This is a genomic window from Lederbergia ruris (genome assembly GCF_018332955.1).
GTDB lineage: Bacteria > Bacillota > Bacilli > Bacillales > Bacillaceae_C > Lederbergia > Lederbergia ruris.
This window is the reverse complement of record NZ_BORB01000007.1, coordinates 1-115343: the sequence shown is the minus strand read 5'-3', so window position 1 is coordinate 115343 and position 115343 is coordinate 1. Positions and strand designations below refer to the sequence as shown.

Annotated in this window: 85 protein-coding genes and 2 pseudogenes (1 of these 87 running past the window's edge); 9 read left to right on the top strand and 78 right to left on the bottom strand. The window is 39.5% G+C overall.

The window, feature by feature from the left end:
• The 4 genes from KI363_RS05890 to KI363_RS05875 form a co-directional block, all read right to left on the bottom strand.
• On the bottom strand, nt 1-1717 hold the 5' portion of the coding sequence (locus KI363_RS05890) for an AAA family ATPase (protein ID WP_373306732.1). Its footprint begins 5 nt before the window's first position; the window shows 1717 of its 1722 coding nt (coding positions 1-1717); its start codon is at nt 1715-1717; its stop codon lies off the left edge, out of view.
• Nucleotides 1718-1908: 191 nt separating this feature from the next.
• Nucleotides 1909-2292: a methylglyoxal synthase gene (gene mgsA, locus KI363_RS05885; protein WP_158321962.1), complete on the bottom strand. Its 384-nt coding sequence runs from the start codon at nt 2290-2292 to the stop codon at nt 1909-1911.
• Entirely contained in the window at nt 2289-4394 is a 2106-nt protein-coding gene (locus tag KI363_RS05880; protein WP_212965801.1) for a tetratricopeptide repeat protein, read from the bottom strand. Before KI363_RS05880 ends, mgsA begins: the two co-directional genes overlap by 4 nt.
• An 18-nt stretch (nt 4395-4412) precedes the next feature.
• On the bottom strand, nt 4413-5414 hold the full coding sequence (locus KI363_RS05875; protein WP_158321964.1) for a Gfo/Idh/MocA family protein: 1002 nt from the start codon (nt 5412-5414) through the stop codon (nt 4413-4415).
• Between the two features lie 730 nt (nt 5415-6144).
• Here KI363_RS05875 and serA point away from each other — a divergent pair.
• A complete protein-coding gene (gene serA / locus KI363_RS05870; RefSeq protein ID WP_212965800.1) occupies nt 6145-7755 on the top strand; it encodes a phosphoglycerate dehydrogenase in 1611 nt (536 codons plus the stop codon).
• A 289-nt stretch (nt 7756-8044) separates the two neighbouring features.
• Here the strand turns inward: serA and KI363_RS05865 are convergent, their stop codons facing one another.
• From KI363_RS05865 to KI363_RS05590, 56 genes are all read right to left on the bottom strand, one after another.
• Nucleotides 8045-9190 (bottom strand): HAD family hydrolase, encoded by a 1146-nt coding sequence (locus KI363_RS05865; protein ID WP_212965799.1) that lies wholly within the window; start codon nt 9188-9190, stop codon nt 8045-8047.
• 45 nt (nt 9191-9235) lie between these two features.
• The gene (locus KI363_RS05860) at nt 9236-9466 is read right to left on the bottom strand and encodes an excisionase family DNA-binding protein (RefSeq protein WP_158321967.1); all 231 of its coding nucleotides are present in this window, start codon (nt 9464-9466) and stop codon (nt 9236-9238) included.
• 91 nt (nt 9467-9557) lie between these two features.
• Nucleotides 9558-9944 (bottom strand): hypothetical protein, encoded by a 387-nt coding sequence (locus KI363_RS05855; RefSeq protein WP_158321564.1) that lies wholly within the window; start codon nt 9942-9944, stop codon nt 9558-9560.
• Nucleotides 9945-10129: 185 nt separating this feature from the next.
• Nucleotides 10130-11191: a Gfo/Idh/MocA family protein gene (locus KI363_RS05850; protein WP_212965798.1), complete on the bottom strand. Its 1062-nt coding sequence runs from the start codon at nt 11189-11191 to the stop codon at nt 10130-10132.
• A 13-nt stretch (nt 11192-11204) separates the two neighbouring features.
• Complete coding sequence (locus KI363_RS05845) at nt 11205-12071, bottom strand: sugar phosphate isomerase/epimerase family protein (protein WP_212965797.1); 867 nt, start codon at nt 12069-12071, stop codon at nt 11205-11207.
• Nucleotides 12072-12147: 76 nt separating this feature from the next.
• On the bottom strand, nt 12148-13128 hold the full coding sequence (locus tag KI363_RS05840) for a Gfo/Idh/MocA family protein (protein WP_212965796.1): 981 nt from the start codon (nt 13126-13128) through the stop codon (nt 12148-12150).
• A gap of 1 nt (nt 13129) precedes the next feature.
• Nucleotides 13130-14116, bottom strand: a complete 987-nt coding sequence (locus tag KI363_RS05835; protein ID WP_212965795.1) for a Gfo/Idh/MocA family protein — start codon at nt 14114-14116, stop codon at nt 13130-13132.
• Nucleotides 14117-14492: 376 nt separating this feature from the next.
• The gene (locus KI363_RS05830; RefSeq protein WP_246516774.1) at nt 14493-15698 is read right to left on the bottom strand and encodes an ROK family transcriptional regulator; all 1206 of its coding nucleotides are present in this window, start codon (nt 15696-15698) and stop codon (nt 14493-14495) included.
• 107 nt (nt 15699-15805) lie between these two features.
• Nucleotides 15806-16648: an alkaline phosphatase family protein gene (locus KI363_RS05825; protein WP_212965793.1), complete on the bottom strand. Its 843-nt coding sequence runs from the start codon at nt 16646-16648 to the stop codon at nt 15806-15808.
• A gap of 42 nt (nt 16649-16690) precedes the next feature.
• A complete protein-coding gene (locus tag KI363_RS05820; RefSeq protein WP_212965792.1) occupies nt 16691-18499 on the bottom strand; it encodes a glycoside hydrolase family 16 protein in 1809 nt (602 codons plus the stop codon).
• Between the two features lie 62 nt (nt 18500-18561).
• Entirely contained in the window at nt 18562-20085 is a 1524-nt protein-coding gene (locus KI363_RS05815; RefSeq protein WP_212965791.1) for a glycoside hydrolase family 31 protein, read from the bottom strand.
• A 79-nt stretch (nt 20086-20164) separates the two neighbouring features.
• Nucleotides 20165-21049 (bottom strand): carbohydrate ABC transporter permease, encoded by an 885-nt coding sequence (locus KI363_RS05810; protein WP_246516773.1) that lies wholly within the window; start codon nt 21047-21049, stop codon nt 20165-20167.
• A gap of 20 nt (nt 21050-21069) precedes the next feature.
• A complete protein-coding gene (locus KI363_RS05805) occupies nt 21070-21933 on the bottom strand; it encodes an ABC transporter permease (protein WP_246516776.1) in 864 nt (287 codons plus the stop codon).
• A gap of 257 nt (nt 21934-22190) precedes the next feature.
• Nucleotides 22191-23852 (bottom strand): extracellular solute-binding protein, encoded by a 1662-nt coding sequence (locus KI363_RS05800; RefSeq protein WP_212965789.1) that lies wholly within the window; start codon nt 23850-23852, stop codon nt 22191-22193.
• A 92-nt stretch (nt 23853-23944) separates the two neighbouring features.
• The gene (locus KI363_RS05795) at nt 23945-25600 is read right to left on the bottom strand and encodes a response regulator transcription factor (protein ID WP_212965788.1); all 1656 of its coding nucleotides are present in this window, start codon (nt 25598-25600) and stop codon (nt 23945-23947) included.
• Nucleotides 25593-26879 (bottom strand): sensor histidine kinase, encoded by a 1287-nt coding sequence (locus tag KI363_RS05790; RefSeq protein WP_212965787.1) that lies wholly within the window; start codon nt 26877-26879, stop codon nt 25593-25595. The genes KI363_RS05795 and KI363_RS05790 overlap by 8 nt, the downstream gene beginning before the upstream one ends.
• The gene (locus KI363_RS05785; protein WP_212965786.1) at nt 26848-27330 is read right to left on the bottom strand and encodes a hypothetical protein; all 483 of its coding nucleotides are present in this window, start codon (nt 27328-27330) and stop codon (nt 26848-26850) included. The genes KI363_RS05790 and KI363_RS05785 overlap by 32 nt, the downstream gene beginning before the upstream one ends.
• A gap of 288 nt (nt 27331-27618) precedes the next feature.
• Nucleotides 27619-27774: a hypothetical protein gene (locus KI363_RS05780; protein WP_212965785.1), complete on the bottom strand. Its 156-nt coding sequence runs from the start codon at nt 27772-27774 to the stop codon at nt 27619-27621.
• A gap of 346 nt (nt 27775-28120) precedes the next feature.
• Nucleotides 28121-28483, bottom strand: coding sequence for a hypothetical protein (locus KI363_RS05775; protein ID WP_212965784.1), 363 nt, complete (start codon nt 28481-28483; stop codon nt 28121-28123).
• Nucleotides 28484-28553: 70 nt separating this feature from the next.
• The gene (locus KI363_RS05770) at nt 28554-30299 is read right to left on the bottom strand and encodes a glycoside hydrolase family 35 protein (RefSeq protein ID WP_212965783.1); all 1746 of its coding nucleotides are present in this window, start codon (nt 30297-30299) and stop codon (nt 28554-28556) included.
• 27 nt (nt 30300-30326) lie between these two features.
• On the bottom strand, nt 30327-32690 hold the full coding sequence (locus KI363_RS05765) for a glycoside hydrolase family 95 protein (RefSeq protein WP_212965782.1): 2364 nt from the start codon (nt 32688-32690) through the stop codon (nt 30327-30329).
• Between the two features lie 151 nt (nt 32691-32841).
• Entirely contained in the window at nt 32842-34182 is a 1341-nt protein-coding gene (locus tag KI363_RS05760) for a sialidase family protein (RefSeq protein WP_212965781.1), read from the bottom strand.
• A 107-nt stretch (nt 34183-34289) separates the two neighbouring features.
• The gene (locus KI363_RS05755; protein ID WP_246516772.1) at nt 34290-35531 is read right to left on the bottom strand and encodes an alpha-L-fucosidase; all 1242 of its coding nucleotides are present in this window, start codon (nt 35529-35531) and stop codon (nt 34290-34292) included.
• 203 nt (nt 35532-35734) lie between these two features.
• Nucleotides 35735-36064, bottom strand: coding sequence for a type 2 periplasmic-binding domain-containing protein (locus KI363_RS05750; RefSeq protein ID WP_212965780.1), 330 nt, complete (start codon nt 36062-36064; stop codon nt 35735-35737).
• Complete coding sequence (locus KI363_RS05745; RefSeq protein WP_212965779.1) at nt 36027-37262, bottom strand: cache domain-containing protein; 1236 nt, start codon at nt 37260-37262, stop codon at nt 36027-36029. The genes KI363_RS05750 and KI363_RS05745 overlap by 38 nt, the downstream gene beginning before the upstream one ends.
• A gap of 107 nt (nt 37263-37369) precedes the next feature.
• Nucleotides 37370-37798, bottom strand: coding sequence for an L-fucose mutarotase (gene fucU, locus KI363_RS05740; protein ID WP_212965778.1), 429 nt, complete (start codon nt 37796-37798; stop codon nt 37370-37372).
• Nucleotides 37799-37815: 17 nt separating this feature from the next.
• Complete coding sequence (locus KI363_RS05735) at nt 37816-38709, bottom strand: fumarylacetoacetate hydrolase family protein (protein WP_212965777.1); 894 nt, start codon at nt 38707-38709, stop codon at nt 37816-37818.
• A gap of 24 nt (nt 38710-38733) precedes the next feature.
• The gene (locus KI363_RS05730) at nt 38734-39507 is read right to left on the bottom strand and encodes an SDR family NAD(P)-dependent oxidoreductase (RefSeq protein WP_212965776.1); all 774 of its coding nucleotides are present in this window, start codon (nt 39505-39507) and stop codon (nt 38734-38736) included.
• Nucleotides 39504-40319, bottom strand: a complete 816-nt coding sequence (locus KI363_RS05725; RefSeq protein ID WP_212965775.1) for an SDR family NAD(P)-dependent oxidoreductase — start codon at nt 40317-40319, stop codon at nt 39504-39506. Before KI363_RS05725 ends, KI363_RS05730 begins: the two co-directional genes overlap by 4 nt.
• Nucleotides 40320-40343: 24 nt before the next feature.
• Nucleotides 40344-41504, bottom strand: coding sequence for a UxaA family hydrolase (locus tag KI363_RS05720; RefSeq protein ID WP_212965774.1), 1161 nt, complete (start codon nt 41502-41504; stop codon nt 40344-40346).
• Nucleotides 41491-41829: a UxaA family hydrolase gene (locus KI363_RS05715; RefSeq protein WP_212965773.1), complete on the bottom strand. Its 339-nt coding sequence runs from the start codon at nt 41827-41829 to the stop codon at nt 41491-41493. The genes KI363_RS05720 and KI363_RS05715 overlap by 14 nt, the downstream gene beginning before the upstream one ends.
• A gap of 88 nt (nt 41830-41917) precedes the next feature.
• Nucleotides 41918-44206 carry a glycoside hydrolase family 95 protein gene (locus tag KI363_RS05710; protein ID WP_246516771.1) on the bottom strand — a complete coding sequence of 763 codons (2289 nt, stop codon included), beginning with the start codon at nt 44204-44206 and terminating at the stop codon, nt 41918-41920.
• Between the two features lie 140 nt (nt 44207-44346).
• Nucleotides 44347-45750: a sulfatase family protein gene (locus tag KI363_RS05705; protein ID WP_212965771.1), complete on the bottom strand. Its 1404-nt coding sequence runs from the start codon at nt 45748-45750 to the stop codon at nt 44347-44349.
• A gap of 148 nt (nt 45751-45898) precedes the next feature.
• The gene (locus KI363_RS05700) at nt 45899-47215 is read right to left on the bottom strand and encodes an alpha-L-fucosidase (protein WP_212965770.1); all 1317 of its coding nucleotides are present in this window, start codon (nt 47213-47215) and stop codon (nt 45899-45901) included.
• Nucleotides 47216-47238: 23 nt separating this feature from the next.
• Nucleotides 47239-48867: an ABC transporter substrate-binding protein gene (locus KI363_RS05695; RefSeq protein WP_212965769.1), complete on the bottom strand. Its 1629-nt coding sequence runs from the start codon at nt 48865-48867 to the stop codon at nt 47239-47241.
• A gap of 96 nt (nt 48868-48963) precedes the next feature.
• Nucleotides 48964-49854: a carbohydrate ABC transporter permease gene (locus tag KI363_RS05690; RefSeq protein WP_373306734.1), complete on the bottom strand. Its 891-nt coding sequence runs from the start codon at nt 49852-49854 to the stop codon at nt 48964-48966.
• Nucleotides 49855-49887: 33 nt separating this feature from the next.
• The gene (locus tag KI363_RS05685; RefSeq protein WP_212965768.1) at nt 49888-50856 is read right to left on the bottom strand and encodes an ABC transporter permease; all 969 of its coding nucleotides are present in this window, start codon (nt 50854-50856) and stop codon (nt 49888-49890) included.
• A gap of 471 nt (nt 50857-51327) precedes the next feature.
• The gene (locus KI363_RS05680) at nt 51328-52665 is read right to left on the bottom strand and encodes an ABC transporter substrate-binding protein (protein ID WP_212965767.1); all 1338 of its coding nucleotides are present in this window, start codon (nt 52663-52665) and stop codon (nt 51328-51330) included.
• A gap of 122 nt (nt 52666-52787) precedes the next feature.
• A complete protein-coding gene (locus KI363_RS05675; protein WP_212965766.1) occupies nt 52788-54488 on the bottom strand; it encodes an alpha-L-fucosidase in 1701 nt (566 codons plus the stop codon).
• A 16-nt stretch (nt 54489-54504) separates the two neighbouring features.
• Nucleotides 54505-55812 (bottom strand): ABC transporter substrate-binding protein, encoded by a 1308-nt coding sequence (locus KI363_RS05670; RefSeq protein WP_212965765.1) that lies wholly within the window; start codon nt 55810-55812, stop codon nt 54505-54507.
• A gap of 143 nt (nt 55813-55955) precedes the next feature.
• Complete coding sequence (locus KI363_RS05665; protein ID WP_212965764.1) at nt 55956-57281, bottom strand: alpha-L-fucosidase; 1326 nt, start codon at nt 57279-57281, stop codon at nt 55956-55958.
• A gap of 343 nt (nt 57282-57624) precedes the next feature.
• Nucleotides 57625-59001 (bottom strand): alpha-L-fucosidase, encoded by a 1377-nt coding sequence (locus KI363_RS05660; RefSeq protein WP_212965763.1) that lies wholly within the window; start codon nt 58999-59001, stop codon nt 57625-57627.
• Between the two features lie 122 nt (nt 59002-59123).
• Nucleotides 59124-59996: a sugar phosphate isomerase/epimerase family protein gene (locus KI363_RS05655; RefSeq protein WP_212965762.1), complete on the bottom strand. Its 873-nt coding sequence runs from the start codon at nt 59994-59996 to the stop codon at nt 59124-59126.
• Nucleotides 59997-60020: 24 nt separating this feature from the next.
• On the bottom strand, nt 60021-61343 hold the full coding sequence (locus KI363_RS05650; RefSeq protein ID WP_281414077.1) for an alpha-L-fucosidase: 1323 nt from the start codon (nt 61341-61343) through the stop codon (nt 60021-60023).
• A 261-nt stretch (nt 61344-61604) separates the two neighbouring features.
• Entirely contained in the window at nt 61605-62504 is a 900-nt protein-coding gene (locus KI363_RS05645; RefSeq protein WP_246516770.1) for a carbohydrate ABC transporter permease, read from the bottom strand.
• Nucleotides 62505-62522: 18 nt separating this feature from the next.
• Entirely contained in the window at nt 62523-63419 is an 897-nt protein-coding gene (locus tag KI363_RS05640; RefSeq protein WP_212965761.1) for a carbohydrate ABC transporter permease, read from the bottom strand.
• A gap of 77 nt (nt 63420-63496) precedes the next feature.
• On the bottom strand, nt 63497-64876 hold the full coding sequence (locus tag KI363_RS05635; protein WP_212965760.1) for an ABC transporter substrate-binding protein: 1380 nt from the start codon (nt 64874-64876) through the stop codon (nt 63497-63499).
• Between the two features lie 97 nt (nt 64877-64973).
• On the bottom strand, nt 64974-66626 hold the full coding sequence (locus KI363_RS05630) for a response regulator (protein ID WP_212965759.1): 1653 nt from the start codon (nt 66624-66626) through the stop codon (nt 64974-64976).
• On the bottom strand, nt 66616-68388 hold the full coding sequence (locus KI363_RS05625) for a cache domain-containing sensor histidine kinase (protein WP_212965758.1): 1773 nt from the start codon (nt 68386-68388) through the stop codon (nt 66616-66618). Before KI363_RS05625 ends, KI363_RS05630 begins: the two co-directional genes overlap by 11 nt.
• A gap of 356 nt (nt 68389-68744) precedes the next feature.
• The gene (locus KI363_RS05620; protein WP_212965757.1) at nt 68745-69533 is read right to left on the bottom strand and encodes a sugar phosphate isomerase/epimerase family protein; all 789 of its coding nucleotides are present in this window, start codon (nt 69531-69533) and stop codon (nt 68745-68747) included.
• A 360-nt stretch (nt 69534-69893) separates the two neighbouring features.
• On the bottom strand, nt 69894-72836 hold the full coding sequence (locus KI363_RS05615) for a discoidin domain-containing protein (protein ID WP_212965756.1): 2943 nt from the start codon (nt 72834-72836) through the stop codon (nt 69894-69896).
• A 34-nt stretch (nt 72837-72870) separates the two neighbouring features.
• Nucleotides 72871-75078 carry a glycosyl hydrolase family 95 catalytic domain-containing protein gene (locus tag KI363_RS05610; protein ID WP_212965755.1) on the bottom strand — a complete coding sequence of 736 codons (2208 nt, stop codon included), beginning with the start codon at nt 75076-75078 and terminating at the stop codon, nt 72871-72873.
• 198 nt (nt 75079-75276) lie between these two features.
• Nucleotides 75277-77622, bottom strand: a complete 2346-nt coding sequence (locus tag KI363_RS05605; protein WP_212965754.1) for a glycosyl hydrolase family 95 catalytic domain-containing protein — start codon at nt 77620-77622, stop codon at nt 75277-75279.
• A 31-nt stretch (nt 77623-77653) separates the two neighbouring features.
• Nucleotides 77654-79204, bottom strand: a complete 1551-nt coding sequence (locus KI363_RS05600; protein ID WP_373306733.1) for an extracellular solute-binding protein — start codon at nt 79202-79204, stop codon at nt 77654-77656.
• 108 nt (nt 79205-79312) lie between these two features.
• Nucleotides 79313-81151 carry a sensor histidine kinase gene (locus tag KI363_RS05595; protein ID WP_212965752.1) on the bottom strand — a complete coding sequence of 613 codons (1839 nt, stop codon included), beginning with the start codon at nt 81149-81151 and terminating at the stop codon, nt 79313-79315.
• Between the two features lie 124 nt (nt 81152-81275).
• Nucleotides 81276-82295, bottom strand: a complete 1020-nt coding sequence (locus tag KI363_RS05590) for a response regulator transcription factor (RefSeq protein WP_212965751.1) — start codon at nt 82293-82295, stop codon at nt 81276-81278.
• A gap of 538 nt (nt 82296-82833) precedes the next feature.
• On the opposite strand from KI363_RS05590, the gene KI363_RS05585 reads away from it, so the two are divergent.
• From KI363_RS05585 to KI363_RS05575, 3 genes are all read left to right on the top strand, one after another.
• Nucleotides 82834-83790, top strand: coding sequence for an ABC transporter permease (locus KI363_RS05585; RefSeq protein ID WP_212965750.1), 957 nt, complete (start codon nt 82834-82836; stop codon nt 83788-83790).
• A gap of 18 nt (nt 83791-83808) precedes the next feature.
• Nucleotides 83809-84681: a carbohydrate ABC transporter permease gene (locus KI363_RS05580; protein ID WP_212965749.1), complete on the top strand. Its 873-nt coding sequence runs from the start codon at nt 83809-83811 to the stop codon at nt 84679-84681.
• Between the two features lie 268 nt (nt 84682-84949).
• A complete protein-coding gene (locus tag KI363_RS05575; RefSeq protein WP_212965748.1) occupies nt 84950-86260 on the top strand; it encodes an ABC transporter substrate-binding protein in 1311 nt (436 codons plus the stop codon).
• A gap of 351 nt (nt 86261-86611) precedes the next feature.
• Here KI363_RS05575 and KI363_RS05570 read toward each other — a convergent pair whose 3' ends face one another.
• The 3 genes from KI363_RS05570 to KI363_RS05560 form a co-directional block, all read right to left on the bottom strand.
• Nucleotides 86612-87430 (bottom strand): helix-turn-helix domain-containing protein, encoded by an 819-nt coding sequence (locus KI363_RS05570; protein WP_212965747.1) that lies wholly within the window; start codon nt 87428-87430, stop codon nt 86612-86614.
• Between the two features lie 398 nt (nt 87431-87828).
• On the bottom strand, nt 87829-89178 hold the full coding sequence (locus tag KI363_RS05565) for an ABC transporter substrate-binding protein (protein WP_212965746.1): 1350 nt from the start codon (nt 89176-89178) through the stop codon (nt 87829-87831).
• Between the two features lie 119 nt (nt 89179-89297).
• Complete coding sequence (locus tag KI363_RS05560; protein WP_212965745.1) at nt 89298-90635, bottom strand: ABC transporter substrate-binding protein; 1338 nt, start codon at nt 90633-90635, stop codon at nt 89298-89300.
• A gap of 481 nt (nt 90636-91116) precedes the next feature.
• Here KI363_RS05560 and KI363_RS05555 point away from each other — a divergent pair, with 481 nt between their 5' ends.
• Complete coding sequence (locus KI363_RS05555) at nt 91117-92139, top strand: LacI family DNA-binding transcriptional regulator (protein WP_158321604.1); 1023 nt, start codon at nt 91117-91119, stop codon at nt 92137-92139.
• 169 nt (nt 92140-92308) lie between these two features.
• Here KI363_RS05555 and KI363_RS05550 read toward each other — a convergent pair whose 3' ends face one another.
• Together KI363_RS05550 and KI363_RS05545 are read right to left on the bottom strand one after the other, a co-directional pair.
• Entirely contained in the window at nt 92309-94426 is a 2118-nt protein-coding gene (locus tag KI363_RS05550) for a phosphodiester glycosidase family protein (protein WP_212965744.1), read from the bottom strand.
• Nucleotides 94427-94445: 19 nt separating this feature from the next.
• Complete coding sequence (locus tag KI363_RS05545; protein ID WP_212965743.1) at nt 94446-95741, bottom strand: ABC transporter substrate-binding protein; 1296 nt, start codon at nt 95739-95741, stop codon at nt 94446-94448.
• A gap of 369 nt (nt 95742-96110) precedes the next feature.
• Between KI363_RS05545 and KI363_RS05540 the strand changes: the two genes are divergently transcribed.
• Nucleotides 96111-96377: a ribbon-helix-helix domain-containing protein gene (locus KI363_RS05540; protein WP_212965742.1), complete on the top strand. Its 267-nt coding sequence runs from the start codon at nt 96111-96113 to the stop codon at nt 96375-96377.
• Nucleotides 96364-96774 (top strand): type II toxin-antitoxin system VapC family toxin, encoded by a 411-nt coding sequence (locus tag KI363_RS05535; RefSeq protein WP_158321607.1) that lies wholly within the window; start codon nt 96364-96366, stop codon nt 96772-96774. Before KI363_RS05540 ends, KI363_RS05535 begins: the two co-directional genes overlap by 14 nt.
• Before the next feature lie 99 nt (nt 96775-96873).
• Here KI363_RS05535 and modB read toward each other — a convergent pair whose 3' ends face one another.
• From modB to KI363_RS05500, 7 genes and pseudogenes are all read right to left on the bottom strand, one after another.
• Nucleotides 96874-97554: a molybdate ABC transporter permease subunit gene (gene modB, locus KI363_RS05530; protein ID WP_212965741.1), complete on the bottom strand. Its 681-nt coding sequence runs from the start codon at nt 97552-97554 to the stop codon at nt 96874-96876.
• Complete coding sequence (gene modA / locus KI363_RS05525) at nt 97535-98272, bottom strand: molybdate ABC transporter substrate-binding protein (RefSeq protein ID WP_246516775.1); 738 nt, start codon at nt 98270-98272, stop codon at nt 97535-97537. Before modA ends, modB begins: the two co-directional genes overlap by 20 nt.
• Before the next feature lie 201 nt (nt 98273-98473).
• Complete coding sequence (locus KI363_RS05520) at nt 98474-99289, bottom strand: amidohydrolase family protein (RefSeq protein WP_212965739.1); 816 nt, start codon at nt 99287-99289, stop codon at nt 98474-98476.
• A gap of 29 nt (nt 99290-99318) precedes the next feature.
• Complete coding sequence (locus KI363_RS05515) at nt 99319-100416, bottom strand: mandelate racemase/muconate lactonizing enzyme family protein (protein ID WP_212965738.1); 1098 nt, start codon at nt 100414-100416, stop codon at nt 99319-99321.
• A gap of 31 nt (nt 100417-100447) precedes the next feature.
• Nucleotides 100448-101958: pseudogene (locus KI363_RS05510) on the bottom strand (sulfatase family protein).
• A gap of 153 nt (nt 101959-102111) precedes the next feature.
• Nucleotides 102112-103077: a 2-hydroxyacid dehydrogenase gene (locus tag KI363_RS05505; RefSeq protein ID WP_212965737.1), complete on the bottom strand. Its 966-nt coding sequence runs from the start codon at nt 103075-103077 to the stop codon at nt 102112-102114.
• Between the two features lie 232 nt (nt 103078-103309).
• Nucleotides 103310-104818, bottom strand: a complete 1509-nt coding sequence (locus KI363_RS05500; RefSeq protein ID WP_158321614.1) for a DUF1846 domain-containing protein — start codon at nt 104816-104818, stop codon at nt 103310-103312.
• Nucleotides 104819-105006: 188 nt separating this feature from the next.
• On the opposite strand from KI363_RS05500, the gene KI363_RS05495 reads away from it, so the two are divergent.
• Both KI363_RS05495 and KI363_RS05490 read left to right on the top strand, forming a co-directional pair.
• Complete coding sequence (locus KI363_RS05495; protein WP_212965736.1) at nt 105007-105624, top strand: YktB family protein; 618 nt, start codon at nt 105007-105009, stop codon at nt 105622-105624.
• A 541-nt stretch (nt 105625-106165) separates the two neighbouring features.
• Nucleotides 106166-107659 carry a cellulase family glycosylhydrolase gene (locus KI363_RS05490; protein WP_212965735.1) on the top strand — a complete coding sequence of 498 codons (1494 nt, stop codon included), beginning with the start codon at nt 106166-106168 and terminating at the stop codon, nt 107657-107659.
• Nucleotides 107660-107719: 60 nt separating this feature from the next.
• On the opposite strand, the gene KI363_RS05485 is transcribed toward KI363_RS05490, so the two are convergent.
• The 6 genes and pseudogenes from KI363_RS05485 to KI363_RS21970 form a co-directional block, all read right to left on the bottom strand.
• Nucleotides 107720-108910 (bottom strand): MFS transporter, encoded by a 1191-nt coding sequence (locus KI363_RS05485; RefSeq protein ID WP_212965734.1) that lies wholly within the window; start codon nt 108908-108910, stop codon nt 107720-107722.
• 66 nt (nt 108911-108976) lie between these two features.
• Nucleotides 108977-110374: a protoporphyrinogen oxidase gene (gene hemG / locus KI363_RS05480; RefSeq protein WP_212965733.1), complete on the bottom strand. Its 1398-nt coding sequence runs from the start codon at nt 110372-110374 to the stop codon at nt 108977-108979.
• A 56-nt stretch (nt 110375-110430) separates the two neighbouring features.
• Nucleotides 110431-111228 carry an ABC transporter ATP-binding protein gene (locus tag KI363_RS05475; RefSeq protein ID WP_212965732.1) on the bottom strand — a complete coding sequence of 266 codons (798 nt, stop codon included), beginning with the start codon at nt 111226-111228 and terminating at the stop codon, nt 110431-110433.
• A 166-nt stretch (nt 111229-111394) separates the two neighbouring features.
• Nucleotides 111395-112993, bottom strand: a complete 1599-nt coding sequence (locus KI363_RS05470) for an extracellular solute-binding protein (protein ID WP_246516769.1) — start codon at nt 112991-112993, stop codon at nt 111395-111397.
• Nucleotides 112994-113398: 405 nt separating this feature from the next.
• Entirely contained in the window at nt 113399-115024 is a 1626-nt protein-coding gene (locus KI363_RS05465) for an extracellular solute-binding protein (RefSeq protein WP_246516768.1), read from the bottom strand.
• Between the two features lie 191 nt (nt 115025-115215).
• A pseudogene (locus KI363_RS21970) lies at nt 115216-115343 on the bottom strand (carbohydrate ABC transporter permease); the annotation flags it as partial.

Genomic DNA, 115343 nt, shown 5'->3' with positions numbered 1-115343 from the left:
CATATGAAACTTCTACACTCTCACCATTGACAATCGCCTGAACTTCTTCTCCGTCTAAAGTTTCCTTTTTCAATAAAACTTCAACTAATCGTTCATATTCGTTCTGATGGGCTTTGATCATCAGCTCTGTTCTCTCCAAAGCTTTTCCATATAATTCTTGCATCTTCGCATCTTTATCTTGTTGATCAAATGTTAAGGTGAATCCATCCTCCAGCATCCCCGTTTCAACCATATCTTCTAACAGTTTTTTCGCTTGCTGAACGTCCCCACTAACACCTACGCTATGTTCTCCTAAATAAAGTCGTTCAGCCACGCCACCTGCCAAAATCATGCTGATTTGATCAAGTAATTCACTTGTCGTGGATAAATGCATTTCCTTCTGAATGGGCGCCACATATCCTAATGCTTGCCCTCGTGGAATAATCGTTGCTTTACGAACTGTATTCGGCTTGGTTAATGCTTGAATAAGAGCATGACCTGCTTCATGAATAGCGACTCTCCGCTTTGTATTAGGATCATTCAGTGCCCGCGAAGTAGAACCAAGGATCGTACGGTCAAGCGCATAATCAAGATCAGCCATTCCAACCAATTCTCGTCCTTCTCTAACAGCTCTTCTACTAGCTGATTCAAATAAGGAACTAATTTCAGCACCAGAAAATCCTGAAGTACTATCTGCTAGAAGATCTAATGAGGCAACGACCTCTTCAGAAAGTTGCTTTCCTTTTGTATGGATATCGATAATTTCCTTTCGCCCTTTCATATCTGGCAATGGAACATGGAAACTAAAGTCAATACGGCCTGGACGTAAAAAGGCATCATCTAGCATATCCTTACGGTTGGTCGCGGCAATGAATAAAATCCCTTCATTGGCATGTCCCCCATCTAATTGAACAAGCAATTCTGTCAACGTTTTTTCCGCCTCTTCGCCACCGTGCTGTTTTCTTTTTCCAGCAAGTGCATCCACTTCATCAATGAAAATAACCGCAGGTGTAGATTTACGCGCATTTTCAAATAATCCCCTAATCCGGGAAGCTCCAACCCCGACAAATAATTCCGTAAAAGCGGACCCACTTGCTGTAAAAAAGCTTGCTCCCAATTCATGAGCCATCGCTTGGGCGAGGAGCGTTTTGCCTGTTCCTGGAGGGCCATATAATAAGATCCCTTTTGGCGCCTTAATCCCCAACCGTTTGGAACGTTCAGGTTCTTTGACGATTTCCAATGTTTGCAGGATCTCATCTTTCATTTCTTCGGGTAACCCCCCGATATCTTTCAGCGTAATGGAAGGAAGTGGCATCGGTTTGGCTGTGCCATGCTTCATTTTCGCCCCAGCAAAACCACCTTTTTTCTGGATTAAAAAACCAGCACCCACCAACACAATCAATAAACCACCGAAAAGCCAATTGCCGGCTTGTGAACCGTCAGAGTATTTATATTGCACATTATACTTCTCTACTAATTCTTCCACCTTCGGACTATTCGGGCGAAAATGAGAAATGTATTTTCCTTCTGGTGTTTTTATATAAATGGTTCCATCCGCCATTTCTTTAAGAGAAACGACATCACCATTCTCTGCTTGAATCACTTTTTCTATTGAGGAAAACGGAATAACCTCTCCTTTATTTATCGAAAAAATCGACCAAAACGTAAGTCCTGCAATTAAAATCAAACCAATGACTAGAGGAACCATCTTCGTTGCATTTTTAAAATTTGATTTCAACCTTCCATCTCCTCACATTTTAGAAAATCTAGTCCTAGTATATCATTTTAAGAGATAGTCGTCATTGGCTACTATTGACAGTTTGCAAAATATTAGATCACGATCAGGCAAAGAAAATGAATTTAAAAAAAGGTATCCGCCCATTAGAAATCAATGGGTAGATACCTTTATATATTTCAATCTGAGGAATTTTAACGCCAGTCTAAAAATCCTTGTTCCAATCCACGAATTAACACTTCGGCGGTTCCCATATTGGTTGCCAGCGGGACACCATACACATCACAGAGACGCATTAACGCCGAAACGTCCGGTTCATGGGGTTGAGCTGTTAAGGGATCACGTAAGAAGATAATTAAGTCCAATTTGTCTTCAGCAATAAACGCACCTATTTGCTGATCGCCACCAAGTGGCCCTGATTGAAATCGAGTCACGGTTAATCCTGTTGCTTCCATAATTTTTAAGCCAGTTGTCCCTGTCGCATATAATTCATGGTTTTCAAGAATCAGTTTATAGGCTATGGTAAAACGAATCATATCCTCTTTCTTTTTATCATGGGCAATCAGTGCAATTCTCATTCTATCTCCTCCTTGTCGGCCTGTAATACTGGACTCTGTTGTTGCGAATTCGTGCCGTTTAACCACTTATATTGATTCAATTGTAATTGAAAAAACCTTAATGGTCCTAAAAATAAGTCTGGATTGTTTTCAAGTTTTTCCAATTTCAGTTGATTTTCGTGAATCATGTTTTCAAATTCCTCTACGCGTCCCTCTAATGTTTCAAGCGGATCGCGGAAGAAAAGATGGACATCTCGCCCAATACTTTTCTCAAATAATTGAAATTGATAAAAGAATTTCGTTGCAATCGATTCACTAACCTCTTCGTAATTTTCATTCTCAATAAAATTACGATATGATTTGGCTAATACCGCATTGTTTTTTGTAAGTCCACCGAATAATTTTCCAGCACCTTTTAATATTACTTGAGAAGGCGTCCTCCTTAACAGAATATTTTCATCATCCATTTGAACTGGGATGGTCATCCGATCTGCATCTCTCTGCCAATCTGCAATCACTTGAAAATCGCAGCGGAGCTCAATGGGCCGCTCCCCTAGATATTCATTGAATCCTATTTCCCATTCCTTTAAATGGGATTGTGATTCTTCTAATTTTTCTTTTGCATAGGCAATCCAATTTTCCAAAGATGAAACATAACTAGGCATGATGGTGTCTTGAATATAGTCATGTATCCGTCGATTGATTTCCGTATTCAATTCAAGGTGAATGGTACGAAATTCAGTATCTTCCTTAATGAAATCAGCCGATTTTCTGATTATTTGGGGAATCGACGTTTTCATTTTCCCTTTTATTTCTTTTTCTATCTTTAAAAAGGCTTCACGAATATCCTTCGCTTTTTCCTCTTCTATATCTTTTAATTGATTGGTTGAACCGTGCAATCGGCCGCAAATGGCCTTCTCACTTTCAATCAAATTCGTCATATCTGCCTTCAATACTTCTAGCTGATTCATAAAGTAGTCAATCCATTTTTTTCCATATGCAAGCCACTGTGCTGTATCCTGGGGATTGGCATTCCATTCTTCGAACTCTATTTCATTTTTTCTTGCCCAATGTTTCACGTCGTCTATTAGAGCTTGAATGGCGCCATTTAAATGGATCCCACTGCTAGATTTTCCGATCGTTGCTTGTGCTCGATCGACGATATTTTGATTAATATTTCCAGGGAAATGGTCGTTCCATGTCAGAATAGCAGAATACACATAAGCGACATCAGCTGTTTGTTCCAATTTTAGCCATGCTTCCAAATAGGTTGGCATTAGCTTCTCTACATTTTGAAAAGGAAATGAACCACTCATCAACTTTTGGTAGGTTTCTTTAAATTCAGTTGATAATTTTCCCAATCTGTGTTCCTCTGAAATATTTAAACTGAGCAATAATGTATTAAAATCGCTTAACCAATCGAATAAAACACCTTGTTCTGCAAACCTCTTCCATAATGTCTGACTCAAATGGTCGAAGGTTTTGAAATCCACTGAAGAAACTTTTTCTAACACAGGAATAAAATAAGTTGGTTCAAAACATACATGCCCATTCTCTACATAGGACTGAAGAACATGGAACCATTCTTTCGCTTTCGTCCTAATTGACTCGTTTACAGCTAGTTCAACAGCGTTTTCCCAATCCTCCTGTTCCTCGAAAAAAGCACGCGCCAGCTTTGTGACATTCGGATAATCGGGATTGAGCAGAACAGCATTGAGAATCATTTGTTTTGCTTCTGTGTGATTTCTCTGAAGAATATATAAACCAAATAACTGAAGAGCGATTTCCGTATTTAACAGGAGCGAATCAGTTTTAATGGATTGGTAGATTTCCTCAGCGGTATCATGCAGCTCTAATTCAAAATAGGCATCTGCCATATTTTTACGCGCCCATGGTTGCCATTCATTTTGGATATTTTCCCATTTAAAAATGGCTGTTTCATAGTCTTGTGCATGAAAATAGATTTCACCTTGGGCAAAGCGAATTTCCGTCAAATCAGCTTGGTTTTTCTTTTGCTCCTGAAAAAAGTGTTCCCCTAATACCGTAACAGGAGATTCATCGTGCTTGTCTTGCAAAAACTGTTCAAAAAAACATTTTTGAATGAACATTTCTTCCCTATTCATCCCTATCACCAACTTTCTTTAAATAGATGTATCATGATGCCTGTCCGCTGGGTATATAAGTCCGATTTGTTTTCTAGCTTCTTCCATTATTCGTGCTGTTACCAGCGAATGATGATGAGAGTTTATCCTTGATTCCAGTTCCCCTTTTTCAATTAGCTGAATAAATTCTTTCACCTCATAGTACATAGAAGGAAAGTCAGCTGCCTTACTAATCGTTTCTTCACGACCATTACGATATTGAATCTTTACTTCTTTAGGTGTCGAGATTTCATCTATTATAATCGTTCCCTCTTCACCTTGAATCTCTGAAGGGCGATAAGCATTCACGATTTTCGAATGCGTTACAACGGCTTCAAAATGTTCATATTGCAAAAGCAAACTGCCTGACCCGTCTACTCCTGAATCGAGCATCACCGCATTTGCTTTGATGGCCTTAGGTTCTCCAAACAAGACAACCATAGGATATAAACAATATACACCTAAATCCATTAACGAGCCATTCGAAAATGCTGGATTAAAGGCGTTTAATACTGTTCCCTCTCGATAACGATCATATCTTGAAGAATATTTACAATAGCTTGCGTCATATCTTCTCACTTGACCAATTTTATGGATATTTTCTTGGATCGCTTGAAAATTCGGTAATAAAGTTGTTTTCATCGCTTCCATCAAGACAACCTGATTTTTTCGCGCCGCCTCGATCATCTTTTCCAGTTCTACCGAATTGGATGCCAGCGGTTTTTCACATAAAACATGCTTCCCCCTATTTAAAAAAGCCAAAGACTGTGTAGCATGAAATGAATTTGGACTAGCAATGTATACAGCATCAAGCACATCACTTGCTGCCATCTCTTCTACATCTGTAAAAATAAATGGGATTCCATGCTTCTCTGCAAATTCCTTTGCTCGCTCTTCTGTACGAGAATAAACAGCTGTTAATTGAAATCCATCTACCTGTAAGGCTGCTTCAATCATCGATTCTGTAATCCAATTTGTGCCAATAATTCCAAACCGTATCATTATCATTTCTCCTTCCTCATGATCCTTATCTATACTATATTGTATTTGGCGTTTTCTTGCATCCGTCCATGCTGAAATTTATCGAAAAAAAACAGAGTTTGTAAAAATCCACTTGAAACATTTTGTTTCTATGGTAAAATACTTTGTATATTTATTCAAAATATTTTCAAAGAACAAAAGTAAAAGCGCAACGCTGTTTTGACCAACATTCTGTTGGTCTCCCATTGACAGTTTTTTACATACACAACTGTGAAGACGAAGACGGCTTGAGGGAAATTCTTTTAGAGAATCGGTGGCTGGTGAAAATCGATGTCTTTTCCTCAGAATAGCCCAGCACTTCTGAACTGGCAAATGCCCGGTCCAAACCGTTATCTTTCTCGAGGCTGTATAGAAAAGCGGAAGCGCCTGTTCAGCGACGTACAAATTTTAAGACTTCTGACGAGATAAAGGAAACACGGTGAGGACAGAGGACGAACCGATGTTGACTTATCGTAGGAAGAAGACGTAAATTTGCTAGTCGCTAGGCGCTGGAGCTAGACAATGAAAAGCGGAAGCGCCTGTTTAGACAGGAGTTACCAATGTCTTTCCATACAGTAAACGAGGGTGGCACCACGATCTTACGTCCCTCATAACAAGGCGCACGCGTCTGTTATGGGGACGTTTTCATTTTTTAAAGATCTTATTTATGAATACCATTAATAAAAATACAAAGCTAGGAGGATCAGTGAATATGTACAAAGTTTTAGTATCAGATGCCATTAGTGACACAGGTTTAGCTGCTCTATATGAACATCCTAATTTTGCCGTGGATAAGAAACCAGGCCTCCCTCCAGAGGAACTAAAAGGAATCATTAGGGAGTATGATGCACTCATTGTTCGCAGTCAAACGCAAGTAACAGCAGACATTCTAGAAAATGCCGATAACATACGAGTAATCGCCCGTGCAGGAGTTGGTGTCGATAATATCGATATCCAAGCGGCAACGAAAAAAGGGATTATCGTGATTAACGCTCCTGGTGCTAACACCATCTCTGCAGCAGAACTCACGATGGCCATGATGTTATCCCTTGCCCGGAATATTCCTGCTGCCCATGCTTCTACATCAGAAGGTAAATGGGAGAGAAATAAATTCAAGGGTGTTGAAATGTACGAAAAAACACTGGGTGTCATTGGAATGGGAAAAATTGGTACAGAAGTTGCCAATCGCGCTTTAAGTTTTGGCATGAATATTCTCGGATATGATCCTTATTTAACCGAAGATCGCGCCCATCAAATGGGGATCACAAAAGCTTCTTTGGATGAAATTGCCCAAGAAGCCGATTTTATCACTGTCCATACTCCTTTGATAAAAGAAACAAAAGGCCTTATTAATGATGAATATTTGGCGAAAACAAAGCCTGGTGTGCGCATTATTAACTGTGCCCGTGGTGGAATTATTGATGAAAATGCCTTGGTTCGCGCCCTTAATTCAGGCCATGTTGCTGGAGCAGCGATTGACGTGTTTGAAACAGAGCCAGCTTCAAATACAGAATTACTTAAGCATCCAAACGTGGTTGTCACGCCACATCTAGGCGCCTCTACTGTAGAAGCACAGGAAAAAGTTGCCCATGAGGTAAGTGAAGAAATGATTGATATTTTTGAAACTCAATCCATTCGCCATGCGGTCAACATGCCACAAATCTCTGGAGAAACGCAGAAGAAGTTGCAACCTTATATTGATTTAGCAGAGCAAATGGGAATTCTAGCGATTCAATTACTAAAACAAGCTCCAGATCAAGTAGAAATTTCCTACGCTGGAGAAATCGCCATGGAGAGCACTGACTTGCTCACACGCCATATTTTGAAGGGCATTTTAACCCATCATCTAGGTGACACTGTGAACCTGATCAATGCGCATCATCTATTGAAAGATCAAGGTGTTGCCTCCAATGTATCGAAAAATCCAAAGAGCAAAGGATTCGCTTCTTACATTGAAGTTACGCTTCACCGTGGAGATAATAAAGCCAATATTGGCGCAACCATTTTAAATGGCTATGGATCGCGGATTGTGAAGATGAATGACTACCGAGTAGATGTTCGTCCAGAAAGCAACCTATTATATATTAAACATCATGATATCCCAGGTATGATCGGCCGCGTTGGTTCCACACTTGGGGATTATGATATTAATATCGGCACCATGCAAGTGGGACGTGCAGACGTTGGCGGAGAAGCGATCATGGTCCTTACACTGGATAAAAAAGCAGAAGGGGATGTACTTGTTGGCCTCAAAGCTTTAAAAGGACTTGAAGATGCACAGTATTTGGAACTCCCCATTGAAAAAGTAACCGTTACGAATTAATTTGGGAATCAAAAACTAAAATGATCCTAAAACTCCCCCAAGCATGCACAGGCTTTGGGGGAGTTTTATCGTGGATGAACTACAACTAAATTTCAGGGACATAGAACTCTCCTATCTACCCTGATTCTGGATTTCTACTGGATTTCGGGGACATAGAACTCTCCTATCTACCTATAATCCAGGATTCTACTGGATTTCTAGGTCATAGGACTTAAATCAGCCCCGAAGTTTTACTAATCTTTCTCCCAGATCTTTTTCCTGAACACTGTCCACAAGAGTTTCATAGTGTTTATTTTTCAACCATCGACAGTACGAGTTCTTTCACACCTAGTACATTGTCGAGAATATAATCAGCTTCATATTCTTCGAATTGCTTTCTAGCCTTCTCTCCTGACAATCCGGTTAATACGGCGGCAAAGTGACAGCCCATTGTTCTAGCTGCTAATAAATCAGCCAAGGAATCTCCTACGATCAATGTTTCTTTTCCGTTTTTGATTGGGAAGGCAGTCTCAAGACATTCGGGAATTGATTTCTGTTTGCTAGACAAGGCCCACACATATGTAAAGGGATGTGGTTTAGATAAACCCTTGTGGTTTTGAGTCACTTTTTCCGCCGCTAGCACGTCATCAGCCGTAACAATATTATTCGGATCGAAATGCTCGAACCACCCTAAATGTTGAAAGGGCTCGACTGTTTCCAACTCCGGACGCCCAGTGCCAATTCCTATCTGTACACCAGCTTCTTTCAGAGATTCAAACATAGCCGCAATCGCTTCTGGTTTAGCCAAGACCTTTTCATCGGATAAAAATCCTTTTTTCCCTAGTTGCACAGAAGGACGTCCTGTTGATTGAAAAACATATTGATCGCCCACATACCATTCTTGTGAAATAAGTTCACAGGTTGACCACAGTTCACCCTGCTCTCCGAAAACTGTATGATCGACTCCTAGTTTTTCTTGAGCAAGCTGATTCAAATGCGTAAACAAGCCCGCTTTAGAGGCATCAGCGCCTTGGAAATCGTCAAGAAAGCTCTCAAAATCGAAAAAACAATTGGTTTCCGCAAGAGTCTCTTTCATTTCTAATAAAATTTCACGATTGATTTCATGGGTAACCCAATGAGTGATTCGTTCACTCTCTGTTTCTTTTATTTGTTCTAAAAGCATGATAATCTGATAAGCTGCTGTTAAATAAATCATATCCCAGTTGGCATTTAACCCACATGATTTTAAAAATGTAAGGACTTTGTCTTGAACGAAGACACGAGCACGAATTTCATCGATTTCATCGTCGGTATAGTGGGTTTTAAATTCGTTTGGAGATAATCCTAAATATTGCTCACTACATAAAACCTCCCAAACGGTTAATGCCGATGCATCAAAATAACGTTCCTCACTTAACAAAACGCCATCCACATCAAATAAGACTGTTTTTATCATATCGCCTCTCCTTAACGCTACTTTCTTATCACTATTTTTTAAAAATTAATCTTCGTCTTTTGCATCCCAGTCTTCTGGAATCGGTTCTGCTAACCATTCTGCTAACATCATTTTATACTTTTCCATTTGATCTAAATGGGTATCAAATTGATCTTTGTAAATTAAATATTGCTCCCCATCGTGTAATGCACGTATTTTTTGCCTGAGTATCAATTTTTCAATTATTTTCGGGCTAACTTGCAAATACTCTGCTGTTTCCTCTATCGTCATATACAAACTACATCGCGCTCCCCTACATAAAAGTTATGTACAGCTATGGATAAAGCGAGAGCCAGTTCCCGCATCTTTGGAAACTGGCCGTTCAATCTTATTGATTTTTTTCGACAGGAGGAATTTCTTTGTTTAGGGCCTCAAAGAATTTTTGCACTAAAAAGTAAGTTGCTCCTAAATCTCCCAATCCATCATAAGCTGATACGATATCCACACTGCAACGTAATGGCTCTACCTGTACAATCGTGATCACGATTTGATTGCGACGGATTCCCCGTTTTTCGATGAGCATTTCGCCCCGATCATAATCAAAATGGGTCACGTTCCAGCCCGTCATTTTATTGTTCACAACGGATGTAATCGTTTCAGATATTTTGCGTTTCCCCGTCTTATAATAACGTGTTTTCAATTTAGGATCCTTTGCCCTGTCACTTGTTTCCGTACTGTTTCGCCATAATCCTGTAATGACGCGCATAACTGACACAGCATATCCCCCCTTATATTCTATTTAAAAATATGTATATATAATCTATTATATGTCTTTTCCCTACTCTATGTCCATTATCGCAAAACAATTCTGTAAAAATCTTTATAAAAAATGGGTATTTATTCCAGACAAGAATAAATACCCATTCTATGATCTAAGATTGTTCGCTTCAGAACTTAAAATTAATCAAAATAGATTTCTTTGCCCTTTTCGGCGGATTCGTAAATACCACTAAGAATTTTTGTCATTTCGACTCCGTCTGCTACTGGACTAAGCGTTTCTTTTTCTCCTAAACAAACATCCACAAAATGATCGATTTCTGCTTGGAAAGCTTGACCAAAATCGAAAGTTGTACTATCTACCTGCGGAGCAAGGTTTAAGATGGTGTCATATTTCTCTGTCACAATAGCTAAACTAGGTTCTACTTCTGCACCACCTTTTGTGCCATATAATTTAACGGAGATTTCGTCTTGTTTCGCATGTAAGGTAAAGCTGACATCAACAAGTAGAGAAGCACCATTTTCAAAGCGAATCATTGCATTGGCCATATCTTCTACCGTGTTTTTGTCTGGATCATAGTCTGCTGCCTGATAGAATGAGAGATTTTTTATATTTTTTCTATTTCCTAGTTTATTATAGGTATTTCCGGAAATCGATTTTACTTTTGGACAACCCATTAAATACCAAAGAACATCGATCACGTGAACTCCGATATCGATAAGCGGGCCGCCACCAGAGCGTTCAATATCAGAGAACCAGCCACCCGGATTTCCGAGTCGACGAATACATGTTGCTTTAGCATAGTAAATTTCGCCAAGATCGTCTTCTTCGATAAATTTTTTCAAAACTTGCGTGTTAGAAGCATAGCGACGAACAAAGCCAACCTGTAATTTCTTCCCTGTCTTCTTAACAGTTTCTTCCATTTCATAAGCTTTTTCCATACTTGTTGTCATTGGTTTTTCAACCAAGACGTTTTTCCCACTATTAAGAGCGGCAATCGCAATATCAGCATGAGTATTGTTCCAAGTACAAATGCTCACTGCATCAATATCCTGATCATTCATTAGGTCATGATAATCAACATATGTTTTACTTGCTCCATATTTCTCCGCTTTCGCTTTAGCTCTTTCCTCATTTAAATCACAAATCGCATACAACTCTACCTTATCATTGTTAGCATACGCATTTAGGTGCGCTTCAGAAATAGATCCCGCACCAATCACGCCAATTTTAATTTTAGACATCATGATTCCTCCCTTAAGCTTCTTCTAAAAATCGTCGGACATTGTCCATTCCAATTTTCGAACCTTTTCTGCAATCTTCCATACCTTCAAATTCAACCGAAATATAACCATCATAGCCTGATTCTTTGATGATCTTGGCTACTTCTCGCATATCAATATCTCCATGCCCAACAATGGCTCCTCTTAAGTGATTGCCATTGATTGTTTGAAACCAACCGTCTCCAGGATTTTGATAAGACGGACGCCAATAAAAATCTTTAAAGTGAACAAAAGAAGCATATGGTAGATTCTTTTTCACTGCGGCAACGGAATTTTCGTCTACACACATGAAGTTTCCAACATCGACGGTCGTTTTGAAATTGTCGCGATTCACTTCATGGATCAAGCGTTGAACACGATCACTTGCTTGCACATAAAGCCCATGGTTTTCAATACTTGTTGTAATACCCAATGGTTTTGCATAATCCGCAATTGCTTGGCATGCTTCCACTAAGATAGGTAAATCTTTTTCAAATTGTAGAATAGACGCATCTTCTCCGGAACGCCATGCAACATCATGACGCATAAGCTTGACACCTAATTGCTGAGCAATGTCGACATGTTGCTTGACTCTTGCCACTTCCGCTACAAATTCTTCACGACTTTCTGTAATAAAGTTTGCGCCAATCAGATAATGTGAAATATCGATTCCTACATCATTTGCTTTCTCTTTGATTTGTTCAATGAGTTCAGGCTTTTTAATTAAGTCCAATTCCCCCATTGGAACAATTTCAATATGCTCGCCACCTTGATCTGCTACCCATTGGATCGCATCCAAAATACTCATTTCTCCAGTGTTCATTGCTTGCGATAAACTGTATGAACTTAATCCGATTTTCATTAAAAAACACCTCTTTTTGTTGAGATCCAGCGAATAGAAGGATCGGAAACTGTTAATCTATTAGTCTATATTTTGCCTATCTATTTACTAAAACCGTTTCACCTTTTTCCTGTGATTGATAAGCAGCTTTCACTACCTCCAATGTGCGTAATCCATCTGTTCCTGTAATAGATGGTGATCTGCCTTCTTTTACACAGGCAATAAAGTCATTGACTAATCCATCATCCATATCTTCCGCATACGGTAGTTGGGTAATAGAGTTCGCTTCATCATTATAGTAGAGAGCAAATTGCTTAAAGGCATCGACTTCCAGATTTCCTTTTGTGCCGACGAATTTAATAATCGCATCTCCCCATGTTGGGAAAGTTTGCGGTCTTGACCAACTATGGTCAATCGACACGATGGTGCCTGACTCTAGTTCGATGCTAACGAGTCCACAATCTTCTACATCGATATCATAGAAACGAGTGTCCATTTCCGCATAAACGCTAGTCACTTCTTCTTCCATTACCCAACGAATAATATCCATAATATGAACGATATGGTCTGTTGCCGCCCCACCCCCTGACAATTCTTTTTCGATAAACCATCCACCAGGCATTTTCCCATGGTTCATACCTGTAATCGCTACGACTTCCCCAATGGCTCCCTGTTGAATGATTTCTTTCGCTTGTTTAAAACCTGGTGCAAAACGAACTGGATAAGCAATTTCAAAAATAACGCCTGCTTCTTCACAAGCTGCAATCATCTCTTTGGCGTCTTCCACTTCAGTGGCGATTGGTTTTTCGCAAAGAATATGTTTTTTCGCGTTAGCCGCTTTAACGACATGTTCTTTGTGATTGGCATTCTCGGAGCAAACCACCACCGCATCGATATCTGTCCCTAAAAAATCATCCAAATCGGAAAAATAGTCACAGTTGAATTTTTCGCTCATTTCTTTCCCGCGCGCTTTATCTTCATCCCAAATACATGTCAATTCTGCATCAGGATGCTTGATAATATAATTGGCATAACTTGATGCATGCATATGAGCAAAACTGATAATCCCAATTTTCATGTTAACGTCCCCCTTCCGCTAAAGTGACAGGTTGACCTGTTTCACTAGATTGAACAGCAGCTTCTGCTATTTCAATGGCTTTAAGCGCGTCTGTTGCCGTGACAATTGGTTCAGCTTTCCCAGCAATACAATCTAAAAAATGCTCGAATTGCCGTTGATAAGGATCCTTATGCATCAGACTCTTAGGCATTTGCACAGCCTGATCTGAAGAACGCAGGTTCAAGGAAACCGGAATCGTCGCATTATGATCATAAGTGATCATCCCTTTATCGCCTGCTAATTCATACGTCGCTTGAAATTTTGTCTCTGCCCACGACAGCTCTACATAGGCGATCGTGCCATCAGCCATTCTTAAAGTAACAAAGCCGTATTCCAGTTGTTCATCCTGATGATCACGCTTTACATGTTTGGCCATCACTCTTGTTACATCCCCAAATGTCCATTGTAACCAATCAAATTCATGTGAACCTAAATCTAAGAATAAGCCGCCACTTTGTTCTTCATCTGCATACCATTCTCTTCCTGTCGGAAAAGGCACCCCTCTTGTGAGGCGAACAACACCTGGCTTCCCAATGGCTCCGTTTTTCACTTGCTCTCTGGCATTCGCATATTCTGGGAAGAAACGGAGTGTATGCCCTACTAGTAATTGAACGTCATTTTCTTCACATGCTTGAATCATTTCGGTTGCTTCATTGCTTGTTAACGCCAAAGGTTTTTCACAAATCACATGTTTTTTTGCCTGAGCCGCTTGTTTGACAAATTCACCATGTGTCACGGTCGGTGTACACACATCTACTACGTCTACATCCACTTGATTCAATAACTCTTCCAAACTAGTAAATGGCTGCACATTATATTTTTCCGCGACTACTTGGATCTTATCCTTATTCCTAGCAACAACTCCAACCACCTCAACATCTGCTACTTCTTTCCATTTGTCTAAATGTCTTTGCCCAAGTTTCCCTATACCAACTACCGCAATTTTCATCAATCTTACCACCTCACCATTGATCTATTAGAGGATGTTCAAAAAGTAAGGATCAAAGGCTAAATTCGCGACTTCCTGTCGCAACGCCTTTGTGACCTGCGTCCTGCAGGCCTCGGTCAAAATGACACTGCGAATTTCTTCGTTGGCTTGCTTCTCCGCTGCTCGAAGGCTGAGCCGCCTCGAACTTTCGACGCACAGGATGTGCTAGTGTCGGCGTTGCTGACAGGACGTCAGCGCCTTTAGCCGACGGGTCCTTTTTATCCTCCTTTTTGAACACGCATTTTTATATCGTTTCCTATTTACTTGTGATATATGAAAATATTATTACCTAAATCCATCGCTATTCGTGTCTCGTTTCTATTTAGATCGCCAGTTATCAAATCGTAGAATGGAATAAATCATGTAATAAAACGGAGGCGGCTCCAATCACCTCGGAATCTGCGCCAAAGGAACTTGGCAGGATGGCAAATTTCTCCGTATGCGTTTCCAACGAATGTTTTAACACAAATTCATTTAACTTGCGAATAAAATAAGGGTTATCATTGGCCAGTTCCCCGCCTACGATTATTTTTTCCGGATTAAATAAGTTGATCAGGTTCACAAGTCCGATTCCTAGGTAGAAGGCCACATCATCCAAAATCACCAGTGCCAATGGATCCTCTTGTAAAACGGCTTGTTGAAACTTTTCGATCGTAAGTTGCTCATTATCTTTGAGCCACATCGACATCGTAGATTTTTTCCCATTTGCCATTTCTTCCTCAATTCGCGATTGAATCGTTTGCCAGCTTACATAATTTTCCAAGCAGCCAATATTTCCACATTCACAGATCGGCCCATTAAAATTGATCGTTGTGTGCCCAAATTCTCCAGCTCCCCCAAGATAACCGCGATAAATCGCATCATTGACAAGAACACTTGCCCCAACCCCATCACCAATCGTCACATAGATGAGATTTTTAGCCTGCTGATAATGACCATATCCTTTTTCTGCTAAAAGGCTTCCATTTGTATCATTATCTATGTATGTAGCGATGTGCAAAGCCTCTTCCATTTTGTCTTTCAATGAAACATTGGACATATTTAATTTAGGATTATACACAACAACCCCTTTATCAGCATCGACAATTCCTTGAAAAGTGATGGATATTCCTAAACAATCCTCCTTTTGATCAAAGTCTTCTAGAAAATCTTGCAGAAGCGTGATCAGAAAGTCACTAAGATCTGAATAGGTTTCGTTTTGTAATGAGTGGGTGATCTTTTTTTGGACATTGGCATATAAATTGAATGCTGCAATCGTGATTTTTGAAGCATTTACTGCCACGCCAATAAGAAAGCGGTCATTCGGGTTTAATTGTACAAGTATGGGCTTTCTCCCACCACTCGAAACTCCTGTTCCGCTTTCCATGACAAGTGAATCTTTCATTAAAGCATTGATACAAGAAGCCACCGTCGTTGGACTAATCTGGACAATTTTGGAGATTTCTGCACGGGAGATGGGACCTTGTTTCCGAATGATATCCAAAATAATCGCTTTATTTAGTTCCCGTATTAACTTGGCATCACCTGTTCTGACCAATGTCATCCCCCACTCTTTTCTCCACTGCTACAACTACTTTCTCCAACAACTTTATTAAGTCTAGAATAGCATAAGCAACATATGGAATTCAATGCTTTATACATTTTTATTATTTATTTTTTATCTATGATGGCTTGCTCTAAAAATAGGCCCTCTGGTACCTCAGCCTCAAATTGTCCAGGCTGTTCTATTCCAAGCGCTTGAAGAACGATCGCCGCAGTATCCATAATTGGAAAGCCTTCTTTTAATTTCATTTTCGTATTCATTCCTGGTCCATGGCATCCCCAAAAAACCGTTTTATTTTGAGGATGATCGCTTCCATGAGAATAGTGGTTTTCCCCTCCACCGCCATGATCAGCTGTTATAATCACCAAACTACTATCCATTAGATGAGCCTTCCTTAAGGCATCTAGAACGGTTCCTACGTATTGATCAGCTTCTGTAATACTTGCTAAATAAGACTTTGTTCCATAACCATGTTGATGTCCCGCTGCATCCGGTCCATCTAATTGAACAAAAATCAAAGCAACATCTGGGTTTTCCGAAATATAGGTTGCAACGGATTCCACCAATTCTGCATCAGGTTGAGAAACAGAGTGGTCTTGAGCGGATTGCTCAATAATACCATGATTGATCGGCCCCCATGCACTAAATGCTGCTAATTTACTAGTAGGGCGTGCTTGTTTGATGATTTTAAAAATAGACGGATAACGAGAATCTTCTGGATAGGTTTTAGTGGCAACGATATCATTATTTAAACCATGTACATCCGGCGATACGCCGTGTAATAAGGAACCCCAACATTCTGCACTAATGGTTGGTGAATTTGCTTGAGCAGAATAGGTAAGCACCCCTTTTTCTAACAAACCATGAATATTCGGTGTCTCCGTTTCCTTAATAAAGTTCCCTGCACCGTCTAAGCCAATAATAATGACTCTCTCAATCTGCTTCGCCATTTCCTTCACACTCCTCCTTCGATAATTCTACCTCGTCTATTATCATACTAATTTTACCAATTGATGAGCATAAATCGTACTATCTAGAGAATGCCTATCGGGTTCCTTGGCTTGACAACGGGTAAGCGCGATCACAAAAAAGTAATGTCCTCTTGGCGCGTCTTCTGTCACATGTAATACGCCATCCTCAGAAATAGTGATTCCCTTCATTGCTGTAATATCTTTCAGCGTGGTTCCTTCCGCAATCGCCCAATCAATCGATTCATCCTCTATTTTTTCTCCGTACTGATCCAATAAATTGGCGTGGAACGGTTGTCTTTGAGTTTTCTCGTGTCTAGGAATATCTACTTCCATTACTTTTTGCTGTGGGACGATTTGGATTTGCAATGGTTTTGGAACCGCAGTTGACACTTTTACATGACATACCTTTTTCACCTTAGGGTTGGATTTTACTTTTACCGTGATAAATAAATCGGCATTTTCAGCAATATTTTTGGTTAAGACGATCTCTCCGGTTTCTGCGTCAATCTTGGCACCTGGAATTTCCTTAGCATAATCCCCCGAAATCGTTTCGGAAAATTGCCATATAAGAGACGTAGCCGTGAAAGGTTGATCAAATTGATCGAGAACAACGGCTTTCAATTTAAATGAAACGGAATCCTGTCCTTCTGGTCGTTTGACACAATACCGTGGGCCATCTTTCTCAAAGCGAATATCATTGGCTTTAAAAGGCTCATCTTTTTTATACACTCGAAAATAATCAATAATAAACTCTTTTGGAAAAATCCGATTCGCCTTGCCCATTCCACCTTCAGGATATAAACCTAAAAATGTCATCATTCGATAATCAAATGTCCGATCCGTTGTTTGAACAAGTTGATTATCCACATAGTATTTTGTACCATTTTCATCCCATTCAAATCCATAAATATGAAACTCATTCCCTGGATCAAAATCAAGCTTAGTTTCAGGGACATGCAAATACTCCAGACTTGTACTCTCATTTGGATGCATAACCGGACGCCATGACGTTAAATTGTCTAGGCCGATTTCAATAATATCCACCTCCCCTGTCTCATTGGATGTTCGTTTATCTATTACAGTTGGATCCGTTATTTCTGCGTATAGATTTTGGTCATCTTGCACTCCAATCATCCACCATGCTACATGACTTCCATCCCCAGTGTTTGGCAATTTTGCCCGAATTTCGAAATAGCCGTATTTCGTCGCAAATCCATCAAACTCAGGTATCATTCTACTATCATCATATTTATTATGTCCAAATCTATGAAGATATGTTTTTTCAAATGAAGTGATACTTGAATTTTCGGCATTATCATAAGGGCTCCATGGTCTAGAATCAATATCAGCCCTTACGACAATAGCTCCATCTTCCAAAATATAATTCGTTTTTGACCTCTGGTCATCGGACCAATTTCTTAAATATTGATCCGTCCACATCGAGCGATCTAAATATTCCTCGTCGAACTCATCATGTCGATAGAGTTTCCAACCAGGTTTTTCAAGGGGATTGGGTGGCATATCTCTTCCAGCGGTTTTTTCGATCCTGACCTTTATCTTTGCTTCAACCTTAGGTTCTTCTTTAGAGCTGGCAATCACTTCTATTGTCGCCGGCTTTGCTTGTGGCTGAATCACGAGCAGTCCTTCTTGATCAATAGCTAGCCCATGTACCGACGGGGTAATCGACCAATGCACATCATGTAAATCAATCCATTCCCTATTCTCAGTTCTTACCCTAAATCTCCTCCGGGTGTAACCTGAATAAGGGATCTTTAATTCGAGTAACGAAGGCATATTCCTATCTCGATCAACAATTTCTATTTTATTCATCCGCTATCCTCACATTTCTCCGTAACTAATCGGGCTCTTAATGGGCTTTAAAAGCATATGTTTTACTTTTTTCTATACCAAGGCAGTCTGGATAACGGGGCACAAACAATCCTTGTACATGGGCCTTCTACAATACTTCCATCATCCCCATACCATGTTCCTTCTGGAAATTGAATCTCCTTCTCACGCTTTCCTCTTTCAACTACAGGAGCAACAAGTACATTCTCCCCAAGCATAAATTGATCCTTGATCTCGGCAAATCCTTGGTTCGGAAAGACATACTCCATATGCCTTATTATCGGTTCTCCCGTTTTACTGGCATGCTTTGCTAGTGCAATAATTTCTTCTGCAAACTTCACATGCAATTGAGCAGCTTCAAAACAGTATTGATTATTTTCTTCCGTTAAAAACCGCCACGGAGCAGCTGAAAATTGCATCATTGGAAATAAGGCAGAACATTGAGCGTAGCGTACAACCAATTCTTGGTCTAAATGCCTCGCATTTTGTAAGAAATTTTGATATTCTCCCCCACCAATCATATCTGGACAAGTAAATGCGTATCCCATCAAACCTTGGGCGATTCCATTTGGAATCAAGGATCCTAGCCCAGACTGATCCCAGCTATGTAATTTATCGCATAATCTTTGTCCAATCGGCTCTCCCGCCATTTTCCAACAAGCACGAAATTCATTTAATGAATACTTTCGCCCAAACTTCGCAAACCATTCCGCCTGCTCATTTGCATGAATGGACCTAGCACATTGATCATCATTCCGATAATAAATAGGGTCACCAGCATCAAATTTAAATCCATCAATCTTGTATTCTTCGATTAAAAAATCTAATTGTTTTTGATACCAAACAATTGCTTGCTCATTCGATAAATCTAACATGGCGCTGTAGCCATTCCACCACTCCCGGATCGCCGGTGAACCATCAGAGTTTTTCACAAGCAAATCTCTTGCTCTTAATTCTCTATAAGTCGCGCTATCGGGGCTGACAAATGGACAAGTCCATAGCATTACCTTAAAACCAAGATCATGGAGTTTTTGAACCATAGCTTTAGGATTTTGAAAGCGTTCGGTATGAAAACGCCAAACACCATAATCCTCTTGCCAATTATCATCAATCATAAAAACACCAGCAGGCATATCATGTGCCAGAATTTGCTCAGCATGTTGTAATATTTTCTGCTCCTCTTGATCATACATGAGTTCAATCCATGTATTATACTGTGGAGTAGAAAACAAAGCTAAATCAGGATGCTCACCAGTAGGTGGAAAAAAATTTTCTTGCACCGCTTTATAAGCTCCCCGTAAATCGCCATATCCTTCTTCCCATTTGATCTCTCCTACAGCATTATCAATATGCAAACAATCATCGATCCATTCAAAATCAAATGGCTTCTCAGACCATATATACCTCCCTTTGTTTGAAATCAAAACGGGATTCGCTTGATTAGGAGAAGCCAAAGGATTTAAACTCCGTTTGAACCTCTCTCCTCCAAAAGGCATAGAGATACCATCTGAGACAGCACCTCCCCACCAATACTCCCCTTTCAAAATTTCCAATTTAAACTGTGTCATCTTCTCAACCTCTCTCCTCATTCTCTGATTACATAGCCGCACATTTAGCTACAATTTGCCTCATTCCCTAAAATACAGTCTATTCCTTCACACTACCAATTGTAATTCCCTTAATGAAGAATCTCTGTAAGAAGGGATAAACTAATAGAACAGGGAGGATTCCCATGAATATTTGAGCGGTCCTTAATGTTTTTGAACCCATTTCTTGTAACTTGCTCAAGTCTTCTACAGAAATCGCTTGAACATTAAGAGACGTAATTAATGTTGAAAGATAAGATTGCAATGGATAATTTTCCGGTCGATTCATATAGAGAATTCCATCGAACCAGGAATTCCAATGCCCAACAATTGTAAACAACAAGATTGTTGCTAAAGAAGGTAAGGAAATCGGCAAAAATATTTTAAATAATAAAGTCCAATGTCCTGCACCATCTACTATAGCCGCTTCCTCGAGGTCCTTAGGAATATTGCGGAAGAAGTTTAATAGCATCACCATATAAAAAACATTTAATGCTCCGGGTAAAATCAATGCCCAAATACTATCAAGAATGCCTGTTTCCTTTACCACCATATAGGTAGGAATAAGCCCACCACCAAAAAACATAGTGATGACGAAGAACCACACATATAATGTTCTTGCTCGAAAGTTTTTATTACTTCTAGATAATGGATAAGCCGTTATAACGACTAATAACATGTTGATGATCGTCCCGATGACAACCCTTTTGACGGTCACCCATAACGCAACGAAAAACTCTGAATTCTCTGCTAAATATTGATATGAAACGGTTGTAAATTCGACAGGTAGAAAAAAGACTTTCCCGGCTACCGCTGCACTATTCGAGCTTAAAGATACTGCAAGCAAATGGACAAATGGCAGAATGCCTAATAATGTAACCCCTGTTAAAAAGACCATATTCACTATATTAAACGTTCTTTGTCCTAATGATTCTTTATAAAACAATCAACCCACCCCAATCTTTTCTAAAAAATCCGGTAATCTGTATAACGATAGGCTAAATAATAAGAAAGTCCCACTAATCCCAATGAAATCACTGATTTAAATAACCCAACCGCTGCTGCCGGAGCATATTGCTGATCAAACAAACCTAATCGATATACAAAAGTATCGATCACATCTGCCCCTTCATATACTGTTGGATTATACAAGATTAATATTTGATCAAATCCTGCATTTAAAATATTACCGATACTTAATGTCGCTAATAAGATAACGATTGGTAATATTCCTGGAAGGGTAATATGCCACATCTGCTTCCATCTGGTGGCTCCATCCACTTGCGCTGCTTCATATAGACTTGGGTTTATCCCAACGATGGCAGCCAAAAAGATGATCATATTATACCCCATCCCCTTCCACACATCGGAACCGATAATAATGGAACGGAACCAACCATTGCTTCCCATAAACATAATGGGTTCTAGGTGGAAAAACTCTAATAATGCATTAACCGGACCATTTAAGGAAAAGATTTCAAATATGACTCCTCCTAATACGGCCCATGACAAAAAATAAGGCAAGAATACACTTGTTTGAATAATTCGAGAGAATAATACCTTCCTAACCTCATTCAACAATAATGCTAGAATTAAAGGAACTAAGAGTCCCAATATGACCTTTGATATCGCAATCAGCAGCGTATTATAAAAGATTTGTCCAAAATCGGGTAAATGAAAAATATACTCAAAGTTTTCCCATCCAATCCACGGGGATTTTAAAAATCCCAAATATGGCTGGAAGTCCTGAAACGCCATAATGATACCAAACATAGGGCCATAGGCATAAATCAAACATAGAACGACAGCCGGAATGAGCATAATATGCATAGGCAATTCTTTTTTAAAATTTTGTTTAATCGAATAGCCTTTTTTCACTGGCCGTTCTGTTCCGAAATCTTGTTTAAGAGAATAACCTTTGTCCAACATAACCCCACCTTTCCTAAACAGAAAATTCCTATTTTCAAAATAATTTGAAGGCGCACAAGGCGCCTGTTTTAAGGATGAGCGGTTAAGAGCGCGCCGTCCTGGAGCAACACCGTTCTGACCCACATCGTGTGGGCCTCTTCTTTCCGGTATTACATGATCTATTTTTCCTTATACCATTCATTGACTTCTTCTGTTATTTGATCTCCGCCTAATTTCTTCCAATCTTTTACATATTTATCAAAGTTATCAATCGATTCGGATCCCATGATCATTTTAGTAAAGGTTTCATCTGTCATCTTACCTAAAGAACTCCCTTTCGACACCATCGTTGGAGTCGTCCCTCCAGTAAATTCATCATAGACTACATTGCCTTTTTCTCTGATTTTCTCAACCGTTGCCCATCCTCCATCTTTAGCAGCGCGACTATAGTATACTCCCCACATAGATTCATCACCATCTAAGTATTTTTTTGCTGCATCAAATACTGTTAGGGTTGTTGAATTAGTGGAATCTACCTTTTCCGCCTTTTGGTCTAGGGCATCATTAACCTCTTTAAAGGCTGTTTGAAAATCATCAGGTTTATAGATTCGCGGCTGAAACCAGTTATATACATATCCATTTTCAGGTTTTACTTCATCATCGTATTCAGGTTTTTCCAATTCCTGATAAAAATTAATCATTTTGATTGCGGCTTCAGGGTGTTCAAAATCTTTGTTGACCACTACGACATTATTTAATCTCGACGCAGGCACTAAAGTCTTGGATTCTTCTCCCTTATAGGTTGGTAGTTCTATAGGAATCCAATCTGCATTAGGATCTTGTTCTTTTGAAAGGTTGAATACAACGCTTGGATACCACCATACGCCAAAAGAAATTCCTACCTTACCTGCAGCAAAGTCTTCTACAACTTTATCGATATCCTTAAAAGCAAATTCCTTATCTATAATGCCAGACTTATACCAGTTACTCATTAATTCCAGTGCCTCTTTTGTCTGGGGTTGTATTTCACCTGGGATAAGCTTTCCACTTTCATCTTTAACCCATGATTTTGGATATGCCCCCATCGTATAAAATAGCCCTCTAGCATCATAGCCCCATGAAATTAAATCTTTATGAAGGGCGATACCATATGTGTCAACTTTTCCATTTCCATTAGGATCTTTGTCAACAAAAGCCTGTGCAACTTGTTCTAATTCCTCTAAGCTTTTAGGGATATCCAAATTTAATTTGTCTAGCCAATCTTTACGGATCCAAAGAAATTGAGCGGACATATACGGGTCCTCGTAACTCGGAATTCCGAGAATTTTCCCATCTACTGTAAATAAATCTAATGTTTTTCCTCCATCAAAGTCCATGTAAGACTTTAATTCATCTGAGGCATAATCATTATAGGCATCTGTCAAATCTGCCAGTATCCCCTGTTGCTTAAACTTTTCAAACTGATTTATATCGATCTGCATAATATCCGGAAAATCGCCAGAAGCAATTGCTAATGAAAATTTCTGTTCAAATTGCTCGTTTGGTACTTCCCAATCATATTTTAATTCGATATTCAGCATTTCCTTTAATTTGGAAACGTAGGCGTTTGTTTGAGGTGTGACACCCTTCTTCGTTTTGGGGTCTTCCGGATTTCCATAACCAGCTACCTCTCTAACTGTTACCGTATTTTCATATTTTCCAAGTGGATCTTTATCACCCGCAGCCACATTTGAATCGTTTGATTTTTCTGCCCCACCTGAACCTTCTTTTGACTGACATGCCATTAATACTGTACTTATGACTAACAGCATAACGACAAATAATAGAGAATATTTCTTCATCCTGTTAAACCCCCAATTTCATTTTTAGTAATCCCTTACATTTATTGTAGGTTTATAGGTGAAACGTTTACAATTATAATATTTTTACTTCGTTACACTCTCTTTACTTCTTTGTTTTTATCCCTGTATTCTTGTGGAGATTGTAAGGTATTTTTTTTGAAATAGAGGGTGAAGTAGGATGGAGAATTAAATCCCAATTGATTGGCAATTTCATGTATGGCCATTTTCGTTTCGCTTAAATAATATTTCGCCTTTTTCACTCTTACTTCGTTAATCACATCGGACAAATTCCGACCTGTTGTTTCTTTATAAAAACGCGATAAATAAGAAGGGTTAAAATGAATAAAATCCGCTATGGCTGTTAGGGTAAGATCTCCACCAATATGGTCTTGAATATATTTATTGACTGTCAAAATCACTTTACTCTTACCTTCTTCTCGTGATTTTGCTTGGTACTGACAGATTGCTTTGACTAAAAAGAGAAGCACTTCCTTTGAATCAAAAATGATGGGAAGTTGTTGCAATGTTTTTTGAAGATTGTCTTCGCTTTGTTCAATAATATATTGATACAAATCTTGATTACGTAAAAATTCCAAAATCAATTGTGAAATCGATAGTAGAAAGTCGGTGATATCTATATTAGAATATTTGTTACTGACCATCTGATCAAATAATCCCTCTATCATTTTGATTGCTTTTTTTTCTTCTCCTTCTGACATCTCACTTTCCAAAACCATTAATTGTTTCTTCCACTTCTGGGCTACGGAGATCTCTGTCCCTATATGGTAAAAGGGGTTTGTTTTCCCTTGGTCAATAATGATCATGTTTTCTGAGAAGGAAGAAATAAATTTACAATAATCGCAAATCTTCTGAAAATCCTCTTTTATAAGTTTGACATCAACCGGTCTTTGGCCAATAACGAAATTCGCTTTTATATTTTTTTCCAGCATATAATTTTCTTGTATACTCTCCAAAAATCGTTTTGTATACTCTTTCAATGTTTTCCACTTTATTTTATTATCTTTATAAAATATCCCTTGTATTTTTGCGGGCTGAATAAACCAGATGGCTAAATCACGATGATACATAAAAAACTCGACTATTACATTGGGATGCAAGTCTCGTTTCATCGGTTCATTAAGTAGGAGGAGATCTTGAGTATTCGTTGACTTATCACTTGTGATTTGCCCTGCTATAATGAACCACTGTTCATCTAACTCGATCTCCAATGAATGTGCAACGATAGAGAAATTTTGTGTAACATGATCGATTTCATTTGTGTTTAGTAGTGAGTCTAAAAAATCTCTTTTCAGAAGCGGCATGATTTCTTCTATTTGCTTTTCACTTGCTTCAAGCTTAGTTTGTATTGATCTTTCCAACTCTATTTTCTCGATAGATGTTTGAACAGCAGCGATTAAAACTTCATCATCTTCTGTTTTCAATATATAATTATCGATATTACGCTTAACAGCGTCATATACGTATTCAAATTGATCATACCCAGATAAAAAGATAATCCGGCACTTCGGCCAGAGTAATTGCAATTCGTCTATAAATTGTAAACCACTTTTTTCTGGCATCCTCATATCTGTAATCACAATATCTAATTTGACTTGCAAAGCACATTCTAGTGCTTCTGCGACTGAATAAGCAGAATGGATTTCTAGCTCCAGCTCACTTTCCGAAAATAACTGCAACAAACCATCCACAATAATCGGTTCATCATCGACTATGAGCAGTCTATACATGTTTGGTTCCCCTTCCCTTATCGCATATTTTCATTTCTATCTTTAAGCCTCCTAAATGACTTCTGCTGGCAAACAAACCACTCTCTTCGCCATATTTTAATTTTAAGCGAGTATTTACATTATATAATCCTGTCGTTTCTCCTACTAGTTCAGGATGACGTAATCTTTGCTCAAGATATAAAAGTTGTTCATCTGAAAGTGAATGACCATTATCTTCAATCACTACAAGTAAAGTCGTCTCTTCATAGACAGTTTTTATATGTAAAATACCTTGTTGACTATTTTCAAAAGCATGTTCAAAGGCGTTTTCTATAAGCGGTTGTAAAATCAACCGTGGAACAAGTACGCATTTCATTTGATTGATTAATTCAGAAGCCTCGAAATGGATACGATTGGAGAATCGGATCCTCTGAATATTACAGTAATCTAGCGCATGCTTATACTCTTTTTCAAACTCCACATCATCCTCACTATTCTTTGTAATAAATTGATAGTAACTAGCTAGTTTTTGTGAGAGTATTGAAACTTGCTCAAGGTCTTTCATTTTACTTAATCGATAAATATTATAAAAACTGTTGTAAAGAAAATGCGGATTTATTTGGGATTGTAATTGCTTTAATTCTGATTTTTGTAAGGCTAATTTATGTTCATAATTATCTTTGATTGATTGGTCAAGGCGTCCTGCCATATCACGAAAGCTAGAGTATAAATAAGAAAATTCCCCTTCTTGCCTGATGTTAAGAGTTGGTAGGTCTGAATGATTTTGATAGCTTCTAAATAAGGATACGAGCTTATTAAGTGGCTGATGAATCATTCGATTGATTGACCAGGAAAACAGAATTGAAATAATTAGTAGGATCAATGTTAACAATAGAAAGCCTTTATTTAAATTGGACATTTTTTCTGTTAATTCACTTTTATTTACATAAGTATATAAAGTCATATTTAAATACTGAATCTCACTCTCTGTTACCTGATACTGTTTGTTGTCTTTTTCCACAATAAAAGAATGAGCTTTATCAAATTCTTCATCCACCTCACTATGCTTGAGGATTTCGTTTAATAAAGCTTGATTTTGTTTATCATTTGTCAATATGTATTGTGATGAAGGATCAACTAATATTACACCTGCATCTTTTCTCCCCTCAATAATATGAGAAACATCATTCAAAAGTTGACTTTTTGATAGCTCGATAGACGATATAATGTCCTCCCCTTTATCCATTGCAAGTAAATATAGTCTACCATTATAAATGGTCAATCCTTGTTTCCCCGCCATCTTGAACTCTTCCTTTCAAATTATTCCATGTAATGCCCACGTCTTTTTTCCAGCCTTTGTCAAAAGATAGGACACGGGTATATGACCGAATGACAAGCTCATTATTCGCAATCATATCACTTGAATTATTTAGGTTGTTTAATTCCTCATTGATTCCATTTATTAAAGCTACCTCTTCATATCCTGATACTTGATCTCCTATAAAGCTCAGTTTTTGAATATCAGAATCGGAAAAAAGTTGTAATTGCCGTTTTCGAATATAAAAGATTTGATTGTCTAGTAAATCTCCATAAAAGTCAGCTTTTGAGATCACCGAATCTACATATTGTTCTTCAAGGCTCTTTTTACCAAAATAAGTAAGCGTTAAGCTAACTATATAAAAAAGCGATAACATAATAATGAAAATTAGGATCATTTTTTGATAGACTGGTAATTCCTTAAATAATTTCAACATATTTCCCTCTCTACCTTCTTCATAGATGTAAACAAAATATACCTGGTCTCTCTCGGAAGAAATGTCAGAGGAGCCAAGTAGCTAGATTTAGAGGTTAGATAAATCTTTAAAGGGGGGGCGTGTGAGGTGAATGTTCGAAGTCCGTTTTCAATTTTTTCGTGATATCGGTGTGATGATGGATTGACGCTTTTAGTCGCTCACTTTTTTCAATCGATATATTTCACGTTTTTGATTAAGGGATTCATCCAACAATATTTGAATATCCGTTTCAATCGGACAATTGTGCTAAGACCTTTTATTAAATTTCGATTCCATGGAGTCAAGTCTAGTATTGGTGGCATCAACCGTTTGGATTAATTGATGGAGTAAATCACCTTGGCGTTGTTGTTCAGATTTTACTTCTTTCAGTTCATTTTTCATTTCTTTCATGTCAACTTTCATTTTTTGCATTTCGTCTTTCAGTTCAACCTACATTTCCTTCAAATCATCTTTCATTTCTTTCATCTCATCTAAAATTTGCCAAAGCAATTTTTCGTTCATTTATATCTTCCCTTTTCGTTATTTTTTCGTTGTACTATACACTTGAAAAATTCTTTTGCTTTCAAAGGGGATTCCTAAACTTGTTACTATTCTGTCACAAACATTTCGACAATCTATTAAAATTTAGTAAAGGCTTTTCTATCAATTGGTTCGTTTCTCTAACCTTCCGAGGTACCAAAGATCCTATTTTTTGCACTGCCAATTGTGATAAGCTACTTAATTCCTTTTGCATCCAATAACGTATATCTTAGTCTTTCCGTTTAAATTTATAGGCTATAATCATGACAATGAGCTGAGGAAGCAAATTCAAACAACTAACAAATACGAATAATTGATTGGGCGTAAGTGGTTTAAAAAAGCTTTCCCATTCTTCGTTCCCTGACATTTTACTAATAAAATAAAATGAAATGATGCCAGAGGCTATATTCCCTAGGATGATCGGGATGGCATTTCGAAAGAATGTACTGAAAAAGGCAAGAAGTGATGTGACTAGAAACATGACGAGATAACCAATCATTGAATATCTGGTAAAGTCTTGATACATAGAAAAATAGACAAATGGAAAACTGTATAGACAGACAATCAAGATATTAATCCCTATTTTCCGCATTGCCCCACCTCTTTAGTCATTGTTTGTGGTTAACGCAAGAAGGAGGGAACGCCCCTTCTTGCACAATCCGTCAACCTAAATTCGCTGTATCTTTCAATGTAACTTCCTTTTCATGATGATGTAACTCCAATAGAATAATTTCATTCTCCCCTTCACGAAGATATGGGGCAGGGACATATAGTGTTCGTTGTGGGCCGATTTCCCAATAACGTCCAAGATTATGGCCGTTGACAAACACAACGCCTTTCGTCCACTTCGAAACATCGATAAATGTATCCGCCACTTTGTCTACGTGTAATGTTCCACGATGGAAATATGGATGCTCCTCTTTCGTTGCTTGGCTTGAAAAAGAAAGTTTGCTTAAATCTGTTAATGGCAACGGATAGACGGTCCAATCAAATAAAAATTGATTGCCTAAGCGTACTCCTTCTGTAATCCCTTTGAAATCAACAAGGAAGGGACCGTAATTGATTCTGCCCATATTTTCTACGATGATCTGCAACTTGCTTTCTTTTTCAGTTAGATCCACCTCTAACGAAGACTTGCCGCTAATGCGATCCACCAAACCAACGAATTCGCCGTTCAGATACACTTGCCCCCGGTCATGAACATCTTGAACGGTTAATCTTTGTTTCCCGTATGCGCCTTTAATCGTTGTTTCATAGACGATAAAGCCATAGCCCTGTCCATATTCTTCCATTGTTAACGGAGCAGCGCTATATTGAGGCTCGGAAAGTTGATCTAAGGAAGCTAGCAGTTCCGCACTTTCCGTCAATTCTACTTTTCCATAGGCCTTTTTCGGTAATGGTTCCGGTAGCATCATCTCGGGAAGATCGACATACTTCTCAAATGTTTTTCTTACTTGATAGAGCTTATCTGTTACTTCCCCTGACTCTGTAAGTAGGGCATCATAATCATAGCTGGTAATCGTTGGCTGATAGACTTCTTCGTTATGATTAGCGCCATTGTAAAAGGCAAAGTTTGTTCCTCCGTGCGCCATATAGAAATTGACGGAGCCATTTTGGTCGAGAATTTCTTCCAATGATTCTACAACATTCTCAGCTGGTCTTGTATGATGCTCTTCTCCCCAATGATCAAACCATCCATGCCAGAATTCCATACACATTCCCGGACCATTCGGTTGGTATTCTTTTAATAGATCAAAGGCTTCATAACCGCGAGATCCAAAGTTGGCTGTTTCGAATACTCCCTCTATCATTCCACCGCAAAACATACTGTGCGTCGGCCCATCAGATGTAAAGAGGAACGTATCACCTGCTCTTTTCTTTAGCCCATCACGCATATACTCTAAATACTTCTTATCATTTCCAAAGCTTCCGTATTCGTTTTCAATCTGTAAGGCAATGATCGGCCCATCATTGGAAGACAATAATGGCTGCAATTTTTCAAACAAAACATCAAAATAGCGATCTACCTTTTCGAGATATGGTTCATTAAAACAGCGCAATTTAATATTCGGTACGGTCATCAACCAATATGGAAATCCACCGAATTCCCACTCTGCACAAATATATGGTCCAGGTCTCACAATAACATGCAAGCCAACCTTTTCAGCCGTTTTCACAAAACGAACAATGTCAGCGATACCATCAAAGTAAAATTGGCCTTCCTCAGGTTCATGAATATTCCAAGCGACATAGGTTTCCACCGTATTAAGACCCGCCGCTTTTAATTTCAGTAAGCGGTCTTCCCAATATTCCGGGACCGTTCTAAAATAATGCATCGCCCCACTTAAAAGCCGGATTTCTTTTCCATCTAATAAAAAATTCTTTTCATCATAGGTTAGTTTTGTCATCTTTACACCTCATCCAGTTGTCATTTTTTAAAACAAGCAAATAATCTGCTCTTTTTCCTTCATCTCTAATTGAATATAGCCCTCAACCGGTTCTACTTTTCGTGCTTTTTTTCCTTCCCCATGAAGAGAAATAGTTTGATCTGTTTTTATTGCAATAGAGCGATTGGTTAAAGATTTTATTTCCAAGCGTTGGATCATCATTCGGTCCCAAGCTACACTTACTTCAAAGCCGCCACGGATACGAATGCCAGAGATGGAGCCCTTGAACCAAGCGGATGGAAGAGCTGGTAATAACTCGATATAACCTTTATGGGATTGGATCAACATTTCGACTACAGCTGCCGTATAGCTAAAATTGCCATCAATTTGGAAAGGCGGATGGGCACCAAATAAATTAGGATACAGGCCGCCGCCAATAAAATCTTGATTATTCACTGGCACGACGCGGAATAGTTGTTTAAACAGTTCCTGAATCCTCTCACCATCTTGTAGCCGAGCCCAAAGACACATTTTCCAACCAAGACTCCAGCCGGTTCCTATATCTCCCCTTCTATTCAATGTTTGGCGCACGGCATCGAGAAAAGGTCCAGATGTAATTTGTGTCCCCGGAAATGCTCCATATAAATGCGAAACATGACGGTGATGTGGCTCAGTATCCTCGTAATCTCGTAACCATTCCTGCAATTGGCCATATTTCCCAATTTGAAGGGGGTGTAGGCGTTCTCTTGCTGTGCGGACTTGTGAAATCAATTCATCTTCTATTTCTAATACAGATGCCGCCTCTAGATAATTGCTAAATAGATCCCAAATGATCTGAAGATCCATCGTAGCACCTTTTGTTACGGAGCCTCTTTTTCCATCTATTGTTAAAAATTTATGTTCAGGTGAAGTAGATGGAGATGTAATAAGGTATCCGTTTTCGTCTTCGATCAACCATTCTAAACAGAATTGAACAGATCCGGTAAGAATTGGTAGAGCTTCCTCTAAGAAAACTTGGTCTTGTGAATATTGATAATGCTCCCATAAATGTCGACATAGCCATGGACCGGCCAGTGGCCAAAATGCCCAAATCGGGTCGCCATGCCGTGGTTCACCAACCGGATCAGCCTTTCGCCATATATCTGTATTATGATGGGCTGTCCACCCATTTATCCCATAGCGACTTTGCACCATCTCCCTTCCCGTTATCGATAACTCTTTGATTAGTTTAAAAAGTGGTTCATGACATTCGGCCAAATTGGTTACCTCAGCAGGCCAGTAATTCATCTCCGTATTAATATTAAGTGTATAGTTAGAGGACCAAGGTGCCCGTACTAATTCGTTCCAGATTCCCTGGAGATTCGCTGGTTGGGTGCCTGCTCTTGATGAACTAATTAGGAGATAACGACCATAGTTAAACAACAATGTTTGCATTCCCAGATCATTGGAACCATAGGTGGCAATTCTTTCATCTGTATCGAGTGCCTCTTCGCCCCTTTTATCTCCTAAGATCAAATTCACACGATTATACAATGCTTGATAATCTTTCACATGTTCCTTCGATAGTTGGTCAAAAGAAAGTTTTAAGACATTTGCAAGAATTTGTTCATTTTGTGCGGATAAGGTGGAAAAATCTCTGCCTGGCAACTGATTAAAGCCATTAAATGAAGTGGCAATCGCTAGATAAAGAGTCGCTTCCGTTGCCTTCTCAATAATGACTTGTCCATTTGTAGTGTTTATTTTTCCGCCTTTTGTAGCTACTCCTAGTCTTCCTTCAAAATGAACCGCTTTCGTTTTTTCGAATTCCCCATATACAATTGGCTTATCATGACCTTGAACATAATTGGGTGCACAATATTCCGGGCAAATCCCCTGTAATGCAATTTTTTCTTGATCATTTTTCACTTGAGTTTTTAATAGACTATCAAAATATACCTTTGTGTTAATCCTGTTTTCCTTACTAGCAGATAGCCGAATCACCAAAACTTGATGTGGATATGAAATAAATGCCTCGCGTATGTATTTTGTTTCTCCAATTGAATAGCTGACGGTCGAGATGGCTGTCTGAATATCTAAGGAACGTTGGTAATTATGGGCGATATCCCCGTGATCATGTTGAATATATACATTCCCTAAAGGCATATACGCCTGTGAATAAGGACCAAACATGTTTTTCGTTTCGTCCGCTGCAGCTTCATAATTTCCTTGATCAATGAGTGCTCTAACTTTCCGTAAAGATTCTTGGTCATTGTATTCTTTTTTTTCTGGCGGTCCTGACCAAAGTGTCTCCTCGTTCAATTGAAAACGTTCTACCTCCACACCGCCAAAGTGCATAGCTCCGATTCTTCCATTTCCAAGTGGTAAAGCTTCCGTCCAAGCGTCTCCCGGTTTTTTGTAAGATAAAAGATGCATTTTAGAGGCTCCTATCTATTATTATTAGACCATTTCATTATATCATTTTCGAACGGAAAGGATATGGTTATCTACCATTTAGTCGATCAATCTTTTTGGAGAAATTCCACAAGATTATAAGGGAAGGACAAGCTGCCATCCGTCCATTCCTTTATGATTTTAACCACTCTAACGAAAAGGAAGCAAACGGAATATCCATCTTATTCCAATCACTGTGATCATGGATTCGTTCATATAAAATACCGATCTCACCATTTTTCATTACCGTTAGGCATGAATAACCGAAATAACCGCCCTCAATCACTTTGCTATATGACCATGTTTTTCCACCATCTTCACTTAGACGGATTGTGCCTGTAACCCTTTTCTCTTCATTCGCAGGATTCGAAAATAAAACACGGACTTTGCCATCTCCGAGATCTGGGTAGAGAATTACACTTGATTGACAAATCGGGTCAAGAAGTTCCTCATCAAATAGGACTTCCCCCCAAGTTTCTCCGCCGTCTGTGCTTGTTGTAACTGCTGTTCTTTGTTTTCCATAATGATTCCGTAAATAATATTTCAACTCTCCTGTTGGTAGTTGAATCACCTGAGACTCTGTTAAATATTGTTTTTCTTGTGAGATCGTTTCTGCCGTCAACTCTTCCCCATCTAATACCCTTCCATCATTTGGCGATTCGCCCCGCTGCCATGTAGCACCATGATCATCACTATAAATACAAGCACAGGACAAACAACCAGCTTGATTGGAAAAATAGATTGGAAAAACTAAACGGCCTTTTTTGTCCCCATATTTTAACTGAATCCCACATCCAGGGCCAGAACCGATAAACCGCATCCATTCTTCTTTGATCGCAAAATTGAGTTCTCTTGGTTTTGACCATGTTAAACCATCATCATCACTTTGGATCATTTGCAAAAAGGATGTTCTTTCCTCTAGCAAACTTTCATTTGGGTCAATCCCTTGTTTAAAATAAATATTTCCCTTTGTCTCCTGGCCCTTGAATACATATCCTGCTTCATTAACTGTGAAACCTGTTTCCTGTCCTTTTTCATCGATAACTCTTCCATCTGTTTCCAACAAAAACAGATTGCCGTCGCGATCATATAGTCTTCTGCGTCCCTCTGTATCAAACCCAACTCCAGAGACACTATTTAACAAGCCAATGCCACCAGGTGTATGACAATAGATCATAAAGATAGAGCCTGTTTCCTCATCCTGGAGTAAAGATGTATCAATCGCGGCGGCACCATCTAGACCTTCCCCGGCAAAAGCGACCAAATTTTGAACAGGTCCCCAAGTCTCACCGTGATCTTCACTACGTCTAATGGTCGCAACAATTTGGTTTGGATTATCAGTCTGATCGACAATTCTAGCATCAATTCCAGCAATGACAGTTCCCTTTTTTGTTGTGATCGTGGATGGGATTCGATAAGCTTTCGAACCGGCCAAATTCGGATAAAATACTGCTTGTTTATGAATATTTGCCATGTTTATACCTCCAGCTCGTCTCTTTTCTCTGCCACACTTTTTACCAATTATATTTATAATTAAAAAATTCATGCTGCTTTACCAACATGAATTTTTTCCTAAAATATCTATCCTTTCATCGCATTATAACAAGAAAGATTAGCAATAATAGGGGGTGCTGCCGCTTCAGTCACTTTTAACTTTAACTGTTTCGTTTTAATAGATGGGATTTCTTTTATATAACGATGCCCAATCGCTGTGCCCGTTACAATCGTCCGCCATTCTCCATCAACCAGTGCCTCTACGTCAAATGCTCTTACCCGTTCACCGAAGGCAATGTCCTCCATCAGCATAATATGGTCGATCTCTGTTTCCTCTTCTATCTCTAATTCTAGTTCTGCCCCGTTTCCAGAAGTTGTCGCCAATGGGTGAGAAAATCTCCTTTTTATTTCTTCCGCAAATTCTAGTAATCGCTTTGCATCCACTTCTGGAATGAGGCCACGATTGTCAGGGGATACATTTAATAACAAGTTGGTCCCATGGCCAACAGATTGATAGTAAATATCCATTAACTCTTCTAAGGAAAGAAGACTTTCTTCATCATTTGGGTGCCAGAACCAATGACGTTTCCGGATTGGGACATCACATTCCGCTGGTAGCCAATCAGGAGTCCCTGGAAGCCAGTCCACCTTATCATCCGAAAACATACTGATTTTCGCCGCATTTTCTGTATTCCAGCAAGGATAAGGTGCAACCCCAATTTCATTGCCGACCCAGCGAATCGTCGGTTGGCCCATATTAAAAATCATCGCATTCGGGTGATGCTTCTTGACAATGCCAATGATCCGTTCCCAATCATACACTCTGCCTTCTGACCCTGCACCATCAAACCATACTTCCATTAATGGACCATATTGTGTCATTAATTCTGTTAATTGTTCACAATAAAAATCATCATAGGCTTCTTTATCTGCATAACACTCTGCATTCCGATCCCAAGGAGAAAGGTAAACACCAAAATGCATTCCCTCTTCTCTACATGCATCCGCACATTCCCGGACGACATCCCCTTTTCCATCTTTCCATGGACTTGATTTCACTGAATAATCCGTTGTTTTGGTTGGCCATAAACAAAAGCCATCATGATGCTTCGCTGTCAAAATAAAATATTTAAACCCCGCTTTTTTTGCTAATTTTACCCACTGTCTTGCATCCAATTCAGTTGGATTGAATAATTCAGGAGAATCATTCCCCTCTCCCCATTCCTGATCACAAAACGTATTCATGCCAAAATGACAAAAAATACCTCGATCAAGATTTTGCCAAAAAATTTGGGGAATGGAAGGCAATGGTAATTTGCTAGTTTGCAAGAAAATCGACTCCTCTTCAAATAAGTATCGCGTTTTGTAAAAAGTTTTTACAATATAAGTATAAAATGTTATCGGTAAAATAACCATTAAAACGTTTGCATTTTTCCAAAAAACTGGCACCCCCCTACTTCGTCCATTTGCACAATGACTTTATTGATGGCTGGAGGTGCCTGTTGGCGTAACTTAAGTATTATAATAAAATTTTAACGATCATAGGACTCTTGGTAGATTTCAAGATAGCGATCTAGTTGCAAACCTTCAAAACCTTTTAGATACGCATCCCAATCTTTTTCAAAGTCCTTATCTCCTGTGACAAATTGGGCCAAATCTTCGGCTAATGGATCTTCAGGCGCTGTAAAGGATGCTCGGTATTCAAACGTACGCAAGGAAGGCCCCAATTGCTCCCATCCATCATTATGAGTTTGGGTCGTTTCACCTGGAAGTTGGGTATATTTTGCTTGGTTTCCATTATAATCAAGCTCCCCTTCTTCCGCCTTACGCCATCTTTTGCCTTCTGGTCCATACTCCTGCAAAAGAATCGCTTCCTCCGTAAAATACCCCTTGTTCTCCATATCGCATTTGTTCCTCTGGTGTCAGCTTCCCATTAAAAATAACCTCAGGATAATCTCCATCCATTTTTTCCATCTCTTTTTCCCAATCTGGGAACGCCTCTTTCCCTTTCAAAATTTTCTCAAACCCATATTTCCTGCGAAACAATAGAACTTCATCTTCCACTTGATCATAGCGATTTGACTGCTCCATCATTCGGTCCAATGTTTGCGCAATCAGCGTAAATTCATTCTTTTGCGAGAGAACAAGTTGCTCTTTTAAAAAACTTGCATGAATTTTTCCTACCAGTTGTTCCAGCGGTTTGTAGGCTTTTTTGGTTATATAAATCATCCAGATGATCCCAGTAATCACAACAAAGATCGCGATGATCATCCATAATAAGCGAACAGATCCCACAACTCTTGCCAAATTACTTTTGGAGAGACCACTTTCAATGGTCCAACCCGTATAATCCGAAGTGAAGCGCGTAAGGACACGATCTTTTGGCGGATGAATCTCTTCATTCAGTAGCTCCGTTCCACTCCTATCCGTAAGCTGAACAAAACTAACTTCAGGATCATACATCTCCTGAATTCCTTTCTTTAGCTCATCTACACTTACATTGACAACGATAAAACCCTTGGCTTTTCCATGGAAAGGTACAGGCCGTTTTAGTGATACGACGGCCTTTTTACTTTGCTTTGGAAATTCTTGAAATAAACGTCGATCTGTCCAATGGGATGTATGTTCATTCGGGGAGTTTTCAATAAAGGAATGATCTCCATAATCCGATATTTTTGTAACTGTACTAAGACTCAAAACAGTTTTATCATGATCACGAACTAAATAAGCAGAATCAATCATCGGGTAGTTTATTTTCAGCTCCTGCAATGCCTTATAGGCCTCAAGGTTTACTGGTACATCGGCTATATCTTGTTCATCTAAAAACGCTTTAAAACTTTTATTGATCAACGATTCTCTTAAAACTCTATGATCAATCTCTTTCAAACTCCGATCGATATATCGATACGCTTGTCCAGCCAATGATTCATTTATATTCACGGCTTCCCGCTTGCTTTGATCATTTAAAACCTGAAAGAAAATAAAAAATAAAACGAGAATAATAATAAAAAAGACGGGTGTATACGCTAACAACATCCGGTGAAACCAATTCCGGTTCATAAGTTCTCCCCCCTATAGTCGGAGAATTTTAAGTTTTACTATGTCCCTTAATAATAAATCACCACACCTCTATAAAAATAGAGATATGGTGATAAGTTGCGTGGGCTTTATTTAACGACACCTTTTTTTAAGATAATATTGGCATATTGGGCCGCTTCTCCTGTAGCCACGATCGCATAGGCCTTTTTGGCGCGTTCGTAAAATGTGAAACGATCTAAGTATTCCATTTGCAGAGCAGGGCCATGTTCTTCTTGAATCACTTTTTCAAAATCCTGCCAAATGGTCGGTTGAAATGGCTCCCCCTCTACCACATCCATTAGTGTGACAGGGTGTTCTACATATGTGTCAAGAGGGAAGAATTTTAATATCGCTTCTAATAACGCTGGGATCCCATGACCATCACAACGGAGCAGATTCTGGGTATGGCTAGCAGATGGAAAATTTCCGTCTGCTAACACAATTTCATCTCCATGTCCCATTTCCATCAGAACTTTCATGAGGTCTGGTGATAAAATAGCTGGTATTCCTTTTAACATAACAGTACACCCGACCTTTACTTTTCCTCTACATAATAATTCGTTAAAGCACCTAGTTTTTCGATTTCACATGTAATGACATCACCCGGCTGAATATAACGTTGTTGATCTTCTGGCAATCCTAACACGACCCCTTCAGGAGTTCCTGTTAAAATGACATCACCTGGTTCTAGTGTTAAATATTGAGAGATATAGCTGACGATTTCGGCACAGTTAAAAATCATATCGGATGTATTCGAATCCTGTTTGACTTCCCCATTTACAGTTGTTTTCAATTTTAGATCATTAGGATCGCCCACTTCATCCGCTGTGACAAGATAGGGTCCCATTGGACTGAATTTATCACCAATTTTTCCAAGCATCCATTGCGGTGTTCTCATTTGTAGATCGCGAGCGGAGAGATCATTCGCTGTGCTATAGCCAAATACATAATCAAGGGCATCTGCTTCATTGACATTTTTGGCCTTTTTCCCGATCACAATCGCAAGTTCGACCTCATAATCGAGCTTTTCGGTCACTTTCGGTACAGGGATCTCACTATTATGACCCGTTAGTGTATTATCAAATTTATTAAAGAGGATGGGAAACTCTGGATATGGGGCATTCGTTTCATCTGCGTGTTTGCGATAGTTTAACCCCACACAAATAATTTTATGTGGTCTTGTCACACTTGGTCCCCACACTAGATTCTCGGAATTGACATAAACTACCGTGTTTGCTTCTTCCGCCTGTTTCAATAGGTTCGATAATTGATTAATTGCCTGTTCTCCCCCTGCAATAACAGCCATGATATCCGTTTCTACATCTGAAATCCCCGTTTTCTCTGCAGTCGCTTGAATATCAATAATCCCTTCGTCCGTTTGAACGCCTAATTTATGTAGTTCTTGCAGTTCATATGTTAATAGTTTCATGAATGATAGCTCCTTTTCTATTTGTTATGCATTTTTACCAAATACGACCCCACCATCAATATACAATGGAGAGCCCATCATAAACTTCGCTTCATCCGAAGCTAAAAACAGGGCAGCATTGGCGACATCTTCCGGCTTTCCTAAGTCTCCACTAAGTTGTCTTTTCTTAATCCCATTAATCGCCTCTTCGGGGTCATCATACGAATTTTTCAAATAGTTTTCCACAAATGGTGTATAAATGGTGCCAGGAAGTAAGGCATTGACACGGATATTATAAGGCGCATAGTCGACTTGCATTGATTTCGTGAGGGACAACACAGCTCCTTTCGTTGCAGCATATAGAGCGCGTTTCGCCAAGCCCATTTCTGCCACACAGGAAGACATATTAATAATACAGCCACTTTGTTGTTTCATCATATAAGGAGCAATGTACTTACACCCCAAATAAACACCTTTCACATTGACATCCATGACCTTATCCCATACATCTGGATCCACTTCATCCACTCTACCAACATTACTTATGCCCGCATTATTAAAGAGAATATCAATCTTTTTATGTCCTTTGATTACATAATCTACTAAAGCTTGCACAGATTCTGGGATCGTCACATCTGCTTCGAAAAAGGAAGCCTTTCCCCCTTTTTCTTTAATCTCATTGACGGTTTGTTGACCATGCTCCGGATTGACATCATTGACGATCACATGGGCTCCTTCTTCGGCGAAGCGAAAGGCTGTTGCTTTGCCAATCCCACTGCCTGATCCTGTAATAACTGCCACTTTATCTGCTAATCTCATTTTATAACCTCCCGTGCTTCCTGCATATGATCCTCAGGTTGGGCTGCTTTCACCGTCAAACCGCCATCAACCATCAATAAATGACCATTGATTTGCATCGCCTCATCTGATGCCAAAAAGACAACCGCATCGCCAATTTGTTTTTCAGTACCTAAACGCTTCATTGGATTTGCTTGGACTTCTTGTTCTCGAATCTCAGGGTCTGCTAAATAATCACGGCACATATCCGTATCCACTGTACTAGGACCGACTGCATTCACATTAATATTATGTCTGCCAAGCTCGATTGCCAAAGCTTTTGTAAGCTGATTAGCAGCTGCTTTGGAAGAGATATAGTGAGGGACAACCGGACTTGTGACAAGCACACTCGCCGTCGAGGCAATGTTAATGATTTTGCCATATTGTTTTTCGATCATTTTTTTAGCGACCCGTTGAGAGGTTAAAAAAATCGATTTCACATTTGTTCGATAAGTCTCATCCCACAGATCCTCTGACACATTTAGAAATGGTTGAAACGGAGCAATGCCTGCGTTATTGACGAGCACTTCGACAGGTCCCAATGTACTTTCTACCTCATCAATCATTTGATCGACCTCTTGCTTGATCCCGACATTCGCTTGCACAACCATAAAATTCCCATTATATGATTCTTGTAATTCTTTCTTTAGGGCGTTTGCCTGAGCAAGATTTTCGGCTGATTTATAATTAATGGCTACATCAGCACCTTCTTCCGCAAGCCTATGCACAATTGCAGCTCCAATTCCACTGTTCCCCCCTGTAACAAGGGCTACGCGATTTTCTAGTCTTTTCATCTCATCACTCCTATGTTGATCCTTTTATAAACTAATCCCAATTCGACTAATGCTGAATTCGGCATGGCCCAATATCTCCGCCTTTGTTTGTTCGCCATTCGCAACTTCCAAGATGAAATCGTATATATTTTGTCCGGCTTCATCTAGTGTTTCTTTCCCTTGTAAAACAGGGCTTGTATCGATATCGATATTATCTGCCATTTTCTTAGCGGTAAGTTCATTTCCTGTTACTTTGATCACCGGAATAATTGGATTTCCTGTCGGTGTTCCTCTTCCCGTTGTAAACACGACGATATGTGTACCAGCTGCCGCCATCCCTGTCACACATTCAATATCATTTCCTGGGGAATCCATAAAATAATAACCTTTGCCCGGGATTTCATCGGCAAATGGAATGACATCTTTTAAAGGCGCATTTCCCGCCTTGCTAATACAGCCAAGCGATTTTTCTTCAATCGAAGATAATCCCCCCGCTATATTCCCAGGACTCGGATTGCCGCCACGCATATCAACGCCCATGCGCTCGATCTCATTTTCAAATCCCTTAATTGCCTTATAAAGCTTATCTTTTACTTCTTCACTTACTGCCTTTTCCGCGACGAGATGTTCTGCTCCAATAATTTCGGTTGTTTCTCCCATTACAATTGTACCTCCATTAGCCAAAAGCTGATCAGAGGTTTTTCCTAAAGCGGGGTTACTACATAATCCAGAGGTGAAATCAGAGCCGCCACATTTAACTCCAACAATTAATTCAGAAACAGGTACATCCTCGACTGGTGTTTCCTGAATGATATTCGCTAGTTTTTTAGCCTCTGTGATCCCTTTTTGAATGGTTTTAATGGAACCGCCTTCTGTTTGAATATCAATCCAGACAACAGGCTTTCCTGTTTCCTCGATTTCAGCTTTGACTTCCCTGGCATCAATGACCTCACAACCAAGGCTAACAATTAAAACCGCTCCAACATTCGGATTTTTCCCCATTCCGACCAATACTTTATGGGTTCTTTCTTTATCATCCCCAACTTGGCTACAACCGTGTTGATGGGGAATCGCGACTGAATCAGGAACCTGTTGTTGGATTCTTGCACAAACTTGGTTGGCACACACAACTGTAGGGAGAATTAATAGATGGTTACGAATCCCTACTTTTCCATTTTCACGCCGATAGCCTTTAAACGTTTGCATGTTCTTGTACCCCCTCACCTTTTTTATCGCCTCGTCCTCGAATGCCTTCTATATTATGGACATGAACATGTTCGCCTACTCCAATATCGGATGTCGCCGCCCCAATCACTTCGCCATATTTGATCACTTCTTGTCCCTTAGTAATCGGGGAAATCGCTACCTTATGGCCAAAATCTATATTCGCTTCCAATTTGATTTGCATTTCTTCCCCTTTTTGAGTGTATGTTAGTGCTTCTCCTTTTTTGACATCTTTTAGAAGGGTTGCAACATTATCCTTATCATCCATGACAATACAGGAAATTCCTGATTGAAACGCTTTCTCCATTACCCTACCTCCCCTTAAAATCGTTCTATTTATATACACGTCTTAATGTTATCGGTATCATAATTTTAACAGAGTGTTTCTTTATCTGTCAATCTATATCTATAAAACTCAAACGATACTCTTGTCCGCTTTGTGTTTCAAATTCTAAGAGATCATTTTCCCAATTTGCGGGAACTTTTTGGCCAGTACACTCTATTGAGGGGATATGAGCAGTTCGAAGTTTACAGACCCCATTATGCGTCGCTTTGATGAACACATTTATCAATTTTCCGTTTTCCCAAAATATATCAATCTCATAACCACCACGAGCGCGTAAGCCTTTTACATTTCCGGTAGCCCAAGCCTTCGGAAGCGCAGGCAGGAGCACAATCTCGCCTGCGTGAGACTGCAATAACATCTCCGCTATCCCTGCTGTAGCACCAAAATTACCATCAATTTGGAAAGGTGGGTGCGCATCAAATAGATTCGGGTAAATCGAAGTTGTCAGCAGTTGACGAATATTTTGATACGCCTTTTCGCCTTCACGTAACCTTGCCCAAAAATTGATGATCCAAGCACGACTCCACCCAGTATGACCGCCTCCATTCGCAAGTCTCCTTTCCAATGTTCGTGTGGCAGCTTTAGCCAATTTAGGAGTATGAACAGGATGAATTTGCTCCCCAGGATGTAAAGCAAATAATTGAGAGATATGACGATGTCCGGGATTAACCTCCTTATAATCCTCGATCCACTCCATAATTTGACCATGTTGCCCCACTTGTATTTTTGGTAAGCGGGCCACCGTCTTCTCAATTTCTATCATAAAATCAGATTCTTGCTCTAAAATTTGCCCAACTTCTAGGAGAGCGGTGAATAAGAAGTGAAGGATTTGACTATCCATAGCTGGCCCCATACAAACGGTTCCCTTCGTCCCGTCCGGAAGTTTAAACGTATTTTCTGGAGAAATCGATGGCCCTGTCACTAGTTGACCATTCTCATTTTCTACAAGATAGTCCAAGAAAAACTCAGCCGCTTCTTTCATAACAGGATAGGCATGATCGCGAAGGAAGCTTTCCTCTCTTCCAAATCGATAATGTTCCCAAAGATGCAATGAAAGCCATGCCCCACCCATCGGCCAAACTGAGGCAGAAAGGGGGATTCCTTCTATATGCGTTTCCCCCCATAGATTCGTATTATGATGGGCAACAAATCCTTTGCATCCATACAACTCCTTCGCTGTCACCCTTCCTTTTTCTCTTATTCGTTCAATTAAATCAAACAGAGGCTCGTGACATTCCTTAAGATTGCACACTTCCGCCAGCCAATAGTTCATCTGGGTATTGATATTGATCGTATATTTTGATTCCCATGGAGGGGTGAATTGATCGTTCCAGATTCCCTGTAAATTTGCGGGCAAACTACCCGGTCTTGAACTTGAAATGAGTAAATAGCGACCGTATTGAAAAAAGAGAGACTCTAGTGCTACATCCTCTTCCCCTTCTTGATAACGTTTGATACGAAGATCCGTAGGAAGGTGAAGTACGTTTTTCTTTGTATCACTTGAAAATTCCAAGTGAACACGATCTATTTTTTCGTGATATTCTGTTATATGAGCCTCTTTTAATTCGGGATAAGTTTTTAAGGAGGCGGTTTCAATTTGTTCTAGACAAACCTGTTCAGGATCTTGATAACGGAAAGTGGTGGCTGTGCTAAGGAAAAGGGTTACGGCATCTGCCTTTTCAATCGAGATCGAATCCCCGATCGTTTTGACCTCGCCACCTTCGTTTACTGCCTTGATGGCCGTACAAAATTCCACACCATCCCGTCCACACTCCCCATGCATCAAAAGAGTATTAGAAGTTATCGCTCTACTTCCAATGTCAAACGGACGCCTCATCATATTCGCACTAAAATTCAATGCTCCCGGCCTATCACTTGATAAGTGTATGATCACGGTTTCATCCACGGCACTGCTAAAATATTCTCTCGTAAAGCGAACCTCTCCTATACGATATTGAACCGATGTAATAGCTGTCTCTAAATCTAAGATTCTTCTATAATCCTCCACAGACTCCTCTTCATAAAGAAACCATAAATATAAATCACCTAGTGGCTGATACGGATGTAAATATCTTGGCTGAGAAAACAGCGCCATTCTAGCTAAATGCTCTGCCTCTCGTTGTTTTCCCGAAAATAGCAATTGCCTGATTTCAGGTAAATATTTTTTGGCATCTGGATTATTGGCGTTTTGCGGACCTCCATACCAAATAGAATCTTCATTTAATTGAATCCTCTCTTGATGGATTCCACCGAAAACCATTCCTCCCAAACGGCCATTTCCGATGGGGAGGGCTTCTGTCCATTTTTGGGCGGGTTGATTATACCAAAGTTTTTGCATTGTTACCCTCATTTCAAATTTACTCTGTAGCTTTGCGTTCCTCAGTGGCCTCCCGAATGAAAGTATTCGTATCTTCTTTACCGGAGAGAAATTCAGCAAAGCGATCGCGAAAATATTCCCTTATACACTCAACCATATGTTTATTTTTGATACTTCCGATAATTTTCCCAAAAAGCTTTTCCAGTTGGGTGCCGTTCCTCATTCCATTCATCTCTAAACTTTTGCATTTGCTCTCGTAATTGGGGGATGATCTCTTCATATCCTTCCACATCATATAAATTATTCATCTCTGCCGGGTCTTCATGTAGGTCAAATAACTGCGTATAAATTGTGCTATCTACAATATATTCTATTAATTTATAGCGTTTATCTTTTGTTGCACGCACTTTATCTGCATAAGAGAAATATAGATTGTCACGTAAACAGACCGTTTGATCATTTAGTACAGGTAGCATACTAATCCCTTCTACAGAAGTGGGAATCTCTATACCAATTAAATCACAAAGGGTTGGGAATATATCAAAGTGGTAGACATAGCTATCCCTCAGTTCATTTTCTGGTATGCCTGGTCCTGATAAAATTAGGGGGACCCTTACGCTATGATCATAATTATTTTGTTTGCCCAGTAATCCATGTTGCCCTAGTGCCAGTCCATGATCTGCTAGAAACACAACAATGGTATTTTCATATAGTCCTTTTTGCTTTAGTTTGGTGATGATTTGTCCGATTTGATCATCATGATGGGTGATCATTGCATAATATTGAGCAATATGTGTTCTTACATCTTCTTCTTTTCTTGGATGGGAAAGTAAAACCTCATCTCTAATATTATTGACACCGAAGTCAAACGGATGTTCTCCAACGAAATTGATCGGCAAGTCAATCTTATCCGGGTCGTACATATCCATAAACTTCCTAGGTGCATTTCTTGGATCATGTGGAGACATAAATGCTAGATTCATAAAGAAAGGTGTTTTCCCTTGATAACAATCTAACCAGTCAATCGCTGTTTCAGCAAATAGATCTGTTGAATGTTTTCCCGGATAAATTCGATCACAGTGCATCCGGGTTACGGAATCCTGTAACATTGGATTCGTAATAAAGCTTTTTATATTATCATATTGAACCGTCTGATCATAATCTGAAACAGGAACATTCCAATGATCCCACATTCCACCGAAGAAGATATTTTCTCCATCTGAAAAACTTCTATTAAATGTTTCCGTTCCATTATGCCATTTGCCTGTTGCAAATGTAGTATAACCTTCTTGTTGAAGAGCCTCCCCTAATAAAGTATGATCATCTGGAATAGTAGCTCCATCGCTCGACCAATTAAAATGGTTTTTCCCAGTATGAATCATCGCCCTACTTGGCATACATACTGCACCTGTTGTTCCACCGGGAATATGTGCTTGAATAAACGAGGTCCCTGTTTTAGCTAATTCGTCTAAATTAGGCGTTATGATTTCTTTATTTCCCAAGGCATTTATAGTTCCATACCTTTGATCATCAACAGTTATCAAAATAATATTTGGTCTATTCATTTCAAATTCATAATCTCCTTTTCCATCACAACTCAACGAAGCTATGCTGACAAACTTGCCGATCAGCATAACTTCATTTATTGGGCCTTACTGCCGTTCGATGCGGGATGCAAGTATGAGTCCCTATTGAATCAAGTAAGACACACGATTAATCTTTTAAAAATAGCTCTACAACAGGAACAGCTGTATCCGGCTTCTGAATAGGTAATTCCAATGTAACCGTTCCTGATATCACTCTAGTTGAGGTATGGGTGAGCACTTCATTTGGATCATGTTCTTTACATTGAACCTCTGATGCATCATGCAGTAATTGAGCATATGCTATTTTCCCAGCTAAGCCTTCTATATGGATATGCTTAAACGGCCATGAAAAAATATGCAGATATAAACGATTGCCTTTTTGTGTATAACGACAATCAACAGGAGCGGTAAATTCACTCGCATTTGCCCCATAGATGGAGCGCGAATTCACTCGCATCCACTCCCCTATTTCATTCAAGGTGCCAATGGATCTCTGTTCAAATTCTCCACGCCCATTGGGCCCTACATTCAGTAAAAGGTTTCCGCCTTTTGAAACGCTGTCAATTAGCATTTTAATCAGCATTTCTGGTGACTTCCAATCCAAATTATCGCGATCATATCCCCAGCTGCCATTGAGCGTTTGGCAAGCTTCCCATATGATCGGCTCCCCATCCTCTACTAGTGCCTCGTTTGGTTGATATTGTTCCGGTGTTTTCACCCCACGTCCTAAATCAAGTCGATCATTAAGGATAATATCTGGCTGCAACTCGAAAATCATTTTTTCTAATTCCTCCGATTTCCAATCATCCGCTCCTTTCCCCTTAGACCAGCCCCAATCGGCATTCGGATAAGAAAAATCAAACCAAAGATAATCAATTTTTCCATAATTGGTTAATAATTCTCGTACTTGGCCATGTAAAAATTCAACGTAATTTTCCATTTTACGATTAGAAGCTTCTTGTTTAAAATCATCATCATCACGCTGTGGATGCAATCCATCAATTGGAAACTCCGGATGATGCCAATCAATGAGAGAATGATAGAAACCTACTTTTAATCCCTCTTCCCTGAAAGCATTCACCATCTCTAATAATAAATCGCGCTTGGCTAGTGTATTTGTCACCTTATAGTTTGTTAGTTTAGAATCCCAAAGAGCAAACCCTTCGTGATGCTTCGTTGTAATCACAAAATATTTCATGCCCGCATTTTTAGCCACACGTGCCCATTTTTTCGGATCAAATAAATCAGGATCAAAGAATTTGAAATATTTATTGTACGTATCCGGATGGATTTTTTCTCGATTCATTACCCATTCATGACGGGCAGCATTTGAATATAATCCCCAATGAATAAACAATCCGAAACGAGCATGAATGAACCATTCTGGATTTCCATAATGAGTCGGCCAATTGGTATTTTGACCTGTCACACTTTTGTATTGCATTATCTCTTCTCCTCCCCTAATGCTTATTTGTATTTTTCATCAAACGCTTCTTGATAAATTTCGATGTACCGATCCAAATTCATTCCTTCTAGTGTGGCAAGGTATTGATCCCAGCCTTTGTCAATATCATCATCCCCAGAAATAAAACGAGCATTTGATTCATCAACAAAGTTTTGGATCGTTGCCTCAATCTCTGCTAATTCAGCTGATTGTTCTTCATTAAAATAAAGTGGTGGAACGATCATATCCTCATCAGGCTTATAGGGTTCATATTTTTCCTTCGTTTCTTTATAAAGAAGTGCTTCAAGGGGCTGGTCATCTGTTGTCATTTCACTTAATCTAAATTCGTTTGTTCTAATAACAGGACCTTGCTGAGCCCAATGAGTATTCTGGACTTCTCCATAGGAGGCTAAACGTACCCACTTTGCCGGCTTACCATTGATCCCTACTTCTCCTTCTTCGGCCCAACGCCAATCTTTATCTTTTTCACCAATTACTGCTCTCAAGGTTACCTCTTCTTGATAAAACCCTTCCGCCCATCGCAAAGCCACCTCAGGGTACTTCGCCTGATTAGTAATAATAAAGGAAGCCCTACCTGGTACAGGTGGTTGATACCAAGAAACCCTATTCCCATCTGGCCCTTTCAATGGTGGAACAGCCACATAATCTAACCACTTACCACTGTTGCCACCACTAGTCATGAAATCACCTTGCCAATATCCCATGGCCATACCTAAAATAGTTTCTTTCGAATTCCCTAAACGTTTTAATTGATCTTGATCTTGGGTTAACGACTCTTTTGCCATTAAACCTTCATCATATAACTGGTGTATATATTTTAGTCCTTCTTTCCACTCAGGCTTTGTATAAGGCACTTGAATTTTTCCATTTTCTACATACATTACATTATAAATAAATGGATCCATTAAATAACTTGGAAAAGGCCAGAGATCTTTATTTCCAGCAATGGGTATTTCATCTTGTTTGCCATTTCCATTTGGATCTTGTTCTTTGAAAGCTTTGAGAACTTGATAGAATTCTTCTGTTGTTTCTGGCATCTCTAGTCCAAGCTCATCTAACCATGGTTGATAGATCCATAGTTTTTGTGCCAATGTACAGTGGTAACATTCATTAATATAAGGCATTGAATAGATATTCCCATCAGGTGCCGTAATCGACTCTAAAATATCTGGTCTTCCATCTAAGAAACTTTTCACATCTGTTCCATAATCCTGAATCAAGTCATTTAGCGGCAAAAACATTCCTTGACTTCCATAAATCATTAATTGTGAAAGGGTAACTGGACTGTTCATAATGACATCTGGCAAGTCACCACTGGATAAGACTAAATTTAGTTTTTCTTCTGCATTTTGACTGGGAATTACTTCCCATTCGATGTGAACATTAGTTTTTTCTTCATACCATTTTGTAAATTTGTTTGTTTTATAATCTTCTACCAGAGCATGAGAAGGTACTAATACCCTCATTGTTACTTTTTCTTTCGTGATAGGGAATGTCCCAGGCTCCGTTAGTTCAATGTCTTTTGCATCATTGGCTTTACCACCTGTTTTCTCCTCATTATTGCAAGCCGCTAAAAGTACAAGAAAAATCAATACAACAAAGAATAAACAAGATAATTTTGCCTTTTCCAATAAAATCCCCCCTTAATATCACTTAAATGATCGATCAGAACTTATAAACAGCGTCCTCCCCCTTTCAAAACCTGCAAAGGTGCCAATCAAGGAAGGCTATTCCTTTAATGAGCCAATCATCACACCTTTAACAAAATGTTTTTGAACAAACGGATAAATGACAAGGACTGGAATAGAGGCCACAACGATTAGTGAGTATTTTAAAAGTTCCCGCAAACCCGAAATCGCAGCCTGTGATTCTACATCTGTAAACATTTCAGGATCCACTTCATTTTGCACGAGAATATTGTTTAAAACTAATTGCAAAGGAAAATAATCTTGATCTCGCAAATAAATTAATGCGTTGAAAAAGGCATTCCAGTGACCAACAGCATAAAACAATCCCATCACCGCAATAATTGGCCCTGATAATGGAAGCACAATTCTTGCTAAAAATCTAAAATCACTGCAACCATCCATTTTAGCTGCCTCATGGAGCTCATCTGGGATCGTCATTTTAAAGTATGTTCTCGTTATAATCACATTAAATACAGACATTGCATTTGGAATGATCATTGCCCACCGGGTATTCAGCATTCCTAATTCTTTAACAAGCAAATAATTGGGAATTAATCCCCCACTGAAAAGCATGGTGAATAAAAATAAAAGCATAAAGAAATTACGACCATAAAAATCCTTTCTTGATAAAGGATAAGCTGCCAATATGGTTAAGGAAATATTAATAAGTGTACCGACAATCATATAAAATAAAGAGTTTCCATATCCCGTCCAAATTTGTTTATAAGCAAAAACAGCTTTATAGCCTTCGAGACTAAAATCAACCGGCCATAGCCATACCTCACCCGCTGTTACTGCATCTGAAGAACTAAAGGATGAACTCACAATATAGATCAGTGGGTAAAGAAATACAATGAGAAGAATGCTTAAAATCACATGATTTATTATCGAGAAAATTTTATCAACCCTTGTATCATTGACCCCATTCACATTCACTATGATCACTTCTTTCCCTTTGATTCATCACCATAGACTTTCTTGTCCTATTTTTTTTGAAAATCTGTTGACAGAATAGATTAAAATAAGACCAATAATCGATTTAAATAATCCGATCGCAGCTGCGTAGGAATAATTGGGAACAGCCGAAACAAGTCCCACTTTATATACATACGTATCAATAATTTCAGAGCTTCTTAAATTCAGAGGGTTCTGCAATAATAATGCTTTTTCAAAGCCGATATTCAAGATATTTCCCATATCAAGGATCAGTAAAATAATTGTTATTGGTAATATACCGGGAATATCTATATGCCATATTCTTTGTAATTTCGAGGCTCCATCGATAATGGCTGCTTCATGGAGGGCTGGACTGACACTTGAGAGGGCAGCTAAATAGATAATGCAGCCAAAACCAACACTTTGCCATATCCCTGACCAAACATAGATTGATTTAAAATATCCTGCATTTCCCATAAAATGAATCGGTTCCATTCCCATTAAGGTAAGTAAACTATTAATCGGCCCTTGTGGTTCAAGGAAAACAAGGATAATTCCAACCATTACAACAACTGAAATGAAATGAGGGGCGTAAGAAATCATCTGCACGGTCTTTTTGAAGTGTTTTTTGTTCACATAATTTAAACTCAATGCAAGCAATATGGGAAAAGGAAAACCAGCGATTAATTGGTAAAAACTTAAAATAAGCGTATTTTTAATGACCCGCCAAAATTCATGAGATTTAAAAAAACGTTCAAAATGATCAAAACCAACCCAATTGCTTCCCAAAATGCCCTGAACAGGATTAAAATTTTTAAAAGCGATGGTCGCACCATACATGGGAATATAATGAAAGACAATAATATAGAGAAGTGGAAGAAAAAATAAAACATATAGTTGCCAGCTATTCTTCATTTTCTGTATGGGTGATGTCTTTTTCATTTTTTTTAGGGCAATACCGCCCCTTGATTTTTCCGCAAGTACCGTATTTCTCATGTAAACCCCTCCTTCAAAATAAAAATATAATCACATCTCGTCGAATAATAAGGAATATTACGTATATTGGTATCGTTTACATTATATTACAAAAGATAATCGGGTGATGGTTTATCATCCCGACAATCTTTTCAGCCAGTTTCATATTCTGTTCATTTTTTACTCTTTATAAAGTTAGTTACACTTAAAGAGAATTATTTTCTTGTACACCACTTTAATTAATATATACAATTACCTACATTCGAATGGGTTATGTTACCGGTAAATTTAATATAACACCGCAAAAAATAAAAGTCAATCGTTTTTTGAATTATCTAGATAATAAAAACCAACAACTACTAAGCAAATCTCTAGTAGTGGGACTATAAAAATAATACTTCTTTTGTCGCTATTGTAGCTTCTTTTTTACCTTTGGAAACAGCTAAAACAAGCCACACTTTCGCCGACTTGTTTTAACTGTAACTTTTATTATTAATTTCGATTCATCTCTTCTTCTACCTTCGTCTGATAAGTCTCTTCCATCCGCCTTAACACCGTCGCAGGATCCTCACCTGATTCGATAAATTCCACTGCGATATCACTGTAAAAGTCGTTCGGGTTAATTTGAATAAATGGTCCCCATTTTGAATAAACGGGTGGTTCTGCAGGTGGAACCGATAAAACCCCTTCGATATTAAAGTCGTTATCTGGAAACTGTTCACTTAAAAATTGACTCATGACAGATAAGTCTTTTAAAGGTGAAATTCTCCCTAAGCTCGCATTTTTCGTTTGCTTTTCCGCCGATGTTAAATATTCAATGACTTTAAAAGCTGCCAATTTATTTTCGCTATGCTTGCTAATTGCCAATGTCTGGCCAATAAATTTATACGGTGCGGCATTTGGCTTATCTTTCCAGACTGGGAAACTAACCATACCAAAATCAATCCCTGCTTCTACATAGCTTGATATATTTGTTAAATGATGTAATGTCATCGCTACGTCTTGATTCACGAAAGTAGACTCCATTTCCTGCTCGAAATTTCCAGGAATGGAAACAATTTGGTCAATTAAATCTAAGTATTTCGTAAATTCCTCTTTTTGCGTGAACAAAACTTCACCCGTTTCTGGATCTGTTCCATTAACAGATAATTGACTTAGTGGAAAGGAATAATACCATGATGAACCAAATGTTAGTCCCCGATAGGCTGTTCCTTCCTTTTCCCCAGTTACGTTTCTGGCAAGGTCAATGACCTCGTCCCATGTCATATTATCCACTGGGTAATCGACACCAAATTTATCAAAAATCGATTTGTTGTAATACAAAACAGGTACAAGATCTTCAAACGGAATGCCGTAAAGCTTATTTTCCCCATAAGGATCCCGGGCACGAGCAATATCAATAAGACCTTCTCTAAATCGGTCTAAATCATACTGATTCTGTTCAACAAGATCATCCAAAGGATAAGCGACATCAAATTCTTTCAAGACCTCATAGCCATTATGAGCCAACACAATATCCGGATTCATATTTTTCGAAAAAGCTTCCTCAAGCCCGGCAGCATCTACTGTTAGACCAACAAGCTCCAATGTAATATTCGGGAAATGTTTTTCCACATCATCCTTAATATAGTTTGCAAACATTTCGTCATCCCATGGAAGCATAAAAGATAACGTTATAGGCTCATCCGGCATTTCCGGAACTTCGGCTTGATCATTCTGTGTTTCATCCTCTTTTTGAGTCGTTTCTTTTATCTTGTTATTACAAGCAGACATCACGACCAATGAAATTAATAAAATAAAAAGCATGACAAACTTCTTCTGAACCATCATTGATACCCCCCATTTAAAGAATGTTTTAATCATTCCCTTTTCATATCAAGATGTTTTTCTAGAAGCCTATCGCTCTACGATTTGAAGCGGGAAGTCTTGAGCTTCCTTTACTTTTTATCCATTTATTTTTTGCCAACAGGCACTAGTTTGATAGATCGCAATTTGACTGCTTCTGCTTGCCAAATTTCTGTTCCAAATGACTTTTCTTGAATCTTGTTACAAGTCAACGTTAAAGAGTTATTTCCGCTATCGTAAAGATGAACACGGCCAAGAATAGAGTGAACTTCACTATAGGGATATTGACATGCTGGCGAATCTTTTATCAGCTGATCTTCTTGCGGAATTGTCTTAAGCTCCTGGCCAGCGATGTGTACCTTCACCTCCTCATGATAATGATCCTCCCAAACAGTATTTATTTTTTTGAAATTCACTAATACTACATCAAAAGCACCAGGTTGTGTGATTTTAAAATCCCATTTCGCCGTTTTCTCATTCTTTTCTACAGCGGTCTCTGCATGTACTAAATCCAGATTGACGGAACCAGACACTTGTTGCATAAATTGGTCATCTACTTGGGCATTTCCCTCTAATTCAAGTACAATAATAGAAATATATTGGTCTGGGGCATCCTTTGGCAAATCAATCCCAAGAACATGATGGTCAATCGATTCTGTATAGGATTGCGTGATCGGTAAGTTTCTTCTTTCTGAATCCGCTAATAAATAGGCTTTGACTACTTTGTTTTTTAAGCCAAACAACTTGAGCTGATCTGACCATTTTTCATTATTGACATGGAGATACATCCTACTTGGCTTGATTGTGACAGCTCCCCACTCCAATTCATATGGAAAAGGACTGGCATTTGTGCCATATATCGCTTCTCCATTTCGCTCGATCCATTCTCCAGCTTGTTCTAAAACTTCCACTGATTTTTCCGGAATAATCCCTTCAGCCGTTGGACCAACATTTAATAATAGATTCCCTCCTTTACTGACGATATTGACCATTTTGCGGATAATCGATTCAGGTGTTTTCCAAACTTGATCTCTATCACTATAGCCCCATGATTGATTTAAAGTCATGGGTGTTTCCCATGGACCAGAATCTTCCCCGTACATCGGAATTTCATTATCGCCCTTCGATTGATAGTCACCTATATTAGGCCAATGACTGACTCTACTATTGATTAAACAATTAGGCTGAAAGCTTCGGACAAATTCCACTAATTCTTTGCTATCTTTTTTGGATAAACCACCCGCCGTATCAAACCATAGTAAGCCAATATCTCCATACTGGGTTAATAATTCTTGAATTTGCGGCTTAGCAAGATTGTGCCAATAATTGTAAAATGCTTTTTCCTCAAGATTATAATCCCATGTGTTGTTATAATATTCGTGCACAGAATGAGGATGATGCCAGTCAATTACATGAGAATAATAGAAACATAGTTTAATCCCTTGCTTTTGACATTCCTCGGCCAACTCCTTCATTGGGTCACGTCCAAATGGGGTAGCATCCACAATATTGAATTTCTCTACTTTTGAATGATACATCGCAAAACCATCATGGTGTTTTGCTGTGATGACGATATATTTCATCCCGGCCCTTTTCGCCACACCAACCCATTCCTTTGCATTGAATTCCTTTGGATTAAACTGTGTAGCGAACTGTTCATATTCTTTCACTGGGATTTTCGAGGCAGCCATCACCCATTCGCCTTTTGCTAATGTCGCATATAGCCCCCAATGAATGAACATTCCAAATTTTGCTTCTTGCCACCATTTTATCCGTTCTGTTGCTTTGGTTTGCTCTTCTACTAACATTCTCAATCCTCCAATTCTATTTATTCATCGCCTCTTTAATCGTAATTTCTGATTCTTCCTTCAGTATCCGTAGAAATTCGTTTGTGTCCATATTTCCTTCTGCTAATTTTTCTAAGCTTCCGGCAAGATCCACATAATCATCCCACTTGCTAATTTGTTCAGGTGGCATCGCTCCCTCGTAACTCCAGAAAGCTTTCATATTCTTTCCCTCATAGATCGGATAGTTTTCATGCTCTTCACTAAATTCACTATTCGGATTTTTTAATGGATCCAAACTATCTACTCTAGAAATAGCCCACATGACTTGGAAGCCGGCATCTTGATTCTCACTATATTTATTGAGTACATATGGATGCGCCCATTTACGAGGACCCACCCCTCCCTCTTCCCATACTGGAATTGGGGCGACATCGATCATTTTCGCTTCCTCCGGCTCCCCTCCTAATCCCCATCTAAAATATCCTGGCCACGAGATTGCCATTGCTGCAGTTTTTTCCCCGAATTTATCCGTTTCCCTTGCCTCTTTAGCAGGATCATACAGCCCTGGAATACTATAAATCTGCTTCATATAATCCAAATATTGTTTCGCTTCAGGAGATTCATCCAAGATCACTTCCCCCGTTTCCGGATCCGTCCAATTCATTTCGAATTCTTTTAACGGAACCGTCGCTTCAAATGATGTCAGACCTTCCCCCATTTCCAATCCGCGATACTGAACACCATTTCTTTCACCAGTCATTTTCGCAGCAAGGTCACGAACTTCTGCCCATGTCATTGGTTTCTCCGGATCTGGATAGGACACCCCGAATAAATCAAAGATATCCTTATTAAAAAATAAACCCAGCGTGTCCACAAATGTCGGCATACCGATTAAGCGACCTTCCCCATCTGGATCCATTGCACGGTATGAGGCAATCACACTTTGATCAAATGCCTCTAAATCGACATCATATTTTTGTACAAACTCATCAACTGGTTCCAGCATGTCCAACTCAACAAGCGGCTCAATCCCCCAATTGGCAAAAATAATATCCGGAACGATCCCCTTCGCATTCATTTCTTGAAGTGGCTCCAATTGGGCCTCCTCACATACACATTCCAGTGTAATGTTTTTCGGAATTTCATCTTTGTATGGTTTTACGATCTGTTCTTCAAATGCATCTTCCCTCCATGGGTACAATACTTTTACAGTGGTTGGCTCTCCCTCTTCATCCCAAACCTCTGTAATGATTTCTTCTTTTTCCTCCTTTTCTTTTTGTTGCTTTCCCGATTCGGTCGCACCACTGCAAGCAGAAAGTATCATACCTAGGCTAAAAATACACAATACAAAAAACTGTAATTTCTCTTCATCACTTGTCCCCCTTGATTTTTATGAAACACCTACAAGATTTTGACGAATGAAATCTCATAGACTAAGGTGAATCAGGTTTGAATTGATGTGGAAAAGAGGGATTTACCCTCTTTTCTTTAGTTCTCTTCCTTCAAAAATATCTCAACAACTGGAATCACGCTTTCAGGTTTTTGAATAGGTAAATCCAACGTTACGGACCCAGGCGTAATTCTCGTTGTCATATGCGTCACTTCTTCATTTGGATCATGTTCTTTATATTGAACCTCTGAGGCATCATGCAACAATTGCGCATATTCAATTTTTCCAGCTAGGCCCTCTAAATGGATATGTCTAAATGGCCAGGAAAAAATATGCAGATATAAACGGTTGCCTTTTTGCGTATAACGACAATCAACAGGAGCGGTGAATTCACTCGCATTTGCCCCATAGATGGAGCGCGAATTCACTCGCATCCACTCCCCTATTTCATTCAAAGTGTCAATGGATCTCTGTTCAAATTCTCCACGCCCATTGGGGCCTACATTCAGTAAAAGGTTTCCGCCTTTTGAAACACTATCAATCAGCATTTTTATCAGCATTTCTGGTGACTTCCAATCCAAATTATCGCGATCATATCCCCAGCTACCATTAAGTGTTTGGCAAGCTTCCCATATGATCGGCTCCCCATCCTCTACTAGTGCCTCGTTTGGTTGATATTGTTCCGGTGTTTTCACCCCACGTCCTAAATCAAGTCGATCATTAAGGATAATATCCGGCTGTAACTCGAAAATCATTTTTTCTAATTCCTCCGATTTCCAATCATCCGCTCCTTTCCCCTTAGACCAGCCCCAATCGGCATTCGGATAAGAAAAATCAAACCAAAGATAATCAATTTTTCCATAATTGGTTAATAATTCTCGTACTTGGCCATGTAAAAATTCAACGTAATTTTCCATTTTACGATTAGAAGCTTCTTGTTTAAAATCATCATCATCACGCTGTGGATGCAATCCATCAATTGGAAACTCCGGATGATGCCAATCAATGAGAGAATGATAGAAACCTACTTTTAATCCCTCTTCCCTGAAAGCATTCACCATCTCTAATAATAAATCGCGCTTGGCTAGTGTATTTGTCACCTTATAGTTTGTTAGTTTAGAATCCCAAAGAGCAAACCCTTCGTGATGCTTCGTTGTAATCACAAAATATTTCATGCCAGCATTTTTAGCCACACGAGCCCATTTTTTCGGATCATATAAATCAGGGTCGAAAAATTTAAAATACTTATTATACGTATCTGGGTGAATTTTTTCTCGGTTCATGACCCATTCGTGACGGGCGGCATTAGAATATAATCCCCAGTGGATAAATAATCCAAAACGGTCATGGATGAACCATTCTGGGTTCCCGTAATGGGCTGGCCAATTCTTCTGATTAGAAGCAGAAATATTCCGTGTATTCATAATATGATCTCCCTCACATTCTTTTAATCTAATCTTACTATTTGTTCATAACGCTTTTTAAACGAACCATTGTTTTATACGTATAGTTTACTAAAGGCGATTCGTGTAGAGGAAAGGACAATCTTGAACGTTGTCCAATAACATCACGCCATCCCTTAGCCTTGATCTTACATTCTAGTCACCTCCCTCTATTAGTACCGCGTACATTTTAGAAAGGTACAATTCGAAATATATGATCGGTATTCCGATTGTACAACGATATTCATGTGCTGTTCATGTCATCATTACCAATTACATATTCATACGAATACCCAATCATCGACACAATGGTCCCATTGTGTAATTAAGTTAACTTAAATACATCAACAATAGGGGTTTCATCATCATTTTGCTTATTATAAGGTATTTCTACGGTTAATCCCTCATTTGACGCATCAAAAGAAATATTTTCTTCTCCGCCGACTATCTCAATTTTTTGAACTTTTTCTTTGAAAGGTATTATCATGTACTTTTCTCTTTGTTCATCTGCCTGATAAAGTCTAAAACAATAAACGGCTCCCTCCTTTTTCGTAAAAGCAAATTTTCCTGTGAAATAAGGTGCGCAAATTCTTGTTTTATAAATCGCCTCCCCATATCTATCTAGCCATTTACCTAACGCTTTCATTCGTTCAATGGCTTTTAATGGCAATCTTCCGTCTGGTTGGGGAGAAACATTAAGGGCTAAATTTCCACCTTTTGCCACGACCTCTATTAATATATGAATAATCTCCTGCAACGACTTATAGTGATCTTCATATCGATAACAAAATGATTTACCAATCGTGATACAGCTTTCCCAAGGTACATCTAGCGCGTGTTCTGGTATCGTTTGTTCTGGGGTTAGGTAATTTTCATATTCTCCCCCAATGGTTCGGTCCGCTACAATTAAACCAGGTTCTATTTCGCGTGCTTTCTTTACTACTTGATCTAACTTAATATTCTGTTTTCCCCCATTTACTTGTCCTCCATCCAACCATAGTATATCAATCGGTCCATAATTGGAGACTAAGTCCAGCATTTGTTCATGCGTGAACTCGGTAAACTTTTCCCATAACCACGGAAATTCGTCTGGATCATAGGAAGGGTTACGGTCAGTAAAGCTGCCTCTTTCCATGCCAGGAGCCCAGTAATAAGGTGAATGCCAATCTGGTTTTGAAAAATAGGCTGCAATGCCTAAACCTTTTTCACGAAAAGCATTGAAAACATTTTTCGTAATATCTGCATATTTATGGGTGTGAAACGGACAATCTTTTGCAGTAATACGATAATCCGTTGTTTTTGTATCCCATAGACAAAATCCATCATGATGTTTGGTTGTGAAAATCAAATATTTAAATCCGCCTTCCAAAGCTAAATCAGCCCATACATCCGGTTGAAAACGAATAGGATTGAAGGTTTTATTTAAATCAACATATTGTTGTTTAAACTCCTCATCGTTGTCCGTCCAATCGACCGCTTCTCGTGACCATTCTTTATCATCATCACTGAGGGGCCATGACATTCCTACTCCAAGTTGTGCATTCGGACCCCAATGAATCATGAGAGCTAATTTTTGGTCCATAAACCACTCTAATCTTTCTAATAATAAGGGGTCTTTTGGTTTTACCCAGTGTTTTGCTGTACTGTCTTTATGCACACCCTGTTCAATCATGTCCACCTCTTTATGAATGATTTTAACCATTTTTCACCTCTCCTGCCTTTGATTATTTCGTGACGGTGATCTTGGTTCAAAAAAAGCTTATGATATCGCTTACAAATATATTTTTAATAATATCGGATGACATACATCACCCGATATCCTCCTTAAACCTCTTCCCAAAAACGTCTTAAATTCTCCATCCCAATTTTGGAAGCCTCTCTACATTCTTCCATCCCTTCAAACTCGAGAGTGATATTGCCGTCATATCCGGAATCTTTGATGAGTTTGACAATTTGACGAATATTGACATCGCCTTGCCCGACAATCGAACCTCTTAAATAATTGCCATTCGCTGATGTAAACCATTTACCACCACCTGGATGCTCATAGTACGGGCGGATATAAAAATCTTTAAAATGGACGAGGGAAGCAAACGGTAAATTTTTCTTCACTCCGACAATCGGGTCTTCATCTACACAAAGAAAGTTTCCGACATCAAGAGTGGTTTTGAAATTCGGACGATTGACTTCCAATAGCACCCTTTGCACGCGGTCACTATGTTGTACACATTGTCCATGGTTCTCAATGGTTGTCGTAATCCCGTACTGTGCCGCATAATCCGCAATTTGTCGACTTCCTTCTACCATCAGATGCAAGTTTTTCTCAAACCATTCAATCGTAATTTTCTCTGGTGGTAGGGTAAACGCTGTTACATCGTGTCGCATATGTTTGATGCCCATTCGATGCAGCAGATCAACATGTTCCTTAATTCTAGCTACCTCTTGTTCAAATTCCTCTTCTGTTTCTTGCACAAAATTGGCTGGCATCGAATAGTTGGATAATTCAATGCCCACTTCTTTTGCTTTATCACGCACTGCATCTGCGAGTTCAAGATTATCCACTAATGTAAAACCATATGGAACGATCTCCATATGCTCGCCACCATTATCTGCAATCCATTGGACGACATCTAATACAGTCATTTCTCCTTTATTAATCGCGCCCAACAAACTATATGTACTTAAACCTATCTTCATATTGAACAATCCTTTCAATTCCTTTTATTCGTATAATTCCAGCTCAATCACGGTATCATTGTCATCTGGCAAACGTGCGCCCGACAAAGTAATAAAAGCCCCGGATTCATCGGAATAGCGCTCCGCCATCCATGGTGTGCTGACATGTAACTCTGATCCATCCGCTAGCAATCTCGCTTTTTTTATTCTATCTTTTAGACCTGCGAAGTAAATCGGACCAATCCCTCGATCATAAACGTGGGCATATAATGTATTGCCTTTTTGCGTATAGCGCCCCCATTCTGGCTTTGGCAAATCAGCTGCTTTACATCCATAGATGCTTGCACCGTTTCGATCCATCCACTGCCCAACTTCTGCTAAAATATCAATGGACTCTGTTGGAATGATCCCTTTCGCATCTGGACCAACATTTAAAAGTAAATTCCCATTTTTACTGACACATTCCACAAGTGTGCGAATCACTTGTTTCGCTGATTTATAGTTTTTATCTTTTGCATGATAGCCCCAATGATCATTTAACGTAATGCAAGCTTCCCAAGGAACCTGCTCACCTGCTTCATTTAATATGCCTTGAGGAGGAATGATTTGTTCTGGTGAGTAGAAATCACCAGCGTACACCTCCGGATTAGCTGACATAATGTTGCCACCAAGTCTGTTATCAATGATAATTTCAGGTTGCAATCCCCTAATCATGTTGATTAATTTTGTTGCCTTCCATTTTTCTCCTGTCATATCATCATATGAAAAGTCAAACCACATCACATCGATTTTCCCGTAGTTGGTAAGCAATTCTTTTACTTGCCCATGCATATACTCAAGATAGCGATCAAAATCAACGGTTTTATTTTTAAAATCCTCATGATCTCTCATTGGATGCTGGCGATCACCGTAGGCTGGATAGTCCTCATGGTACCAATCAATGATAGAGTAATAAAATCCTATTTTTAAACCTTCTTCTCGAAAAGCCTCTACATATTCTCGCACTAAATCCCTTTTGGCCGGCGTGTTAGTGGATTTATAATCGGTCAATTGACTATCAAACAAGCAAAATCCATCATGATGCTTCGTTGTTAAAACAGCATATTTCTGCCCTGCTGCCTTTGCCAATTTTGCCCATTCCTTTGGGTTGTAATGCGTAGGATTGAATTCTTCAAAATACGGTTGATATTCTTGGTTACTTATTTTTTCAAAACTGCGCACCCATTCACCTCTAGCTGGAATCGTATACAATCCCCAATGGATAAATAGGCCAAAACGGTCTTCTAAAAACCACTCAGTTCTTTTAGCGCGATCATTCAATTCAGACACCCCATCCCGAAACATTTGATTGTTAGAAAGTGTTTTCAATTGGACTGCAACGTATTTGTTACCGGTAATATTAAGGTAACATCAAGACACATCCCTGTCAATTCGTTTATGGAAAGTTCATTTGATTTATTCGTTTCTTTTTTGCCATAAAACGGATCACCCTACTCCCAACTTTTGCAATAACTATGAAATTACGGCCATCAACTATTTTTTGTCATATGGAGTAAAAAACACTGTTTATGGTGTGAATGCTGTACAGGGCCACTTTGATGTTCACGTCGATCTCTACTCCTACTAAAACTAACCTTTAAGTGACCCGGCAGACATTTGCATGAATGATTTATTGGCGAATACATAAACTATAAGAATAGGCAAAATGGAAATGCACGACCCGGCTAACATTAAATGCATCTGTGCTGCATCTCCGGAAGATCCGTATCTGAGATTAGCGAGGCCAACCGTAAGGGGTTGCAATTCCGGTGTCGTCATCGTAAAAACGAGCGGTAAAATGTATTCATTCCAAGCTTGGCGGAACATAAATAGCCCCGCAACCCCTAATCCCGGTGTAATCAATGGTAGGATAATCCTCCAATAAATCTTAAAATAACCACAACCGTCAATCATGGCGGCTTCATCCAATTCTTTTGGCACTCCCCGGAAAAAACCGAGTAAAAGAAAAAATGTAGTAGCATGTCCGGCAATCAGAATAATAATCACTCCCCAAAGGGACTTGTTAAGACCAAGACTTACCATAATGTCGTACTGCGGTCGTAATACAACTGCACCAATTGAAATAAACATCGTTGCCGCCTGTATAAAGACGAACCATTTTTTTCCCGGGAAAGCTATTCGATCCACTGCGTAAGCAGCTAGTGATGCCACAATTAATGTCCCAATAGTAGACGCGATGCTGATATACACGCTGTTCCAAGTAAAGATCGAAAAATTAGCCTGCTGCCACGCTTCAATATAATTACTTAAATGCCATACTTTAGGGAGCAATGTTTCACCAAGGTTAATTTCCTTGTTAGTTTTGAATGAATTAAGAAAGGCTAATACAATTGGAAAGATAGTGAATATTACCACCGATAACAAAAAACCCCAAAGTACGATAAATCCTATAATTCGGTGAGGGGAAAATGAATATTTAGCTGTAAAAGCATTGGTTTTCTCGGTAGGCGCAATATTTTTTACACGCATCAAGCTACCCCTTTCGCTTTAATAAAGTTTATTCAATCGTTTGGAGACATAAAAATACAATGCTGTTATGATCCCTACAATCACAGCTGTCATAAATCCGACGGCACTACCATATCCAAACTGCTGCTCTACGCCGGAACCGGTAGAAACAGGAAAAAACAGTTTATATACATACAAGAACATGACTTCTGTTTTTCCTATAGGACCGCCTTCAGTCAATACCATGATGCTTTCATAACCTTTCAAGGAAATAATGATTGCATACATAATGACAATTTGAAGAACAGGACCTAACATCGGAATCGTGATGTACCAAAATTTTTGCAACTCATTTGCCCCGTCTAGCGCCGCGCTCTCATACACGTCATTCGGAATATTTTGTAATCCAGCCAGAAATAATAACATATAATTTCCTAATCCACCCCAAACCGCAATTAAAATAACGGTTAACATAGCAAATTTAGGACCTAGCCAGTCTATCGGTTCGGAAATGATGTGAAAATTTGTCAACAACTTATTCAACAACCCATTATAAGAATTAAAAATGATGAAGAAAATCACGGCCATTACGGCTGCACTAATAACGGTAGGCATAAAATAGATAGCTCGAAGCACTTGTCGGCCGCGTATGGCACGGTTTAAAATAACAGCAAGAATAAGTGCCAGTGGTAAGGTAAGGATAAGTTTTCCACCAGCATAAACAAACGTGTTCACAACAGAATCCCAGAAAAGCTTGTCATGGAATAATCGGGTAAAATTTTCGATGCCAATAAATATGGCTTCACCATACCCTTGATAATCGTAAAACATATACCGGATGGCCCAGACAATGGGGTATACAGCGAACACTAGTGTTAGAAACAGACTAGGAAAAATAAACAGATAACCAGTACTATAAAGCTTAAGTTTTTTCATTTAGTTTCCCCCATTGCTCAAAATTGGATAATCTGGTAGGGCTTGAATGCCACCCTACCAATTATTTCTGTTATTAATTATTTTATATTTAAAGGATCAAAATTTGGATCAGGTGAGACGTTAATATTGCCTTTTTCAATTTCCTTCTTCAAGGCATCATTATAGCTTTTTGACAAATCATGGATGATGTCATCTAAATTTCCGCCTTCTAAGATATATTCCCAAAAGGCATCCGCATACTTCCTACCTTCAAGCGATCCATCGACGTTCGGTTTTATTGGCCAAATTGCATCATCTGTTGTCGGTACGAAGCTCTCATAATTATAGACATCCGGTTCCTCCATTTTATCCACAACTGCTTGCAATACTGGCAAGCCAAGACCTGTTTCTGCATATTTAATTAGATTTTCCTCGCTATACATATAGTTAAGAAACTTCCAAGCTGCGTCTTTCTTCTCTTGATCCGATTGACTACTAATAGCTAACCATTGACCACCGTTCATGCCATTTTTCCCTTTGACTTCACCATTAATTGTTGGGACTGGAGCTGCTTTCCAATCGATATCGGTCGGAAACTGATTTTCATAAACACCCATTTCTGCAGAATACGATAGATACATACCAATTTTACCTTCTGCGAACTGGGCGCGTAACGGATCGATATCTAATGATTCGACTCCAGGTAGCATACTTCCGTCATCGTACATTTGTTTAAACGCAGTGATGACTTCTTTATAACCAGCAAAATCATATTCTCCTGTTTTAAAATTAAATCCATCGACTCCATAGCCGCTCCGTTGTAAAATATTACGAACCGAACGTTCCATGGCACTGATAGGATTTTTGAAATTTAGTGCAAAACCATAAATTCCATCCTTCTTGCCAACCTCTGTAATCTTTTTGGCTGCTTCTGCCATTTCCGAAAGCGTTTCAGGAGGATTGTCAATGCCGGCCTGATCAAATAATTCTTGGTTGTACACAAGCCGTATAGTTGTACCATAATTTGGGAGGGTCACGATATTACCATTGTATACGTTTGCATTTTCTCTTAAAGTATCTTTGAAACGCTCTTTCATTTCATCAGACATATAATCATCCAACGGCTCGAAATACCCCTTTTTTGCCATATTAATGAAATCAAACTTTGGATTTAATATATCTGGCGCTTGATTACTACTAAAGGCAAGATCAATGGATTGGACATAGTCTTCGGACATGATTTTCTGTGTAACCTCAATATTGTCTTCATTCGTTTGATTGAATTGCTCAATGAGGCCTTTAATATAATCTGCATCATGACGATCGCCAGACCAATAAGTGATTTCTAACTTCTGCTCATTCGTACCTTCTTCATCTGACTTTTCATCTTTACTATTTCCATTGACATCGTTTCCACATGCTGCAATGGGAATGACAAGCAATAGACTCAGAAGAAAAGCAATTGTTCTTTTCATCATCTTACGATACCCCCAATGATTTATTTCTAGTCACCTTTAGATTAAACGTTTCTTTTCTAATAGGAAATGTTGTAAAACAACGGTCGAGGGATAATATTCAATGATGTTCGTTATTTTCATTCACTATTGGTATGGTTTTTTCCATCTTTTGACGAAATTCAGAAGGTGTCAAACCAGTTGTTTTCTTAAAAACATCGCTAAAATACCTTCTCTCTTTATAACCAACGGCAGATGCAATTTCCTGAACCTGCTTGTTCTGTATGAGCATTTCTTTTGCTTTTTCAATCCGTTCTCTCGTTACATATTTATTAAAACTTACACCTGTCACCTTTTTGAATAGATAAGCAAAATAACTTTCACTTAGGTAAATCATCTTCGCGCAGTGATTGACCGTTAAATCAGCAGACAAATTCTGCTGAATATAGGCAGTGACCCTTTCAATTACCATATATGTGTGTGATTTACTATGCTCTTGCACAAGTGCACAGCTTGTGCTACCTATCTTTTTAAGTAGCGTATATACATTTTGAAGTGACAGGTTTGTTTCGTTTTGTAATTCTTTGAGCATCTCCTCAAGCGGTTTGACTTGTTCGTAAGCTAGTTTTTCGGCTACACTACGAACCATCATGTTGGCAAGACCATATAAAAGAGGAACCAAGTACCTTGGATTTGGTAAAGAATCGGAGTGAGCTAATTCGTCCTGAATCTGCTCTAAGGTTTCTATCATTTTCGCCTTATCTCCTGTTTGCAATGCATATGCCAATTCCTTCGCTCGTTCAGATGGATATCTTGGCATGTGATGTTCAGCAAGTGAGATATCTTCATAACTTATAACAGAATTTCCACCTGTGTAAAAACGGTATTTTAGAGCGGTATATGCCTGTTGGTATGATAATGACAGTTCTACAATTTGCTTCACCGGACAACCAATTCCGAAGGAGGGAGTAAACTTTGTAAAATTCGTTATATTTTTGCGACATTTATCCGCAAGTTCAGAGGACAAATTAGTCGAAAAGACATTGTAAATAATCACATAACGATCCAATGTTTCACGAAAAACTACAAATTTTGTATAATTTGCAATCGTTTCTTCCAAAACATTTTGAATAGCAAAGCGAGCCAGCTCAATTTCACCTACAGGCGAATCTATTTTGTGTTCTGTAAACTCTTCAATCGTAACCAACATAACAACAAAATCCTGTGGTTTTAGCTCTATACCAAAAAAATCCCATCTATTAGAAATGTTAACGTCTTCGTTACCACCACTTTGAACAAGAAGAGAAAGATATTCCTGACGAAGAAGGGGTATACTTTCTTTTTTCCTTTGCTCAAGCTTTTGTAGATGCATCAAATGACTCTTTTCATGTTCGACTGCGTTTTTCGCTTTCAGAACCACTTCCAGTATGTCTTCTAAAGAAAAAGGCTTTGTCACGAAATCGAAAGCCCCAAGACGAACGGCCCGCTGCGCGTACTCAAAGTCATCATAACCACTCATTAAGACAACTTTACATCTTGGCATTAATTTCCTCGTCTCCTCAGCAAGAGATAGTCCATCTAGTTTCGGCATGCGAATATCTGTTAAGATTATATCCGGAGAGAGACTTTTCACTATGCTTAGTCCCTCTTCACCGTTCAGGCACTTGCCAATTACTCGGATCCCATACCGCTCCCACGGAACTTGACTGGCAATTCCATCCACTACACTTTTAATATCATCTATAACCAATAAACGAATCATTTCACCCTTCATCTTTTTTGGCCTCCATCCATGGAATCGATAATTTCACGGTTGTTCCCACCCCTGGAGTACTTTCCAGTTTCATCTCCGCTTTATTCTCGTAATATAACTGAATCCTCTGAAATATGTTGTACAAAGCAAAGCCTTTATAAGCGTCGTTTTCTTGTTCTATATTCCGTTGAACCATTTCTGTATCCATTCCCACCCCATTGTCAGATACAGTAATGCACATCCAATCATTTTTCCTACTAAGACGGATCTCGATAAAACCACCTTCACGTTTGTCCTTAAAACCGTGATTAATTGAATTTTCCACTAGCGGCTGTAGTATCAATTTTAATATTGGTTGGTCTCGAATCGCCGATTCCTCATCAACATCTATCCGATATGTAAATAAGTTTTCGTAACATTTCTGCTGAATGTTTAAATACTGCGTGACATGCGCTATTTCTTTTTCCACAGTAGTAATTTCTTTTCCGCTATTTAATCCCAACCTAAACATACGTGACAGAGCCATTACCATCTCCTGTACGTCTTTTTCTTTATGAAGCGTTGACTTCCAATAGATCGTGTTCAACGTATTGTACAAAAAGTGGGGCACGATTTGGACCTGTAACGCCTTGATTTCTGCCCTGTATTTTTCCTTTTCAGCATTTTTCACATGACGAATAAGCTGACGAATTTGTTCCATCATTTGATTGAATTGCAAGCCAACTTGTGTTACCTCATCATTGCTATCATTCGAGAAACGAACACTTAAATCATTTTGACCAGCACGCTTCATAAGGCTTTGTAGCTGGATAAGCGGCCTCATAAGAACTTTGATAAAGACATTGGAAATGATAATGGCAAGAATGATTGCCCCTAGAGTAACTGCCGTTGTCGTCCATTTAATGGTTCTAGCTTGTTCAAGCAATTTATGTTTTGGCTTCACACTAATGAGCGTCCATTTATGATTGACTTTCGATTTTGCAAAGTTTACCAAGTAATGTTTTCCCTTATGGTCATACTCAAAGGATCTTTCGTCTCCTGTTTTAATATGATCAATAAAGTCAGAGAGGTGGATAAGCTGATTATACTGAAAGGGACTATGTGGGAAAATAGGGTTCCCCTTCTCATTTACAACAGTGACACCGCCTTGTGATTCGTTAATATTGCTGATTACAAAACGATTAAGTTTGTCTGCCTTAATATTTAACACTATGTAGCAATCTTCTATATCTACCCGGTCCCCAATAGCAGGTAATACAAACGATACCACTGAATTCCCCCTGAAAAAAAAGGGATCTTTGTGCCCTTCTATCCAAATAGCATGTTTATTCTTTTGAAGCCGTTTATAGATATTTGTTTCTTTAAATTCTGTACCCGTCCGTGCATCATCAGCTAAATAAAAGTCCCCAATCGGGGTCACAAGCAGAATAGATTCTAATAATTCATCATTCAAAGTTAGCTGTGTGAATACTGTTTGTAATCCAGAGTAGTGAATAGAATAACGAGAATTATCTTTAATAGCCACATCTTTCATTAAATCTTTGTAAGAATCGCTAACAAAAAGTAGCATTAAAGATTTTGGAAATTGCTTCAATTTTTCATCCAAGGCTTGGGATGATTTATTAAGCATTTCTTGGTTCATTTTAAGAGCATTGTCTTGCAACAAATCAGCTGTTATATAGTATGTAATCCACCCCGTAAAAGAAACTGAAATTGTAACGAGAAAAATGAAGGCTAGACGAAGCTTACTTCTAAATGTCAGCTTTTTATAAAAACGATTCAATATCCTAACCTCCTTGACTTGGGGTGATCGTCCTAAAATTTTTCATAACTCTATACTGACACACGATCTAAACTGTTTTCTAAATCTAGCTATATTTACTTACCATTCTTTTAATCTCATAGAATCACTCTATCAAAAAAAGGGTGAAATAAATTTCACCCAGTAGGAAGGTTCCATTAGACAATGATTATGATTATATGCTGGTATTTTGAAAGGTTCTAGTACTTTTTAAGGTTCATTTACCCCAGTTAAAATGTTTGCCAATCACTCCTTAACATCATTCCTCCACCCTGAGTATGGCATCAATCGGTTAGTTTTCACCTCCCACTTTTCCAAATAAAATTCGGTAATCCCCTCTAATATTCTTTTTTTAAAAATTGTCGATTCAAATTAGTAACCATCCTTTTTAATACTTCTACATCGTCCATAAACTGCTCTACCTTATTTTCTCTGACAAACTCCATTAAAAGGTAGCGCTCCCCCTTCACCCGTTTTAAAGCATTTAAATACTGCTCCCACATGGTTACACCTGAAGAGAATGGTAGTCGGTTGGTATTTTCCCAATAGAAAACATGAACATGCGATAGCCAAGGGCTAACCCTTTCAATGCTATCTATCCTCTTCTGAACAGACTCATTGACGGCAGGTTGCCAGTATAAAAAGACGTTTGGGTGATTAATTTCTTCCATTAGCTGTGTAGCACTCTCAGCCGTATCAGTAAGCGTCCCTCGGTGGTATTCAAAATGGATGCTTATCATTTTATTTTTTGCTAACTCAGCGATTCTTTTGGCATCGTCCACTACCTTTTTTCTATCCTGTTCACTTGCTTCGCGCGATCCTACCCGGCCGGCCCATACTCGAATTGATGGAGCTGTTAATGCTATGGCTGTCTCTAATACTTTCGCAAAAGATTCTTGTCCGTCTTCCTCATAGCCCACCCGGTAATAAGATCCGTAAGACGAAACTTGTAGGTTAGCTTGTTTTGTTAAATAAGCGACTTGAGTGGCACCTTCCACATTTCCCGGTGGTACATGTATATCTCCTCCCCATTCAATACCACTGATGCCTGCCTTTTTTGATATATCAATCACTTCAGCAACTGACAATTGTCTGAAGGTTATCGAACATAAACCTACCTTAAACATCGCTTCCCTCCATTCTAAGAACGGTGTCATATCCTTATTAACCTTCTCTTTTTATATAAATCTATTACTATTATAAGTTTTTAAAAATTATAACACCGCTTACATAGGCGGTCAATCGCTACTCATTGAACCTGTGGGAAACACTCCCCCCCAGATATTTTTCATAATAATAACCCTCTCTTTTCCCATTTTATACTAAACCAATTGAATAAATCTATTTTTGATGTTCTTCTTTGATCCACCTCTTTTTTAAATCCCAATTCTTTGTCTTTCAAATCCCCCCTTTGAAAGGTATCACTTGAATGAAAATCCCCTGTAACACAATTCATTGCCACAGGAGATCTCTTGAAATTTCAAAATCTATTGCCATTTCTTAAGTAAAGAATTAGCACCGTCCTGAAGCATGTTGTATGCTTGTTCAGATATCCCCCCATCTTTCTGCTGATGATCAAGCAACTGTTTCAATCCCTTCACGTGCTTGATGACTTTTTCCGATTCCCCTTGATTTTCAAAATGTTCTAATGCTGTTAAGTGGGTCTCCAAAGTTCGCGCAACGTTTTTATCTTCGATATCACCCCACGAATGGACAAGCTCAACAAGTTTCAGTATTGTATTGGCACTCTCGCCTTCCTCCTGTATCAATCGTTCCATCAGCTGCTGTTTGTAAAGACTTGCCAAAGTAACGTGTTTTCCCGTCGACTCCCAATAACCCTCGCTCCGTGGTCTTGAGTCGTAGTTGTTCGGTACAAGTCCAGCGACAACCGGACCAACATGACCGATGGCGTAGTTTTGTGCGGTTGGCGGCTGTTGACTGGTCAAATCCCCTTCCGTATTCCATGTCACGTAATTGGCCCCCGCCCATCCGTGACCGCTACCAAGCCACGCCCGGTCTCGAATCGAAATCTTCGCTTTTACGTTATCAAACAACCCACCGACTGACCACCTATGATGCGGTTCGCTCGTATTGTAGTCCCTTGCGCTACTGCTATCTAAGACAACATTCGGCCCTTGTACTCGGCTATCAACAACAAACGCATGACGCGCCGTTTCCACGTGTACACGTTGTACTAGGCTCAACTGCCCCATTAAATGGTTGGCATACCTACGTCCACCAGTGATGATGCTGATAAAGTCAGTGGCTGTGCTGTCCTCAACCGTTATCCACTTGGCATTACGGCTCATTTGTACCAGCGAATAAGACATGTGGGTAGCTGAAAGATGACGAGCCCAGCCATTTTTAACACTGTTAAATACGACAAAGCGCTCGGCATGGTCTTCATCCGCATAATAAGGATCGGTTTTTCCGTTATCCATGACCGTGTCGGTAATGCTCGGGTCGAAATCACTATCGGCACGCATATTTTCTACTCCGACTTGTTCGATCCTGGAGACATCTGAATATTTCATGAGCTGACCACCGCCCCATTTGTGATCAATTGCGTTCGCAATAGGGGCATCAATGGTGATCTCGTTACCGTCGATTGCAGTAATGACGCGGTCAAAGTCGAGATTGAAAGGCGCCCACTGATTCGTCCCACTAGTGACGCCGGGTCGCATGAAGATGCGGTCCATCCCGATCTCACTGATCCAACGCGCATTTCCAACTCTGCGTACCATAACGCTATCACCGACATTAAATGCAGAGGCATCACCCACATGGAAGGTACGATTGCCAGATGGAACATACAAATCTGTAATCGTTTCCGCCGATGCAGAGTCTATAGAAGGACCGGATCCAGAACCAATCTCGATTAAATTTCTCCGCTCGCTTCCAGTTCCATAAATGAGAGTACCATCTTCTCCCCCTCCTTCCCCGCGTAAAACAACACCGCTCTCATTAATATGCAATGTACCTCCAATATTATAGCGGCCTTTTTTCAATAGGACAGCCCCACGGAACCCGTCTTTATCAATTGGTAACTTCGCTACACGATCAATGGCCTCTTGGATTATCTGTGTGGCGTCTCCATCAACCGGCTCGACTGTTACGGCGACCTTTACATTGGGGATTGTTACACCGCCACCCATATAACCGCTATTAGAAAAATCTAAAACCCGGTTCCCTTTATAGTCTGGAACATATGTTAAACGATGGTCGTCATTCAAAAACACAATGCTACTTTGCCCTTCAGGAATATCCCCCTGTTGTAAAGCTGTAAAGTAAAATGTATCATAAACCGGATTTTTTCCCGCCTCCTGCAGGGTCAAACGAATCTCGTATTGACCATTTTCGGGAATTTTCCCCGCAATGACAATGTCCTTTTTCTCATCCTTGGCTAATGTATGCTGCGGGATTTGTGCGACCACATCTTCTCCGTCTTTCACCACTTCGCCTGACAATTCTATGGAAACGTTCGCTCGAACATTTAAGGTGGGGAAATCATCTTTAGGTTCAAGTACGGCCGGTTGACCGATTTCCATCTTCATATTAGGGTGTGAAATGTCTGTATGGGCAACATACGATTCATCAAAAAATTCCTCCGGATCATGAATATATAACCACATATAAGGAGTTGTTAAGGTTTTTCCGTCCGCCAATTCGACCTTTGCTGTCACCATACTTGCTCCTACTTCGATAGCAGTAACTTTTCCAGAAAGGTCGATGGTTACATTTGGGGTCGAGGAATGGTACTGTTTTTTCACTTCGGTTAGGTCTACCTCTTCCCCCGACTTCAATTTTCCTTTTAGTTGGAGTTGATTTGTCTCTCCCTTGTTCAGATCAATAAAGGCATTCTCCGAATAAGCCTTCCCGGAATCATCAACAAAATAAATATCTGTCAAATTTATTGGTTTGTCCTCCCCTTCTTCCAATTGATAGATTGCCAGTTCAAAAGTCTGCAAATTTAAATTACGGCTTAAGGTAATATCCAATTTCACATACCGTGCTGTGACAGTATCGAAACTCACTTGTTCATCCTTATTAAATCCAGATATTCCTTCGAACGCTTTTTTCCATGTTTCTCCATCGTCTGAATATAGGATCTCATATTTTCCGATATTGTCCGTCCGATTCCACATCGCATGTAACGTGTTAAATGATTGACGACTCTCTAAATCGACCGTAATCCATATGTTACCGTCCGCGCGATCGGCAGCTAACGGTTGCCAGTACGTTTTATAATCCCCATCAACAGCATTGCTCGCTTTTCCAACACTCGTGTCACTACTTACAGTAACCGGCTTATTAAGAGCTAAGTTCGAAGCCATCTCTTCCTTTGCTTGCAAAGAAGGCACATAGGAAAATAGCAACAACGCAACTATCGATAGGTTTACAAAAACAAACGTGAATAGGTTTCTTTTCATTGTCCGTCCTCCTCTAATTGTTTGCTAGAAACGGTTAATCATCCTTGAATAAGACCAGCTGGTCACCTGCTTTAGTTTCTAGTTCTATATACTCCCCAGGCACTTGAACCTCTTTGTAATGGTTACAATATACGACTACACGCTCTTCTGGCCATGGATTTTGAATTCGGCATGTACGGCCCTTCTCGCTTTCTACTAAAACATATTTCACACTACCTTCTGAATAGGCACTACTAACAAGAAAGGCCCCAACCGCCCTTAGTTTACGAAAACTTGCAGGCTGATCATCTGGCCAAACTGGAAACAGTCTAATGGTTTTTTGATGGCTTTGGAGAAGCATCTCCTGCAAACAAACTGGGACGGCACTTGCATCCTCAATTCCACCTCCCCCGTGATGAATCGACAAATTTTCCAACGACCTCTCTTTACATTCTGTTCGCAAACGATCCAAAATAACACGCGGATCATATCCCACTCTTGCGGCAGCAGCATAATAAGTCGGAAATGCGTTAAAATCGCTCCAACGCTGCATCTCATCTACTGTATCCCAAGCAATAGTAAGTAATTCCGAAGGGCTATCCAAGCCAATCACACCAGCGGGAAACACATGCTGCACAGCCAAAGAATTGCGATGATTCCAATCCATTCCTTCTTCTGTTAAGCGAAACACTGTTTTCCCATTGCGCTCCAAAATCGGATAAGGGCTAAGATGATCCAAAATGTGGCGCCATTTTTCTCGTCTCCTCTCATCACATTTAAGCTCAACGCTAAGGTCCAACAAAGCCATAAAAATCATACGGATAAAACCAAGCGATAAAATTGGATTTTTCTTGTCTTTCGAACGTTCGTGGATATCGTCATTGTAGATAACGTAGCAGTTATTCTCGAAAACAAGGTAATCCTCCCAAAAATTACCGACCTCCATTAAAAAGGGATAAACCTTCCTAGCATAATCCATATCATACGTATGATAGATGTGCATGAGCAGATTCACAGCTGCAAAAGCGGCATTCGACTTTTGTCCATGAAAAAACATCGAACAGACCATACCATCTGCTCCTAGCTCAACAGGCATATAGATACCGCGGCAGTTCAGCTTTTCCCTGGCGAACTTTTTGCCCAAGGGAAGGAATGCAAGAAGTGGCTCACAATACGATTCCGCAAGGTCAACACGATTACCTGCATATAGCCCCCAGAATGGTGCCTCATAGTTGTAATTCATCGTGTATGAACCTGTCCAGGCCGGTCGATCTGTCGTAATCCAATTGCCAAAGAGCCCTGGAGGTGTCTTACCGGCACGGATACAAGAGCCTATGATATAATAAGAGGCATAATAATATTTCTCTAGCACGGGATCACCGATCTCAATATGTGAGGCCGTCCAAAACCTTCGCCACCAGTTACGGTGGTCTCGCTTAAGTGTAACGATCCGGTCTTTCTGTCCGTATGTTTCAACGAGGTTTCGCGCAGCATTGAAATAAATCTTCTTGTCACGATTACTAACGATTGCCGTTAAAATGACAATACGGTCTCCGGATACCATGGAAATTTGAGCCTCGACATCATGGAAATTCCATTGATAGTTAGCTTTCCTTCCTAAGACACTGTTAACCACCGCTACCCGCCTCGTTTCGGGAACATTGGTTGAATTTGTGGCATATCTGAACCACATTGAATCATCATCTACCCCATTCTCATAGTTGAATACCTCATTAGTTGTTTTCTCACCTGCATGAAGTTTCATTAAGATGTCCAGTTTCCCTCTAACACACTCCAACTCATTGACAAGCATATTCGAATCGGCTGCAACCCAAGAACAAAGATTGACCTCCACCTGCTCGCCACGAAAAAAGCCTTTCACCTCGGCATTGAGAATATCCTGTTCTTGCCGATACTTTGCCTTGTTAAGATCGGGAATGGACAGCGAAAGTTGACCAACTGTTATCATTCGGGCCCCGGTTCTTCTCCCCTGGTCGTTAAGCAGTCGGTCGACCCGCTGTTCCGCTGTTTCCCCAAGATATGGTTGCACCCAGAAATCGCCTTTTCCAATATAAAATGTCTGCTCCTCGGGTCCTCCGCCAATGGCAATTCCGACATCTCCATTCCCTAGAAGCGGAGCATCCGTCCATGTCTCAGTCGGAATGCGCTCAGAAGGTTTGAGAAAAATTCCTTTCCGATCCTCCCACTGTTCTTCACAAAGGTGGATCTCCGCATCTCTCAAGATTCGTTCGATTTTTTCCATGTGTCTCCCTCCTGTGATTTCAATCGTCGGTCCGTTTATTTCTTAACCTCAAACATTAAAGCGCAAAGCAGTTGATCACCGTAGTTCTTAAGGTTTATTTAAGATTACATCCCCGACTCTTACTTGTTTCCTCTCTACTGACTTGGATTTTTATTATAGTGAAATAAAAATGTGCACCTTCATTCAGTTTAATTGTGTTCATTTCAAGAAAACTTGCAGATGCAATGGCTTCTCGCAAATTCTTACGGATTTTAATTTCTGTTGACTCTTCGGATATCCTTTGACTGACGTTACCGTTGGAGGTAGAAGAATGTCAATCTGTTTTTCCCTGTCAATTGAAACTATAGTAAGCCCCATCTCCCCCTTGTCCATATCCCATTCCATTAAACATTCCACTCCCCCCCTTGCCAACAATGGTCCCGCTTTCCCCCTCTTCCAGCGAGAAGGTAATGCGGGCATAATATGAAGTTCACCGGGGAGGGAAAAAAGCAACATTTCCTGAATCGCCGAGGTCCACCCCATATTGGCGTCAATTTGTACAGGAACCCTTTCCATATCAACACCGATACCCATACCCCGCCAATCATTATGCAGTGTCATGAGGTTGTTCATCAAAGAGAAGCGCGGCAAAGTCTCCAAACACTGAAGTGCCTGGTCACCTTTACCCACCCGGGCGTAACAGTTAGCCATATGGGTAATGGACCAACCGGTCTGTTCTTTCAATCCGGTGACGTGTCGATTCTCAACTGCCTTCACGAAAGCTCGAAATAAGCCAGGGTCGCTGAGACGAGTTACCTCCGTTCCTGGAAAAATAGGATACAAATGGGACTCGTGCCTATGGTGATCGTTGTCTTCAAAGAATGGATGCATCCATTCTTTGATCGCACCATCCTCATTAGTCTGGTAAGGCGGAATTCGATTTAACATCTCCTGCCACTTAGGAATGTCTTCTACATATTTGTCAGCTACCCGTGCTCCATCAATGAGATGAATCAACAATTCCTTAGCAATAGCAAAATCCATCGTTGCATTCATCGTTGTTTGTATCGATTTATGCGCATCCATCCTATAATTTCCCGGCGTATTCTCCGGTGAAATGGATGGTGCACTCACGTAATAACCGTCTTCGCCAACGGTAAGAAAGTCCTCATAAAATAGGGCAGTCTCCCGCATAAACGGCAACGCCCGCTTACGTAAAAATTCAATATCTCCTGTATACAAGTAGTAATCATAATAATGCTGGCTCATCCATCCTGCTCCGCCAGTCCAATGAACAATATGGGGGGATGTATGCTTAAGTAAGCCGGAATCGGGTGCAGTTGGAGCAGGGATAAAAATGCCTCGGCAACCATAAAGACGCGCAGCATTTAAGCGGAAATCATCCATCAACTTCTCCAGATAATTGAACATAGGTAGTGCAAGTTCTGGCATATTGCCAGAGAATGCCTGCCAGTAGATCATTTGCATGTTTTCATTCACCATATGGAAAGCCCAAACAGCATTGTAATCACCACACCATAAACCATATAAATGACAAGGCTGCCCCTCTTCATGTGAACTCGATATAAGTAAATATCTTCCATATGCCCACATTTTCTCTACTAAGACAGTTGGAGTTTCCCCATCATAAGCCTGCAGAAGTAGCTCTTCATTGGACAGTTCACATCCCGATGCAAATAGATCTAATTCCATAGCTCTAAACAGCCTACCATGTTCGGTAACATGTGAAGCCAACAACGATCCATAGCATGGTTTCAACGATGATATTTCCCGCTTTAGCCGCTTCCACTCCGTGTGCCTATTTCCTTGTACAAACAGCTTCACGATCACAACGACTGAGTCAGAGTCACGAACATGAAGTCCTTCCGCCCCGGCTTCCATTTGACCATTGCGGCTAACGACCCGGGCAACCGCACCGAAGTCAGTGCCGTCGTTGTTTTGTGCGGCATAATAAATATACTCTTCCTCGCATTTCGTTTCTTCCTGCTCAGGAAACACAATATCGGGTCGATGTTTATCATGCAATTGAAGAAGGAAGCTCGCCTCGACTTGTTTTGGTCCTTCTCTGCGAATTTCATAGACGACTGCTTGATCAGTTCTAGATACAAATAGCATCCGTTCATATTGCGTCTCACCGTCTGTCCAGCAAACAGACACTTCACCAGTTTCCATGTTAAGTTTTCGCCTGTAGTGCTGAAAGGCTTGACGAAGCGGCATATAGACTTTTAGATCTCCTAATGGGAGAGGAGAAGCGATCTTCGGCTTATAACCTTTTTTGCTTAACGCATCGGATAACACATGGTCCGCTTTAGAAACATCGCCTTTCAATAATAAATGGCGAACTTTAGTAAGGTGATCGCTTACATCAGGCAGTTCCGGTGTACGACCACTTCGCCATAGCCCTTCATGATTGAGTAATACCGTTTCTTCGTGGATTCCACCATATACGGATGCACCAATCCTTCCATTTCCAGAAGGTAACGCTTCTCTCCACATGGAGTGCCACCAAGAAGCCGGATAGCGCATACTAATATTGTTCTTCATCAGGTAGTGACCTCCTTCATACATAATCCTCTCAGTTACTCATTTCAATAACCCCGTTACCTTCCTTATACTTTTCATTCATTTCCTCTAAAATTTCATTTCCGCCTTTTTCCTCATATTCCTTAATCACTTTCGGCCAATCTGAAATCGATTCCTTGCCATAAATCATTTTGATCATATGGTCTATGATCAGTTTTGGACCAACGTCGTCTGCTTGTGGCGCCAAATCAGGATATTTTGAGAACGATTCAGGAGCAGGTACAAACCGGACTGTACCAAGCCCTTCATTAGAAACAATCGTATCTAAGTACCGCATCATGTCACGCCCGTCCTCAGTCAATTCTTCCCTCGCCTTGTTATAAATGTTGTCATGTACAAACCAGAACATGCCGCGGAATCCGTCTTCATCAATCGCCTTAGTTGTAGTAGGTGGTGTAAAATGAACTTTACCGTTTTCTACCGTGTAATCTTCACCTTCAATACCAAAGGAGAAAAAACTTTCAGCTTCCGATGTCGTCATCCACTCAAAAAACTTTATAATCTGGATAGCCTTCTCCTCAGGAACCTCACTATTAATGTAATAGGATGTAACTAGGCTGGAATACAGAAGGTGTCCGCCACGATTTTCAGGTCCATGTGGTGAGGGTATAATTTCAATTTTCGCTTCTGGTTCCGCTTCCTTAATTTTAGTGCGGAAATTGGATAAACCTTGTGCATTGGCTGACCACATACCAGCTTTGCCCGATTCAATGCTTTTGCTATAGTCGGTCATACTAAGCGTGGCAAAGTCTTTCGGAATCAAGCCTTCATCGTACATTGTCTTATAAGTTTCTAATGCCTTCGTCATATTCTCAATATCAAAGAATTTAGGGACGACATTGCCATTCTGAACTTCGAATTGTGAGGGGAGAACATCAAAGGCCCCAAGTATTGTATCTGCATATTTGAAGTTTTCACGCATTTGATAAGGATTTTCAACCCCAAGTTTTTTAAACGCTTTCATAACCTCCAAAAATTCCTCAACTGTCTTTGGTTGATCTAACCCCGTTTTCTCAAGTAAATCAGCGCGAACAAAAGTAGCTCGCCGAGAAGGGTTGGATAACCAAGAAGGGATGCCATAGATCTTTCCGTTATAACTTGTTTCTTGCCAAGCCGCCTTTGGCACCGCCTTCATAAGATTGGGGGCGTATTCATTCAAAAGGTCATCAAGTGGCATAAAAACTCCTGCCTCCACAGAACCAGACATTCCTGTTGTCGTGGCACCCCCCACATTTTGTACCACATCCGGTATATCGTTCGAAGTAAACATTAAGGACATTTTTTGATCAAAATCTTTTAATGGAAACATTCGTAAATCAATATTCGTATTTGTTAGTTCTTCCAGTTCCTTTACCCATTTTTCTTCATTAATATTTGGCGAGCTTTCAGCATATTTGTTTCCACTGGATGTCATTGACATAGAAAAAGTAAGTTTGCCATCTTCCTTATCATCTGCTTTTTGACCTGATGTAGCCCCGCTACATCCTGAAAATATCCCCATCACTAAGACACTAGTTAACAGAAAAACTACCATTTTCCTCACTTTCATTGCCCCTCTCCTTTAAACACTTAGCAAACCTGATTATGACTCAATCTTACATTTTTCCGCCATCGGACAGAATGTTATTTTTTATCATCTTATTGTGTTTTTTTATGGGCTATTGGTGGTGAATGAATGATCGGTATGCAATGGATCGGCGGGCATTAACATACAAACAATTGTCCCTCCTCCTTCTCGTTGATGAATTTGTAAACCATACTGTTCACCATACGCCATTCGGATACGCTTATGGACATTGGTTAGTCCAATGCTTCCTTTTGATGCTTGTGATTGTAAAGACTCTTCGTCCAATAGAGAACTCGTTTGCAATTTGCTCAATAACTTAATTAATTGTTCTCTTCTGATGCCGGCACCGTTATCCTCCACTATAACTAAAAATATACCACCTTCTACCGCGGTCTTAATACGTATAAAATGATCATCGTTTCTCCCATTGGGAAAGGCGTGATTGATCACATTTTCCACAAGAGGCTGCAAGGTAAGCCGAACCATCTTGTATAATAAATATTTCTCATCAACTGCCACCTCAATTTTAAAATCAGTCCCAAAACGATGTTTCAAAATAGCGGAATAATGAAGGACATGTTCTAACTCTTCCTCTACGGTTACTTCTTTTAAATTTGTCTGTACAGAATACCTTAGCATATAGGAAAGAGATTTGATGATTTCCTCAATTTCGGGTGAATCCTTAACAGCAGCATAACAAACAATTGTTTCCAATGTGTTATATAGAAAATGAGGATTTATTTGCATTTGCAACGCCTGAAATTCAGCTGTTTGGCGTGCAAGTAAAACTTTTTGATTATGCAACCTAGTCTCATACACGCGCTCAATTAATTCAGATAACTTGTACACCATTCGGTTATAGCTTTCTGTTAAGTCAGCAATTTCATCCTTTCGATGAGATGGTGGAATGATAGACCAGTTTCCACTTTCTGTCTGCTGCATACTTTTTCTTAGGGTTTGAATGGGTCTAGTGATTGATCGTCCAAAACGATGGGAAATCCACAACGCTAATACCAGGGTCATGAGTCCAACCGTAATGGTCGTCATGCGAATAACGGAAACAGGCGCCCGTAACATGTTGTATGAATTTGAAATAATAAGATGCCAACCAGAATAATCTGAACGGCGGGTCATATAGACCCTTTTAGGCCGGTGCTCCTTGTCTATAAAATATTCCTCAGGCGATCTCAACAGGCGATGTTTAAGATCCCCATCTAACTGAGTACCAATTTTATAACGTTCCGGGTGAAAAATGATACTTCCATTCTCATCAACGATGGAAAAATATCCTTCCTCCCCCAATTCAATTCCTTTCCATAAATTCGAAAGTTCTGCGGAATTCATTTCTACCGCCAATATGCCTTCAAATTGTGTTGAGGAAAGTCCACGTATTTTACGGGCCAAAGTAATGACGGGACCGGTACTATGATCTAAAAAGCTCTTTCCAAAGATACTAACCTTTCCATCGTTTTGTGTTTGGGCTTTTAAAACTTTCAATTGTTCGGCTACTTCTGCAGAGGTGAATGAGGATCCTTGCATATTGTTGTAATCATAAACAGCATTCCCGTTATAACTAATAATGTAAATAGAAATCACTTCCGGGTTATGGATAAAAATAGGTCGAAAGTGCTCCTTCATTAAGGAACGATAATAATAGCGATCATACCCTTCAAGGGGTGGCTGGTCGATAAACTGCTTGATGTCTTTATTCATTATTAAAGATACAATCGAACGTTCGTAAGATTTTAAGTAGGCGTCTGAATGATTAAGTGCATTGTTTATAATTTGTTCCATGTATTTGTAATTTTGTTCATCCAATTGTCTTGAGGATTGCTCGTAAGTAAACCAACCAACTGAAGTGAGGGAGAACACACAAATCACCAGAAAGTAAAAAAACAATTGACGAGCTAAACTATTTCTCATAATGGCCCCCTGACAACCTATCAACCTCTCAATTTTCCTTAATGGCCGCCACCCATAGGAGAAAGTCGGATATTTTTAGATTCATTAAAACTATACCCTTGATATCTTTCGGTTGGACCTTTTATTATTTAATCCCTAGCTTCTTACGATAGCCAGATGGCGTGTATCCAGTTACCGTTTTAAACACTTTCGAAAAATGCGGGTAATCTTCATAACCAACTTCTGCCGCTATATCAACAATTCGAATGTAGGGAACCGCCAATTGCCTTTTCGCTTTTTCAATTCGTTTCTTGGTACGATATTGAACAAAGGTTTCATTTGTCATGTTCTTGAAAAATGCGCTAAAATAAGAAGTACTCATACCGATTACTTCAGCAACACTTTCCAAGGTAAGTTCTTCTGATAAATGATGGTCGATATATGATTTGGCCGTTTCAAGTGGGTCTTTAATATTGCCATTTCGCCACTTAACCAGGTCATTACCAACTTGGCGTAATTGCGCTCTAAAATGGCTGAAGGGGCTTTTATAGGCACCATAAGACTTCATTTCCTCTATGGGACTTATAGGGGTAAATTGTCGTTCCCTTAACCGTCTGATTAACATTTTCATACAGTCATTCAAAAGATTCCTAATTTGAAATACATTCATTCGTGTCGATAAATCTTCTTCCCACTGTAAAATACATTTTTCAATTTCATCCCATTGTAACAACCATAAATGCTCTTCTATTCGTTTCACCCAATCCTCACACTCCAAGAGAAATACGGAAGGGTATGAATGCGCTGTCAAAATATCGTCCATCACTTTTTGCACATCTTTTGTCGTTATGGGCTTTAGTAAATAACGATTTACCCCATAAGACATGCATGTTTGGGCATATTCAAAATCGTCGTAACCGGAAATAACCACCATGATAATATTTCGGTATTGCTCATTAATACGTTTGCACAGCTCCATTCCATTCATTTTTGGCATATGGATATCAACAAATAAGATATCAGGTACGTATTCGTTAATGAGCTCAAGAGCATGCAAACCATCATAGGCTGTACGAATGGAAGAAAAAGAATGTTGATACTGTGACGCCATCTTAGCAATGCCATTTCGGATAACCCTTTCATCATCAGCTACTAATAGATGCATAACAGTCATCGTCCCCCTTTTAAATAAATCATTTTCTCCAATAGGCTCCATCATACTTTGTGGGTATTGGCCATAACGATCATCATACGTGTTCTATCCATTAGGCTGGACATATTAATTTGTCCATCTTGACTACAACCCTCACCTTAACGCATAGGTTTGTTCACTTGGAAAGCCCCCTTCTTCTTGGCATTTTTTGGGATTTTTTAAAGACAAAAAATTGCGACAACCTAATTTTATTAGATTAGTGAACAAATGAAAATGGAATATAATAATATCTTTTTGTCTTATAATAAGCCGAATGAAATGGCTACAAACTTCTTGCTAAAGTAAATGATTGGAAAACAATCATATTCATAACCTATCTCCATATCGTAAAAAAACACAACTTAATAAAAATTTACACATCGTTTATCACGGTTAAGACGTTGTAAAATAAAGTAAGGTTTACTGAATGACCAATTCGCTCTCGATATTTTCTAGTCAGTTTATCGAGAATACATTCTTTACATAGGCCGTGATCAAAGGAGAGAGTTCGATGGCAAGTAAAATAGAAACATCCGCTCGTCTGGTTTCCCGTCATCCGAATAAGGGGAGTACGTTTCGATTTATCTGGAAATATAAAGCACTTTATTTAATATCGTTACCAGGAATTGTTTATTTTTTGTTATTTAAATACGTTCCCATGCTCGGATCCGTTATTGCTTTTCAGGATTACAATATATTCAAAGGGATTACGGGCAGCCCTTGGGTCGGTTTGGATCACTTCCAGAGAATGCTGGAATATCCCGAGTTTTTGACCATACTGAAAAACACGTTACTGATTGGGCTCTACGATCTTATTTTTGCTTTCCCTATCCCGATCATTCTCGCTTTACTGCTAAATGAAATTCGAATCACTTTACACAAACGAATTTTGCAGACAGTCGTTTATATGCCGCATTTTCTATCTTGGGTAATTATTGGTGGGATTGCGGCCGGAATATTATCACCACGTACCGGTTTCATAAACTTGGTATTAGGATGGTTCGGGATTGACCCCATTTACTTCCTTGGTGAGAACGATTATATCCGAAGTATTTTGGTTGGTGCTGGCATTTGGAAGGACAGCGGCTGGGGCACAATTATTTATTTAGCCGCCCTTGCTGGCATTCATCCAAGCCTTTATGAAGCCGCTTCCATTGATGGAGCAAACCGTTGGAGGCAGACACTTTCCATTACACTCCCTGCAATACTTCCAACAATTGTTATGTTGTTTTTATTGCAATTTGGAAATTTCCTTGATTTTGGGTTTGAACGTGTCTATGTGTTCTTAAATTCCCTTAATACAGAAAATGGGGATATTCTTGACACATATATTTATAGGGTTGGATTGCTGAATAGACAGTATAGTTATACAACGGCTATTGGGTTATTTAAGTCTGTAGTCGGATTTCTCTTAATCATCATTGGTAATTCCCTAAGCAAAAAAGCGACAGGTGAGGGAATATATTAACATTTGGAGGTGGCAAATATGAAGATGGGCAAAGGAGAACGGGTATTTCAAATTTTCAATTACGGATTGCTTGTATTGATCAGCTTAATGATGGTGCTTCCTATTATTCATGTAATAGCACAGTCCTTTAGCAGTAACGTTGCCATCAATTCCGGGAAAATTACTTTTTTTCCCATAGAATTTGTCCTTTCTAATTACGAGGCAGTGATTGGTGATCACTCTGTTTGGAGAGCATTTCTCATTAGTGTCATCGTTACCGTTGGCGGAACTTTTATTAATCTCATGGCTACCTCATCATTAGCCTACCCATTATCACGATCGGAATATGTCGGTAGAAAGGTAGTCTTGATCATGGTACTTGTAACCTTGGTGTTTCAAGCACCTCTCATTCCAAATTATTTATTGATTAAGGAATTGCAAATGCTTGACACGTTATGGGCTTTGGTGATACCAGGTGCGATTAGTACATTTAATTTTTTTATCATGCGTTCTTTCTTTATGAACATTCCTAAGGAATTGATTGATTCAGCGCGTATAGACGGCAGTGGAGAAATACGTGTTTTATGGAACATCGTCTTACCGTTATCCAAACCCGTCATGGCAACGATGGGAATATTTTACGCAGTAACACACTGGAATGCCTATTCAAATGCACTTTATTTCATCAATGATCGGACGTTGTATCCTTTGCAGGTCCGCCTGCGGGAAATTGTTATGAGCGACTACTTCGGGCAGGCTAATTCGATGGTAGAGGAAATAGCAGGGACAATGTCACCAGAAGGGATTAAGATGGCGGTGATTGTCATCTCCACCCTACCAATTATGTTAGTGTATCCTTTTTTGCAAAAGCATTTTGTGAAAGGTGCAATGATTGGTTCTATTAAATCTTAATGTAAAGAGAACAGGTGAAAGGAGACTTTTTTATAAAAAAACTACTTGTAGTTGCTTTTATTTTTATTGTCTTTTCATTATAGGCTGTTCAAACAAAACGAATAAAGAAGGAGGAGAAGCACACGATTTTGGAAACCTAATAAGGAAGAGGAATGTAATGTAAAAACGAAATCTATCGGTTAGAGGGAGTGATGAACGGTCTAAAAATATCCGACGTTTCCTTTTGTCAGAAACAAAAACAAATTAAAAATGCGGAAGGATGTAAATGATGAATTTACTTAAAGGAAGTCGCGCGGTATGGGTAGTTTTTGTGTTTTCTGTACTATTGTTAGGGGCTTGTACAACGAAAGGAGCAAAAGGGCCAGCAGATGGTGATGTTAAAAATACAGCTACAGAATTGGAAAAAGATCGCGAACCAGTCACAATGAATTTGTTTTTACAATTCGACTGGGAATATATCAAAGAAGATATCGAGAACGAGTTTCCTTTCATTACGGTTGAACATATTCGTGCCGCACCGGATGAATGGGAGGATAAAATTGCTCAAGGGGTTTATCCTGATTTGATTTGGTACGAAGGACCAAGAAGATTCCTTGAGGCAAGTGAACTGGAATTGCCTATGGATCTGGATCCATTAATAGAAAAACACAATTATGATCTTAGTCGATTTCAACCGGAAATTATTGAAACATTACGTAGTTTTACGGACAATTCGGAGTTGTACGCTTTGCCCAAGCAGACATCACCTTACGCCTTGCATTATAACAAAACGATTTTTGACGAATTCGGCGTAGATTATCCGTCTGATGACATGACTTGGACGGAAGTGGCTGATCTAGCGCGTCAGGTGACGGGCGAGCGAAACGGTGTTCATTATTATGGATTGCTGCCAAGGGCACATGATCGAGCCTTAATCAATTATACTTTGTTAGATCCGGATACTGATGAGCCGATCATTGACAGTACCTCATTTATCAAAACATTTATGGAAACGTTTCAAAATATTTATGCTATTCCGGATAACTTACCTGAAAATGAGAAGGATCTTTTAGATCCCCGGAGTCTTTTCGGGAATGGCCAGCTGGCAATGATGCCGATCTGGTCTAGTATAACAGGAATGACAGAAAATCCGGGGAATGTCGATATTGCCACTTACCCAAGCTGGGACGAATTCCCAAATACCCAGCCCGAATCGCGTTCCCACAGTATCGGTATTGCCTCGACTGCTCAAGATCCTGATTTGGCTTTTGAGGTGCTGTCCTACCTAGTATCCGATGAGTATTTAATGAACAAAACGGACTTTGAAGCACCTGCCCGTTTACCATTTTCAGACCAATCCTTGATCAATGAATATGAAGTAGATCCAATATATCAGGATTTGCACTTGGAGGCCCTGTCCAAACATCCCTTTGCCAAAGGACCGGCGAAACGTTCCAAATACGAGTTGACCGTCATGAATGAATTAATCCCTGAAATGATCACTGAGATAGCTTACACTCAGAAAGACGTGAACACGGTCTTGCGGGAAACGCAGGAGAAGGCGGAAGCGCTAGTCAAGGATCTTAAAGCGAACCAATAAATAATCGAGTAAGCAAAATAATATAGAATGCCAATTATCCTGGGTGTCACAACCTACTGATTTTATCTCTAGGAAATACGAGGTATTTTCAATCTACCGGAATACGCTAACCTTTGCGAATCCCTCAAGATGCATACGAAGGGATGTTGGAGAATGCGATGAACAAGAATGTAAACTAAATGCCCTCTTTTATGAAAGATTGCTCAAATAACTGACACATAGGATGTAAGCTTAATTGCATATCTTTAACGGTGATTTTCATAGAACCCTTTTTTCAAAGGATGGTTCAGTTAGAGTAAATACTACGTACTGATCAGGTATTAACTATTCTCTTGACATCCTTTTACAACATTATGGCTCCCTATTCATCTGTCGATATTTTGTTGGCGAAAAGCCTGTGAATCGCTTAAATATTTTCGAAAAATAATAAATGTCCAATCCAACTTGCTCTGCGACCTCTGCTATCGTTTGATCAGTGTTTTGAAGCAGGTATTGCGCTTGCTTCATTTTTTTTTGATTAATGAAGGCAATAGGAGAGAGACCGAGAATAGATTTAAAGTAGTGCATAAAGTAATTAGGGTGGAGATTTGCAAGTTCCGCAAGTGTTTCTACTTTAATTTTTTCAGATAGATGTTGATCAATATACTTTAATACTGTGTTAATATTATGGACAGAAGAAAAGTCAGTTTTTAACACCGATTGCTCAATAAACTGCGAAATGAAATCGAACAAAATAGATTTTATTTTAATTGGTGCCGAAAGTTGATCGCTATGATAAAGGTCGATCAGCATATTAAATTGTTTGGCTGTTTTTTGTTTTTCCTGCACGTCTAAAAAATGGGGAACATGAATTGCTTTAAATAGGTCCATCTCGCCAATCGTAGCTGTGAAATGACACCAGAATTTTAAATAAGTGTCGTCGCTTATGGTGGAATAGGAGTGCCTTGTCCCGGATGGCATAATGAACAATTGTCCCGGTAGGGGAGTATAAACCGTTTCATCGATTTTTATCCGTCCTTCTCCTTCCAAAATAAAGTAAAGGCGATTAAACGGTTCCAGGGATGGTTTCTTTTGCCAATTCGGTTTCACTTTTGTCAGGTTTCCGGCGATCATATGAACTTGTAAATTTTCAATGTATTGAATCATCATCTCAAGTGATTGTGCCTTCATTATTTCACCCTATTAAAGTTTTGAGAATGACAAAATTGATACAATTACATGAATATGTAATATATTGGAATCTAGATCGAGACACAAATTCTAATGGTAAGGAACGTGTAGATCGAATTGTTGAGGATTGTCTCTAGCATAATTTAAAATATAAAATTGCATCTATTCCCGTTTATGAAAATAGTCGACTTCTGCTAAATTAAATATGTTACCATTAATATTACAGTAACATTAAAGGATAGAAGTTTCAACTTCCATTGGCATTAAACGAAAAATCTCATGTGACAACTGCGAAAAAAATTAGTACAAATAAAACAAAAAGTGACACCCATGCTTTGATGCCACTTTTTCGTCCATTGTAAAACAGCATTTTTTATAAGCTACATTTACTTTTTCATTTACTTTCTATTTTTATCTTCTTCTATTTTGGCTTCATACTTTTCTTGCATTTCTCGAATAAATGTGTTGACGTCAATGCCTGATTCCGTATACTCTTTGACGAATTCCGTCGTCATTTCGCCAATAAAGTTCCCACCATATAACAGTACGTCCGGACCAAATGGAGAATATTCAGCAGGTTCAGCGGGGGTTCCCGAATAAATACCTTCAATATTAAGTCCTTCTACTTTTTCACCGTCTTTATAGGCTAAATAAGAACGTATTTCTGCATCATCCAAGACAGGAGCTACTCCAACCTTGGCCATATTAATTTGTTGCTCCTTCGAAGTGATAAACTCTAACAGTTTAAATGCCGCTTCTTTATGTTCACTATGCGGACTAATTGCTAGTGTTAAGGGTAAATTGTTTGGAGCAACATTCGGCTTATCAGGCCAACTCGGGAAAGAGACAACATCAAAATCTAATCCTTCAGTTCCAAGAAAAACCGGTATATTCGAAACTGTTCTTAAATTCATCGCAACATTTCTACCTTCCAACCCATCCTTATCCTCAGGGTTATCCGGGATATTCCCAGGAATATCGTAGATTTTTTTAATTAAATTAAAATACTGGGCATATTCGGGTTTTTGATCAAATAAAACTTCACCTGTTTCTGGATCTGTACCCGTCACCGAAAGTTGTAAGATCGCCTGTGAAAGACTATGGGTTTCAAGGCCATAATAGCGCGTTCCATCTCTTTCGCCAGTTACTTTCGTTGCAAGCTCAATCACTTCATCCCAAGTCATTCCATCTGTTGGATAATTCACCCCAAATTTATCAAAAATTTCTTTGTTATAAAATAAACCAACGACAACATCTTCCACTGGAATCCCTAATAAACGTCCTTCCCCTTCAGGATCACGTGAACGAATTGCTTCAATAGCACCCTCACGAAATTTCTTCAAATCCATATTATTCTTTTCTACCAAATCATCGAGCGGGTATGCCATATCGAGCTCATTCATTTCCTCAAAGTCACCCAAAACGAGATAAACATCAGGTACAACTTTTTTCGAGAATAATTCTTCAAATGCCTCTGCATCTGTCCAACTCGAAATGGACTCTATTTTAATATTAGGATATTTAGCCTCAAACTCATTTTTAAACCGCTCCTCGACCTGCTCATCACTCCACGGGGCAACAAATGTCAGCGTGACCTCCTCATCCGCCTCATTTGCTTCCGCATTCGTATTCTCTTCAGAACCTTTTTCCCTATTTTCCTCTTGTCCACCTGTACTGTGGCTACAAGCTGCAAGTAACAACAACAGCATTATAGATAAAAAACTAATCCCTTTCTTAACTAGTTTCATAGCTGCTCCCCCTTATACAGTTTTTTTAAAACGCTTACAATACCCATAAAAAGTATAGACCTCTCTAGTGTGCCCGAGAACAATACCCTTGGATGATGTTCTCGGTACTGTTCCGGTCATTACTCACTTTCTATCTGAGAGCGCACGTTTTTCTCAGCTTGATCTTGCAAAATCCGTAAAAATTCATTTAAATCTTTCCCAGAATTAACGTATTCAATTCCGGCCGTTGTGATAACTCCATCACCGTAGAGCGACTTTTTAGAAGGACCTACAGCATAGCTATGAAGAAATAAGGACTCAAGATTTTTATCCTTATATTCGGGCTTATCTTCTAAAAATACAGAATGTATCTCTGGGTTTTGCAGCGGTGAAGCTGTCCCTTCTTTGGATTTTATTGTTTGTACCTCTTCAGACAGCAAATAATCAAGAATCTTTAGGGCTTCCTTTTTATGTTCGCTTGTACGAGTAATGGCATGCCCCCTGCCACGTGGCTGTGGAGCAATTCCCTCATACCCTTCCCATACAGGATACGTAACAATATCGATATGAGCTTGTTCTAACCAGCCAAAATTTGTTCCAATCGGTGTCATAGCAACGTTGCCTTTACCAAATTCTTCTCCCCAATTATGCAAAAGATCTCCAGGTTTTTCTGTAGGATAATTTCCGGGAATCGATGTTACCTCGCCTATCAACCCTAGATATCTTTTATAGGCTTCAGATTCTGTGATTAGCACTTCATTCGTTTCAGGGTCGATTGACTCCTGGCTAAATTGAGTATAAGCATCATAAGGGGTATCTAAATCAAGCCCGCGGTATTGAGTACCGTTTACCTCACGTGTCAATTCTTTTGCCAGTTCTGTTACCTCTTCCCATGTCATCCCATCTGTTGGGTACTCAACTCCTAAAATATCAAATACATCTTTGTTATAATGCAAAGAGTAAGAAGGACGTGTTATTGGAAGAACGATTAATCTCCCCTCTTGATCGGGGTCTTGATTTCGGGCAAATTCAACAAAGGAAGGTTCATAACGGTCTAAATCAAAGCCTGTTTCCTCGATTAACTCACTTATATCATAATCGAGTTCAAATCTTTTTAGGTGACTCGTATGAGTAATCGCGCCCATCGTCACAATATCAGGTGTTTTGCCTTTTGCTATTAACTCTTCCAGTGTTTCAGGATGATCTGTACCTGCATCATATACTTCAACCAAGATATGAGGAAACTTCTCCTCAATAAACCTCCCTACATCTTCCTGATATTGCTCTTCATTCCCTTGATAGGCCCAGATCAGTGTGACCTCCTCGTCTGGACCCTCCACATTTGCTTCCGCATTCGTATTCTCTTCAGAACCTTTTTCCCCATTTTCCTCTTGTCCACCTGTACTGCTACTACAGGCTGCAAGTAACAACAATAATAATATCGATAAAAAACAAATCCCTTTTTTAGCTAGTTTCATAGCTGTCCCCCATACATTCTAATAAAGCGTTTACATTTTTTAAAAAAACTAAATGATAATCGATTATCAAATTTAATCAACCCAACTGCAAAGCTTTCTACAGGGTCCGATCTAATCGTTCTTTTCGATTCGTATCTTCCAATTTCGTAACGTAAGACGTAAAAGATTATTATAAGGCATTCGAATGACTATCTGTTACCGGTAATTTAACAGTAACAATTTTTACAGTAATTGTCAATTGTTTTAAAATTTTCAAACATGTCTTTTAATAGAACACAATAAGCGAAAAGCAATTTCACAATTACATTTTTCGAAAGAAATTCGGGTGATTACCAAAGCAAAGGTACTTTTCCTTTATAGATCATGAATGCAATGTTGCACATTTTCACATATAATAGGTATGATATATACAATTGATGAACGAAAGATGAATGTAATGGATTATGTTTGTTTTTGTAACATGAACGAGGGGGATATAGAATTGGTCACGATTTATGATATAGCCAAAAAGGCAAATGTTTCCGCGATGACGGTGTCTCGTGTTATTAATAATTCGGGAAACATTAGTCAAAAAACGAGAGAAAAAGTGGAGGCTGTTATAGAAGAGTTAGGCTATATTCCCAATAGCTCGGCACGCAGTCTAACTTCTAAAAAATCAAAGATTTTATCGCTGATGGTAACAGATATAACAAATCCATTTTTCACAAATATTGCCCGAGGTGCTGAGGATAAGGCGATGCAAATGGGCTATCAACTAATGTTATGCAATAGTGATGAAAATGTTGACAAAGAATCGAAATATATTGATATGCTGATCTCAACGGGTACAGATGGGGTTTTAGCCGCTCCGGCAAATGATTCATCGAAAAAAAACTTACAAAAATTGGCGAAGTATAAAATCCCTTATGTTTTGATTGACCGATTTATCGAGGATTTAGCTTGTGACCAAGTTTTAAGTGATAACGAAATGACGACTCGGAGATTATTGGAGCATTTAATTAAACAAGGGCACAAAAAAATTGCGATTATCAATGGACCTTTGGAAATTGCCACCGCAAAGGAACGCCATAATGCCTATCTCGATACTTTGGATTTACATGAATTACCCATCAATGAAAACTGGATTCACCAAAGCCATTTTTTACGGGACAGTGATATTTCCGAAACAGTTAAAAAAATGCTTGATCTGCCTGAAAATGAACGCCCAACGGCGATTTTTGCTACGAGTAATTTCATTGCGACAAATATAGTCAGATACATGAATGAAAATCATATCAAAATACCTGATGATATTGCAGTTGTTTGTTATGACAGTTTTCCTAATTACCTGGGCACTGAACCTTTTCTCACTTCAGCCGAACAACCATCCTATAATTTTGGTTATTTAGGCGCCCAGTTACTGATTGAACGAATTGAAAATACCGCACCAGAAACACCAAGAAAAATCGTGCTCCCATCGGAAATTCATTTTAGGGAATCGTCGGCTTTCAAGAGAACAGAATAGGAATGCCACTGGGCCGCGAAGTTTAAGCTGCGGACTTTGTTCCCGATGAATGTAGACTCCTAAGCAAAAATAGAAAGCCGACGATCTTCTTGATAGGAGATCACGGCTTTTTCTCTCATTTCATATCCGAATTTTTATTGGTCAGTAGTGATTACCTTTTGCGCTTTTCTTATTCACTGTATTTCGTTTCGCCGTAAACCGCACGAATTTGGTCGATGTATATGGTGCCTGTTGTTTTTCGTTCGTCATTGGTCGCCAGATAGCGAAAGGGAATTTCCATTTTTAAGGGAAGTGGCCGACCCTTAGGAAGTTTGGCCTCTACATATTGCCACCCTTTCCAATCGACGCCTTGCTTATTATCTGTATAATCAATGGCGAAAGCTTGATCTTTGCCATCCCGTAACTGTGCTCTTAGCCAATGTCCTTGCCCATCTCCATAGACCCACATCGCTATTTTATTTGGATAACCCTCTAATGCAACCATTTGCTTCGGAAAAGCATATACGCCAGAAATTCCCTTTTGATTTAAAAAATTGTAATCGATTCGCAATGCATGATGTCCGAAACGAACGGGATCAGTTGGACTTGTGGCTACTGCCAAATTGATAGCTGTACAACGATCCCCTTTTATTTCCCAATTATCAATCCCATTTTCAAAGTCCTCCAGCAAAAACGGTTCTTTTCCTACCTCCACCTTCAATGAAGCACTCACTTGCCCATAGCTAACAGTGACCGTACCTTGACCACTTTGTGCAAAAGCTGTAAATATTCCGCTTGGATCGATTTTTCCGACCGTTCCAGCAAATTTCCACTCTAAACATGCAGGGTCAAAATTCACCTTTTTCCCCTTATAAAAGGCCAATACGTCTAGTTGATACACCATACCATGATCAATGGTTATTTCTGGTTGAGGAAACGCGAGCTCTGTTAATTGATTCACCACTTTAATTTTTCCAGTACGACCAGTTACACCAGCAGAAGCAGCACTAATAAAACCTTCTCCTGGCTCAGAACCTGCGATCAATTGACCTTGACCCGTTATCTCTCCGATGTTCCCTTCAACAGACCAGGTGATTTCTTCTTCGATTGGGTGAGGTTGATAGGACGCATCGATTCCCTTGGCCATAAAGGTATGCTTGCTACCTGCAAGAATAAACAAGTGTTGGGGTCTAATCACCAGTTGAGAAAGAGGTCCTTCCTCCTCCTTGCTGATAAGGAGAAGGGAGTTCGCCACCTCGCGTTCAGCACCGTCTGATGGTCGATTGACGATCGTTGCCCGTAAATCCCCCGGCTGTCTTACCAACATTGTGGAAGAACCACCTCCATCAAAATTCAGTGCCTTTTCGACTCCTAGTTTCACCATCAGCTCTGCTAATTCTTTAATCGTAACACCTTCACTATAACCTGGTTGTCGCCCATCGACCACAACTAGAAAAATCGAGCCATCTTGTTTGATCCCAACCGCTGTTCTTGGGGCGATCGTATCACCTGCTGCTTCGGTGTTCTCACAAATCAAACCATTATCCACAAGGAGGCGATTCCCTCCTACAGCTTCTGTTACATCTGCCCATTCTCCTGCCAGTACAAATGAACATTCTACTTGATCTCCTACCTTGACGTTTTGCCGCAACCATTTGGCTGCCATTCCACTTCCTGAGAAAACAATTTGCCCCTTTTTTATCGGGTTATTTCCTTTACCCTCTACAAGTTTTAAAACCGTTCCTTTCACCGAACAACCAGATTGGGCTTTTCCTTCATCCATTTCAATTAAACCCTCTATTCCATCATCATCTGTCCCGGTCCGTTCCGCAAAATTTTCTGTATAGAGCAGCAATTGATCTTCTCTTCGGTCTTTGTTTACGGTAACGGTACATGGATCAGTATAAACATGATGATTTATTTTTACTTTTACAGATAACTCTGGTATGCCAATGATTGCTTTCCCACTGTCTTTAAAGCCAATGGCTGTTTTATGATTGGGAGCTGTTAAAAGTTGACCTTGATGAATCATTAGGTTTAAAGGCAAACCATTGACCATATTATAAAAGTCAGCATTGACGGCTGCGATCACTCGATGCCCTGTTTGACAAACAGCCGCCGCCTGCTCGGTTGTCTTTTCCATCCCAATTACTTTTTTGCTTGTAAGGCCGGCTTCAAAGAAAAGCTGCTTTTGCCCAGGTTGCACTTCAATAATCTGGATTTGCTGTTTACCAGAATGACATATAATCTGCCGAGACCATTGCCGAACCCCTGGCGCAATCTGTTGACGAAAATCTTTGAAGGACATTTCCAACTCTACCTTTCTATCACTCTTTTCCCTGCATTTCTTTTACCATCGTTTCATATTCATCTTTCAATTTGCGAATAAATGTCACGGTGTCTTCATTTGATTGTAAAAACTCGTTTGCTTTTCCATTCATAAACCCCAATAAAGATTCATCATATTTGGAGTATGGTGGAACAGGCGCCAACTTTTGCGTGAATGGCGCTCTTGCATTATAGTTGTTTTCATATTGTTCAATGATCTGACTGCCAAATTCGTCAAATGCTGTTGTATCTTCGATCGTTGGTGGGCTGCCAGCACGTGATAATACTTTCTGCCCTTCTGGACTAGCTAAATGGGCAATGACTTTAAATGCTTCATCTGGATGCTCACTTTGTTTAGTAATATTAAAAGATAGAGCAACAGCCGATGGGCCAATATTAGGGAGATCCTTCCAAACAGGAGTTGTGACCATATCAAAATTAAATCCATCTACAGGAGCAATAAGTGGCAAATGTGTAGCACTTGCTACCCACATGGCAATATTTTGCTGATTTTCATGGAACCCATCTGGCTTATCTTCATCGACCTCTTGCATCCCGGGAATATCTCGGATGCTCGCTAATAAATCAAAATATTGTTTTGTCCGCGGATCATCTGCAAATAAGACCTCTCCCGTTTCAGGATCTGTCCCAGGTATGCTCAATTGTTTGTAAGGCATATTTGTCGCCCAATTGAGGATTTGCACGCCTTTGTATTGAATACCATCACGTTCATCAGTCAATTTCCGGGCAAGATCAACGACCTCATCCCAAGTCATGCCGTCTGTTGGGTAATCTTCACCAAACTTATCAAAAATATCTTTATTATAATACATAGCCGTCATACTCACTTCGATTGGCAATCCATATAATTGCCCTTCTCCGAGGGGATCATACGCGCGTAAATCCTCTACAATTCCTTCTCGAAAAATGCCTAAGTCGAATTTATGTTTTTCAATTAACTCATCAACCGGCATAAGTAAATCCAAATTTTCAATATACTCAACAGATGGTGCAACGGTGATAATATCCGGGACTTCCCCTTTAGCAAATAGCTCCTGAAGCTGATCAATATCAGCTGGATTCCCTTCCATTAACTCTAAATTAATATCAGGAAAAGCATCACTAATCTGATCCTTAAAGCGATTCTTGAAGACTTCTTCATCGACCGCGATCAGCATCTTCAACGTTACCTTTTCATCCTGTTCATTTTCTTTCACCGTTTTTTTCGAACATCCAATTAAAAGTATTAAGCTAAGACCTATAACGAGGATAGATAACCAGAATTTTTTATTCATCTAATCCGACCCCCTACTTATTAATTTAGCGCAAAACTCTATGGAAACGCTGCCAATTATGCCGTTTATCTACAACCTCCTTTTAACCTGTATATCTCTTTTTTCAATCGTGAACTAAGAACTGTAAGTGAGGAATTTTTTTGTATATCACTGCAATTTATCATTCACTTTTTATATTAACCTATTTAATATTGGCTGTAAACCATCGTTACACTTTTGTACAAGTATATTTGACATTTAATTTCAAAGGTGAAAAGCCGTTGCTTTAATATTCAAACCTTAAATCCGTGAATATACGGATTTTTTTATTTATCTAACTTGCTTTCCCTACACACTTATGTTAAATTTTGTGTGTAGGGGGTGTTGAGCATGGAATCTCATATGAGAAGAAAGCAATTCCATTTGACAAAAGAAGATGAAAAGCTTTTAAAAGATTTGGCCAATAAAAAAGACGTCTCTGAAGCAGAAATTGTAAGAGAAGCTGTTCGGGAATATGCGGCAAAAAATTTACAAAAAAGTAATCCTTTACTAACAATGGCAAATGAAGCAGAGAGAGTTATGATTGACTCCGATGGGGACTTATCTGTGAACCATGATTTTTATCTAAGGGAGATTATTGAAAATGAAGGACAATAAGTATTTTATAGACACGAGTGCCTTGATCGCATTGAATGATGCAAGGGATCAATATCATACGGAGGCACGTGATATTGCTACCACTTTAAACAACTGTCAATTCTTTATCTCCGATGCGGTGATTAATGAAACTTACACACTTTTAAGGTATCGATTAGGGTTTCAAAAAGCCGCTTATTTTCTTCAAACAGTTTTATCAGGAGATTCGTTCGTTATTGCAGATGTCACGAATGCGACCAGGCTACATACCCAGGGAATTCTTGAGCAATTTAGTGACCAAAAAATCTCCTATTGTGATGCACTAAGTGTTGCCATCATGAAAGAGATGCAAATATCTAAAATCTTTGCCTTTGATCATCATTTTGAGTTAATGGGTACTCAATTAGTTCGACCATAACAAAGTCAACTTTCCTTTAGATCTTTCATCAGGTTACTGGATTAAAAAATCCTCCAGTTGAATGTTCCGAAGGATTTTCCATTGCGAATGTCGTGTTGTTCAAGCTTGTTTGCCTCGCACGAGCAGAAGCATTAAGAAAGAGATGATGACAATGGACGCAACCCATAACCACGCCATTTCCATATGACCTGAATCAATCGCCAAATAAATCGCTGTTGGGATGGTCTGAGTTTCACCGGGAATATTGCCGGCAAACATTAGAGTCGCGCCAAATTCCCCTAATGCCCTTGCAAAGCTGAGAATACTTCCGGTCAAGAGAGATCTAAAAGCTAATGGAATAGAAATAAAAATAAGTGTTTTCCATTCATTTGCCCCATCTACCTTAGCCGCATTTTCGAGATCTACATCAATATCTTGGAACCCAGACTTGGCTGTTTGATACATTAGTGGAAAAGAGACAACGGCCGAGGCGATGACTGCGGACCACCATGTGAAAATAATCGGCTGGTGAAAAAGCCACTCTATCCCTTGCCCTACGATGCTATTTTTACCAAAGAAAATGATGAGCAAAAAACCCACGACTGTAGGTGGTAAAACCATCGGAAGGATAAGGATTGTTTCTAGGATCGCTTTCCCTTTAAACTTCCTTCTTGCCATCCAGCGTCCGGCGACAAGACCCGTCCCGATCACGATCAGGCTGGCGATGAAAGCAACTTTTAGTGATAGCCAAATCGGGGTCCAAAATTCTTCTGTTGCTATATTATTCAATAATGAATCCATAATCCTCAAATACCTTTAATGCAGCGTCACTTTGTACATATTGATAAAACTGTTTGGCTGCTTCACAATGTTTGGAATCCTTTATGATCCCGACTGGATAAACGATCGGTGGATATGTATTCGGTGGAACGGTTGTCACAATCTTCACTTTGTCAGAAATCATCGCGTCTGTTTTATATACAAGCCCCGCATCTACGTTGCCCGTTTCTACATAGGATAATACTTGACGAACATCTTTTGCATAGACGATTTTCGGTTCAATTGCTTCCCACAGCCCCATTGCTTTTAATGACTCTTGCGCATATTGTCCTGCTGGCACCGAATCGGGCGTTCCAATAGAAAGCTTATCTACTTTCTCCTCTGTAAGATCTTCTAAATTCGTCATAACATCATCTTCTATTGGGACAATTAGGACGAGTTCATTTCCAAGCAAATCTATACCATCCTTTTTTTCAATCAGTCCCTCATCTACTAATTTTTCAAACTTATCTTTTGCGGCCGAGAAGAAAAGATCTACTGGTGCTCCCTGCAAAATTTGTTGCTGTAAAGAGCCAGATCCAGCATAATTAAATTTCAGTTTTACCTCAGGGTGCTTCTTTTGGTAATTCTCCTGAATCACATCCATTGCATCCTTTAAACTAGCTGCCGCTGATATCGTGATTTCAACTTGCTGATCTGTTGGAGATTCCTCTGTCGGATGGGAACATGCCGCGATCATTAAAAGTAATATAATGATTACATATATGCCTCTTTTCACATGATCCCTTCCCCTCATTTAAAGTGTTACGCATTCATTATATCATATGTTAAATGTTTCACTTAAATGAAAAGAGAAAGCAATCGTTTTAGGGATGCGGCTAAAGGCGTGACAACTATCGCCACGCCCTCTTCAGTGGGGAAATCTGTAAATTTCTTAGCTCTAAATTTTATAAAATTCTCTGGCATTTTCTCCAAAAACTAAAGCTTGATCTTGGGAGAAAGTCCCCTCAACGATCTTTATCACTTCATCATAGGTTCCCGCTAACTGACAAACTGGCCAATCACTGCCAAACATGACACGCTTTGATCCAAACACTTGGCAAACATGTTCGATGTACGGCTGAATATCAGTGGGCTTCCATGTTTGATGATCCGCTTCTGTGATTAAGCCCGATATTTTACACATCGTCGACGGATGTTGGGCAACCATGGCGATTCCTTCTGCCCAAGCATCCCACTCTTGATCTTTAATATCGGGCTTAGCACAATGATCTATCACCGCTCGCAATGTTGGAAATTCTGCTAATAGCTCGACTATATATGGAAGATGTTTAGAATAAATTAAAAGATCGATCGGAAAGTCATGCTCAATCAAAATCTTCAAGTTTCTTTTTACATCTGGACGAAGAATCCAGCGATCATCTGCAAGATCCTGCAGCATGGGGCGAATCCCAACGAATTTCGGATGCTGTTTATATTGGGTAAATCGTTCCAGAAATGACGAATCGGCTAAATCAAGCCAGCCAACCACTCCCCCAATCGACTCATGATCCTCGGCTAGTTTTAGCAAAAACTTTGTCTCTTCCTCTTTTGGGGCCGCTTGAACGACAATGGTTTGATCGATTTGATGCTTGTTTAAATGCGGTTCTAAATTCTCCGGTAAAAAATCTTTGTAAATGGCCTTCAAATCATTTGTAGGCCAATTTGTCCATTCATTTTCTAACTTCCAATAATGCTGGTGAGCATCTATTCTCATTTTTTCAACCTCCTAAAAACGGCAAACTACTATCCAATCCTACATTCCGTCAGAACTTTATCCGTTAATTTACACCCCAATCCCGGTTCCTCCGGCAATGTATAATAACCATTCACAACTTTAATTGGATCTTCCCAAATATCGGCAATCGATTCATAGCAATGCTCGACCATTGGCACATTGGGGGTTGCAGCGGCCAATTGTACATGTAATTTTTGTTGAACATTGGTGTGAGGGATCACCTCTAAATTATAACAACGAGCAAGGGCAGCCACATCCAACCATTCGTCGATTCCTGATAGTTTCGTCGCATCCGCTTGCACAATATCAACGGCGCCCATTTCAATATAGTCACGGAAATCAAATTTTGTATAGACTGTTTCTCCAATCGCAATCGGCAAGTCAAGTGCATGCGCTAATTCGGCATGGGCTTTTTTATCAAACGGATTCATTGGCTCCTCTAACCAATAAACATCTAATTCTTCTAATTTCCGCCCCCATACTTTCGATGTTTTTAAATCCCAAACGGTATTCACATCGACCATTAATTTTATATCATCGCCAATAGCCTTTCGCACCGCTTTAACTCGTTCAAAGTCTTCTCGCGGATCAGGTAATCCAAGCTTCATTTTGACCGCATCATAGCCGCGTTCTACTAGAGCCGTCATATCTTTCAGTAATTCATCTGTTGTCACTTGGAGCCAGCCGCCATCTGTGTTATACGCTTTCACTTTATCCTTAACTGGGCCTAGATATTTCCATAAAGGCATATTTGCCACTTTTAGTTTTATATCCCAAAAGGCTAGCTCTACAGCACATAAGGCAACGCGAGTGATGCCGACTTGGCCGATAAAATGATTCGTATAGTGAAGCTCCCTTAATATATTTTTATACATGAGCGGATCTTTTCCAACGAGTTTTGGTGCATACGTATCATCAATGATCGCTTGAACTGCCCGTGTACCCTTCGTATAGTTCCAGTTAAATCCCCAGCCGCTTATGCCTTCGTCTGTATCCAATCGAACCGCAACGAATTCAACGGATTCTAATCTTGTTTGGGAATCCGTGATCGCTCGCTGTTTTAAGGGGATATCCAATAAATATGTTTCAACCTTTATTATTTTCATTGTTAACACCACTCCTAAAAAGTTTATTTTTTTAAGCTCCAGAAACACGTGGCATTGGCAATGGCTCTTTGCCAAGTTCGGCCCAAACGTATTTTAATAATAAGGATGCTTTTAACTCAAGGTATCGGGGATCATCCCACAGATTATTTAATTCTTGAGGATCTTCTTGCAAGTCAAAGATTTCACCATACGTACGGTTGTAATAAACGGTTATTTTATAGCGTTCATCTACAAAGGTTTTTTGATGAACGGCTGTCGGTTGTGTACGATATTCACATATAACATGGTCTCTAGCTTTCTCTACTTCTCCTAACCAAACAGCTCTTTGATCGACCCCAGTCATATCGCAGGGATTTCTAGACTTGTAAAGCTTAAGAATGTAGGGGCTAGGTCGACAAGCGATTGCATAGCCGAAGAAACTTTTCCAGCTGGTACTTTCCCTGGATAACGAACAATGAAAGGCAGCTTAATCAGATCCTCATAATGAAATCCGCCTTTGTCGTGAAGACCATGTTGCCCGAAAAAGTGCCCGTGATCAGTTGTAAAAACTACTATCGTATCTTCGGTCAGCCCAAGCTCATCTAATCGATCTAAAATTTTCCCGATATACTTGTCCATCATACTAATCATCCCATAATAAACCGCCATATTCTGTCTTGCTTCCTGTTCCGTTACATGTGCATGCGAATGAAAGCCAATATTACCGATATCGGTTTCCAGATAAGAAGAAAAGTCTGGATTTTCCTCTTGCGTCAAACCAAAATGAGGCGGGTTTCTATCATGCTCCCCTGGGACAATCGTTGGTAAAGTCAATTGTTCTGGGTCATACATCGTATCCCATGGTTCTGGGACAAGATAAGGCGGGTGTGGATCAAAGAAACTGGCCCATAAGAAAAAGGATTCATCTTTTTTCTGATATTCTTCTAGCTTTGCATTTGTTCGTTCAGCTATCCATGTATTATAGTGATACTTTTCCGGAATCGCCCATTTGTACCTTTCATCAGGATCCATTGTTCCTGTTGGTGGCAAATAATAGTCCCGCCAATTCGTACAGCCCTTTTCCTCCATCCATAAGGCATAATGTTGACCAACCAGATGTTCATTTGTATGATTCCGCGTAAGCTCAATATGCTCAAATCCATAAAATGGACCATTAAATTTTTTCCAATAATCCAAATCTGTTAGCAAAGGATAGGATTCAATTGATGAATATTCTTTGGTATCTTTTAGCGGTTGGAAGTGAGCCTTGCCAATCAATCCAGTTCTGTATCCGTTTTCTCGGAACACCTCCCCAACCGTCAACTGATCTTCAGACAATTTTGTCCCAAGCGACCAGGCACCATGTTGACTTGGATATGCTCCCGTGATAATCGAGGCCCTTGACGGTGTGCAGGTTGGATTCGGACAATAAGCCCGATTGAAAACAGTTCCTTCGCGAACCAATCGATCTAAATTAGGTGTCGAGATTTCACTGTTAAAAGCGCCAATTGTATCCCAATGCTGTTGATCGCTGGTAATGAGTAATATATTTGGTTTTTTCACAGATATGCCCCTCCGTCCATCTCACTTGTTCGAAAAAGCGCAAAAGTGCCCTTTCGTTTTTTCCTCTCTTCCATACATAACGTGACGACCATCCGCTTTGCCCTATCGCTTTTTCTACTTCTCCGTAATAACGTGACGGTGCATTCATTAAGATTAATCCGTTACAGGATCAATGGCTCCTTTTCCCGTTAGAACCGCAACAATATTTTGAGCTGCTCGCATCGCCATCGCCTCGCGCGTTTGCGCAGTAGCTGAGCCAATATGAGGAACGGTTACGACGTTGCGCATTTCTAGCAATGGATTATCTTTTTCTATTGGTTCTTTTTGGTAAACATCAAGCCCAGCACCGTGAATCTCACCATTTTGTAAAGCTTTTATTAATGCTTGTTCATCCACTGTTTGACCCCGAGACACATTGACAAAAATAGCAGATTTTTTCATTTGCTTGAATTCCTGTTCACCTAGTAAATGATGTGTCTCTGCTGTTAGGGGAGTTAGCATCACAACAAAGTCTGCACGCTCTAAAAGACTCGGCAACTCACAATACTCGGCCTCATACTTTTTCTCTGCTTCGGGTTTACGGCTTCGGTTATGGTAAAGGACATCCATATCAAAACCGAACTTTGCTCTTTGTGCAACTGCTTCGCCAATGCGCCCCATTCCAATAATGCCGATCGTCGCATGATGGACATCCAATCCAAAGAACTGCTCCTCATCCTTCACAGGTTCCCATTTCTTATCCTTCACATATTTGTCAAGCTCTGTAATTCTTCTTGCCGTTGCTAAAATAAGGGCCATCGTTAGGTCTGCAACTGTGTCGTCTAATACATAAGGAGTATTGGTTCCGATTACATTTCGTTCCTTTAGGGCTTGTACATCAAAATTGTTATAGCCGACGGAAACATTGCTTACAACTTTTAATTTCGGGGCAGCTGCTAGTAATTCTTCATCAATTTTGTGCCAGGCTGTTAATAACCCTTCTACATTTGCAATTTCTTTCAAAAGTGTTTCTCGTGGAATGCGATCCTCTCCCCGCCACTCTTTCACTTCACAATATTCATTTAAATATTGTCTAACTTTCTCTGAAACAGGTTGACTTATATAAATAGTCGGTTTCATTTTTACCCTTCCCCTCTTCAATACGTATTGTCAAATTTTATATAGTCAAAAATAATGGCACTCTAAAATTCAGAAGGTTTATAAAAGAAGTGAGAAGTTTTTCCCTTCATTATTAATCTATTACCTTATTTTTCAAATATCAAGACTACAGATTCACACCTTACAGACTCTTCCTGTTGGCGATAACAGACTTGGAAAGCCAACAGAAGAGTCCCTTTCAATTATGGATTCATTAATTGTAATACAGATTCTCGGTCGGGTATACCGGGTCATTGGTAATATCGATACCAAGTTTTTTCAAGGTCTGTTCGTTTTCTCTATTCAAAATGACCGTTGAATGAGCTTGTGTGGCTTGTAAATTCGACAGTTGGTGATAAGCCAGTTGGGCAGTGGGATTGGTGACGGCACTGATTGCCAATGCAATTAGTAATTCATTAGCACTTAATATCGGTATTCGATTGTTTAACCCCTCTGTTTTTAAATTCTGGATGGTTTTCAAGATCATTGGTGCTAGAAGATCGATTTCATCGGCAATATTAGCCAGTGACTTCAACCCGTTCAGAATCGCAGCTGCTGAAGCATCCATCAAAGCTGTGGTTCGTCCAGTGATGATCTCGCCGTTCGGTAGTTCAATGGCAATCACCGCTTGAGGATTCGTGCTACCGATCTTTTCCTGCACCGTTTTTGCATAGTCGCGAGCTGGCAATACGGGTACCCGGTCTTCTTTTTTCAAGTCGATTTCTTCTAAGATCACTTGTATACGACGGAGGGTCTCTTTGTCAGCCAATCCCTTTTTATAGTCGTTTTCTACAGCGAAACTGCGCCGGATGATTTCTTGCTTAGCAGCTTCCTTTATGACTTGATCGTCAATGATACCCGACTTAAGACGATTAACACCCATATCCGTCGGCGACTTGTAAATGGATTCTTTACCAGTGATTTTTTCAATAATCCGTTTAATGACAGGGAATGTTTCGATATCGCGATTGTAATTAACCGCCACTTCCCCGTATGCTTCATAATGGTAGTTGTCGATCATATTCACGTCTTTTAAATCAACAGTAGCGGCTTCATAAGCAATATTCACCGGATGCTTTAATGGCAAGTTCCAAACGGGAAAGGTTTCAAACTTGGCGTAGCCTGTTTTATTCCCCCGTTCATGTTCGTGATACATTTGATTTAGACAGGTCGCAAGCTTTCCGCTAGCCGGGCCAGGTGCCGTTACCACTACGATCGGCTTAGTCGTTTCAATATAAGGATTTTTTGCAAAACCTTCCTCACCAACAACTGCTTCTACATTCGTTGGGTAACCTTCAATAGCGCGATGCGTGTAAACGTTGATGCCATTCCGCTCTAACTTCGCCATGAACACCTTCGCATTTGGTTGTTCTTGGTAACGGGTGACCAAGACACTGTTAACAGAAATGCCGTAACCTCGGTATTCATCAATCAAGCGTAAAACATCCTGGTCATATGTAATGCCATAATCTTCGCGTACTTTGTTCCGTTCAATATCACCGGCGTACACACAGATAATGATCTCCGCTTTCTCTTTTAGTGTAGCCAGTAATTTCATCTTTGCATCTTCATCAAATCCCGGCAAAACGCGTTTAGCATGTTTATCACCGATCAATTTTCCGCCGAACTCCATGTACAACTTATCAAAGTGTTGCACCCGTTCTAAAATATAAGAAGATTGTTCTTGCAAGTATTTCTCCGAATCAAATCCAATTTTTCTCATTTTCTTTCCGCTCACTTTCGATGTTCTGATTCTTATTTTACCTTTCTTAAGGTAGATCTACAATCAATTGAAATCTTTTCCTATAAAAGATGATTCATGTATACTATTAATAGTGTACATGCTAAGTTACGTATTACAATCACGGTACTACCTCAAAAACACGTGAAATCACAGAAAGGAGTCTACACATGGTATTTAATGGGTTTGAACAACAAGATTTTGATACCTTTTTGATTGATGGACTAGATGAACGAATGGTAGCCATTCAAGAACGAATTCAACCAAAATTTAGAGCGATTGGGGACACTTTAGCAGCTGATCTATCTGCGATGATTGGTTCAGAGATGTTTTTACATATTGCCAGGCATGCCCGAAGAACCGTCAATCCCCCACAAGATACCTGGCTTGCGATTGCGCCCAATAAACGTGGCTATAAGAAACATCCACACTTCCAAGTAGGGCTATTTGATGATCATGTTTTTATCTGGTTAGCCTTCATTTATGAATTACCGAATAAAGATAAAATGGCGCAAAACTTTTTGGACCATATCGAGATGATAAGAGAAACTATCCCAGGAGATTATATGATATCTCAAGACCATATGAAAAAGGATGCTACTCCATTACATGATCTTGATTTGGAAAAAGTACTGACTCGTTTTCGGGATGTAAAAAAAGCAGAATTTTTAATTGGAAAGCATATTGCCCCAGACGACCTGCTTCTAAAAGATGGGAAACGCTTCATAGATTTTACGAAAGGGACATTTGAATCACTTGTGCCATTATATCATTTAGCTTACAAATAAACACTTGGTCAGATACATCCGAAGAGATCATTCTTACAATACAAAAGCGCAAGCGCCCGTTTAGCGACGTACAAACTTAAGGTAATAAGGTTGAACGGCTAAAGACGCGCCGTCCTGGCGGCAGACTCAATCGCGACGTCCTGTCGCTTCGTCTGCACTAGTACATCCTTGTACGTCGCAACGCCGTTCTGACCAACATCCTGTTGGCCTGAGATAAAGGAAACACAGTGAGCCACGAAAAGCGGAAGGCGGTTGTTCAGGGGCGACAAGCAAATGTTCTGGAATCTGGAAGGGCGTTCTTTCCCTTCCAGAATTCCAGGTTATTTGACCTCGAGCCCCTACCGCCTGCAGCTAGACATTGAAAGGCGAGCTGATGTTGACTTATCGTAGGAAGGCACCGAAAGTTTGCTAGTCGCTGGGCGCTGGAGCTGGATGTCAACCGAGACATAAGCAACTTATCCACAAGCTAGGATGTAAGGATGATCCTTTTCTAAAAATGAAGATAGAATGTAAATTTAATGATTTGAGGGGGATGGTAAAGTTGAATAAATTAGCGGCTGTCAAAGTTCAGGGGATGCGATTTGTGGACGGAACTGGTAGAGAGGTTCTCCTCCACGGTGTCAATATGGTATGTAAAGATAAAAAATCGCATTATATTGGCAATTGGGATGAACGGGATTTCAAAAAATTGAAGAGTTGGGGTATGAATGTGATTCGATTAGGCATCATTTGGGATGGCCTGGAACCTGAGCCGAATGTTTATAATGATGATTATATCGAAAAAATTCGCCACTTCATTCGCTTAGCTGAGCAACAGGATATTTGGGTATTTTTGGATATGCACCAGGATTTATTTAGTTCTGCATTCGGAGATGGTGCACCTCTCTGGGCTACTATAACAGATGGGGAATTGTACGAAGCTGGTGCTACTTGGAGTGATGCTTACTTATTTAATGGAGCCGTTCAGAATGCCTTTGATCATTTTTGGCGTAATACTCCTGGTCCCGTTGGAAAAGGGATTCAAGATCATTTTATCGATGCTTGGAAATATCTTGTACAGAAGCTGCATATTGAACCAAATGTAATCGGTTACGATTTACTGAATGAACCTTTTATTGGTCGCGAGGCTACTGACGTAATGGATAAGATGATGAACCAATATGCGGAAATTTATCAATCTCAAAATGGAGACATAGAACAGGAAGAAATATTCGCTGCCTTTCTCGATCCGAACAGAAAAGAAGATTACTTCCATTTACTAGAGGATGCAGCAATTTTTCAACAAGTCATAGATGCACCAAGTCCCATTTTACACAAATTCGAACAAACCATTTTATCGCCGTTTTTTCAAAGAGTAACAGATGCCATTCGCACGATTGATGATAAGCGAATCTTATTTTTGGAAACGAATTATTTTGCAAATTTAGGTGTGAGTATCATGATTCAACCTTTATTGGATCATGCCGGAAACAAAGAGAGTCAGCAGGTGTATGCCCCCCATGCGTATGATCTAGTCGTCGACACGGAACTTGCTCACACGGCCAATGATCGACGCTTAGATCTTATTTTTGAAAGACATGAACAAACGAAACAGCGGTTAGGGATTCCCATGATGTTCGGAGAATGGGGGGCTTTTTACAATACAAACAATACTGCTCATATCTCTTTGCATATCAAACGGTTAATGGAACGACTTTTATGTAGTGATACGTATTGGGATTATACACCAGATATGGATCAATATCTTCCGTTTTTGGGTGTAAGACGTGCTTACCCAATGGCTGTTTCAGGGAACCTGTACCAATATCGACACGAAGAAGGAATAGGTAGCTTTCAAATGAGGTGGAAGGAGAGCTTAAACGAATCCACTATCATTTATTTCCCGAACATCCAAGAGGTAGAACAAGCCAACGTTGTTTTATCACCAGCCGGTTCAAATTATCGTATCCATAGAATAGAAGATTCATCTGCAGGGTATCTGGAAATTCCTGAAGCTGTTAAAGGGGTTCGCTCCTTGGTGATCACGAAGGATTGATTGTGTCCACCAAGACTATACATGCTGATTAGGCGTCGTAACAGAAGGTTACGACGCCATTTATGCCGTTGTCATAAGCTCTTTTTTAGACCGCATAAAAAGCATATAACTTGTCATTAATAAAATGCCGGTTTCCACAAGGGTCGTGGGAATAATAAAAATCTTGGGGGTATATCCTTGAATCCAAATAGGTAAAACATAGCCAACTAAGGAGGCCATTTGGAATAAGAAGACGTAGAGACTGGAGCCAAAACCAATTTTTGTATGGAACATCCTTTGTACATAGCCCATCGCCACTCCATATAATACGGAAACAAAGAAGGAATACAGCGGCTGGACGAGAAAGAAAACAAACAAGGGAGGACTTGAACTATAAATCAGGTACGTGATCGCCGCACAGACACCACCGAGCACAAACACTCGCCTACTCCCAAATTTCATCGCCCAATAGCCTGCAAAGGTCATAAATAATAATTCGAAAACCGCTTGAACACTCCATAAATAAGACATCAGATAAGGCTTTTCGAATAAATCAACGACTACAAGCGGCAAATATAACCCTCGCAAAGAATCTGCGCAACCAAATAATAGCAGCGCCAATAGCATAATGAGTGAGAACCGCTCCCCCTTTGTACTTGTGGCCCCCTCTCCCTCTTCATTTTTAAATTCTTTATAAAATAGAAGTAATAAAAACAAAAATAAATAACCTGATAGATTTCCGATTAAAACACCTTTAAAATCTGCAAACATATATAAATTGGCCCCGATTAATAAACCAGTGAAAAAGCCAACACTCATCATCGCCCTTAACCAAATTTGGGCAATTTCAAAGATTTTCGGTGCTAATTTCATAAAATGGTTACGTGCCATTGCGAAAATTTGCCCCATAATCAGTCCAGAGGGCGCGACTGTAATGATCATGCCGATTAAAGCTTGCATAAAAGTATCCGCTTGCATATAGATCATCAGGCCAGACATACAAAGCAGCAGAGCGATTAAAGGTAATGGCTTTTTTCGTTCCATCTTATCGCTAATCATCCCAACGAAAATCGTGATCAGCATGTTTAACAGAACAGAAACAGAGAACACCGTTGCGATTTCCCCTTTTGACAAACCTATGCCTTCACTCATATAAATCGCGTTCATTGGTGAAAGGATCCCTGTACCGATTCCATAAAGAAAAATCCCTAAAATTAAATACCATGCCCCTTGTATTTGCAAGAAACTGCGAAAATCCCGAAATATTTTCATGGAGTCACCTTTTCTCCTCTTTTATAAGGATGTTTAAACAATGCCCCTACGAGAGGGGCAAAAATACTAAAGTTCTACTTCTAGATGCTCGATTAAAGTCGCGGCTGTTTCGATTCCATTCTTGATACAATCTGGAATGCCGACACCAAAGTAGGAACAACCAGCAAGTTTTACCCCTGGATAAGTAGCCGCCAAGAGCTTTTCAACCTTGTCAACGGCTTGCTGGTGATTGATCTGATACGTTGGCATATTTTCCATCCATTTTGTCACATTTGAAGTAACAGGCGGTGCCTCAATCTGTAAGCTTTTACGAATATCTGCTCGGGCCACTTCGATAAGCTCTGCTTCGGATAAATCTTTTATGGTTGGAAAAGCGGGATGACTACTTTTATAAAATAATCGTACAAGTAAATTCCCTTTGCGTGATGTATGATGCCATTTCCGACTTGTCCACGTACAAGCGTTACAGGATAACTCTTCATTATTTGCTGTTATGAAGCCTGTTCCCTCTTCTGGTAAAAGTTCGTCTGGTACATCGTATCCCATATAAACACTGATTAAAGAGCTAGTTTTAAATGAAGCAAATTCCTGTTCAACTACGGTTTCGCTAAATAAAGCCTGAGAAGCAGAGGCTGGAATCGCAGAAATAACGTAATCTGCTTCCATTACTTCGTGATTGGTGAAAGCAATCCGATACCGCGTTTCTTGCTTTTCAATCTGCTCAGCTTGGTAGGAAGTAAAGATTTCTACGTTTTCTAGCGCTTTTGCTATCGCTTCTATAAAAGTGCTTAAACCATTTTGAAAGGATAGAAACTTTTTGTCTCCACTACTTTGAAATTGTTGACGGTGAATTTCAAGTCCCTTCATAATGCTTCCATATTTTTCCTTGTATTCAAGTAAATATGGCAAGGTCGCGGAAATCGACAAATCCGCCAATTTCCCAGAATAAACACCTGATAAAACAGGAGAAATTTGCTTTTCCACCATTTCATCCCCTAGATAGTAACGAAGGAAATCATCAATGGAATCATTTTTCGAAAAAGAACGATCTTGCAAGTAAAAATCTTTTAAAGCCTCTACTTTTCCAGTAGCAGACACTAAGGAACTTTTCGCCAAAGATTCGATGGTTGCGGGTATACCAAAAACAGAATCAGCGGGAATCGCCCCTAATTGACCATCTACATAAATAAAGGATTGACCTGTGGCATTATAAACCACCTCATCCTGTAAACCGAGCTCATCGATCCAATCCATTTCTTGCATTTTGCGGGTCACAATTGAATCTGCCCCTGTTTCCATAATGAAATCTTGATCCACTTTGGTACGAATTTTTCCTCCTAGTGACTCTTCTGCTTCCACTAAAATCAATCGTACATTCGCTCGTGTTGCCTTTTTCCATTTATGTAAAGAATATGCGGCTGACAACCCCGTTATACCGCCACCAATGATTAAAACCGTCTTCACCTCGTCACCTCATTTGCATGAATTTCTGCTTTTAGTGTACCATATTCACCTTAAAATCAGATATTTAACGGCTTCTTCACGGAGACCCAAGGACGCTCATCTTCCCAATGTACATTCAAGTTTAGTTTAAAGGTTTTCGATAAAAGCTCATCCGTTAATACCGCTTTCTTAGGGCCTTTTCCAATGATCTCTCCTTCGCGTAATAGTAATACATGCGTGATTTCCTCGGTCAATTCTTCAATATGATGTGTGACATAGACGACATGGCATTGTTGCTCAGTAATCTCCTTGATTAACAATAAAATTTCTTCCCGAGAGAGAATATCTAGTCCAGAACATGGCTCATCGATAATCAACAGTTTCGGATCATTCATTAAGGCCCTTGCAATTAACACTCTTCGCTTTTCCCCATGGGATAAGTAACGATACTCTTTGCCTTTTAAATAATCGAGGCGGAATTTCGAGATTAACGCATCCGCCTTCTCCCATGCTTCTGCCGGAACTTCTTGATACAATCCAATCGAGGCAAATTCTCCACTCACCACAATTTCTTCAATTGTTTCAAAATCTAGTGTTTCTGAAAATCTTTCAAGTGAACTACTAAATATTCCTAATTCATTACGCAGATTCGGGATATAAGAATTGCCGAACTCATACCCCAGAACATTCACATCCCCCGTTGTCGGGAATTGATATCCAGCTAAAATATTCAGAAGAGAAGTCTTTCCAGACCCATTTAATCCCAATACTGCCCAATGCTCCCCTGCTTTTATTTCCCAGTCAATATCATGTAAAATCTTTCGCCCTTCCCTTCGCCAGGAAACATCTTTTAAAGAAACTAATTTATTCTCCATCTTAAAGCACCCTTTCCTATAAAACATTCTTGCTCATTGTTATGAATAGTTTCCATTATAGCGAATGAACAAAAAATTTTGAAGGAAATAAATTTTAAAAAAGGAAAAGATGACAACGCATCTTCTCCTTTTTTGTCCTTGGATATCTTACCGATTACATCCGATTTTAATTAGCTTCATACCGTTCAAATGCTTGTTTTTGAATTTCCATGTACTCATCTAATCCCATTTTTTCGATACTTTTTACAAATTTATCCCAATGATCAAAGGATTCCTCACCAACAATAAACTTATCTTGCATCTCAGTAACATACTTTTCAATATCAGCGGTAAGCGGATCTAATTTTCTTGTTTCTTCTTCTGTGTACGTAAATTGTGGCCAAACTTCATCCAACAAATCAGGTTCTACCTTTTTGGCCGCTTCAATTGCCTGATCTGAGCCTTCAGAGCCATCAAAATAGTCTTGCATTAGGATTCCGGGTGGTCCAAGCCCTACCCAGCCAAGATATTTCACAATTTCTTGTTCCTTCGTTAAACCTTCACTACTATTCGTGATTTTCTCTAGGTACTTATACTTCCCATCCTCTGTTACTTCATAGGTTTCACCTTCTACACCCATATAAGTTAATCTTGAGCCTTCATCACTATAAAAATAGTCAACCCATCTAATGGTTGCGGCAGGATCAGGATTTTCATTTGTTAAGACAAATTTTCCAATATGTCCAACTGGGTGGGCCACATTAGACCATTTTTGATCACCATTCGGACCTTTAAGTGCCACACCCCCCACATATTTCTCGCCAATTTCTTTACTAAAAAGTTCCTCAGGGGCATAAAAAATCATGCTCGCATATTTATCTTCCATTCCATTATTCAAGAATTGGGCCCATTCAATCGAATAAATATTTGGTTCTATTAATTTCTCTGTATACAATTTGTTCAAATATTGTAGTAACTGTTTATAATTCTCTGTTGTTGGATAAAAACGAAGATCTCCTGTTTCAGGATCTTTGTCAATATAGCTGCGCCCCGTTGTACCGACCCCGAAGGCTCCGCGCAAATAATTCACCATCAGTGTTGCGTCATAGGTACCAAACGGTGTGATATCTGGATCCTCTTTCTTCACCTTTTTCAAGTAATTATAAAATTCATCTGTTGAAGCAGGTACTTCCATATCATATTTATCCAATAGTTCAGAGTTATACCACATAAGTGGATGCGTTCTTACGGAAGTAAAATCTGGATCATGGATAACCGGAAGTGAATAAATCTTTCCATTTGGAAATGTAATTGCCTTGCGAATATCAGGATTTTCCTCCATGAGTTTCGTAAGATTCGGCGCATACTTATCAAGTAAATCATTTAGCTCTAAGAACACGCCTTGTTGGCCATATTTTAAAATATCCAAGGGTGGCATATCGGCCGCATAAAAAGCGTCAGGCAAATTTCCACCTGCTAAAGCTAAATTCCTTTTTTCAGCCAACGCCTCTCCTTCGACCTGCTCCCATTCTACTTTAATATTTGTCATCTCTTCATACGTATTCCAAACGAGAATGTCATTCCAGTTTTTTTGTGTATTCTTTGCCATCCCAGCAAACATTTTTAGAGTAATAGGTTCTTTGACAATCGGCATACCGGTTTCATTTAAATTATCCGATGCTTCTTTTTCTGTTGTGGTCGTCTTTTTTCCAGACTCTTTATTACAAGCAACTAAGAACATCAACATGAACACTATAAGTAGATAGAATATCTTTTTGGCCTTCAAAGCAAGCCCCCCTATACGTTTTGTTAAAAGGTAAAACATTTCTTCTTCACGAATCCGATTTAAACATCCCCCTTTAAAATATTGATTAACAAGGCAGAGCCTTGATAAATCCGGAATTGATGTAAAACGCTTCCATATATATTTTTACTCGATGACCGCTATACTTAGGATAGAGCAAACCCTATGCTATTAGTTTCTTAAAACTTACATTCTACAAATTGTTCTGTCGTGATCCGACTTAATACAAGCGTTTTCATAAGGTTATAAACAAAATTATATTTCGATAAAACATACACTTTAACGGATTAATATTTCAATAATCTTACGGTACCACTTTGGCGCTCACTATGTCAAGATATAAGAAAAAATATCAAGTTTTGCACTTCCCAATGTGAGTTTTAAGGATTAGTTATTTTCATATCTTTCTAATGCCTGATTTTGGATTTCCATGTATTCGTCCAATTTCATTTTCTTAACCTTATTTACATAGTTATCCCAATTCGATAATGGTTCAGCTCCAGTAATAAATTTATCTCGCATTTCATCGACATATTTATGGATATCCGCTTGTAATCCGATTAATTTATTATTTTCTTCCACTGTATATGTGAACCGTGGCCAAATTTCTTCAGGCAAGTATGGTTTCAATCCTTCAGCAGTTTCAAGAGATGCCGGTAAGGTTTCAGCACCTTTAAACGTTGCTTCTCTAACAATCCCAGGATATCCTATTCCTAGCCAAATAATGTATTTAGACAATTCTTGTTCCATGGTTAAGCCATCGGGACTATTCGTAATTTTTTCCAGGTATTGAAGATCTCCATTTTCATTCACTTCAAAAGTTTCTCCTTCAACCCCCATAAAGAACAGTTTAGCCCCTTCTTCGCTGTAGAAATAGTCCATCCATCTCAGTGTAGCGGGGACGTTCTTATTCACGTTTGTAACAACGAAGCCGCCCATAGATGATAAGGGAGAATTCATCTGGTTAAACGCCTTCCCATTCGGACCTTCGAGTGCGGGTAATCCGACGAAATTTCCTCCTGGATTTTTTCCATAAATGGTTTCTGGACTTGAAATAACGGTACTCCCATACAATCCTTCCGCACCCAGGCTATAACTCGCGTTAGCATCAATGGTATAGATATTTTCCTGAATTAATCCTTCAGAATAGAGTGTATTTGCAAATTCGAGCATTTTCTTATATCCATCCGAAATAGGGTAAAAACGCAAGTCATTTATTTTCGGATCTATATCAAGATAGGGGTGTTTCAGGCCCCGATTCCCAACACCGAAAGGCCCTTTTAAAAATCCAATCAAACCATCCATATCGGTTGCACCATAAGGAATTTCATCCTGTTTGCCATTTCCATTAAGATCCGTTACTTTCACGGCTTTTAAGTATTCATAGAAATCATCAATCGTCTGGGGAATGTCCATTCCTAATTGGTCAAGCCAGTCTTTTCTAATCCATGGTTTCGCAATGGTTAAAACGGAAGTAAATTCAGGATCATAGATCGTTGGAACAGAATAAATATTCCCATCAGGGAATGTGATCCCCTTGCGAATTTCAGGATACTCTTCCAACAAAGCAGTCAAATTCGGCATATACTCTGTAATCAAGTCGTTCATTTTGAGAAAGACACCTTGTTGACCATATTTAAGCAGATCCTCATTTGGCAAAACCATTGCATAAAACACATCCGGTAAAGTGCCTCCAGCAAGTGCTAGGTTTCTTTTCTCCTCTAGGCCATCATTTGGAACCAGTTCCCATTCAATATGAATATTTGACATTTCCTCATACGTTTTCCATATGAGCGTTTCATTGTAATTATTGGAGGATAATGGCGACTGCCCTGACATGAACTTGAGTGTAATCTTATCATTGACAATTGGCATCCCAGCCTTATTGAAGTTTTCCAACTGTCCTTCATCCACTTCGAAATCTTCTGGACCTGATGTTTGGTCACCACATGCCGCCAAGATGCACATACCGGTCAACATAATCCAAACTAGTGACTTTTTTATAAACCGCAATTCTATCCCCTCCATTTTTCCGCAAAAATGAAAAAATAGATTTACATCTTATAAACTCCCCCCCATTTGCAGAGACTTCCCTGTTATCATATGTGCGAGTGAAGATAAAAAGGACAATGTTTGTATTCATATGAATACAAAATGGATGTGCTGACTAAAGATGCTTTCTTGCATTATCCTAAAATAGGAGATTACTCTTTCACAGATCCAATCAATACCCCCTTCACAAAGAATCTTTGTAAGAAAGGATAAATAATTAACAGCGGTAAGGAAGAGACCATGATAACGGCATATTTAACGAGGCTGGCTGTTTTAACTT

Excerpts from the sequence above, each read along its gene's own strand:
- mgsA (WP_158321962.1), bottom strand. The coding sequence starts at position 2,292 with ATGAGAATTGCACTGATTGCCCATGATAAAAAGAAAGAGGATATGATT.
- KI363_RS05880 (WP_212965801.1), bottom strand. The coding sequence starts at position 4,394 with ATGAATAGGGAAGAAATGTTCATTCAAAAATGTTTTTTTGAACAGTTT.
- KI363_RS05875 (WP_158321964.1), bottom strand. The coding sequence starts at position 5,414 with ATGATACGGTTTGGAATTATTGGCACAAATTGGATTACAGAATCGATG.
- serA (WP_212965800.1), top strand. The coding sequence starts at position 6,145 with ATGTACAAAGTTTTAGTATCAGATGCCATTAGTGACACAGGTTTAGCT.
- KI363_RS05865 (WP_212965799.1), bottom strand. The coding sequence starts at position 9,190 with ATGATAAAAACAGTCTTATTTGATGTGGATGGCGTTTTGTTAAGTGAG.
- KI363_RS05850 (WP_212965798.1), bottom strand. The coding sequence starts at position 11,191 with ATGTCTAAAATTAAAATTGGCGTGATTGGTGCGGGATCTATTTCTGAA.
- KI363_RS05845 (WP_212965797.1), bottom strand. The coding sequence starts at position 12,071 with ATGAAAATCGGATTAAGTTCATACAGTTTATCGCAAGCAATGAACACT.
- KI363_RS05840 (WP_212965796.1), bottom strand. The coding sequence starts at position 13,128 with ATGAAAATTGGGATTATCAGTTTTGCTCATATGCATGCATCAAGTTAT.
- KI363_RS05835 (WP_212965795.1), bottom strand. The coding sequence starts at position 14,116 with ATGAAAATTGCGGTAGTTGGTATAGGGAAACTTGGGCAAAGACATTTA.
- KI363_RS05830 (WP_246516774.1), bottom strand. The coding sequence starts at position 15,698 with ATGACATTGGTCAGAACAGGTGATGCCAAGTTAATACGGGAACTAAAT.
- KI363_RS05825 (WP_212965793.1), bottom strand. The coding sequence starts at position 16,648 with ATGGCGAAGCAGATTGAGAGAGTCATTATTATTGGCTTAGACGGTGCA.
- KI363_RS05820 (WP_212965792.1), bottom strand. The coding sequence starts at position 18,499 with ATGAATAAAATAGAAATTGTTGATCGAGATAGGAATATGCCTTCGTTA.
- KI363_RS05815 (WP_212965791.1), bottom strand. The coding sequence starts at position 20,085 with ATGACACAGTTTAAATTGGAAATTTTGAAAGGGGAGTATTGGTGGGGA.
- KI363_RS05805 (WP_246516776.1), bottom strand. The coding sequence starts at position 21,933 with ATGCATATTATGCTCATTCCGGCTGTCGTTCTATGTTTGATTTATGCC.
- KI363_RS05800 (WP_212965789.1), bottom strand. The coding sequence starts at position 23,852 with ATGAAGAAATATTCTCTATTATTTGTCGTTATGCTGTTAGTCATAAGT.
- KI363_RS05795 (WP_212965788.1), bottom strand. The coding sequence starts at position 25,600 with ATGTATAGACTGCTCATAGTCGATGATGAACCGATTATTGTGGATGGT.
- KI363_RS05790 (WP_212965787.1), bottom strand. The coding sequence starts at position 26,879 with ATGGCGGGGAAACAAGGATTGACCATTTATAATGGTAGACTATATTTA.
- KI363_RS05780 (WP_212965785.1), bottom strand. The coding sequence starts at position 27,774 with ATGAAAGTTGACATGAAAGAAATGAAAAATGAACTGAAAGAAGTAAAA.
- KI363_RS05775 (WP_212965784.1), bottom strand. The coding sequence starts at position 28,483 with ATGCGGAAAATAGGGATTAATATCTTGATTGTCTGTCTATACAGTTTT.
- KI363_RS05770 (WP_212965783.1), bottom strand. The coding sequence starts at position 30,299 with ATGACAAAACTAACCTATGATGAAAAGAATTTTTTATTAGATGGAAAA.
- KI363_RS05765 (WP_212965782.1), bottom strand. The coding sequence starts at position 32,690 with ATGCATCTTTTATCTTACAAAAAACCGGGAGACGCTTGGACGGAAGCT.
- KI363_RS05760 (WP_212965781.1), bottom strand. The coding sequence starts at position 34,182 with ATGGCAAATATTCATAAACAAGCAGTATTTTATCCGAATTTGGCCGGT.
- KI363_RS05745 (WP_212965779.1), bottom strand. The coding sequence starts at position 37,262 with ATGAACCGGAATTGGTTTCACCGGATGTTGTTAGCGTATACACCCGTC.
- fucU (WP_212965778.1), bottom strand. The coding sequence starts at position 37,798 with ATGTTAAAAGGAATACCAGCTATTTTATCACCAGACCTCATGAAAGTT.
- KI363_RS05735 (WP_212965777.1), bottom strand. The coding sequence starts at position 38,709 with ATGAAACTATTAACATATGAACTGCAAGAACTACATAAATTAGGCGTT.
- KI363_RS05730 (WP_212965776.1), bottom strand. The coding sequence starts at position 39,507 with ATGAGATTAGCAGATAAAGTGGCAGTTATTACAGGATCAGGCAGTGGG.
- KI363_RS05725 (WP_212965775.1), bottom strand. The coding sequence starts at position 40,319 with ATGAAAAGACTAGAAAATCGCGTAGCCCTTGTTACAGGGGGGAACAGT.
- KI363_RS05720 (WP_212965774.1), bottom strand. The coding sequence starts at position 41,504 with ATGCAAACGTTTAAAGGCTATCGGCGTGAAAATGGAAAAGTAGGGATT.
- KI363_RS05715 (WP_212965773.1), bottom strand. The coding sequence starts at position 41,829 with ATGGAGAAAGCGTTTCAATCAGGAATTTCCTGTATTGTCATGGATGAT.
- KI363_RS05710 (WP_246516771.1), bottom strand. The coding sequence starts at position 44,206 with ATGCAAAAACTTTGGTATAATCAACCCGCCCAAAAATGGACAGAAGCC.
- KI363_RS05705 (WP_212965771.1), bottom strand. The coding sequence starts at position 45,750 with ATGAATAGACCAAATATTATTTTGATAACTGTTGATGATCAAAGGTAT.
- KI363_RS05700 (WP_212965770.1), bottom strand. The coding sequence starts at position 47,215 with ATGCAATACAAAAGTGTGACAGGTCAAAATACCAATTGGCCGACTCAT.
- KI363_RS05685 (WP_212965768.1), bottom strand. The coding sequence starts at position 50,856 with ATGAGAAATACGGTACTTGCGGAAAAATCAAGGGGCGGTATTGCCCTA.
- KI363_RS05680 (WP_212965767.1), bottom strand. The coding sequence starts at position 52,665 with ATGATGGTTCAGAAGAAGTTTGTCATGCTTTTTATTTTATTAATTTCA.
- KI363_RS05675 (WP_212965766.1), bottom strand. The coding sequence starts at position 54,488 with ATGTTAGTAGAAGAGCAAACCAAAGCAACAGAACGGATAAAATGGTGG.
- KI363_RS05665 (WP_212965764.1), bottom strand. The coding sequence starts at position 57,281 with ATGAATACACGGAATATTTCTGCTTCTAATCAGAAGAATTGGCCAGCC.
- KI363_RS05660 (WP_212965763.1), bottom strand. The coding sequence starts at position 59,001 with ATGGTTAAAATCATTCATAAAGAGGTGGACATGATTGAACAGGGTGTG.
- KI363_RS05655 (WP_212965762.1), bottom strand. The coding sequence starts at position 59,996 with ATGAAGATAGGTTTAAGTACATATAGTTTGTTGGGCGCGATTAATAAA.
- KI363_RS05645 (WP_246516770.1), bottom strand. The coding sequence starts at position 62,504 with ATGCGTGTAAAAAATATTGCGCCTACCGAGAAAACCAATGCTTTTACA.
- KI363_RS05640 (WP_212965761.1), bottom strand. The coding sequence starts at position 63,419 with ATGAAAAAACTTAAGCTTTATAGTACTGGTTATCTGTTTATTTTTCCT.
- KI363_RS05635 (WP_212965760.1), bottom strand. The coding sequence starts at position 64,876 with ATGATGAAAAGAACAATTGCTTTTCTTCTGAGTCTATTGCTTGTCATT.
- KI363_RS05630 (WP_212965759.1), bottom strand. The coding sequence starts at position 66,626 with ATGAAGGGTGAAATGATTCGTTTATTGGTTATAGATGATATTAAAAGT.
- KI363_RS05620 (WP_212965757.1), bottom strand. The coding sequence starts at position 69,533 with ATGTTTAAGGTAGGTTTATGTTCGATAACCTTCAGACAATTGTCAGTT.
- KI363_RS05615 (WP_212965756.1), bottom strand. The coding sequence starts at position 72,836 with ATGAAAAGAAACCTATTCACGTTTGTTTTTGTAAACCTATCGATAGTT.
- KI363_RS05610 (WP_212965755.1), bottom strand. The coding sequence starts at position 75,078 with ATGGAAAAAATCGAACGAATCTTGAGAGATGCGGAGATCCACCTTTGT.
- KI363_RS05605 (WP_212965754.1), bottom strand. The coding sequence starts at position 77,622 with ATGAAGAACAATATTAGTATGCGCTATCCGGCTTCTTGGTGGCACTCC.
- KI363_RS05595 (WP_212965752.1), bottom strand. The coding sequence starts at position 81,151 with ATGAGAAATAGTTTAGCTCGTCAATTGTTTTTTTACTTTCTGGTGATT.
- KI363_RS05590 (WP_212965751.1), bottom strand. The coding sequence starts at position 82,295 with ATGCATCTATTAGTAGCTGATGATGAAAGGGTTATCCGAAATGGCATT.
- KI363_RS05585 (WP_212965750.1), top strand. The coding sequence starts at position 82,834 with ATGGCAAGTAAAATAGAAACATCCGCTCGTCTGGTTTCCCGTCATCCG.
- KI363_RS05580 (WP_212965749.1), top strand. The coding sequence starts at position 83,809 with ATGAAGATGGGCAAAGGAGAACGGGTATTTCAAATTTTCAATTACGGA.
- KI363_RS05575 (WP_212965748.1), top strand. The coding sequence starts at position 84,950 with ATGAATTTACTTAAAGGAAGTCGCGCGGTATGGGTAGTTTTTGTGTTT.
- KI363_RS05570 (WP_212965747.1), bottom strand. The coding sequence starts at position 87,430 with ATGAAGGCACAATCACTTGAGATGATGATTCAATACATTGAAAATTTA.
- KI363_RS05565 (WP_212965746.1), bottom strand. The coding sequence starts at position 89,178 with ATGAAACTAGTTAAGAAAGGGATTAGTTTTTTATCTATAATGCTGTTG.
- KI363_RS05560 (WP_212965745.1), bottom strand. The coding sequence starts at position 90,635 with ATGAAACTAGCTAAAAAAGGGATTTGTTTTTTATCGATATTATTATTG.
- KI363_RS05550 (WP_212965744.1), bottom strand. The coding sequence starts at position 94,426 with ATGTCCTTCAAAGATTTTCGTCAACAGATTGCGCCAGGGGTTCGGCAA.
- KI363_RS05545 (WP_212965743.1), bottom strand. The coding sequence starts at position 95,741 with ATGAATAAAAAATTCTGGTTATCTATCCTCGTTATAGGTCTTAGCTTA.
- KI363_RS05540 (WP_212965742.1), top strand. The coding sequence starts at position 96,111 with ATGGAATCTCATATGAGAAGAAAGCAATTCCATTTGACAAAAGAAGAT.
- KI363_RS05535 (WP_158321607.1), top strand. The coding sequence starts at position 96,364 with ATGAAGGACAATAAGTATTTTATAGACACGAGTGCCTTGATCGCATTG.
- modB (WP_212965741.1), bottom strand. The coding sequence starts at position 97,554 with ATGGATTCATTATTGAATAATATAGCAACAGAAGAATTTTGGACCCCG.
- modA (WP_246516775.1), bottom strand. The coding sequence starts at position 98,272 with ATGATCGCGGCATGTTCCCATCCGACAGAGGAATCTCCAACAGATCAG.
- KI363_RS05520 (WP_212965739.1), bottom strand. The coding sequence starts at position 99,289 with ATGAGAATAGATGCTCACCAGCATTATTGGAAGTTAGAAAATGAATGG.
- KI363_RS05515 (WP_212965738.1), bottom strand. The coding sequence starts at position 100,416 with ATGAAAATAATAAAGGTTGAAACATATTTATTGGATATCCCCTTAAAA.
- KI363_RS05505 (WP_212965737.1), bottom strand. The coding sequence starts at position 103,077 with ATGAAACCGACTATTTATATAAGTCAACCTGTTTCAGAGAAAGTTAGA.
- KI363_RS05500 (WP_158321614.1), bottom strand. The coding sequence starts at position 104,818 with ATGAGAAAAATTGGATTTGATTCGGAGAAATACTTGCAAGAACAATCT.
- KI363_RS05495 (WP_212965736.1), top strand. The coding sequence starts at position 105,007 with ATGGTATTTAATGGGTTTGAACAACAAGATTTTGATACCTTTTTGATT.
- KI363_RS05485 (WP_212965734.1), bottom strand. The coding sequence starts at position 108,910 with ATGAAAATATTTCGGGATTTTCGCAGTTTCTTGCAAATACAAGGGGCA.
- KI363_RS05475 (WP_212965732.1), bottom strand. The coding sequence starts at position 111,228 with ATGGAGAATAAATTAGTTTCTTTAAAAGATGTTTCCTGGCGAAGGGAA.